The sequence below is a fragment of the Albibacterium bauzanense genome, assembly GCF_004339765.1.
GTDB lineage: Bacteria > Bacteroidota > Bacteroidia > Sphingobacteriales > Sphingobacteriaceae > Albibacterium > Albibacterium bauzanense.
Map to the genome: position 1 here is coordinate 1,153,433 of NZ_SMGO01000001.1, position 115,343 is coordinate 1,268,775.

Consider the following 115,343-nt stretch of genomic DNA (forward strand, 5'->3'; position numbering starts at 1 on the left):
CCGTTCCACCAGTAGAAGATCTACGATTTATTGATATACTCATCAAGGGTGGTTGGGTAATGATACCCTTAGCATTTTTACTTTTAGCGGGTTTGGTAATCTTCATTGAGCGCTATTTAACTATTCGCAAAGCAAACAGGCACGAAAAAAACCTAACAGCACAGGTCAAACAAAGCATTCTATCAGGTAAGCTTGAATCAGCAATTGCAGTTTGCCGCAGTAACAACAGCCCACTTAGCCGTATGTTACAAAAGGGTCTGTTAAGAATAGGAAGACCGATCAAAGACATCGAAGGTGCTATTGAAAATGTTGGTAAACTAGAAGTTGCAAAGCTTGAAAAGAACATCAATATTCTTGGTATCATTGCTGGTATTGCTCCCATGCTTGGTTTCGTAGGAACAATCATTGGTGTAATTTCTATCTTCCATGAGGTTGAGTTAGAAGGAGTTATTAATATAGGTACAGTTTCAGGAGGTCTTTATGTGAAAATGGTATCTTCAGCAACAGGTTTAATCATAGGTATTATTGCTTATATTGGTTATCATATTCTAAATGAAATGGTAGATCGCATCATTCTGCGTATGGAAACAGATGCCATTGAGTTTATTGATTTGCTGGAAGAGCCAATCTCTTAAGTTGAGAAGATTTAAACAGAAGGAATAAATTGACATATATATTAAATGAATTTTAAAAGAAGACGTGAACGCCCAAAGGCAGAAGTAAACACGACAGCACTCAATGATATCATGTTTTTCTTGATGTTGTTTTTTCTTCTGGCATCTGCGGTAGCCAATCCACAAGTTGTTAAACTGTTATTGCCCAGATCTAGTTCAGGAGAACAATCTTTAGCAAAAAAGACAATAACAGTTTCAATAACTCAAAACTTGGAGTACTTTATAGACGATGTACAGGTTCCCGTAGACAACTTATTACCTGCTTTACAAGCATATCAACAACCTGGGCAAGAAATAACAATCATGCTTTATGTTGATAGAAGTGTTGCTATTAAAGACGTTATTGAAGTAATGGATGTTGCGAATCAATTACGATTAAAACTGGTTTTAGCTACAGAGCCAAAACCATAATAAATATTGCTATGAGCCTTTATCAGGAAGAGGAAAATAATTATCCAAAAGCGGTGTTGATATCAACAGCAATCATGCTGATTTTATTTGCGTTAAGCTATTTTATTATCCTTGGAAACCCTATGCCACAGTTCGGCACAGGAGGAATTATTGTTAATTATGGTACTTCACCAGAAGGAATGGGCGACAATTATATGAGCGTTGATGAACCCTCTATGGATCCAAACGCCAATAATGCATTGCCTGATCGGGTTGTTCCAAATGAAACACCACAACCGGTTGCTTCTCAGCAAGCAAGCGATAAAGCCATTGTTACACAAGACATGGAGGATGCTCCGGCAGTTGTTACAAAAACAAATAAACCAAGCACCACACCTACCGTAACACCAGAAAAACCGGTAAGCAAACCAACCGTTAATCCGAATGCATTATACACAGGTAATAAAAATAATGCTTCAGGTACTGGTGATGGGACTGGAACAACTCCTGGCAACCAAGGTTCAGTTAATGGAGATCCATTAGCGGCAAACTATGGTGAAGGTGGATCAGGTTTTGGTGATGCCAGCTTAAGTCTTGAAAACAGACGCTTCGTTAGATCTCCTCAAATTGAAGATGATGGACAACAATCGGGAAGAGTTGCAGTAGAAGTTCGCGTAGATAGAGATGGAAATATTATTTCTGCACGTGCAGGAGTACGAGGGACAACCCTTACCAATCAAACCCTATGGGACAAATGTGAGCGGGCGGCTCTTAGTGCACAGTTAAATCGTCTAGAAAAAGCTCCTCCTTCTCAAACAGGAGTGATCGTTTTCAATTTCAAACTTCGATAGTTTTATCTCAGACAACCATGTCTTATTCTGAAACCCTTGCCTATCTTTATAGCAGACTTCCTATGTTCAGTAAAATAGGAAACTCTGCCATTAAAAAAGACCTGACAAACACCTTAAAACTCTGTGAATTTCTTGGAAATCCACAAGATCAATTCAAGTCTATTCACATTGCCGGAACCAATGGGAAAGGCTCATCATCCAACATGCTGGCTGCTATTTTGCAGACATCTGGCTATAAAACAGGACTCTACACCTCCCCTCACCTATTAGATTTTCGTGAGCGTATTCGCATAAACGGCGATATGATTCCTGAAGATAAGGTAGTCGAGTTTGTAAAGAGAAACAAGGACTTTATCGAAGATCTAAAGCCTTCCTTTTTTGAGGTAACGGTAGCGATGGCATTCTTACACTTTGCAGAAGAGAATGTAGATATTGCAATCATAGAAACTGGCTTAGGCGGTCGACTGGATTCTACAAATGTTGTTCATCCCATTCTATCTCTTATTACAAATATCAGTCTGGATCATACTTCTTTACTTGGTAATACTCTTGAAGCTATTGCCTATGAAAAAGCAGGCATCATAAAACATAATACACCAGTAGTAATCAGCGAGAAAGCAGAAGCTACCAGTTCCGTTTTCCTAGACAAAGCAGCATCTACCCAAAGCAAAATTACTTTTGCAAGCGATCAATGGAAAATTGAAACATTAAACAAGGCAGAAGAAAGCTTGCTTCTACAAGTCAGCAAACTATCAAGCGAAAACAATTCAGTAGCATTAAATACTCTTGATTCTCCATTAAAAATAGAACTTGATTTATCTGGAAACTACCAAACCAAGAATATTAAAGGGGTTCTTTCAAGCGTAGAAGAACTACGTCTGCAAGGCTTCATAATCCCTGAGCGTGATCTATTATACGCATTAAATCATGTTAAAGAATTAACCGGTTTAAGAGCCCGCTGGCAAACACTATCCCACAACCCATTAATCATCTGCGATACTGGTCACAATGAAGCTGGATGGGAAGAAGTTTTGTTAAATATCAATCAAACACCGTTTAAGAACCTTCACATGGTTGTCGGTATTATGCGCGATAAAAACAGCGATAAACTATTGAGCATTTTCCCAAGCGAAGCAACCTACTATTTCTGCAATGCTGATTTTGAAAGAGCACTTCCTGCTAAAGAGTTGCAAGAGGAGGCAAAAATTAAAAATCTTCAAGGAAAATCATATCCTGATGTTCTTTCTGCCTTGGATGCTGCAATAAAAAATGCCCAGCCAGAAGACCTGATCTTCATCGGGGGCAGTACTTTTATTGTTGCCGAAGCTCTTAAGCGCTTTGTTTAATTGAAATCCTATTCGTCGGCTGTTGTTGCCTCAAGACTTATTGCATCTCGTTCTTCCGGAGATAGCTCTTTATATTTCTTATAAGAATCCATTATATACAAACGGATCTGCTCCTCATCAGATTTTGTAATAAAAGCATAACTAGGCTTATACTTAACAATAAACTGATCCAGATCCTTACCCTGCAACGGCGTAAGCGATGTAATCAATTCCGAAGTAAACTTAGCCATAATAGCACGATTTTCACGCTCAGCAATTAACAATGGATACCTGGCACGGGCTGCGCGAGCCTTGCTGCCAAACAAACGAGAAGGTGAAATAGAAATATTATTGTTAAACTGAACTGTTTCTCCTTCCTGTTGCGCTACCTGAATCTGCTGCTCTAACTGAGCATCAGATAACTCAGTAATCTCTACATCTTCTAATATATTAAAACCAGGAATTGGGGTGAGATAGATTCGCTTATATTCATAATCAGTTACCAATAAAGTATCTACTCTAAACCCCGGATAACTAAAAGAAAGCAATTCATTTAGCTTAACCTCAATAGAAAACTCTCCCTGCAAATTAGTTTCTACGCTTTCATGCGTACTTAAATTACTTACTTCTACCTGAGCAATTGGCTTAGAACTATCCAGCTCCATTACAACGCCTTTATAGCTTTGAGCTTGCACTAAAAGCACCGAAGTAAGCAATACCGAAACTAAAAGAAAGAGTTTTTTCATACCATATCTACTACAAATATTATACCTCTAATTCCAACATCATTTTGTCCAGCGATTATTACCCGGGTTAAAATCAGGAAGTACCTTATCCGGGTCTAGCTGTACTTTTATGATCTCTTCATCCGCATCAAACTGAAAAGTCCAGCTTTTATTTCTTTCCCATATCTCAACCGGCAACGTCAGCCTGTCAGTCTTCCCGCTTCGTGTAGTCACTTCTACAATAACAGGCATAGGCAGCTGTTCTAAATTATCAATCGTAATGATAGCCCCACTCCCGTTATTAATAACCCTTGTTACAGCTTGATCCAGTCGCCAGTTATTCTGAAACCAACCTCTCCAAAACCAAGCTAAATTATCACCGGATACATTTTCAATCGTATGAAAAAAGTCATCTGGCGTTGGATGCTTATAAGCCCAATTATTAATATAAGTTTTCAGTGCCAGATCAAAACGTTCCGGACCTAATATCACTTCTCTTAATAATTTCAAACCAAAAGCAGGTTTATAATAAGCCAACACACCAATATTACGCTCATTCATACCACTGGGAGCAGTCATAACAGGTTCTAATATTGGATTAGTTAAAGACAATGCCAGGTTATTTGCATCCTGTGGTCCCTCATAATATTCTCCATTATTAAAATCCTGAGTTGATAGATCATTAAGGAACATATTAAAGCCTTCATCCATCCAGGCGTGTAAACGCTCATTGCTTCCTACAATCATCGGAAACCAAATATGCCCAAACTCATGATCGGTTACATCCCAAAGGGCTTGTCCCCTCGAACGTGCATTACAAAAAACTATTGCCGGATATTCCATTCCTCCTACATTCGAAGCCACATTAACAGCAACCGGATATGGATAATTAAACCATCTCTTTGAATAATTCTCGATAGATGCCTTTACATATTCTGTAGAACGCTCCCAAGCATTACCGCCACTGCTTTCCTGCGGATAAGCAGACATCGCTAAAGCAGTTTTGCCACCTTGTAAATTAATGCGTGCACCGTCAATAATAAAAGAAGAAGATGTAGCCCAAGCAACATCACGTGTATTCTCCAATCTATATTTCCAGGTTACATACTTTCCATCTTTGTTTGCAAAAGCCTGAGCAGCTTCCTGTGCCGTACGGATAATAACAGTTTGATCACTCGTTTTAGCTTCCTTCCAACGTTCTTGCTGAGCGGGGCTCAATACTTCTTCAGGGTTTAATAACTCACCACCAAGAACAACAAAATGATTACTTGGCACCGTAATATCTACATCAATATCTCCATACTCTAAATAAAACTCACCCGGACCGGTATAAGGAACCGTATTCCATCCCATTACATCATCATAAACAGCTACACGAGGATACCATTGTGCAATTGCAAATATTTTACCATTCCGGGCATCAAGAATACCTGTCCGATCAGAACCATATTGAGGAACGATATAGCTATACTCAATGGTCATCTGTAATCTGCCACCATTCGGATTCAATACTTCAGGCAGATAAACCTGCATACGGGCATCAGTTATCAAATATTTAACATCAACACCAGCTACTTTAACTGATTTTATCTTATATCCTCCATCAAATTCTTCACCTTTTGCACCATACCGGCTATTTGTTAAAGGGATAATAGCATTACCTATTGAATTATCCTTGAACATATTCTGCTCCAATTGCATCCAAAGAAAATCAAGTTTATTCGGACTATTATTGGTATAATCCATCTTTACAGTAGCAGTAATCTCCCTGGTATCATCATTCAATCGCGCAGAAATACGATAACTAGCCTTATTTTGCCAATACTTAGGTCCGGGTTCGCCACTTGCTGAACGATATTCTGTTCCATTCTTCTGATAAAAAGCAGGATCAAAGGCTTTCACATAATCGTAATTACTGGTATTTTGGCCAAAGGCCGTCCCAAAAAATCCTACCAATAGAAATAAAACGTTTATTGCTAATATATTCAGTCTTTTCATCTTATAAGCTTTTATCGTATTCTTCTTCATTAAAACCAAGTAAGTATATTCCATTCCCATCAATTATAGGTCGTTTTATCAAACTGGTATGTTCTTGCATCAATTTACTGGCCGATTTTTGGTCAGTAACCGCCTCCTGTTCTATACTATCTAATTTTCTCCAGGTGGTTCCTCTTTTATTGATCAATGGCTCCCAGCCAAATACTTTTTGCCATTCCTTTATTTTATCTTCTGAGATACCCAACTTCTTATAATCATGAAACGTATAATCAACTCCATGTTCAGTAAGCCAATCAAGTGCCTTTTTAACTGTACTACAGTTCTTTATTCCATATACCTGTACCATCATTAAATCTTTATTTGTTATACCTGGTCATCGTTAGTTCCAAACCAGTTGCTATAAAACTTTGTGCCATTTCTACCGATTGCTCAATAAGAGCAGGAAGCTCCATCAATTCGTCCTTATCAAAGCCACTAAGCACATAATCAACCTGCCGACCTTTTGCGAAATTATCACCTACTCCAAAACGCAGGCGCGGATAATTCTGTCCTCCGCATAAAGCCTCAATACTTTTCAATCCATTATGTCCGGCACTGCTTCCTTTTGGCCTTAAGCGAATCTTTCCAAATGGAATGGCAATATCATCTACAATAACCAATACATTCTCCAAAGGAATCTTGAGCTCATTCATCCAGTAATTTACAGCTTTTCCGCTTAAGTTCATATAGGTAGTGGGTTTAATAACATGTACCACCCTGCTTCTATGTTTAAATTCAGAATAATAGGCATAACGTAAGGTAGAGTAAGTAGCACCTGCCTTCTTTATCAACTCATCGGCCACCATAAAACCAATATTATGACGTGTATCTGCATATTCCGCTCCTATATTACCCAAACCAACAACAAGATATTTCATGAACTAAATTTTGTTTCGTTTCAAAAATAAGAAATATTAGATAAGCTTAAGGAAAAACAAAAAAAGCAGCGATATCTCGCTGCTTTTCATCTGTAAAAAGTATCTTAAATTATTTACCTGTTTTCGCAGCTTCTTGTTCTGCCTGACGAAGTGCACGAGACATACCAACTGAAACGATGGTATCATCAGCATTGTTCAAAACTCTGGCATTTTTAAGCTTAATCTCTTCAACGCGAACAGATTTACCTACCTCTAAAGCATTTAAGCTTACTTCAATTTGTTGAGGAATATCGTTAGGTAAAGCTTTAACACGTAGCTTACGAAGCTTCTGAATTAATTTACCCCCACTACGTACACCTGGAGATGTTCCTGTTAAAGCAACAGGAATATTCATAACAACCTCTTTCTTGTCATCTAATTCCAAGAAATCGATGTGACGAATAAGATCATTCAATGGGTGAAACTGCATTTCCTGAATAATAGCTTTAAATTTTTGACCATCAAGATCTAAATCTACGAAATGAACATCGGGTGTGTAAACCAACGATTTCAAATCAGCTGCGGACACTGCAAAGTGGTATTGTTTTTTTCCACCATAAAGAACTGCAGGCACTTTGCCTTCATAACGCAATTCTTTAGCGTCTCTTTTCCCTACGTTCTCTCTTAGAGAACCGCTAATAGCAATTGATTTCATTTTTATTTATTTATTTGTTTAATTATTAACTATTTATATTGAAACAGATCACTAATAGATCCGTGTTCATTTACATTTGTAATTGCATGTGCAAACAAATCTGCAGTAGATAAAACCTTAATCTTATCACTTTTATGCTTCAATTGAATGGTATCTGTTACAATTAATTCAGTCAATGCCGATTTCTCAATGGTTTCATAGGCATTGCCCGATAAAACAGGATGAGTACATACAGCACGAACACTGCTAGCTCCATTATCCATGATCAACTGAGCAGCTTTTGATAAAGTTCCGGCTGTATCGCAAATATCATCAATCAAAACAATATCTTGTCCGGTAACATCACCAATAATTGACATAGACTCAATTTCATTGGCACGTTTACGTTGCTTATCACAAATTACAACCTCAGCATTAAAGTACTTAGCAAAAGTTCTGGCCCGGTAAGAACCACCCATATCTGGCGATGCAATTGTTAAATTTGGAAGATTTAACGATTTAATATGTGGAACAAAAATTACGGAAGCATCTAAATGATCAACCGGAATATCAAAAAAGCCCTGAATCTGCGCTGCATGCAAATCCATGGTCATAATACGGTGAGCACCTGCTGCTGTAATCAAATTTGCAATCAGTTTAGCTCCAATAGCCACTCTTGGTTTATCCTTACGATCCTGACGAGCATAGCCGAAGTAAGGAACTACCGCCGTTATATAATGAGCAGAGGCACGTTTAGCAGCATCTATCATTAACAATAGCTCCAAAATGTTATCGCCCGGAGTATTAGTAGATTGAATAATAAAAACGTCACTCCCTCTTACAGATTCATTATAAAATGGTTGGATTTCACCATCACTGAAACGTGATAATGTCTTTTTTCCCAGAGCTTTGCCGTAAGATTTAGCAACCTTTTCAGCCAGGTGCAGATTACTGGTTCCTGCGAAAAGCTGTACTTTATTAAACTGTAGAGGCATGGCGTTATACTGTTGCATATAATACGAACTCGGATTGTAATAAACTAAACAATCCGAGTTCTCTTTTTTGTTGCCCGACCAGGGTTCGAACCTAGACTATCTGAACCAAAATCAGATGTACTACCATTATACTATCGGGCAATCTTTGCCGTTTTTGAGGCATCTCCGTTATCGGACTGCAAATATAGAGCGATATTCTATATGTTGCAAAAATATTTCACTTTTTTATTTCTTTAATTGTTAAAATGCCATCTGAATTGCCAAAACGTATCAGTATTTCATTTCAAATACTTAATTTCGGAGCGTAAACGAATTTGGATTATGAATTACAGCAAAATCAATAACATCTTAGGATGGTTGAGTTTCCTTATAGCAACACTCTCCTATATCTTAACACTGGAGCCAACCGCAAGCTTCTGGGACTGCGGCGAATTTATTGCTGCAGCCTACAAAATGCAGATTGTACATCAACCTGGAGCCCCTCTGTTCTTAATGTTACAAAACCTATTCTCAAACTTTGCAATGGGAAGACCAGAGCTGATAGCCTACTGGATGAACGTAGGATCAGCAGTTTCAAGCGGATCAACAATTCTGTTTTTATTCTGGACCATCACTGCACTTGCTAAAAAGGTAGTAAATCTAAAGGATGTAGAAATAACCCAGGCTCAATTAATCCAAATCATGGGCGCTGGCCTTGTCGGTGCATTGGCTTATGCTTTCTCAGATACTTTCTGGTTCTCTGCTGTAGAATCTGAAGTTTATGCCATGGCATCATTATGTACCGCAGTAGTTTTCTGGGCTATTTTAAAATGGGACTCCCATGCAGACGAGCCTTACTCAGAACGCTGGTTAATTCTAATAGCCTATGTAATGGGACTATCCATTGGTGTCCATTTACTTAACTTATTGACCATTCCGGCATTGGCCCTGGTTGTTTATTTCCGTAAAAATCAAAATCCAACAAGCAAAGGTGCATTAAAAGCCATGCTGATTGGTGTTATTATATTAGGCTTAATATTATGGGGAATCATTCAATACTCCATCAAATTCGCTGCCTATTTTGATCTTTTCTTTGTAAATACATTAGGACTAGGCTTCGGATCAGGCGTATTCGTTTTTGCAGTTTTACTGATAGGCGGATTAACCTATGGCATCATTTACTCTATTAAACATCATAAAAAAACCTTAAATATCGTTCTGCTCTGTACTTCATTTATCTTTTTTGGATACAGCTCATTTACCATGATTACGATTCGTGCTAAAGCGAATCCTACCTTAAATAACAACGATCCGGATAATACCTTTGCGTTATTAGGTTATCTGAATCGCGAACAATATGGAGATGATCCTCTATTTAATGGCCCTTATTTCGATTCAAAACCAATCGAATATGTGGAAGGTTCTGCCATGTATAGAAAAGGGGACGATAAATATGTAAAAATCGGGAACAAACCCAGCTATAAATACGATCGTGAAACATTGCTCCCACGTATCTACAGCTCAACTCCTGATCATATAAACGTATACCGCAGCTGGCTTAATTTGGGAGAAAACGAACAGCCTCAATTCAGCGATAACTTAAAATTCTTGTTCTCCTATCAAATCGGACACATGTATGCCCGTTACTTTATGTGGAACTTCGTAGGCCGTCAAAACGATCAACAAGGCCAGGGGAACTTTACCGATGGAAACTGGATCAGCGGAATTAAGTTTATCGATCAGATGCGATTGGGCGGACAAAATGCTTTACCTGATTCACAGAAAAATAACCCTTCAAGAAATACTTACTTCTTCTTACCATTAATTTTAGGACTTTTAGGTGCTTTCTGGCACTTTAAACGCAATCAAAAAGATGCAGGTATCGTAGGTTTATTATTTTTCTTCACCGGTATAGCCATCGTACTTTATTTAAATCAAAGTCCGCTACAACCTCGTGAACGAGATTATGCCTTCGCCGGTTCCTTCTACGCATTTGCAATTTGGGTGGGATTTGGGGTTCTGGCGATCAGCGACTTCATTAAGAAAAAAGCAAATCATAAAACAGCTGCCATTGCAGCCACAGTCATCGGCCTTTTAGCCGCTCCGGTATTAATGGCTTCTCAAAACTGGGACGATCATAACCGCTCTAATAAAAGCACCGCCAGAGATTTAGCTATAGACTATCTTGAAAGCTGCGCACCCAATGCCATCTTATTTACATACGGCGATAACGATACATACCCGCTTTGGTATGCACAAGAAGTTGAAAACATCCGTCCGGATGTTCGCGTAGTAAACTTAAGCTTACTGAGTGCAGATTGGTATGTAAGACAAATGAAAGAAAAAGTGAACGAAGCTGATGCCCTTCCTATTTCAATGAAAGACAGCCAGTTTGTTCAAGGTACCCGTGATTTCATCCGCTATACCGACTATAAAATACCAGGCAATGTTGAACTTGAGAACGTTATGGGTATCTTACTGTCAGATAACCCGCAAGATCAGCAGCAAATGCAAGATGGATCTTACAATAATTTCCTACCAACAAAGAACTTCAAACTAACTATAAACAAACAAGCTGTTGTAGAAAACAATGTTGTTCTTAAAGGCTGGCAAGATCAGATTGTAGACTCCATAGTATGGACTTACAACAAAGACTATGTATCGAAAGCTGAATTATCAATTCTTGATATCTTAGTTAATAATAATTGGGAAAGACCTATTTATTTTGCACGCACTGTTCCTAGCGACAATTACTTAGGACTGGATAATTACCTGGTAACAGAGGGCTTTGCTTACCGCCTGATGCCTATACTTGCTTATACTCCGGAAGACGATCCAAGCCAGCAATCGGAAAAAATCAATACAGAAGCGATGTATGATAATACCATGAATAAGTTTGTATGGGGAAATCTTAAAACTGAGAAGTACTTAGATCCTGAATCGTACGGAATGTTAAACCTGATCATGAATAACTTCAACAGCTTAAGCAATGCGCTGGTTGCTGAAGGAAAAATGGAAGAGGCAAAAGCCGTAATGAAACGCAGCCTGGAAGTTGTTCCTGATAAGATTTATGCAATGCGTGAAACCTTGCAAAAACAATCAATGGCAGAAAGCTTATACAAGGTAGGCGACATCGAAAATGCGAATCGTATTGTTACCAATACCACCGATTACCTGGAACAGAACTTGAATTACTTCTTCACTATTGCAGACACTAAACCCAACCTGGAAATGAACAACATGCAATTGGGAATGTATATCTTGCATGCAATGGATCAATTAACGGCACAGTATAAACAAACGAAAGAAAACGAACGCATCAAGAAAATATTTGCGGATTTCGAGAAGCGTTATGAAGTATCTGGTTTAAATTAAGCCATAAAAGCTCTCTTCAATAACTAGTAGGTTGTAAAACCTCTTAGAATAGAAAGTACTTTAAGAAAATAAAGCTCAATTAAAAAATGCTTGCAGAACAGGAATAAAACCCTGTTTCCTGCAAGCATTTTCTTTTATATCAAATTTGTAATTTCATTTAATTAAAGAAGGATCAACCAAGGGTTAAACAGGGGTCAAACAGGGACAATTTGCCTGTTTGGTCCTTGGTTCGTCCTTGGTTGAATCTTATTTGTCTTTTATTTATGTAACGAGAAACCAATCTTAATCACATTTAATATTCGAGCATAAAAAAGCCGGTATATTGGATATACCGGCTTCTCTATTTTAAAAAAATTATACTTTATTTATGCTTGAGTTTAAATTATTATCCTTCAACCACAACACCCATCTTACAGAATTTATCAATTCGTTCTGCAATCAAGCTTTCTGTGGTTTTCAATCGCAAGGCTGCGATATCTTCTAATAGTTGATTTTTAATTGTATTAGCAGTTTCTTCAGGATTTTGGTGAGCTCCTCCTAATGGTTCTCTAATAATTCCATCGATTAAGCCATTGGCAAACATGTTTTCTGAGGTTAACTTCAAGCATTCGGCAGCTTTCTCCTTATAATCCCAGCTCCTCCATAAAATAGAAGAACAAGATTCAGGAGAAATTACAGAGTACCAGGTATGTTCAAGCATGTAAACTTTATCGCCAATACCAATTCCCAATGCACCACCCGAAGCACCTTCACCAATAATAACACAAATGATAGGAACTTCAAGAACAGACATTTCTAACAGGTTACGAGCAATAGCCTCCCCTTGTCCGCGTTCTTCTGCTTCTATACCTGGGTAAGCACCCATGGTGTCTATAAAAGTGACAACAGGCTTGTTAAACTTCTCAGCCAATTTCATTAAGCGCAAAGCCTTCCGATAACCTTCAGGATTTGCCATTCCAAAGTTTCTAAATTGGCGTTCTTTGGTATTTTTTCCTTTTTGATGTCCTATTACCATAACAGAAACACCACCGATGGTTGCAAAGCCCCCGATTATAGCTTTATCATCTTTTACGGTTCTATCGCCATGAAGTTCTATAAAGTCTTCGCAAATAAGGGAAATATAATCCAATGTTTGCGGGCGATCTGGGTGTCGCGACATTTGTACATTCTGCCAACCCGTTAAGTTCGTATAAACCTTATTACGGGTTTTTTCAAGCTCAGCCTCAAGCTCACGAACGGTAGCTGACATATCGACCTTTGTTTTTTCAGCAACTTGTTTAACCTTTTCTAGCTGAACAAGCAGATCTTCTATTGGCTTTTCAAAATCGAATGTTGTTTCCATTTCTTATAATTTGTCGTGCTATCTTATCTAAACAATTAAAAAGATAACCGGGCGGCTAAATTAGTCATTTTGATTTCTAATATAAAATATCATTATCAAGAAATACTCAATCTTAGGTATTTCTTATCAACAAGTTTTAGGTTTAATTTGTGTGATACTAAGTTTTATTCGCACTATATGAAAACAATCAAACTATTCTTCATCGCATTTCTACTGTTACAAAGTGCTGCTATTTTTGGACAGGAACAGGAATCAATTCCTGAAGTGCATCCTGACCTGGATAACCCCAAAGTGCAGGAGGCAATCAGATTAATAGAAGCAGAGGATTACAATGGTGCACAAGCGCATTATAAAAAGGTATTCCAAAGTAATAACCGGAAGGATATAAAAGATTTATTTATATACGATTTGTCTAGGATAGGTACGGGGCGAATCATGGATCTGTTGTTTAATGCTGAATTTGAAGATGAGATTAAAATTGCAGTCGAGGATATTATGAAATCGGGGGATTCGCCTTCTGAAAAGTTTCAGAAAGCCCTTGTTTATACCTACGCTGGGTTTAACACTTATAAAGACCCGCAACAGACAAAGGAATATTTGAACAGCCCTTTTCATGTCTTTTTGCAACTTGCTACGCAGCAAGACTGGATTCGGCCGATACCTCTTCTGAGACGGACAGCAACTGAATTATATAAAATAGGCTTTGAAGATGAGCATCTGGATATGGATGTTCTCTTAGCAACATTTGACTACGAAGTTAACAACAATGGTTATACACCTTCTGTAATTGGCGAACTGGCTGATGGTTTTTATTACGAAAACAGCTTCGGATTGCCTCTGACAGCTGATGAGGAAAAAGCAAACGAAAACTATCTCGAAATAAGTCAAGCAGTTACATATTCTTTTTTAGCGAATAATCCTGAGAATACTCAGCCATTAATGATTGAACTTTGGGAAAGAAGTTTAAGCAGGTCTTCTTTTGACACTCGATTTTATAAATTCAGATCTGGGTATGCTGAAAGTCTATCTGACTTTATTTCTGAGCTTGATGGTGATGAAGATATTAAATATGATGATATCAAGATTGTAGAAATCTTATACAATTCTTTCTTTAATGAAGATTCTGAATACACGGTTGATGACCTGATAGAGTTAACCGCAGATAAGGAAACTGCTTATAATATTCTTATCGGCTTCCTAAATTATAAGAAAGATCACTTCAATATGGATTTAATGGGAGTTAGCCCGAAATGGGTGAATACCTTTAAAGATTTTATTGTTAAAAATCCTGAATATTTGTCTTTAGCTATTCGATATGGAGATGAAATAGATGTTCTATTGGCTGACAATAGAGTTAATATAGAATCGTTAGAAAAAAGTCTGGATTTTGTACCTGAAACCCTCAATGTAATGAGCGTAATAGTACAAGATGATAAAATGAATGAAAACGGCTTAGGACTGTATACACTCTATGGCCTTGCTCGTAAAATGGATAAAATCAGAGAGCATGGATCATTCAAGAAGAACAGAAACATCAAGCATCTTCAGGCAAAGGCAAGGATGACCTTTGAGTTGACATACTTAAGAGACCGAGGAATTCACTCTCCTTCTATTATAGGCCTTTCAGACATATTCGACGATTGGAATCAGGGAGATATGGACTTTTCTTCTGAAGAGGTAGAAATCTTCTTATCTGAGTATTTAGATATCTATACAGAAAGTCCATTGGCTGATGCTTCAATGGAAAAAGTAATTATTATAGATATATTGAAAGACGTTGCTACAAAATTCGAATTAATTTAATGTTAACTAGAATCTTAAAAATCTGATCTTATATGGACGATAATATAAAGATGAACGCGTATGCTTTACGTAATGAAAACTTTATTGATACAGTTGATGTTAGTTGTCCGAAATGTGGGACAAGAGCCTTGGTTATGGGCGGCCAACCCTTTGGTATAATTAAAGAATATGAAGATCAGGTTCGATTCTCCTGTATATCTTGCGGTTATGCTGTAAAATATAGCAATACACCCGAATCTACATTTTACACCAATAGTAGTGGTGTAAAAAAGAGTGGTCGTATATTGATTATGAATGCTCCTTGCGATCCCTTCTTTGGATTTGGTGTATGGTATTATATCGAAACTAGGTATGGTTCCTTGTGGGCCTATAATGAGCTCCATTTATCGGTAATAGAAAACTACATTGCCAATCCGCAACGTAGTAGAAATGGATTACCCAATCAAAATAATAGTATTGCCAGCCGGCTCCCTCAATGGGCAAAAGATGCTAAGAATAGAGAATATCTGTTAAAAATGATAAACAGATTTAAGTCAAAGTAAAACCATTTAAACACCATTTGTTATTAGTTTCTAACCTTTCGGTTGTCTAAAACCCGGCCAGCATTTGCTACTGAAAATTTATTAATCTTTTTTTTTGCTAATTAGAAACATAATACCGAATATTGCAGTCCCAAAAACAGGGAATAATAATGCGGGAAACCGCCTTACCCAAGGGATAAAACACTCCTGAATAGCTCAGTTGGTTAGAGCATCTGACTGTTAATCAGAGGGTCGCTGGTTCGAGCCCAGCTTCAGGAGCAAAAGAGTACAAAAGGGCCTAAAGAGGTTCACGTTATTATTGAAGTATTTTAACCAAGATTAAATTCCTGAATAGCTCAGTTGGTTAGAGCATCTGACTGTTAATCAGAGGGTCGCTGGTTCGAGCCCAGCTTCAGGAGCAAAGAACCGGCAGATAGCCGGTTTTTTTGTTTAAAGAGAGCTTTTTCCATGCTCCTTTTTAAGAAATTTACATTGTCATATTAATTTCGTACATTCGTATTAACAGAACCCGTCTGCATACCATTAGAACTGCATTCGGGTCATTTTTTTTAAATGGCTAACAATAAACCTGCATTTAGCATTACTGATCAGATCGATTTGCTCAAACAGCGAGGAATGCTCTTTCGAGATGAATCTACTGCTCATCATTTTTTTGCCAATATTAGTTACTATCGCCTAAAAGGATATTGGTGGGATATGCAGGATGATTTGCATACTCATATCTTTAAAACTAATACATATTTCGAAGATATATTAGACAGATATAATTTTGATAGACGCCTAAGACTTATCCTTTTCGATGCAATTGAACGCATTGAAATTGCACTTAGAACAAAGATGATTTATATCTTGTCCATGAATTTTGGTGGTTTGTGGTATTTAGATACTTCAATTTTCCAGACTACCGTTCTTGAAATTAATGGAGTTTCCAAAACTCTTCACATGCACACTGTAAATGAGTTGAAAAAAGAATTCAACCGCAGTCAGGAAATCTTTATTAAAGATCAAAAAACTAGATTTCCAGGACAGGATGCTGATGCATGGAAAATATTAGAGGTAGCCTCATTAGGTACTTTATCAAAACTTTATAAGAGTTTAAGTCATCAGCTACCCGAAAAGGCCAAAATTGCTAATGGAATGGGGCTTAACTTACATAACGAGTTATCTAGTTGGTTAGAAGGAATCACATATCTAAGAAACATAATAGCGCATCATTCCAGGCTTTGGAGTAGAAGTATGGTTAAGACTCCATTAAGGTTAAACAACCCATCTGGCATATGGTTCACCAGTAACTTAATGGCTGTTCAAATCAAAAAACCCTTCCTTTTGATTTCTTGCTTGGTTTACCTATGTAACGAAGTTACACCTGGACACCAAATCAAAAATAAAATCTTATCACTTTTTGCAGATTTTCCCAACGTTCAGATTTACAAGCTTGGTTTTATAAACAACTGGAAAAATACACCTGTTTGGAGCTAAAGCTTACTAATGAAGACAAAAGATATGAAACAGTTTTCTCTAAACTAAAAAAGATAATAGTTGCAGTGAAGCTTCCCTGGTGACTTTAATAAAAAGGCTCAATTAAGAGCGTATTTTGAAAAGAAACACTTAAAAAAACCGAACCAAATATCTCAAGGTAAATTTTCCAATTTCAAAAATAATGGTTAATATTGTACTCGTAATTAACCGGCAGATAGCCGGTTTTTTTGTTTAAAGCAATTGTTATGAGTTTAGTAATTATTGGTTCGGTTGCATTTGATGCGATAGAGACTCCTTTTGGAAAAACAGATAAAATTGTTGGTGGCGCAGCTACCTACGCTTCTATTTCTGCATCTTATTTATTTGATAACATTAAAATTGTAGGTGTTATCGGTGAAGATTTTGGGAAAGAGAATCTGAATAAAATAACCTCCAAAGGAATTGATATCGAGGGTTTGCAGATGAAGGAAGGAGAGAAATCTTTCTTCTGGTCTGGAAAATATCACAACGATATGAACAGCAGGGATACGCTTGTTACTGAGTTGAATGTATTAGCTGATTTTAATCCTCTGATTCCTGATTCGTATCAAGATTGTCAATACCTATTGCTTGGCAACCTGACCCCACAGGTTCAGTTACAAACGCTGGAACGTTTTAAAAAGAAACCCAAACTAGTTGTGCTTGACACGATGAATTTCTGGATGGATATTGCTTTGGATGATTTACTAAGTGTACTCAAAAAGGTAGATGTCTTAACCATTAATGATGAAGAGGCACGTCAGCTCTCAGGAGAATATTCTTTGGTAAAAGCTGCTAATAAGATTCTGACAATGGGCCCTAAATACCTAATTATTAAAAAGGGAGAACATGGTGCTCTTCTATTTGGCGAGGATCAAATATTTTCTGCTCCTGCCCTTCCTCTTGCCGATGTGTTTGATCCTACTGGTGCCGGTGATACTTTTGCCGGTGGCTTTATTGGCTATTTAGCAAAGGTGGGCAGTATCACCTTTAATAACATGAAGAATGCTGTTGTATTTGGTTCTGCCTTGGCATCTTTTTGTGTTGAGAAATTTGGCACAGAACGGATTGAAGATTTAAGCGAGGAAGATATCTCCAAACGCATTAATAGCTTTGTTTCTTTAAGTCAATTTAATATAAAAAGATAACGGGTAAGCTTTTATTGCCTACCCGCTACATTTTTACTTATTAATCTCACTAGTAATCCATACTGACAAACTCAGATGTTTGAATGCCATAGGCGTATGTTTTCAAAGATTTCTTAAGAGATTTACGTGCTACGTGTATTCTTGTTTTAACAGTTCCGATTGGGATAGATAGATGCTCAGCAATTTCATGGTATTTATAACCTTCGAAATACATGGTAAAAGGGACATAATATTCTTCCGATAATTTAGCCATTGCTTCACGAATATCATCCATTACGAATTGATTTTCGCCTTTATTTTTGGTTGAGCTGTATACTAAGTTTGAGGATGATATTTCTTCAGATTTGGTAACCATTCCACTGATTTTAACAAATCTTCTATAATTATTAATAAAGGTATTTTTCATGATGGTATATAACCACCCTTTAAGATTAGTACCTTCTTTGAATTTTTCATGGTAAGTAATTGCCTTCAGCACCGTATCTTGAACTAAGTCATTTGCATCTTCATCATCATGTGTAAAATGTAAGGCGTACATTTTGAGCGATTCGGCATGGCTCGAAACCATTGATTTAAATTCGATCTTAGTCATCTTTCATAGGGTTTAGGAGAGCATAGGTTACCAACTAGGTCTTCTAGCTCTGAATTTCAAAAAATCATATTTGTATAAAAGTATTTGACTAGGTATTTGCAACAACCGTGCTACAGTTGTGATCTCTTATAACTTTTGATATTCAAAAAACAATTTTGGTTTGTTTTTTTCTCCTAAATAATATTCACCTCACGTTCTATTCGTACTCCGAATTTCTTATAAACACTTTCTATAATTGCCTCTGAGAATTCGTAAACCTCTAATCCATTGGCATTTCCATAATTAACAAGTACCAAAGCCTGATTCTTCCAGGTTCCTGTATTGCCAACTTTCACACCCTTCCAACCGCATTGTTCAATGAGCCAACCTGCTGCTAATTTTACTTTATCAGATTGTATAGGGTAGTGTACGATGTCCATAAAAATAGACTGTAATTTCTGAAAATCCACACTTTCTATGATAGGATTTTTAAAGAAACTTCCTGAGTTACCAATAGTTAAAGGATCGGGAAGCTTACTGACCCGGATCTCTGAGATAACCTTTGATACATCTTTTATGCTTGGGTTGCTAATTTTTCTGCTCTGCAACTCTGCTAACACAGCACCATAGTCCAATACTAAATGAGGCACAGTAGATAGCTTTAAAGTAACCGATGTTATAATGTACCGGTCCTTTCCTTCTCTTTTAAAGATGCTATCCCGATAAGAAAATTTACAGGCTGCCTTATCAAACTCAACCCAGGTTTTAAGGATGCGATCATAAGCTCTGCAAGATTCGAATACATCCATCAATTCTACTCCGTAGGCCCCGATATTCTGCACAGGAGCTGCACCAACCGTTCCGGGAATTAAGCTTAAGTTTTCAATTCCGGCATAACCGTGGTTTACACAATACTGAACCAGGTCATTCCAAACTACCCCTCCTCCTGCTGTTATATACCTATCGGAACCCTGTTCTCTGATTTCGATCCCTCCTATTTTGATATGCAAAACAAGGCCGTTAAAGTTCTGTGTAAATAACATATTGCTACCACCTCCCAATACCAACAAAGGAAGGTCGTTTACTCGTTCATCTTCAAAAATATCAGATAGTTCCTGCTCACTATTAACCTCGATAAAATACTTTGCAACAGCTTGTACTCCAAAGGTATTCAATTCTTTTAATGATTTATTTTCTTGAAATACGACGCTCATAAGAGATATAAAATGAAAGATGTAGCATCAAAGATAATGGAAACTAATGAATTCAATAAAATTAAAGAATCAATCGAATAATGTACTTTTGAAAAGATTTATAAACATGTTTCATTTTTATGTAACATTAACGCTGGTTTAATATCTAATCATTTTGTGATTACGTTTTCTTTTTTAAATAAAAAGAGAAACATCGTGTAAAGAACTATGAATATAAAAAAGCATTTAATTTTTCTTCTTTTATCAATTTGTTTTAGCTCTCAAATCACTTTCGCACAAACAACCCTTAGCTTAGAAGATGCATTAACCTATGCATTAAGCAATGGCGAAGCTGTAAGAAAAGCTAAACTTGATATCCTGCAAGGAGCCTTTAAGGTAAAAGAAGTTAGAGCCGGTGCGCTACCACAAATTGATGGTACCGTTACGCTGAATAATAACATACTATCGCAGCAATTTTTGCTGCCAGCTGCCATTATGGGAGGAGAACCTGGTGAATTTGTAGCTGTAAAGGCTGGAACAACCTGGAGCTCTTTAGCACAGGTGCAGCTTAATCAACAGATTTTCAATCAACAGGTATTTGCCGGATTAAGAGCAGCAAGAGCTTCTGAAGAGTATTATCGTTTGGCAGCACAGTTGGCTGAAGAGAATATTATTCAACAGGTTGCTACTAATTATTATCAGGTTATAATAACTCGTCAGCAATTAGCGGTAATTGACGCTAACATTGACCGGGTTCTTAAGCTAGAAAAGATTGTTAGCAGTCAGTATGAAGTTGGTTTGGCTAAGAAGATTGACTTAGACCGCGTAAAGGTTAATAGCAGTAATCTTAAAACACAACGTCAAGAATTGTTAAACTCTGTTTCACAACAAGAGAATCTGCTTAAATATTATATGGGCATGCCGGTTACGGAGCAAATAGTGATTCCTGAGGCAAGCTTAAAAGCATTAGAAGAAACTGTTCAAGGTCGTATAAGCGATGCTAATTTCAATGTAAATAATTTAAGTTCTTATTTAGTATTGAAAAAACAAGAGGAGTTGTTGAACTTCCAAAGGAAAGCTTTTCTTGCTGAGTTCTATCCTAAACTTTCTCTGGGAGCAAATTATATGTACAATACCCAAAGTAATAAGTTTAATCTTTATACCAACAATGCACTGAATTACGACATGTCGGCCGTTACGTTAACTTTAAAGTTTCCAATCTTTGATGGCGGTGCAAAAAGGGCTAAGCTTCGACAGGCAGATATTGATATTGAGAAGACTCAAGTAGATATAGAAGATTCTTCGAATGCTTTGCAAATGGCCTATGAGAATGCTAAAATGCAAATCAAAAACAGCCTGTCTACTATTGAAACTCAAAACGACAATAAGATACTTGCCGAAGAAGTATACCATAGTACAGAGAATAATTACCATAATGGCTTAGCAAGTTTAACTGATTTGTTAGATGCTGAAACAGAATTGGTAAGTGCTCAAAATAGCTACAATCAGGCTTTACTGAATTATAAGGTCGCTGAAATTGAATTAATAAAATCACAAGGAAACATCAAATCTTTAATAAACGAGTAATGAAAAGAGGAATAATAACTGGAATTATTGTCATTATTGTTATAGCAGTAATTGCCTGGGTACTCACATCGAACAAAAAAGAAAATGAAGCTAAAACAGCCATTGTTGCTGAAGATATAGGTACTGTTATTGTAAAAACTGTTGTTGCAAAAAAAGAAAGCATTGACCTGGACTTTAGTTTGAATGGAAACTTTGCTGCTAAACAGGATTTGGATTTATTAGCTGAGACAAGCGGCAGGGTAACTCAGATTATGGTAAAAGAAGGCGCTAAGGTTTCTAAAGGTCAGGTTTTGGTAAAAATTGATCCGGAGTATGCTTCTTTAGATTTACAAAATGCGGAGGTAGCTTATCAAAAGTTAAAAACGGATATGGCCCGTTATCAAAGTTCTTTTGAAACAGGAGGAGTTACTCGTGCACAATTAGACGAAATTACTTTCAATTTGCAAAATGCTGAAAACCGGGTACAACAAGCTCGACGCAGAGTACAAGATACATACATAAATGCTCCGATAGCGGGTGTAGTAAACAAACGTGCTATTGAATTAGGGGCTTATGTTTCTCCAGGAACGCTTTTATTCAATCTTGTCGATATTTCAACATTGAAACTACAAGTTACAGCAAACGAATCGCAAGTGGTAAATATCCACATTGGTGATCCGGTTGCGATTTCAACATCGGTTTTTCCTGATAAGGAATTTGCAGGTAAGGTTACTTTTATCGCTTCTAAAGCTGATAATACATTGAACTACCCGCTAGAGATTGAAGTTTCTAATCCAGAACCTAATACAATACGTGCTGGCATGTATGCAACAGCTACCTTTAAGTTTCCAAAACAAGAAGCTCAAATAACTGTACCTCGCTCTGCTTTTGTAGGAGGTGTAAGTAGCAATCAGCTGTTTGTTTTGGAGAATGGCAATACTGCTAAACTCAAAACTGTTGTTGCAGGAAGAGTTGTAGGTGAGCACGTTGAGATAGTTAGTGGCTTAAATGAGGGGGAAGTTGTAATTACAAGTGGTCAGATTAATTTAGTGGATGGTACTCAGGTTTCTCCTCAACAATAAAACATCTGCACGTTTAAAAATTTAATTATCTACAGATGAAACCATCATGAGTTTGCTAAATTCACAAACCGAAATAAATAGGTCAATCATGATAGCTTCATCACCTCTTAAAAACAATTTATTCCGATGAAAATTTCTGATATTTCTATAAAAAGGCCTTCACTGGTTATTGTTGTATTCACTGCTCTCAGTTTACTGGGTCTGTTGAGTTACTTTTCATTGAACTATGAAATGTTACCCAAATTTACTCCGGCAGTAGTATCTGTTTCTACTATTTATCCTGGAGCATCGCCCAATGAAGTAGAAAATACAGTTACAAAGAAGCTGGAAGATGCCGTTTCCTCTCTTGAGAATGTAAAAAAGATAGATGCGGTTTCTTTTGAAAGCCTTTCCTTAATTACCATCACTTTAAATAGCGGTGCTGATGTAGATTTGGCATTAAATGAAGCTCAACGGAAGATCAATGCAATTTTAGCTGATTTACCGGATGATGTTAGAACGCCATCTCTTGCTAAGTTCTCACTGGATGATTTGCCTATTATCACACTTGCGGCTACAGCCACGATGACTGAGTCGGAGTTCTATGATCTTCTTGACAAAAGAATACAACCGCTCTTCTCACAAATTCCTGGTGTTGCGCAGGTTAACTTAGTGGGTGGACAGGAGCGTGAGATTCAGGTTAACTTAAGTGCTCCTAAATTGGAAGCTTATGGTTTATCGCCCTTAGATGTACAGCAAGTTATTTTGACTTCAAACTTAGACTTTCCTACTGGTAGTATAAAGACTCAGGAGCAAGATATATTGGTTCGTTTGTCTGGAAAATATAAATCGGTAGAAGAGCTGCGTAATTTAGTAGTTAAAACTACCGATGATGGCTCACAGATCCGGATGCAAGATATTGCAGATGTACAAGACACGCAAAAAGATGTAGAAAAACTATCACGTTTTAATAGAAAAAGCTCTGTAGCGATACAGGTTCTTAAAACATCTGATGCCAACGCAGTTACTATCAGTAAAAGTGTTGCAGAGGCTTTGCCTGAAATTGAAGCTGAATATGCGGCTAATAACCTGTCATTACAAATTGCAAATGATGGTTCGGTATATACATTAGAATCTGCAAATGCGGTTGTTTTCGACTTAATTCTTGCGATTATATTGGTTGCCTTTATTATGCTATTGTTCTTACATAGTTTTAGAAATGCGATTATCGTAATGATAGCCATTCCGGTTTCTTTGATTTCAACTTTCATAGGCATGGAATTGCTGGGCTTTACCTTAAACCTGATGTCATTATTAGGCCTGTCATTGGTGGTGGGAATTCTGGTGGATGATGCAATTGTAGTTATCGAGAATATCTACCGGCATATGGAAATGGGGAAGAATAAGGTTAGGGCATCTGTTGACGGAGCGAAAGAAATTGGTTTTACCGTTGTTTCTATCACCTTTGTTATTGTGGTGGTTTTCTTACCGATATCATTGAGTACAGGTATGGTATCAGATATTCTACGTGAGTTTTGTGTGGTAGTTATTATTGCAACACTTTTGAGTTTACTGGTATCATTTACCATTGTCCCTCTGGTTACATCCAGATTCGGGAAATTGGAGAAGATTACAAGAGATAAGCCATCTGGTCGTTTTATATTATGGTTTGAAAAACAACTTCATCGTTTTACCAGATGGATCACAGGAATTCTTGAATGGGCTTTGGATCATAAAGCGATAACTTTAGTGAGTGTAACCTTGCTATTGGTATCTTCATGCGGACTAGTTGCCGGAGGATTTATTGGAACAGAGTTCTTCGCTCAGAGTGACCGTGGAGAGTTTTTGGTACAATTAGAATTGCCAAAGGATGTTTCTATTGAACAAACAAATCAAGCTGCCTTTAAAACTGAAGAATACTTATCTTCCAAACCAGAGATAGTTTCTTTGATAACCATGGTAGGCCAATCAAGTGAAGGTTCAAGCGGAACTTTAGCAACACCTTATAAAGCAGAAATAACTGTTAAATTGATTGACAAGAGTAAGCGGGAATCTTCTGATATCTATGCTGCCAGAATAAGACAAGAGCTTTCACAATTATTAGTGGGCGTAAAGGTTAAAACTGTTCCGGTAAGTATTCTCGGAACGGCTCAGCAAGCACCGATAGAACTCGTGGTTACAGGCTCGGATCTGGATAGTATTATGTCTTATGCTGATAAAGCGTTAGATGCCCTGGCGAGTGTTCCAGGGGCTACAGGTACCAAACTATCTGTTGAAGGTGGAAATCCGGAGGTTGAAGTTGAGGTTGATCGGGATAAAATGGCATCTTTAGGACTGAGTTTACAGACAGTTGGTGCCACCATGCAAACTGCATTTAACGGAAATACAGATGGTAAATTCAGACAAGGAGAATATGAATATGATATCAATATCCGATTTGATAATTACGATAGACGAAATGTAAACGATGTTAGAAACCTGTACTTTGCTAATAAAGATGGTGATCTTATTCAACTATCACAGTTTGCAAATGTTAAAGAAGGTTCTGGCCCAAGCAGATTAGAGCGAAGGGATAAATCAACTTCTGTTAAAGTACAAGGACAACCTGTAGGGCGGACAACCGGTAGTATTGTTGATGACTTTCAGGCTAAGCTTGACAACATTCCTAAACCTTTGGGTGTAAACTATATTTGGAGTGGAGATGTGGAAAGCCAGGCTGAGGGTTTTGGTTCCCTGGCAACTGCATTAATAATTGCAATTGTAATGGTATATTTCATTATGGTTGCATTATATGATAGTTTCGTTTATCCTTTTGTTGTCATGTTTTCAATTCCATTGTCTGTGATCGGATCTTTACTGGCATTGGCATTAACCAATAATAGTTTGAATATTTTCACCATTCTGGGATTGATCATGTTGATTGGATTGGTTGCAAAGAATGCGATTCTATTAGTCGACTTTACAAATCAGATGAAAGCTCTGGGGCAATCAACCAGGCAGGCCTTAATTAATGCCAACCACGCTCGTTTAAGACCCATTTTAATGACAACCATTGCCATGGTATTTGGTATGCTTCCTATCGCTTTAGCGGCAGGTGCCGGATCAGAATGGAAGAATGGATTAGCCTGGGTAATTATTGGTGGTTTATTAAGTTCTTTGTTTCTTACCTTAATTATAGTTCCGGTTGTTTATCAAACATTCGACAGTATCTTGCATAGATTAGGTATGGATAAACCAGGATTACCTATTGAGGAAATGTTGGAAGAGGAATATGAACACAAAGAGATAAAGCCTGAATACGAATAAATTACTATGTTTGCCTAAATGAAAAATCTTACATTAATTCGCTTTACGCAAATCGCATTTATAGAAGGAGTATCCACTGTGATACTCTTCTTTATTGCTATGCCTTTAAAATACTTAGCAGACTGGCCACTAGGTGTGAAATATGTTGGCTGGGCACACGGCTTATTATTTATTACCTACCTGATTTTACTGATTAGCTGTTGGTTTATCTATAAATGGAGCTTTAAAAGATTGGCTTTGTTCTTTGGTGCTTCCTTGATTCCTTTCGCTCCGTTTTTTGTTGAGAGAGAATTAAAAAAGGAAATGAAGGATAATTCATTTACAAATCGATAATAGCTTATTTAACCGTTAATTCGTTATTTATCATGCGGTTATTATACTGCTGGATAAATGCTTTTAAATGGTTTTCCATTCCCTCTTGAATGTCTGGTAAGGTATTTACTATGTTATTCTTCAATAAGACATCGGTCTTTACATTAAATAAAGCACTGCTTTTATTTCCATCGCTTAATAATAAGTAATTACCTTGATGCAAACTAAAAGAGGTTCCATTATTATTGACTACGAAATTCGTTGAATCGGTAGCAAAAGCATCAAATCCAAAAGCGACATAAGGCTTATCGTAATTTAAGAAGTTAAGAACGGTTGGTGCAATATCAATCTGCTGAACCAGATGATCAGACATGCCCTTTAGATTTCCTCCCGGGTAATAAAACACAATTGGAATGGCATAAGAGCCCAATAATGTTTGATAATCGGGATAGTAGGAAACTGTTGCATGATCTGCACAAAGCACAAATAACGTATTATTAAACCAAGGCATTTTAGATGCTGTTTCAAAGAACTCACGGATTGCCATATCCGTATATCCCATCGGCTCTTGAACTGGTAGTGGCCCTTTTGGAAACTTTCCTATATACTTTTCGGGTACCTTATAAGGGTGATGCGATGATATAGAGAAGAAGGTTGTAAAAAATGGCTGCTTAAATGTATTGATCTTTTGAGCCATGAACTGCATAAAAGGCTCATCCCATATACCCCAGATACCATCAAAGTCGGCATCATTATTATACTCTGTTTTACCATAATAGTGCTGGAATCCGGCTAATTTGGTATAAGAAGAAAAGCCCATCGACCCATTTGGCGCACCGTGGAAGAAAGCTGTTTCATAGCCTTTCTGATCAAGTAGTTTAGCTACGCTGTTCGTTTCATTACCCGAATAGATAGAAAGGACAAAAGGCTCTTCAATACTCGGAATTCCGGATATTATTGAGGGAAGTGCATCAATGGATTTACGGCCATTTGCGAATGTTTGTGTAAAGGTATAACTCTGTGAAATCAAAGAGTCGAGGAATGGTGTATACCCCTTGTAATTTCCATTATCCAGATTTTTATTCAGTATTCCTACATGTTCTTTTCCTAAACTTTCAATGATTAAAAACACAACGTTTAAAGGCTTAAAGGTACTATCTGGATTTGGGGTATGAACGGGATTGTAAATTGACTTAAGTTCTTCCTCATCAAAATAGTGAACCGGTTTAAGCTTAACAGATCCTAAGGTTCTGAAAATAGAAAATGGTGTATTTAATACGATATACATCTCCTCTGGTCGTTCTACATATTCACCAGCATTACTTAAAGTTATAGGACGCGTACTATGTCTCCAACCGCCGCGCATACCTACAATGGTTAAGCCAATAATCAATAAGAAAATAAGACTATGAGTAGTATAATTAAGGATATTAAATGGACGTGCTGATCTAATTTGCATACGATCATACAACCACCAAAGAAGATAGAGGATCAGAATAAACAGTATAAGCAAATACCAGTAATCTATAAAGAAATCAAAGGTCAACTTCAATTTATTCTCTTCATTCGAGAACTGTTCAAAGACGGTTCCTGTTGTTCTTTTTAAGGTAAACTTATAATAGCCAAAATCAACAATATTTAATGCGATCCCTATTCCATTGGTAATTATAAATATCCATTTACATATTCTCTGATAAAGAGAATGATAACGAAAGGGAAAAGGAATACTTTGAAGCAGAATAAACAGGGAATTGATATAGAGCAAAGCTGCAATATCAAATTTAACTCCGCCCAACATAATTACCCACAAGTTTTTAGCTGTAACAGCAGGGAATAAACTGATGTTGACAAAGTAGAAGCCTAAACGGAGCAGTGCATAAATGCCTAATAAAACTGCTATCTGATAAATTAAGGCGAGGTATATATCTGGTTTTAAAATACTACGTGCATTCATTCTTTTGAAAAGGAATCACAAAAGTATTCATTTTCATCTAAAAATAGCACAAATATAACACAGGGTTTACAGTTTCTTAATAAAGCTAAGGTTTAGCGGTAAGCATAGGTAATTTCAGTTTTACCATGCTCTGTGGGAACTCCATTTTTGTTAACATTTACAAAGACCAATCTATCAATTGTTAGTATACTCTTCTTTGTGATTTTATTTCTTACTTCACAGCAAAGAGTGATCGATGTTTTTCCAAAACTAATGGCTTGTATCCCTAATTCAATAATATCACCTTGTTTTGCCGAACTAACAAAGTTAATTTCAGAAATAAACTTAGTAACTACGTGTGGGTTGCCTAGCTGCACAATTGCATAGATTACAGCTTCCTCATCTATCCATCTTAATAAGGTACCTCCGAATAAAGTACCATTCGGATTGAGATCTTCAGGTTTAACCCATTTTCGTGTGTAAAAGTTCATGTAATAGCCTTTAAATATTTAGAGCGGATAATATCCGCTCTAAATATGTTATATATGAATTGCTCTATTGTCTGTGGCTGCAAGGGCAGCTTCTTTTAATGCTTCTGTGTATGTTGGATGTGCATGGCAAATACGAGCTATGTCTTCTGCCGAAGCTCTATACTCCATCGCTACAACAGCTTCTGCAATTATATCAGCTACCCGGGGACCAATCATATGAACACCAAGTACTTCGTCGGTATCAGCATCTGCCAATACTTTAACAAAGCCATCTGTATCCATACTTGCTCTTGCTCTTCCACTTGCTTTAAAAGGAAAAGATCCTGATTTGTATTTTTTACCAGCTGCTTTTAATTCTTCTTCTGTTTTACCTACACTGGCAACTTCCGGCCATGTATAAACAACTCCAGGAATTAAGTTATAGTCGATATGAGGTTTTTGTCCGGCTATTAGCTCTGCTACAAAAGTTCCTTCATCCTCAGCTTTATGAGCTAACATAGCTCCTTTAATTACATCGCCAATGGCGTAAACTCCTTTAACTGAAGTTTCCAGATTTTCATTAACAGGAACTTTCTTACCACGCTCTTCAAGTGTTATTCCTATATTTTCTAAGCCCAGGTTTTCAGTATAAGCAATCCGGCCAATAGCCACCAGGCAATAATCTCCTTCAATTTTAACAGCTTCACCTTGTTTATTCTCCGCTGTAATGGTTACTTTTTTGCCTCTGGTGGTTGCTCCTGTTACTTTATGATTCAATAGGAATTCAAAACCTAAACGCTTAAGTACCTTTTGCAATTCCTTTCCTAAGCCTTTATCCATGGTTGGGATAATAGAATCAGCATATTCTAATACGGTTACTTTGGATCCTAAACGAGCATATACAGAACCTAATTCCAATCCGATTACTCCTCCTCCAATCAAAACCAGATGCTTAGGAACTTCTTGCAGATTTAAGGCTTCGGTTGAAGTAATAATACGCTTTTTATCTATTTTGATAGATGGTAAAGAGAAAGGCTTAGATCCGGTAGCAATTACCACATTGGTAGCTGTAATGGTTTCAGTCTCTCCACCTGCCTTTGTAATTTTTATTGTGTTCTTATCAACGAATGAACCCATTCCTTGATAAGAAGTAATTTTATTCTTCTTAAATAGAAAATCGATACCACCAGTTGTTTGCTCTACAACTTCATTTTTCCGCTTAATCATTTGAGCAATATCAACAGAAAGGTTATCCAGTTTAATACCATGAGCTGCAAAATGCTTGTCAGCATTGTAAAAATGCTCGCTGGAATCAAGCAAAGCTTTTGATGGGATACATCCCACATTTAGGCAAGTGCCGCCAAAGCTATTATACTTCTCAATAACTGCTGTTTTTAAACCTAATTGTGCGCAACGAATTGCGCTAACATATCCACCCGGGCCACTTCCTATAATTACTACGTCGTATTGCATATTTTATGATATTGGTTCTCAAAGTTAAGGAATAAAAAAATCTATGCAAGAAAGAAGGCAGCCAAAATTGACTGCCTTCTTTCTTATTGAATTTGTATAATAAATATTACTCAACAATAATTTTACCATTCATTGTACCCCAGTGTCCAGGGAAGCTACAAACGAATTCGTATTCACCTGCTTCAGGAATTGTAAAAGTAATAGTATCACTTTCACCTGGTCCTAATAACTTAGTATGAGCAATGATTGATGATGAATATGTTGCAGGAATATAGTCGTTATCTTTTGCTTTAAAAGCTTCGCCACCAAAAGCTGCTAAATCTGTTCCAGGAGCTAATACTACGAAATTATGTCCCATTGCTTCTTTAGGCAATGTTCCAACATTGTGTAATGTAATTTGAACCTCTTGTCCAGCTTTAACTGTGAAAGATGATTGGTTAAATTTCATTTGATCACTCGACTCAATTTCAAATACAGCAGGTGCTAAATTAGAATTGTCAGTCGTCACCTCCGTTGTTGCCGCTGCAGTAGTATCGGTACTTTCAGTTGCATTTTCAGTACTACCTCCGCATGATGCCAAAAATAAAACAGCTGCTGCCGCAGGTGCTAAGAATAACTTTTTCATGTTTTTTTAATTTTTTTAGATTATTAAGTTTTGTAGTACAAACATACGTAAATACTAAATGTTTGAATATTATTTTACAATGTTTTATACTTTTTTTTACACTATTTTGAATTATAAAATCGGGTAACGTTCAAATTCTTTGTTACGATCAAATAAATAACGGTAAGTATGGTGAGTTTTATAGATCCTTGCTCCTATTTGCTCTGCAACTCGCATCATCTTCGGATTAAAGTCTCCAATCCAATTCATTTGTAGCTCTTCATAGGGCATATTTTTATCTTGAACCAATTTAGCTGACTCTACAATAAGAGCAATCTCTAATCCTCTTTTTTGGTGCTCAGGAATTACTCCAAATATTACGCCGAACATGGTCTTATTTTGCTTGGTAAATTTCCTCCACATAAAAAGCAACTTCCCCCACCAGGTGAGTTTACCGGGTAGATATTTCACAATTAGCTGATTTAAATCTGGTATAGAAATCCAAAATCCTACAGGTTCATTATTATAAAATGCGAACCAAATAAGCTTAGGATCTATAATTGGACGCATATTACGCAAAAGCTCCTGAGCTTGTACTTCAGACATCTCACCTATTCCTGCATGCTTCGCCCATGCCTTATTATATACGGATCTAAAATTACGAGCAGCTTCATCCAGATTAGATTTATTTACATGCGCAAATGTATATCCACGATTGGCCAGAATATTCTTTGCCCGATCAGCATAACGAGTGTCTAATGTCATTCTAACATCGCGCCAATAGGTATATTGTTTATAATAAAGCTGAAAACCATATGCCTCAAATAACGCCTGATAATAAGTAGGATTATAGTTACAAGTGTAGCAAGGTTCATAAAAGCCCTCAGCTAACAAGCCCCACCACTTATGGCGCTCACCAAAATTAATAGGCCCATCCATCGCTTCTAATCCCTTTGAACTTAACCAAGCTTTTGCTGTATCAAATAAAACAAATGCAGCTTCCTGGCTATTGATGCATTCAAAAAAACCACAGCCTCCTGCAGGAAGCTCATAATTATCAACTGTTTCCTTGGTATAAAATGCTGCAATCCGGCCAATATATTTACCAGACTCATCTTGTAAAAGCCACCGAATACATTCACCTTGTTTAAAGGAAATGTTCTTTTCGGGATCAAAAACTTCATCAATATCTGCATTTAACGGACGAATGTAGTTTGCGTCATCCTCATAGAACTGCAAAGCAACACGTATAAAGCTTTCTGCAAGATCTTGATTGTTTACTTCAATAACTTTCATATTAACTAATCAGAATAATATAAACATTAATACCAATTATCTTTTAGTTTGTGCTTTGCTCCAATGTTATAACGCAGATTGAGCGCTTGTTGGTTGTCAATTGCACCCGGAGTAAAATGGAAGCTTAAAACCAATTTTGCCGACAGTCGATTCTTACGAAAGGGTTCCCACCCTAAATCCAGGCGGTTATACTTACTCTCTGAGTAAAAACTATCACCTAAAGCAATTGCTTGTGACTCTCCTATATACAATACATCATGAATGTAGAATGCTTTATAAGCTATATGTCCCTCTACTATCAGCCCTTTTGGGGTTGTCCAATAACCTAGGCTTCTATCCCTGCTAAACGAAAATAAACCTCCCACACTTAATGCAAGTGAATCCAGTTTAACATGAGGTGATAAATTCATTCCAAACCAGCCTATTAAGGCTGCATTATCCTGAAGGTGAATAGTGGCATCATGATTCTTTGGAAGCGCATTATGCCATAAAACGGCTTCATGGCCAAAAGAAAAATCCCCTACTTTAACATTGCCGGATAAGCCTACAAGAAATTGCTCACGTTGCGTTTCCGTTTGCTTACTATTCCAGTCTATCCAAACTTGTTGAAATATATGTTTTTTCTCGTAACGAAAAAGCATTCCGCTAAGATTTGGCCTATAATACTGAAGTGTATCACTTAACAAGGCTCTTGAGAAGCCATCAACCAATCCGACTCTGGGAAAAACTCCCATGTAGAAATTAATACTCTTTTTTGTGTAATTATAATAAATGGTGGGATTGATTTTACTACTAATTTTACTTGAACCAAATTCATGCAGTATATTAACTCCAAACCTAACCCGATGTGTACTATCCACTAACAACCCTACTTCGGGGGAGAACTGTAGACCAATAAGTGTTGGTGAATCCCTATCTGATGCTGAGTATTCATGATTATCGGCAAAGCCGAAAAAACCAAAGTCCCACTCCAGCATTTGTGCTTTCGAATCCAAGAAACAAAAAAACAGACTGATAACAAGGATTAATTTATTCAAGTAAGTTTTAAGAGTCAAGGTTAAAAAAAATGGGATTGCCTTCAGGACAATCCCATAAACTAAATATTCTTATACATCAAGTAGTAAACGGGTTGGATCTTCTAAAAGCTCCTTCACGCGTACTAAGAAACTAACTGATTCTCTTCCATCAATGATTCTATGATCATAAGATAATGCAAGATACATCATCGGACGAATAACCACCTCGCCATTAATTGCAACCGGACGCTGAATAATGTTATGCATTCCTAGTATTGCAGATTGAGGAGCATTGATTATTGGAGTCGACATCATTGAGCCAAATACTCCACCATTTGTGATTGTAAAGGTTCCTCCAGTCATCTCCTGAATGGTCAATTTATTACCTCTGGCTTTAGTTGCCAAATCAACAACTGCTTTTTCAATATCTTGTAAAGATAATGACTCTGCATTTCTAATAATTGGAACTACCAAACCTTTCGGGCCTGATACAGCAATTGAGACATCAACAAAGTTACTATATACAATTTCTTCTTCTTCAATTCTTGCATTAACTGATGGCCATTCATTTAAAGCCATGCATACTGCTTTGGTAAAGAAAGACATAAAACCTAAACCAACACCGTGTTTCTCTTTAAACTTGTCTTTATATTTACTACGTAAATCCATTATTGGCTTCATATCTACTTCGTTAAAAGTAGTAAGCATAGCCGTTTCATTTTTTACAACTACTAAACGTTTCGCAATAGTCTTTCTAAGAGAAGACATTTTCTCATGTCTTTCATCTCTACTTCCAGCTATGGAAGGAGAAGTACTGGCAACCGCTGATGCAGGAGATTTCTCTGCTGGTGCTGTAGATTCATCTTTAGAAGGTGCAGAAGCTTTTACAGCATCATCCTTTGTTATACGGCCATCTTTTCCTGTACCGTTTATAGACTTAGTATCTATGCCTTTTTCTTTAAGTATCTTAGCTGCTGCAGGAGATGCTGTACCTGAAGCATAACTTTCTTGAGATTCTACCGGTTCTGCCTTAGCTGCCGGTGCTGCTTCTGCAGACTCTGCTTGCTTTGATGGGGCAGGGCTTCCTTCAGCTTTATTTCCGTCTTCAATTTTACAAAGAACTGCTCCAATCTCTAAGGTATCACCTTCTGCTGCAATATGTCTTAATATTCCTGCTTTTTCAGCCGGAAGCTCAAATGTAGCCTTATCAGATTCCAGTTCAGCAACGATTTCATCCATTTCTACATAATCGCCGTCATTTTTTAACCATTGCGCTAAAGTAACTTCTGTAATAGATTCGCCTACGGTAGGCACTTTCATTTCTAAACTCATAAATGCTAATTATTAATCGACTTTCACAGCCTCATTGGTTGTTTTCTGTATGTTCTTTTTTACTTCTTTTCCAGCTTGTGTTTCAAAAGCCCGTTCAACAATAATTAACTGTTGAGCGATGTGTTGTTTTTGATAACCTGTAGCCGGACTACTGCTTTCTTTACGGCAAACTACTTCTAATTCAATTCTGGAATGACGAAGTTTACGGCAGATATAAGGCCACGCTCCCATATTTTCAGGCTCTTCCTGAACCCATAAGAAATCATCTGCATTCTTATATTTAGCTTTTATTGCACGAAGTCTATCCATTGGTGTAGGATACATTTGTTCAACACGAACAATAGCTACATCTTTTCTTTTATCGGTTTGCTGTTTATCTAATAAATCATAATAAACTTTACCAGTACAGAACAGAACGCGTTTAACATCTGCAGCCTTAACATAGCTATCATCAATAACTTCCTGAAACTGACCCTTCGTAAACTCTTCCAGATTAGAAACAACTAAAGGATGGCGAAGCAAGCTCTTAGGTGTAAAAACAATCAGTGGTTTACGGAATTCGCGGTGTAACTGACGGCGTAATATATGGAAGAAGTTAGCCGGAGTAGTACAATTTGCAACTTGCATGTTATTCTCAGCACATAGTTCTAAAACGCGCTCAACTCTCGCTGAAGAATGTTCTGGTCCTTGTCCTTCATAACCATGCGGAAGCAACATTACCAAAGCATTAGAACGCTTCCATTTGGCTTCTGAACTTGAAAGATATTGATCGGTTATAGTTTGAGCACCGTTTACAAAATCTCCAAATTGAGCTTCCCATATAGTAAGTGAATGCGGATTTGCTAACGAATAGCCATACTCAAATCCCAATACTCCGTATTCTGAAAGTAGAGAATTATAGATATCAAACTTTACATCACCATTATTCAATTGAGCTAATGGAACATATTCTTCTTCTGAATCTTCTAAAGTTAAAACCGCATGTCTGTGTGAGAAAGTACCACGCTCTACGTCCTGTCCTGAAACACGAACACGTTTACCTTCGTCTAATAAAGTACCATAAGCCATTAATTCAGCCATTGCCCAATCAAAAACCTTATTCTCTACCATTTTCCGACGGTCATCAAACAAGCGCTCAATCTTGCGGAAAAATTTCCTGTCTTTAGGAAGTTCCGTAATTGCGTTAGCTATCCGAATAAAATCTTTTTCAGATACCGCTGTATTTGCAGGTACAAAAATATCCTCATATTTAGCTTTTCTAAGACCCTGCCATGCACCAGAATACATAGGATTCACATCAGGAATTACCTCATCATCTTTCGATTCATCCAAACGTTTCTGTAAAAGCGCACGGAAATCCTTTTCCATTTCTTTGGCCAGGCTAGCATCTACACTACCTTGCTCCAGAAGCTTCTTATTGTAAACCTCTCTTGGGTTTAAATGCTTCTCAATAGCTTTATATAATACTGGCTGTGTAAATTTAGGTTCGTCAGCCTCATTATGACCATAACGACGGTAACATAACATATCGATGAATACGTCAGTACGATATTTTTGACGATATTCAACTGCCATATTAATGGCGTATACTAAAGCTTCCACATCATCTCCATTTACATGAAATACGGGAGATAAAGTAACTTTAGCTATATCCGTACAATAAGTAGAAGATCTGGCATCTTTATAATTGGTTGTAAAACCTACCTGATTATTAATAACAATATGAATGGTACCACCTGTCTTATAACCATCAAGCTTAGACATTTGGATAACTTCATAAACAATACCTTGTCCGGCAATAGCTGCATCACCATGAATCAAAATAGGTGCAATTTTAGAGGAATTGCCCTCGTATTTCATATCAATCTTAGAACGGACAATCCCTTCCACTACCGGGCTCACAGTTTCTAAGTGTGAAGGATTTGGACAAAGGCTTAAATGAACCCTTTTATTATTTGCGGTTGTAACATCGGATGAAAATCCTAAATGGTATTTAACATCCCCTCCAAATTCAACATCATCTGTTGTTTTACCTTCAAATTCATTAAAGACAGTCTCGTAAGTCTTACCTAATACGTTAACTAAAACGTTTAGACGACCACGATGCGCCATGCCTATTACAAACTCTTCAATACCTAAATCTGCACCCTTCTGAATAACAGAATCCAACCCAGGTATCAAGCTTTCAGCTCCTTCAAGAGAAAAACGTTTCTGTCCTAAAAACTTAGTTCCTAAGAAATTCTCAAAAACTACTGCCTCATTCAATTTTAGAAGCATTCTCTTTTTAGCCTCAATATCAAAATTAGGCTCGTTTCTTTCACTCTCCATCCGGTTTTGCAACCAGGATATCTTTTCAGGATTACGGATATACTTAAATTCAGCACCAATTGTATCACAATAGGTGTCTTCTATCAACTGACGAATATCCCTCAACTTAGCAGGGCCTAAGCCAACCTCGATACCTGCATTGTATACAGTATCCATATCAGCCTCACTTAAACCAAAGGTTGCCAGCTCCTTACCCGGGAAATATCGTCTGCGTTCGCGAACAGGATTCGTTTTCGTAAATAAATGACCTCTCTCACGATAGCCATTTATCATGTTCAATACATTAATTTCTTTTAATATATGTTCAGGAGTCTCTGTTGCAGGGCCTCCTCCTTGAGAGCCGAAATCAAATCCTTCAAAAAACTTTTGCCACCCAAAATCAACTGATTCAGGATCACTTTTGTATGACTCATACATCGAATCAATGTAACGAGAGTCTGCGTTGCTCAAGAAAGTAAGCTTATCCATGTCTAATTATACGTATAAAGCAAAGTTATAAATAATATGATTGTAGTGATAAGGAATCGCGATCTTTTTTAGCACTCACAATCAAAAGCGAATATCCATCTTTGTTTTTTAGAAAGCAATTGGAAAATAAATCGATATATGCAATTCTACATATTACGAAATATTCTTAAGATTATGCTTAAAACTACTACCTACACCAGCAATATGTGCCCAACTTCCATAATTGGTTGCCGGATTATAGTCAACTAATTTCTCTTCAAAATAAGCTGCACCTTTTAACCAATTTACACGAAGGTCGTTAACCAAATAAGCTGCTGCTTCAGTTCGCTCAGCTTGATTGATATAGCCGGTACTATTCAAAGTTTCCATAATATGATTAACCTCAGCATTATCCGTTTTCCCTGATTTCCAATTTTCAAATTGCTCATCTCCTCCAATACAGGAAAATTCAATTTTAGATAATCCCTGCAACTTGAAGAACTTATTGCCATGCTTCTTAAACATAAAGCGGTAATAATCATGCCACCACAACTCATCCATCAATTTATTAGAAATACTTTTTGGATAGTTAGAACAGCTTATTAAGGAATGATAATACGTATGTACTGAAAGGCAACCTAAAGAAATCCATGGCGAGAGCCTGGATTCCGTCATTCCTCCACACATCAATAAAGTGAGTTGTTTTTTTGCTTCAGTCTCTCCACCTAATATTGAAGAGCCTTCTGCCAGTTTAATTTCCTCTTCATTAAAACCAAGATCTTCCAATGTAGGCACACTCCATTCAGGAGCGATTTCTAAAAAGCTCAAATTCTCAGGAAATCTTATACTTGGTCGAATAGAACTTTCCCTGCTAGCTTTTTTCTTAAAGGTATTGAAATCATCAGGTATATCCTTAATTGGGAAAGGCAGGTCTTCCTTATGATATAAGGTATGTCCAATAAAATGTCTTAAATTCAATTGCAACTTCCAAAGCGCTTCTTCAACCAGAGCAGACACCTTGGTTTCTTCATAAGCAACTTCACGATGATGATAAACCTCATCAATTTGGTACTGTTTCGCTAATTCCGGCAAAATCTCTTCTGGTAAGCCAGATTCAATTATTAACTCACCATTAAAGGAACGAATCGATCTTTGAAGATCCTCAACGCTCTCATTAATGAACTTGGCTCTTAATACACCTGTTTTTTTGGTGCCGTATTTTGTTTCAACATATATACGCGGATCATAAATAAAAACTGGTAAAATAGCATTATCCTTGTCGCTTGCTAAGCTCAGCATTTCATTGTCACAGATCCGTAAATCGTTTCTAAACCAAACTAAGATGGTCTTTTTATTCATTCCAAATAAAAATTATGCGTCACAAATATACTCATTTAAAGCTTATAATAGTGATATTCGTACCATGATGCAGATATTGACATTCCATTTACAATGATTAATTTCACAAAAATAGAATAAAAAGAAACATTAGCTTTTTAGATTTGTAATATTAACAGCATAATTATCTTTACCAGATGAATGTACTCTTAACCGGCATCAATACTTACTTAGGAAAAAAATTATCTCTTTTCTTTTTAGAAAAGGATTACCAACTAACATGCCTGGTGAGGAATGAGACATTTCTAAAAGAAAAGGGAAATACCAATCTATCTGTAATCCGTGGAGATTTAATTCGGGAGAAGTACTCAAAAGACTTTCCTAAAGATCTGGATGCTGCCTTCTATTTCAGCTATTATATAGCAGAACAGGGAGATATCTATCAAGATCTGGAACTACTATCAATTCAAAATTATATAAAGAAAGCGCGCAAAGTTAATTGTGCTCATCTAATCTATGTAATGCCCTTACGATCACCGGTAAATAAGGATATTAAACAGTTATTTGAAAAAAGCTATATCCCTTATACAGTTATTCGAACAAGCAATATTGTAGGAAAGGACTCTCTCCTGATACAGATATTCAAAAGAATGGCAAGCAATTTTGCAATAATCTCAAACAGCAAATTAGCAAGCAGTAAATGCCAACCTATCGCTCTAAGCGATGCTATCACCTATTTAGACTTTATTGCTTCTAATCCGGTAACATTTAACCAAACTTTTGACATTGGCGGCCCTGAAATTTTAAGCTATCGCGAAATGTTATCACAATTTTTACAGATCTGTAAAATCAAAAAGACCATCATTACCTTACCTTTTGTTCATTCATTTTTCTCAACCTTTTGGTTAAGCAAAAGCAGCGGATTACCAAAAATGATCGCACATGCGTTTAGCGAAAATATCCAAGGTGATTTACTTTGCGAAAACAATCGGATTCACGACCTTTTTCCACATACAAGTTTAAAATTCAAAGAAGCAGTACTAGAGTCTATCAAATAAAAAAAAGCCATAAGATAAAACCTTATGACCTTTTTTATTTTGTGAACTCTTAAAAGCTTTTACATTTAAGAGCTAAGCATTTATATTTACTTCACGACTTTCTTTACACTTACTTCAAAATCTATTGAAGAAAAAGGAGGAACACCACTTCCTGTAGTCGAAGAACTTGCTGTTCCCGGAAGACCATAAGCTTGAGATGAAGGTAATACCATACGCACCTTGCCACCCTCTTTCACCTTAGGAAGCACTTCTCTCCATCCGGCAATTGTTGAAGCTAAAGAAATATTAAGTGAGTCTGTTGCAGATTGCTCAACAATAGTTCCATTTAACGTTTTCAAAACATATCCAATCTCAAGTGTTGATTCAGCTGAAACCTGATCACCTGTTCCCTCTTGAGAAATATGATAATAGATGCCACTGGGTGTTTCTATAAAATCATTGCTATTTGAAAGCGTCGAGAGATAGTTCTTAATAGAATAATCTTCATATGTCGGCAAATCTGCAGGATCTATTGCATGAATAACATAATCGATAGATTGATTACTGCCTATTTTGCCAGAACCATTCCGTCCATATGCATATCTAGAAGGAACCAATACTCTTACTTTACCATTAGCATGCTTCAAAACCTGATTCAGAATTAGCTTCAATCCTTCTTCTTTATCTAATGGTGAACCAGACTGACTACCCGCTACTGCAGAGCCGTAAGGAAAATATCCTAAGTAATCTGCATAGCGATTTACAACATTAAAAGTATCCAGTGAACTGAAGGTCCCATCATGAGTTTTCAAAGTAAATACCAATGGAACAATCTCTGTATAATCAAGTTCCTTTCCATTTCCTTCTTCTAATACCTGGTAATACATCCCTGTATTCCCAAAAGGAAGCATGGTTAAATTGTTCTGACGAATGTAATTCTGGATATTCTCTTCATCCAATTCGACAATGGTTTGATAATCCTTCTTCTCACAAGATGCAAACGCTAATACGGCAAACAAGCCCAATACTAAGAACCGACTAGAAAATATATTCATTCAACAGTGTATAATTTTTTATTTTAATTACCAGATGGAGCAGCCGGAGGTAAGACCTCTAGCACTTCAATATAAAAATCCAATGGAGAGTTTGCAGGAATACCTGATCTGGTTTGATTTTGATATCCATAAGGTGATGGCATAACAATTCTGATCTTCGAACCTTTTTGTAAACCAAGTTCTGTCAAACCAGTTTTAATAATCTTATCATTCTTGTCCTTCAATTCTTTTGGAAGGAATGCAACTTGCCATCCTCCAATTACTCCTCCTAATGACATATATTTACCAGCAGCCATCTCAGCCTTTTCGAAAGTTTTTCCTGTTTCTACTAATTTACCTTCATAATTCACACGAATACGAGGAGCTTCAATGTCATTATTATTGTTAAAATTGTAGGTATAAAAAGCAGGATCTTCTTCATCTTGTAATCCTTCTTCTACAATCTTATACCAAATGCCTGTTTCTGCATCCTTTACAGCACCCTCTAATTCAGGGGTTTCTTCCACATATGCTTTCAATACAGGAGCTTCTAAATCCAAATATTTTTGAGCATCATAAGGTTCAAAATCCTTATCTTTCAAACAGCCGGTAAAAGCAACACCAGCGATTAAGGCGATAATTAAAAAGTTAATTTTTTTCATGGTCGTTTTCATACTCATAAGTGCAAAGTTATTTATTTAATTGATTTTATTAAGGAATTAACATTTTTTAACAGCATCGTGCTATTACGGCTAATTCTTTTAAAATACGGAAACCGCTATAGATGTGCTACAGCGGTTTCTAAATAAATAATAATTAATTAATAACAGTACTTATTAGCTTCAATCAACTGTTTTGCAATCCTTTGTCGTGCCTCTTTACTATTAAAAGGCTCTGTTTTTGTAAAACGACGAAGTCCCATCAGCATCATTTTCAACTCATCTCCTTCAGCAAAAGCATTTAAAGCCTGCTTTCCTGCGATAGAAATATAGTCTACTGTTGAATCCAAATAAACTCTGGCAATGTCTATTTGTCCTTTTACAGCATCTTCACCTCTCATCGCTACCAGTTTCTCTACCCTCAAAATTGTAGATTCCGCTACATACACATATCCAATTATATCAGCAATATTCATCAAAATCTCCTGCTCTTTAGATAGGGTCATCATCAACTTCTGAACCGCCGCACCTGCTATCATCAATCCAGTTTTCTTCAAATTCTTAAGAACTTTCTTCTCATAAGCAAAAAGCACATCCTCTGTTTCCTCAAAATCCGGAATAGACATCAATTCATTCGCTACTTGCTGAGCTGGTCCCATTAAATCTAACTCGCCTTTCATTGCGCGCTTCAACAACATATCAACAATCAATAAGCGATTAACTTCATTGGTACCTTCAAATATTCGATTAATTCTAGAGTCCCGATAAGCTCTCTCCATAGGCGCTTCAGCAGAAAAACCCATTCCTCCATACACCTGAACTCCCTCATCAACAATATAATCCAGCATCTCAGAAGCCCAGACTTTCAAAATAGCACATTCAATCGCAAACTGCTCTGTAGATTTCAGTCTTGCTTTTCCACTATCCATCCCTCCGGCAACCAATTGCTCATAAGCATCGTCAATATTCTGACCGGCCCGGTAAGCGGCACTTTCGACAGCAAAATTTCGAATTGCCATCTCAGCCAATTTATAACGGATAGCTCCAAATTTTGAAATCTGCAACCCAAATTGTACGCGCTCATTCGAATAATTAATAGCATGATCCAACGCCTTTTTAGAAGAACCAATGGCCGCCGCACCCAACTTTATCCGGCCAATGTTTAAAATGTTTACCGCAATCTTAAATCCATTTTCTCTTTCTGAAAGCAGGTTCTCAGCAGGGACCGGACAATCGTTAAAAAAGACCTGACGTGTAGATGAACCTTTAATTCCCATCTTATGTTCTTCCGGATTCATCGTTATCCCACCAAAATCCCTTTCTACAATAAAGGCAGACAGGCTCTTGTCATCATCTATTTTAGCAAATACGATGAAAAGATCTGCAAAACCACCATTCGTAATCCACATCTTTTGGCCATTAAGCATATAATGTGTTCCTTCCGAATTCAATTTAGCCGACGTCTTTCCTGAATTTGCATCAGACCCAGCATTCGGTTCCGTTAAACAGTAAGCCGCTTTAAGCTCTCCTGTCGCCAATCTTGGAATATATTTCTTCTTTTGCTCTTCATTACCATAGTACAAAATGGGTAGCGTTCCAATACCTGTATGAGCAGAAAGTGCTACTGCAAAAGAATGGCCTGCTCCTACCGCATCAGTAACAAGCATCGATGTATTGAAATTCTTTCCAAAGCCACCATATTCCTCAGGAATAGAAACACTCAATATACCAAGCTCTCCGGCCTTATCCAATAAACTTTGCATCAAGCCTTCTTCCTGTGCATCAATTTCATCAAGTTTTGGCAATACCTCAGCTTCTATAAAATCAACACAGGTTTGTTTGATCATTAACTGCTCTTCATCAAATTCTTCCGGAATGAAAATATCTTTATAAGAGGTTTCACGAATTACAAATTCGCCACCTTTAATTACATTTTTAGATTCTTCTAACATCTTCTCAATATTTTATAAAATCAATCTTTCTCCTGCCACAAATCATAACATCTCAAAAATACCCGCCGCACCTTGTCCAGTTCCCACACACATAGTTACTAAACCATATTTTTTATCTCTCCGCTTTAATTCATTAAAAATCTGTACAGAAAGCTTTGCACCAGTACAGCCCAATGGGTGTCCCATTGCAATTGCACCACCGTTTACATTTACTATTTCCGGATTCAGACCTGCATCCCTGATAACCGTTAATGATTGAGAAGCAAAAGCTTCATTCAATTCTATTAAATCTATCTCTTCTAATTTCATACCTGCCTTTTTCAAAGCAATCGGAATAGCTTTAACCGGCCCTATTCCCATAATACGAGGAGGAACACCTGCCACGCCATAACTAACCAAACGCGCAATAGGTTCTAAATTCAACTCCTTCAGTTTGGCTTCTGATACAACCAGAACAAAGGCAGCACCATCTGAAGTTTGTGATGAATTACCAGCTGTAACAGAGCCTCCTGCAGCAAATACAGGTTTTAGTGCTGCTAGCTTTTCTAAGCTTGTATCGGCACGAGGACCTTCATCTGTATCGACAATATATTCCCGACTTTTGATTTTCTTACCACCTTCTAAATAGTTCTCATGAACTGTGATCGGAACAATATCCTCTTTGAATCGACCGTTCTTAATGGCATCCAATGCTTTTTGATGTGAATTAAAAGCAAACAGATCCTGATCCTCACGACTCACCTGAAATTCTTTAGCAACAGCTTCTGCAGTTAAACCCATACCCCAATACCAGTCGGGATGTTTTTTCGCAACCGCTTCATTAGGCACTAATTTCCATCCGCCAAAAGGCATACCCGACATTACTTCCACTCCACCGGCAATAATCATATCAGCCATACCCGATTTGATCTTGGCAACAGCAATGGCAATTGTTTCTAAACCGGATGAGCAGTATCTATTAACTGTCATACCCGGCACCTTCTCAATATCCAAACCCATCAAGGAAATCATTCTGCCAATATTTAAACCTTGCTCAGCCTCAGGAGTTGCATTACCAACAATCACATCATCAATTTCTTCTTTGTCTAAATTCGGAACCGAAGCAACCAAATGCTTAATTACATCTGCCGCTAAATCATCTGCTCTCGTAAAGCGAAATACTCCACGCGGAGCCTTACCCACAGCTGTTCTATATCCTGCTACTATATATGCTTCCATAATCTTAGTTTCTTAAAGGTTTACCCTTGGTTAACATAAACTGAATCCTTTCCAATGATTTCTTAGTACCCACCAGCGATAAGAATTCCTTTCGTTCCAAATCCAATAAATATTGTTCTGAAACTTCGGTGGGTTCAGATAAATCCCCACCACACATTACCCATCCAAGTCGCTCAGAAATTAATTTATCATGTTCAGAAATATAATTTCCCGTCATCATAGAGTTCGCACCCACATATACAATACCCAAACCTTGTTTACCCAATACTCTAATATCATTTCGTTGCACCGGTTGCGTATATCCTGCATCAGCCAACTCCAGGGCCTTTGCTTTTGCATCAGCTAATAACCTGCTTCTATTCATCGTAATAGCAAACTTTCCTGCCTGTAAATATCCCAATTCAAAAGCCTCCAGGCCTGATGTAGAAACCTTAGCTTGTCCGATCGTTAAAAATTTATCCCTTAAAACAGCTTGCTCTATAGCGCCTTCTTTAAAATCATCCGATGCCCGTATTGCCATTTCTTTAGAGCCACCGCCTCCAGGTATAACGCCTACACCAAACTCAACCAATCCCATATAAGTTTCTGCGTGGAGCTGTACAAAATCAGCATGCATTGAAAACTCACAACCTCCTCCTAATGTCATATTAAAAGGTGCTAGCACAACAGGTATAGATGAGTAGCGCAAACGCATGGAAGTATCCTGAAACATCTTCACGGCCATATTGAGTTCATCAAAATCCTGCTCTACAGCAAGCATGAAGATCATTCCAATATTTGCACCTGCAGAGAAAAGAGCTCCATCATTCCCAATCACCAAACCACGGTATTCCTTTTCAGCCAGATCAATTGCTTTATTAATCCCCTGAAGAACATCTCCGCCAATGGTATTCATTTTCGAGTGGATCTCTACATTCAAAATACCATCTCCCAAATCAATAATGCTGATGCTGCTATTCTTCCATATCGTATGCTTTTCTCTTAAATTATCTAAGACAATAAAATCTTCAGATCCTGGGATAATCTGGTAACTTTTACTCTTAATATCGTAGAATTTCTTAATCCCATCTTCTACCCTATAGAAGCTTTCATTTCCACCCTCCAGCATCTCGTATACCCAAGAGGCCACTTTCCCTTGTTGACCGGGCAACAGCACTTCCGCTTTCTCTATTTTTTCAACCGTATCTTTTACTCCCAATGCATCCCATATTTCAAAAGGCCCTAATTCCCATCCAAAACCAGCTCGCATAGCATCATCAATTCGATACAGCTCATCCGATATTTCAGGAACCCGATTAGATACGTATTCAAATAAAGGATAATTAGCTGCTCTAAACAGCTCAGCAGCCTTATCATTTCCTTTATCAAAAACTTTCATTCGCTGACGCAGATCCTCTACAGCTTTAGCTTCCTCCAAAGTAGCAGACTTTACCTTATCCTGCTTGCTGTATTCTAATGTTTTAAGATTAAGAGCTAATATTTCCGTTTTTCCAGCCTCATCTTTAATCTTTTTATAAAAGCCCTGCTCAGACTTTTCTCCCAACCACTTATTATCAACCATTTTTTGAATATAGCCCGGCAGCTTAAATACTTCCTTAGCTTCATCCGAGGGAGCATTCTCATACAAACCATTCGCAACATTCACCAAAGTATCCAATCCAACTACATCGGCAGTTCTAAAGGTTGCTGATTTTGGTCTTCCTAAAATAGGTCCGGTAAACTTATCCACTTCTTCAACAGATAGATCAAATTTCTCAACTAAATGAGTCAGGGCCAGCATTGCATATACGCCAATCCTATTGCCAATAAATGCAGGTGTATCTTTACATAAAACTGTAGTTTTTCCTAAAAATTTATCTCCATAATGCATCAAAAAAGAAACCACTTCAGAATCAGTTTCTGATGTAGGAATAATTTCAAGCAAGCGCAAATAACGAGGGGGATTAAAAAAGTGTGTACCACAAAAATGTTTTCTAAAATCATCTGAACGGCCTTCTGCCATCAAATGAATAGGAATCCCGGATGTATTAGAAGTAATAAGCGTTCCTGCTTTACGATATTTTTCAACTTGCTCAAAAACCTGTTTCTTAATATCTAATCGCTCCACCACAACTTCAATAATCCAGTCGGCCGAAGCAATATCTTTCATATTATCCTCAAAGTTCCCAGTCTTAATTCTCTTTAAAACAGATTTACTGAATATAGGCGAAGGATTTGATTGGACGACACTTTTTAAATGACCATCTACAATCCTATTACGCACCAAAGGGTTTTCAATAGTCAACCCCTTCTTCTCTTCTGCAGGCAATAGCTCTTTGGGAACAATATCAAGCAGCAACACTTCCACCCCAATATTAGCAAAATGGCAAGCAATTCTAGAACCCATAACACCTGATCCCAAAACCGCTACTCTCTTAATCCTTCTTTCCATAATTTATGACTCTTTAATATGATCCTGAAAAAACTTTTGCGATAATTGATTGATTTTAATAAGCGAGCTCTCTAGCTTTAATCGTTCACTTTCTGACATATGAGCTACTAAGTAATCATTAAAATCACGTACAATGCCCTTTGCCATTTCCCTTTTTTCAACACCCAATGTTGTTAAAAATACCTTTACAGACCGCTTATCCAGTTCACTTACCTCCCGATAAATTAAACCTTGCTTTTCCATAGCGCTTAACATCCTGGAAAGACTCGTAGATCGAACCCCTAGTAAACTGGCTATCTGCGAAACCGCAGTTCCTTCTTTATGAATATTGATTAAAACATAGCCAGAGGCCTGCGTTAACCCCACTTTGGAAGCAGCCTGATTGTACGAATTAGCTACCGACTGCCAGGCCGTTTTTAAATAATAATCAATCGTATTGTCCTTTGCCATTCAAATAGATTTATTATGCTTGCATAACAAATCTATGCTTTATAGCTATAACATGCAAAGAAATCTTTTGTTTATTTTCTAACAAAAAGTTCAATAGCTTTTTTATTAAATTAGATTAGCTATTTTTGTTTTAATAGTATTTTAAACTGAGATACATTGTGCAATTAAAAAAAGTTGAAAGGGTATCGGGAATTAGTAGTGAGGAATTCATTGCTAACTATTTAAATCCAGGAAAACCTGTTATTCTTACTGACTTTATTCATAAAGACAGTCCAGCATTACATAAATGGAATTATAGCTATTTTAAAGAAATAGCCGGCGATCAGATCATATCGCTCTTTGGTAAAGAAGAAACCTCACGCGATCGGGTCGCAAGTGCACCCGTAACGAAAATGAAGTTTTCTGAATATCTTGATTTAATCGAAAGAGAGCCTACAGATCTTCGTATCTTCCTTTTTAATTTACTTAAGCTCAAACCTGAGCTCAACCATGACATCATTTATAACGATGTAACAAATGGGAAGGTCCTGAAATGGCTTCCTTATCTTTTCTTTGGGGGAGAAGGATCAAGCACGCGCAACCATTATGATATTGACATGTCTCATGTCTTTATTTCACAATATAAAGGAATAAAAAGGATCTGGCTATTTCCTCTTGATCAATCTACCAATCTCTATAGAATTCCTTTTAGCTTCCATAGTCTTGCTAATTTAAAAGAGCCCGATTACGAACAATTCCCGGCGTTAAAGAACATTCAAGGTTTTGAAGCAGAAATAAAACCGGGAGAAACTTTACTTATGCCTTCCGGCTATTGGCATTTCATTCAATATGTAACCGAAGGTTTTTCTATCAGCGTCAGAGCACTCCCAACCAAACCCATCGACCGCTGGCGCGGCTTCAAGAACCTTGTTTTTGTTCGGTATTTTGACAATGCTATGCGTAGAATTTTTAAGCAACGTTGGTTTAATTATAAAATAAAGATTGCTCAAAAAAGAGCGAATAAGGCTTTAAAAAGAAAATCTGCCAACTAGCCTTTCCATATTATTACCTACATTTAGGCAACAATTAAGCTGACACTTTCAGAAAAAAGCTAAAATAGTATGGTTAAAAGCATAAATAACAATCTAACACAGATCCTCAAAATTACAGATCAGTGTTTATTGTATTTAAGTTTAGGCTGTTCAGTCGCCATTCTATTTAACTTAGGCTATAATACCAATTTAGAGGCCATTCTATTAGTTGATCATTTCCTTCGCTATACCTTTTTCCTTATCGGAATTTTACATATAGCGAGGCTGGTTCTTATCCTTTTCTTTGTCAAAAAACGTAAGTTAATCCAATATGGAGAGATCTTTCTTTCTCTTTATTTCTTGTTCATCATGCTTTCCAATGTATTCGGATTATCAGCTGGCCACTTACATTTCTTACAAGCAGAATGGATCTATTTTGGTGTCTTTGCTACTTTATTGATCGCGGTATCCAAAGTCAGCCTTTTCTTCGATGACTTTTATTTCAATCCAACCATACTCTTTGTCATAAGCTTTCTTATGCTTATTCTCATTGGCACATTACTACTGGTCTTACCTAATTCAACAACAGACGGAAACCTTAGCTTTGTAAATGCGCTCTTCACTGCTACCAGTGCAGTATGTGTTACCGGACTAACTGTTTTTGATGTCTCGGTCAAATTCACACAATTCGGACAAACGGTTATACTGGTTTTAATTCAACTAGGAGGATTGGGTATCATGACCTTTACAGGATTCTTTGGCTATTTCTTTACGGGTGGTTTTTCATATAAAAACCAATTGATGTATACAGAATTATTAAGCGAAGATAAGATCGGGTCCGTTATGAAAACCTTATCGAAGATTGTATTTATTACTTTGTTATTTGAAGCAATCGGTGCCCTATTTATATTCTTTAATCTTCCTTCCAATGTATTCAGCTCATATGGAGAAAGAGTTTATTTTTCAGTCTTTCATGCCATTTCCGCTTTCTGTAATGCTGGCTTCTCAACCATACAAGACGGACTTTATAATCCTCTTCTTCGTTTCAATTATAACATCCACTTAATCATAGCTGTATTAATCATATTTGGCGGATTAGGTTTTAATATAATGGCAAATACCTACGCCTATTTTAAAAGGCGAATAACAGGGCTTTATCGAAAAATCAGATACAATGAACCTGTTAAGTTCTTAGCACAGGAGCTCACATTTACATCAAGAATAATCCTTTATACAACCGCTTTTTTACTAACCGGGGCCACCATTCTATTCTTCATCCTTGAATATAATAACATCCTTCAGGAACATAAAACATTATGGGGGAAAATTGTAACCTCCTTTTTTCTAAGTGCAACACCGCGTTCAGCAGGTTTTTCAACAGTTAATATACAAGGGCTTGCTTCACCATCTATCCTGCTTCTCTTTTTCCTTATGTGGGTGGGTGCTTCTCCAGGATCAAACGGAGGAGGAATAAAAACTACGACCTTCGCCATTTCATTTTTAAATATATTTAGCATTGCCAGAGGTAAAGAAAACCTGGAACTTTTTAAACGCCGAATAACAAAAGATACCAGCATACGAGCACTGGCAGTTATTATTCTATCTTTTATCATTATCGGAACTGTTCTATTTTTACTATCCATTACCGATAGTGAAAAAGGTTTCAGAGCCTTAGCTTTTGAAAGTCTTTCTGCTTTTGCAATTAGTGGTTTAAGTCTGGGTATAACTCCTGAGCTCTCTGAAAGTGGCAAGATCATTCTGGTATTTGCTATGTTTATCGGGCGAATAGGAGCATTAACATTATTAATTGCATTTGTTAAAAACACCAAAATAAAAGCTTATCGTTATCCTTCTGATACGGTACAGCTATAATTTATAATTAAATCTATTTTAGATATGAAATTCATCGTTTTTGGACTAGGACATTTTGGAAAAGCCCTCGCAATCCGTTTAACCGAATTAGGTCATGAGGTTATTGGCATAGATAACGATATGAAGAAAGTAGAGAAATTTAAAGATAAGATCACTCATACAGTCTGTTTAAATGCTACCGACCGGGATGCTGTAGGTTCTCTTCCTTTAAAAGATGCCAATGCGGTAATAGTAGCTATCGGTGAAGATGAAGCTGCCTCCTTAATGACCACAGCCGTTCTCAAACAATTCGATATCAAACGAATCCTTACACGGGCAGTTTCTGACCTGCAAAAAACTGTTTTAGAGGCAATGAAAATCGACGAATTTATTATGCCCGAAGAAGAATCTGCGGAGCGTTTAGCCGTCCGATTAGTCAATCTGAATGTAGTAGACTCCTTTAAAATATCGGATAATTACAGCATTATTGAAGCCAAAGTGCCAGAAAAATATGTGGGAAAAACATTGGCTGAGGCCAACTTCACCAATGAATATAAGGTAATCGTTCTCACCACCATTAAAACAAATGAAGTAGAATCTAAAGGGATTAAAAAGACTATAAAGGAAGCTTCCGGCATTGCTACATCAGGGACCAGGATGGAAGCAGACGACTTACTGGTTATATTTGGAGAAATGGAAAACATCAATAAATTAATAGATTAAGAAAAAAACACCCTGTTTTATTGCTAATAAAGCAATAAACATTGCTTTATATTTATATTTTTGCGACATGACGAATCCTATTAACCTGAATAGCTTTAGAAATTTCCTGAAATCTGAAACTTCTGGCGGAATAATTTTAATCTTTTGTGTAATAGTTTCCTTAATCATTGCCAACTCTCCTTTAGCTACCGGATTTAATGGACTGCTGGATAAAATTATTGGATTTAAAACAGATAACGTCGATTTAGAATACAGTGTTGCATCCTGGATCAATGATGGATTAATGGCCATCTTCTTCCTTTTGGTAGGCCTGGAAATCAAGCGTGAATTAGTTGAAGGTGAATTATCTTCTATTAAACAAGCTTCCCTTCCGATACTGGCAGCATTGGGTGGAGTTATCATTCCTGCTTTAATCTATCACTCATTTAATATTGGCTTAGAAACCGATGCTGGCTGGGCAATTCCGATGGCTACAGATATAGCCTTTGCTGTAGCAATCATCACCATGTTGGGGAAAAACGTGCCCGTATCCCTGAAAATATTTTTAGCGGCTCTGGCCATTGTTGATGATCTGATAGCAATTTTAGTAATCGCTACTTTCTATTCATCATCCTTAGAATACACCTACTTATTATATGCCGGAGGATTTGTTTTACTACTTATTATCTTCAATCGTCTCGGAGTAAAAAACCTTGCTTTCTACCTTATTCCGGGTGCTTTTATCTGGTACTTTATCCATCATTCAGGAATTCACGCTACCATTGCCGGAGTTATTACAGCTTTTACTTTACCAACCACTCCGGATGCTAAAGAGTCTCCCTTAGAAAAACTAGAGCACCTTTTAATTAACCCGGTAAACTTTATCATCATTCCTATCTTTGCTTTAGCCAACACCAACATCACCTTTGAAAGCGGAATGGTTGAAGGACTGTTCACTCCGCTTGGATACGGTATAATTTTAGGCCTATTAATTGGTAAGCCTGTCGGTATATTTATAGCATCCTGGATAGCAGTCAAACTGGGTATTAGTAAAATGCCCGATCAGGCACGATGGGTCCATGTATTGGGTGTTGGAATGATAGCTGGTATCGGTTTTACCATGTCTATTTTCATTTCCCTTCTTTCTTTTTCAAACTCAACTCACTTAATGTCTGAAGCAAAGTTCTCCATCCTAATAGGGTCACTCCTATCTGCTATATTGGGCTCTTTACTGTTAATTATAGTAGCTAAAAAAGGAAAAAAGATAGAGGAAACTACTAATTAGAATCTCCTTCTGCATAAAGTGCTTCTATATCCTGCGCATTATTGCTCAAAATAACCTTTCGCTTTAAACTAAGCTTGGGTGTTAGCTCACTGGCCTCTATGGTCCATTCTTTTGGTAAAAGAATAAATTTCTTGATCTGTTCCCAATGACCAAAATCAGTATTTAACCGATCAATCTCTCGCTGATATTTATCAATAACTGTCGGCAATTTAATAATTTCCTCCTTGTTGGTCCATTCAATCCCCTTCACCTTACACCAGGATTTCAATTGATCAAATGCGGGTACAATCAATGCGGATGGAAATCGCCTGCCTTCTCCTATTACCATCACCTGGGCAATAAGAACAGATTCCATAAACTTATTCTCCAAGGCCTGCGGAGCAATGAACTTTCCGCCGGAGGTTTTGAACATCTCTTTTTTACGATCTGTTATTTTCAAAAAGCCATCTTTACTAAGCTCACCGATATCTCCCGTATGCATAAAGCCATCCTTATCCAAAACGTCTGCCGTAGCCTGTTCATTTTTATAATAGTTCTTAAAAACGCTGGGCCCTTTACACAATACCTCTCCGTCTTCAGCAATCTTCACCTCCAAATTAGAAAGCACCTTACCTACCGTACCAAATCTAATCTCATCATCCCTGGTTCCGTTAACTGCAATTACAGGCGAAGTTTCAGTAAGTCCATAACCCTCTAAAACCGGAATATCTGCTGCCCAGAAAACACGGGCCAAACGTTCTTGTAAAGCAGCTCCCCCAGATATCAATGCAACAACATTTCCTCCTAAGGCTTCCTGCCATTTAACAAACACCAGTTTCCGGGCTATCTTCAATTGCAAATTATAAAAAGCACTATTATTAAGAGGTTCCTTGTATTTTAATCCTAAATCTAATGCCCAAAAGAAAATCCCTTTCTTAATACCGGTAAGAGCTTTTCCCTTAGCAACAATCGCCTCATACACTTTCTCCAATACCCTCGGAACCGTTGTAAAACCATTCGGTTTAACATCATTAATATCCTTAATAATCGTGTCCATACTCTCTGCATAATAAACCGATATTCCCAAAGAAAAGTATATATAAACCACCATCCGCTCAAAAACATGAGAAAGCGGAAGGAAACTTACGGCCACTTTATATTCCGCAGGAAATAAGGATTGACAAGCCATTACATTGCTCATCAAATTTAGATGGCTTAAACAAACTCCCTTAGGCTTACCGGTAGTACCCGAAGTATATATTAACGTTAACAGATCGTCTTCCGAAACAGCATCCCGATACTCATTCAAATCTATTCCTTTTGATTTTCCCTCTTCTAACAAATCAAGCCAGCATGTAACGCCTTCAATCCTATCAAAAGAATATACCGGGATATCCGATGATGCAGCATCCAATGCTACTCTAAGCTTTGCATACAGTTCAGCATTTGATACAAAGATCATTTTCACTTCTGCATCCTTCAGGATATGTTGCAAATCCTGTTCAGCTAAAGTTGGGTATAATGGAACTACTGCTGCTCCCAATTGCATAACACCAAAATCGCAAAAGTTCCACTCGGGCCTATTAGCCGACATCAAAGCAACCTTATCATTCTTTGCAATTCCTTTAAAAGCCAGTGCCCTGCTTAAATCATTAACCAGGTGTATAAAGTCTTCAGTACTATATATTTTCCACTTCCCATCAAACTTTCCGGCAACCATAACCTCTTTTGAAAAATGCTTTTCATAGTTTTTCAATAAATCAAATACTCTTTTAATCTCAGCCATTTCTTAAAGAATTTAAAGTTATCCTACCTTTCCCAATTTAATAATTTATTTAATCAAAAAGATGCTCTAAAATAAAATATCCACAAAACTATTAGCAATTCCATCATTTATGGATGCTTGGCACTAAATTTGGAGGTAAAAAAGCATCATCAAATAAAAAATGAACATGAAAAAATTATTTTTACTTTTTTTAACGATCGGAGTATTCGGTCTATCTCAACAACAAGCTCAGGCTCAGGAACTAGGAACCGACTATCGGAATGCAATTGGAGGAAGATTCGGAATTGCGAATGGTATAACCTTCAAACATTTTATAGACAATGATCGTGCACTAGACTTTATTGTCAATTTTAGAAGCAAAAAAGATTCTTATTCTACGTTTCGTGTTATCGGTTTATATGAATTCCATAATCCTATAAACAATGCGCCCGGACTTAAATGGTATTACGGTGCCGGTGGTGGTGTTGGTGTTTATACTAATAAGCATACAGACAACTCTGAAGTTGCTTTAAGCTTTGATGGTGTTTTAGGTCTTGATTACAAGTTTACCGGAGCGCCTATCAATGTTTCTTTAGACTGGAAACCAGCACTTGAAATTACCCCGGATACAGGTTTTGATGCAGAAGGATTTGGATTATCCATCCGCTTCGCATTTTAATACAGGAAATTAATACGGTCAAAAAGCAGGCTGCCTCAATGAGGCAGCCTGCTTTTTTTATAGACAATTTTGTTACACACCTATTTAGAAGAATGATTTGGAATACCTCTGCAATTACCTATTTTTAGCAAATTAATTATAACCGAGATGAAATATTTTCTACTTATACTGTCACTATTTTATTCATTTGGTGCGTTCTCTCAACAGATCCGCCCTTCAAATTCAGACGATATTTATAAGGAGATTAATATGCTGAAAAAGCTGCCCAGAGTACTTTATTTAGCAGCACATCCAGACGATGAGAATACAGGACTACTGGCTTGGCTGGTAAATCAACAACATATCAATACTGCTTATTTATCTCTTACAAGAGGAGATGGCGGACAAAATTTAATCGGTAGCGAGCAAGGCCCTGCATTAGGCCTAATCAGAACTTATGAGTTGCTGGAAGCACGGAAAGTTGACGGTGCTAAACAATTCTTTTCAACAGCTATCGACTTTGGCTTTTCCAAAAACCCAGACGATACCTTCAAACAATGGGATGCTGATAAAATTACGGCAAACGTAGTATGGGTAATCCGAAACTTCCGCCCCGATATCATTATTACCCGGTTTCCACCAAGCGCGGCAGCTGGTCATGGCCAGCACTGGTCTTCAGCAATCATTGCTGAAGAAGCCTTTAAAGCTGCAGCCGATAAAAACCGATATCCTGAACAGCTTACAAAGGTTGATGTTTGGCAAGCAAAAAGATTAGTAGGAAACACGTTCCGCTTCGGAAGTGAAAACACCACAAGCGAAGATCAGTTTAAAGTTACCATCGGACAATACGATCCGGGCTTAGGAATGGGCTATGGCGAACTTGCCGGATTAAGCAGAAGTATGCACCAAAGCCAGGGAGCAGGAACAGCATCGGTTGCTGGTATTCGTACTGAATACTTCACACCTGTACTGGGAGACCCAATCAAAACATCACTATTCGATGGTATTAAATCGAGCTGGACAGACATACAAAAACCAGCGATCGATAATGCGCTTGATCAACTGATTGCTCAATATGATTTCAGAAGGCCTGATCGAAGCGTTCCGCAACTTCTGGCACTCAGAAAACTAATCCGATCAATCGATGATAAAAAGCTAAAAGAAGAAAAGCTACTCGCGCTTGATCAAATTATACTCAGTGCTTCTGGATTCATGGCAGAAATGGTAACCAAAGTACCTGAGGCTGTAGCCGGTGATAAACTAGCTTTCCAACTGAACGTAATAAGCAGATCAGAAAGCCCGGTATCCATCCAAAAAATACAGTATCCTCTTCATGCAGAACAGCTAAATAAAAAACTATTTCCTGACTCCTTAACTAATTTCAGCTACGAAGTACAGATTCCGGAAAACAGCGAAATCTCTGAACCCTACTGGTTAAAACACCCTTTTAAGAGCGCAGCACAATACGATGTTCAGATCGATTCGCTTGTCGGCTTACCACTGGCTCCATCAGCTCTAAACGCAAAATTATCACTGCTGATTGGTGATGAAGCATTCGAAGTGAACGTACCTTTCTCTTACAAAAAATTAGATCCTATTAAAGGTGACCTGGTAGAACCCCTGCGAATTATACCAGCCGTAAACATTAAATTCTCACAACCATTATTCTTCCAAAGTGCAAACCCTAATGTAGAAGTTATCCTTCATTCTGAGAAAGACATTCCAAATGCAAGTCTGACTATCAAAAGCGGCAATCAGCTTCTATCTACTGTAAACAACATTAATTTAAGAGCTAATTCTGATACAACCATTCATATCCGAATCAATCCAACTGAAATAAACAACAGATCGGCTACAACTAATCCTTCCCTGGAAGCTGCGCTGCAGGTTGGAAATAAATCTTATACAAAAGACAAACACATTATACGCTATAACCACATACCAACTCTACAATACTTTACCTCGGCAAGTACACTGCTTGTTAATGGCGATTTACAGGTAAAGGCTCATAAGGTAGGTTATATTCTAGGAGCAGGAGACATCATTCCTGATTTCTTACGCATGGCAGGAATCGAAGTTACTATCCTACAAGAAAGCGACTTCGCGAATGTCAGCAAACTAATAGGCTTCGATGCAATTATAGCAGGTATCCGGGCTATAAACGTAGAAAAAAGAATGCCGCAATGGATGCCTGTCCTGAATCAATACATTCAGAACGGCGGAACGGTAATTATGCAGTTCAATACCCTGCAAGACATGTCTACCACCAACATCGGCCCCTATCCTTTCACTATAGGAAGAAACCGGGTAACCGAAGAGAATTCGCCGGTTGAGTTTCTAGCTCCGGCAAGTCCGCTTTTAAATACCCCAAACAAGATCACTCAAACAGATTTTCAGGGATGGATTCAAGAAAGAGGCCTCTATTTCTTAAACACCTGGGATGAACATTATACTCCTCTATTCAAAATGAACGATACAGGCGAAGAGCCTCTTGAAGGAGGAACCATTTATACACAATACGGAAAAGGATACTTTATATATACTCCTTTGGCTTTTTTCAGACAACTAACCATTGGTAACAAGGGTGCAACCAAATTATTCTTTAACATGCTTTCAATCGGAAAATGATGAAAAAGAAAGATTTTGAGAGCTGGAATTTATGGTACCTTCTATTATTTATAGCATTGGTTGCACAAATTATATTGTATTATCTTTTTACTAAATATTGGGAATGAGCAAGTTCGACTGGGCGGTTCTGTGTATAACATTACTTGCGACCATTGTATACGGAATATTCAAAGGACGCGGACAAAAGAATGCACACTCCTATCTTTTAGCAAATCAACAAATGCCCTGGTATGTTGTCATGCTCGGCATTATGGCAACTCAGGCAAGTGCTATTACCTTTCTTTCGGCACCCGGACAAGCCTATACCGATGGGATGCGCTTCGTACAATATTATTTTGGCGTACCCCTGGCCATGATCGTCATTTCCATCACTTTTATACCCATATTTCAACGGTTAAAAGTTTATACAGCTTATGAATTCCTTGAACAGCGATTCGATCAAAAAACACGTGTTCTTACTTCTTTCTTTTTCCTTCTTTCCAGAGGGCTTTCAACCGGAATAAGTATCTACGCACCTAGTATTATTCTATCAACCATTCTTGACTGGAATATTTATTTAACCAATATCCTTACAGGCGGACTGTTGCTTATTTATACTTATACAGGAGGTGCTAAAGCAGTTGCACATACCCAGAAGCTACAGTTTCTGATCATATTAGGAACCATGGCTTTCGCCGGATACCTGTTGATTCAAAACCTCCCGGGAGGAGTATCCTTTAGTGATGCCTTGTTTATCGCCGGAAAATCAGGAAAGCTCAATGTTATTACAACAGAATTCGATTTAAACGATCGATACAACATTTGGAGTGGAGTCATTGGAGGTTTCTTCCTTGCTCTTTCCTACTTCGGTACCGATCAAAGTCAGGTAGGACGTTATATATCGGCAAAAAATACCAGGACAGGAAGAATCGGATTACTCTTAAACGGCTTGGTTAAAATCCCTTTACAGTTTAGCATTCTATTGATAGGAGCACTCTTATTCGCATTCTTTGCTTTAAAACCAGCACCTGTTTATTTCAATGAGCGCTCATTCAATCTATTAGAAAACAACTATCCTCAAATTGCTTCCGACTTTACCGCTGAGCATAATATATTGCAGGATAAACAAATAGCACTTTCCAATCAGCTATTAGAACAGCGCGATAATGGCTCAAATGCTATTGACAATACCGTTCAAGAATACAAATTGAACCAGCAAAAGATCAAAGAGTTACACGGTCAGGTTGAGACTACCATCAATGAAAAGAATATCAGTATTGAGAAAACGGATACTAACTATATTTTCCTCTATTTTGTTCAGAACATCCTGCCAACAGGCATGATCGGGCTACTCTTTGCAGTTATTTTTATGGCATCCTGGGGCTCTATTGCAGCAGCTTTAAGCTCTTTGGCAACCTCTTCCTACAAAGACATTCAACAAAGCTTTTACAAAGGAGAACATGACGATAAAAGGCAATTAATTTGCAGCCGCCTGCATACCTTGGGCTGGACAATTTTCTCTATTGGAGTAGCCATGTTTGCCACCCAGATGGGATCATTGATTGAGGCTGTTAACATTCTCGGCTCCCTCTTTTACGGACCTATATTAGGGATATTTTTAGTGGCCTTCTACTTTAAGAAGGTCGAAGGCCCTAATGTATTTGTTGCAGCTATTTTAGCCGAAATAACAGTAATCCTTGTTTACAGCTTAGATATTATTTCTTTCTTGTGGCTCAACGTAATTGGTGCTGCAGCCGTATATTTCTTCTGTATTATAGGGTTAATCATCAAAAGGATTTACTCAACCCGGCCCCATACCTCGTAAATACTAGCGCCTGCAGAGCTTAATCCGCTATGATGCCAATCGCCGTTTTCCAGCTTTCCATCAAAGCTAAGGCTTGCTCCTACACGATTATTATCTCTAGAAAAGAGCTCAATATTTTCTGTGTATTTACCGTTAACAAAGCTGTACGTGCCTCCACCGGTTCCTGAAAACATCTTAGTAGCCGGATCGATCGCAAACCACTGAAAACGGCCACCTGTTAGCATCTTCAATGTTTTACGCGTACCTGTATGATTAATCGGCTCTACCTTTCCCTCTTGCATTCTGCCGGTTATTTGCCATACACCATCCAAAGGAGCACTTCCATCGCCTGTGCGTTGCAAGCTTGCTGCCTTATTATTTAAAGCAAGCTGAAGGTTATTTCCATTGATAGAAAAGTTCGATGTTAGTTGCTTTCCAACCTCTTCCCCATTGGCTGAATTGAACTCAACATTGATTTTAATTGCATTATTCTCTACCGTATAAGGGCCGCCAAAAGTCATTACAAACTCCTTAGCTTTAAATACGCTTTGCGTAAAATAGTTATCCTGAAACAGAAGAACTGTTTTTGTATCACCCTCTTGTGATTGCCAGGATCCGGTAAGCGCTGCTGCCGATTGTGCCTTTACTGCTGCTGAAATAAGCAACAAAAATACCATCATTATTACAGGGCTTCCTCTTAAGTTTAATTTCATAATGTACAGATTTATAGGATTTAACAATTAATTTTTAGCTCCTAACTAAGATAGTAAATTTTCTTAAAAAAGCTCATCTAACCTCATACTATATAAACAGTGTTTTAACAGAAGATAAACAGTGATTGAACAGTGGTAATAGGACTGTCTGACCACTGCTTGACCACTGTTTAACCACTGTTCAACCACTGTTTGGTCCCTGTTTGATAAAACTCAAGCCTATTCATTATATTAACAATAAAAAAAGGCCTCATCTGTTTCAGATAAAGCCTTGAATTAAAATATGATGAATAGACTAGCTATAAATTAGTTTTTACTTATAGATTCCACCAGTAAGTCCATTTTACGACCAGTTGTCGGTTTTTAACATTGAAGGAGGATGTAGGGTCGTAGTTATCGCCATACACAATAAAGAAATCAGAGGCTGGTTTATAACGCCATTGCAAGCGGGTATTCAGATTCATATTATCGCGTTGCTGATTATACTGCGCAAATGCTGTTAAGTAAAGTGTATTGGTAAAAGACACATCAAGTCGTGGACCAACCAGCCAGAAGGATGTATGTCCGAACGGATCGGGTAAGCGCAGATCATTAAACGAGGTTTTTAATCCGATTACAACATGGGGCTGGAAACGGTATCCTAATTCTGAAGAGATACCGATACGTCTTCCATCATCGTAATAACCTCCATAAGATGCTTCAACTGCATAGGTAAACACCTTCTGCGGACTAGATTCATACTCTACTTCTATAGCACTCCACCGATGCTTGCTGCCTTCTGCAAGGAAGCCTTTTCCACTGTTAGTGGGATCGAAAGGATGCATGAGCTTAACATAGTTATGTTCAACGTCCATTTCAAGAACACTTTGATTACGGAAATTAAACTCATAAGCTAAACGAGATTGATTATCTGTAGAATTCATTTTTGTATCAAAGAATTGTTCAGATGAAAAACGAACACCGTGGCTCAATACCTTACCTTCTGTCGGGAACATATTATAACCAGCTCTTGGACTAATCTTAATATAGCCATTCCGAGGAATAAAGCCTACTTCAGATATATAATTCTGACCTACGTATTGTTCTTCCAGAAAGAAGTTCCATACTTTGCTTTCATATTCAAGATGCGCAGCCTGCACAAATCCGTTATTATCATCGGGCGAAAAAGATTTCATTACAAGGGCCTTACCATTCCAGAGGTTATTAGAGCTGGCAAGGTTATATTCCAGTCCTACGTTTCGATTATAACGATCTGAAAGATCAGTTGGGAGCGCATTGGTAGCCTGCTTATTGATAACCATCAATGAGATGCTTGACCGTGAGAACACTCTTCTTTGAAGGGTAAGCACTCCATAGTTTTGAGCAGAAACATCATCTTCCTTTACATCGCCCGTTTGAATATTCATTAAGCCTATTCGCCAATTTTTATCCAACTTGCCGGATAGTCTTGCTCCATAGCGGATGGGTGCATTTAAGCCGATACGTCTGGAGAAAAATGGACGAAGATCCTGATATCCGAAATTGGAAAACAGATCGCCGTTTTCTAAAAAGAACTGTCGCTTTTCAGGAAGAAACAATTCAAAGCGATCTAAATTAACTACTTGCTCATCTACATCAACCTGAGAAAAGTCTGGATTTACAGTAAGATCCAGGTTAAGCGAAGAGGTAATGGCAATTTTTGCATCGCCACCAATATCTTTACGATAGCTCGTAGAGGTATTGTTTTCATAGTCTTTTGAAACCCCGCCTAATACATAGGGAATTATGGAAATATTAGTACCAGCAGAAGGAGGTGCCTGATCCCATACAAGCACACCTGTATAAGCTAATGAATGAGCAGGAAATTGACGAGGAATAGGTCCCCAGCTTGATTTCTCATTCGTTTTAAGATCATTACGGGCAAAGTTAATACCCCATTCTTTGCTATCTTTTGCATAGCGAATACTTGTGAACGGAATTGCCGCTTCGAAAACCCAGCGGCCCGGAGCCTGCGTTACAGCTGATGTCCACTTATTATCCCAGCTCATATCTTCTTTACCACCGTCGGATTGTGATGCGTCCATTTGTGCTCCGGCAGCATTTACCCCAAAAGAAAAACCATCTGTCCGGCTATCAAAAGGATCAAGAAATACTTGAAACAAGTCATTCTTCATAAATGCGAAATCGCGCTTAAGCGATTCTATAACGTTAGGGCCTGGTGCATTATCGTGATTTATTGCAATTATATAGATGTTACGATCATCATAGGTCATGCGAACCTCTGTTTGCTGTTTAGCGAAACTTGTATCCATGGGCAGGATCATGAAAAAATCTTTGGCTACTTCTGCTTGCGCCCAGGCTTCATCATCCATCAAACCATCTACAACGATTGGTGAGGTGGTTTTCTTTATATGATAACGATAGTTCGCATTTTGCTTCTGTGCGACCGCATACAGAGTCAAAAGACAACAAACAAATAGAAGTACTCCTTTTTTCATAAATAATTTAGATCTAGTTTTAGGTTAAGTAAGTGATAATGTGATAGATATATTGCACTAAAGATAACAAATATAGGTGTTATATAGGACAATTATTTTAATGCAGAAAAGGATGTTAGATATTCTGCGCACATTTTCTGCCAGCTAAAATGATCGCGTGTGAATGAAATGATTTCATTCGGGTTAAGATCGATGGTTTGAGGTTCATCAATTAAATTATTCAATGCTTTAATCCAGGCAACAGCACTTGCAGGAGGTAATAATATTCCATTTTTATTATGAATTACAGCATCGGTAATACCTCCACTTGCAGAAGCAAACACATTAGTTCCACACATGCTTGCCTCTATGCAAACCAATCCGAAACCTTCCATATCTCCTTTTACCTCTATATTAGGCATAATAAAGGCATCTGCTACTCCTAAGATAATCTTAATATCGGCCGATGGCAACCTCCCTAATCGTATTACTCTATTCCCAATTTGACTTTTAATCTGCTTCTCAATTGAATATTCATCGCTTGGCAGTCCAAAAAGGAGCTCCGTTTTTCTTCTCATAAAAGAAGGTAAAGCATTAAAAAATCGATGACTATTAACTGGTTTTGAGATTGGACCTATAAGCAATAAAGTAAAGTCATTGTGCAGATGGGGCATCACATTTTCTATAAACCAGGAAAAGCCCTTTCTCTTTACAGGGCGCCCAATTGCAACTAACAATCTTTTATCTTTACTTGCTACCTGATATTTTTTACGCAATAATCGATCAACTTCATTTCTAGTCATTTTAATCATAGGGCTGATATCTACCCCATTATTAATAGTGACAATTTTCTCCCTTGATATTCCTCGTAATTCACAGGCATTTGCTGTTGCGGTGCTGACTGCAATAATTAAATCGAATTTATTAAACAGTGGAAAAATGAGTTTCTGATAAATGAATGAAGGAAAAACAACATCCAAGCCATGAAGAGTTACCGTTCGTTTTACATGATTTAAGCTTGTGAAAAATAGACAGAATGCAGCAATGAGTCCGTCATTAAAATGAATGACCTTAATATCAGGATGATCTTTGAGTACTTTATTTATTCGTTTGTTAAGTGATTTAAAGAATTTGAACTTGCTTTCTTTTTCTTCGTAGACAATAGCATGAACCTTAGTAAGCCTTCTCATTCCATCGATTAGTTGAAAGCTTTGCTTTTCCATGCCGCCTGTTGCAGGAGGATACTTATGGCTTACAAACAAAATTTCCATACTATTCTTTCTGAAAATTACTGTGTCTATTAAAAAACAAGAAATAAGCACTAATTCCAAAAGCTGCCCATACCAATTGCCTTGCTCTTCTTAAAACAGATGCAGATATCCATATTTCATGATCAGGAATACCAACAAGCATCAACATGATCTTATTGCCGTACTCTTCAACACCAATTTGCCCCGGAATAAATGCACCTGCTGCTTTAAAAAACACGACACCCAAATCTATTATTAAAGCATGTAGGATACTTACATCTACACCTAAAAACTTTAAAATAAAATAGAACTCTAAAGAACCAAAGAGCCAATGCAAGAGAGCGAATAATATAGACATGAACAACATTCTTCTGTTATTCTTAAACATGGGTAATATTTCGCTAAATAGATTTACTATCTTAACTCTTAAGGCTTTATACTTAACGAGAATAAAAGGGTATAAACCTGCTGTTCTTTCTTGCGAATCGATCTTTGAAAAGGCTATTGCTTTTAAGAAAATAATAATTACCGCGATTAAAAATAAGCCTAACTGACTTATTATCAATATTATTCTGCTTAACAATACAGAGGTTATTACTTTCCTCTTTTCTATACCATGGGCACCTAAAAGCATGGCCTTTACAGTATCTCCGGCAACAATACTAGTGGGGTTAAAAAGGCTTACTGTTTCTCCTATATGGCGAATTAAGAACAGGCGAAGTATGGATATGGATCTGAATTTCTTTTCAAGGCAATATCGCCAACTAATGGTGCCAAAAATATAGGCAGTGCCTGTAATTATTAATAACCATATAAATTTATAACCTACGGTGTGAAGAGAGTTAATTACTTCTTCAAGATTTGTTTTCTGTATAAAAACAATCAGAGAAGCTGCAATACAGATGGTAATAAGGATGACGATCCATCTCTTCATGGTGTATTACCTATTTATTATTAAAGGATGAGCCAGCTGGTCCAAATCATCAAAATATTCATAAGCAAGCTGCTCCCAACTTAGCTGTTTAGTATAATTCAATCCTTCTTGAATAAACTGCTGCTTAAGATCGTTCTTTTGCAAGACCAATAATAATTTCTCCAGATAATCATATTCATTATAGGGCTCACATTTAAATCCGTTGACTCCTTGGTCAATAAAGTCTTTTGAACCACCACCGTCTGCAATAACACAAGGCAGACCGGAAGCCATCGCCTCCAGCACCACGTTTCCGTAGGTTTCTGATATAGATGTAAATAAAAACACATCGGCACTTGCATATAAAATAGCTAATTCCTGATGGCTTACTTTACCAGTAAAGATAGCATTCTCCATTTTAGAGACACAGGCTTTTTTTGCGCCTCCATCTCCAACAACCAGGAGATTGATCTCTCTGCCTTGCAATAATTCATAGATATGAAACAGGATTTCTAAATTCTTTTCCCATACCAAACGGCTGGCGAATATGATGGTTGGATTGTTATTTCCTACTAATTGTTGTATTAAGTTTAGATCTTTATGTTTCGGCGAGAATAATTCAGTATCGATGCCTCGTTTCCATATTTTCATTCTAAATGGCTTGATGCCTATTTCCTTTAGCTCGCTCTTTATACTTTCTGCAGGAACATACACTTTATCGCATTTATTATAGAAGTCTTTTTGACTTTTTGCGATAGCATGTTTTACCCTATTAATTAAAAAAGGAGCATGCTTTAAATAATAATCTATATAAGATATAAAATGTGTATGATAGATTGTAATAATAGGAAGGTTGTTTTTGCGAGCATATTTTAAAGCAAAGCCCCCTAACAAGGAGGGGGTTGCTATGTGAATTACTTCCGGTTTAAACTCTTTTAGCTTCTTCTTTATTTCTTTCTTCATTAAAGTGGGCAACGCCATTGTATAGCCGGCATTAATTGGAAGATTAATAACAGGGATCTTCACACATTCATAACCATTTAACTGGTCTGGCCCTACCCCACATATGAACAAGAATTCAAACCTCTCCTTATCAATTCTATTAATTAATTGAAACATTGTTCTAGAAGCTCCATCAAAGTCTTCTATTAGTATTTCTGCAAAAAATGCAACTCTTGTCCTTTCCATCAAGTTTTAATGATAATAAAGAGAATCTATGCTAGGGTATAACAACCCATCTGTTTATCATGTTTTCCTTTCCTTCAATTACTACTTTATAAATTTTAGATTTACCTGGTTTGAAAGGAACAATAAGTTTTCTACTGATGGCTGGAACTTCATTTAACAGCTTATATTGATCAGGAGTTCCATCAATGTTAAAGTTGTTGGTTTCTGCTAACCAAACTTTAACATTTCCTTCCCGTACATGAGGAGTCCACTCAATTTGCAGGCTATCACCTTTTACTTTAACAATTGGATGAGAAACAGATACTTCACCAATAAAAGGCACACCATCTAATTCTTTTTCCTGATTAGCAGGAATTTCAATATTCATGAAGTTAGCTATACTCGGCAAAATATCTACCACAGCCGGAGTATTCGCATAAAAATGAGAGTTTAGGTGTTTCGAGTTCGTGCTTATCCAGGTAGTTTTTTCACGATCTGATTGGCCTCCATGACCTTTTCCTGTTATGATATCCCGACCATGATCTGTTGTAATGATCAATAGCCATTCTTCATTCATTACCAACTCTCTGTATCTAATAGCATTATAGATTTCACCAACTTGTCTGTCGACCAATTGTATTCCCCTATCCATTTCAGGGCTATCTCCATGGATATGGCCCATATCATCTGTATATTGAAGATAAACCCAGCTAAGGTCAGGTGCATTTTCTTTAACATAATCTGCTGCCTTGTTTACTACTTCTTCATCTATTTTAAGGATATAATCACTCTTATTATCATGCGGGAACCGGACAGTATCCAACTCAAATCCATCATACGTAAAATCGATTTTCAAAGAGCCTGTTTCTTTCAAATCAGCACCTACTAATTTGGTTCTGTTGTCGAGCCAGGTTGAAAATATTGCTGTTTTCTTTTCAGGATATTGTTCTTCTAAAAAGCGAAAAATGGTCCAATAGTTATAATTAGGAGCCGTGATATCATTTCCCCAAACATTGTGTTTATTAGCCCATGTACCTGTTAAAAGCGAGTTGTAACCTACTGCCGAAATTGTAGGAGTTTCAGAATATCCTCCTCTTTCACCTCCAAGATACGCTCTTGTATATCCCCCATCTTTTGAAACCTGATCAATGTTTGGTGTATATACACGTTCTAAGTCATCTGCAGGAATACCATCTACGATCATAAACAGTACCTTTTTCTCTTTAGAGGCATTTGCATTTGCTTGTGCAAAACTAGCTTGGTTATTCAATAGACCCAGAGCAAACGCAATCATTACTATCTTTTTCATTCTATCTATTATAATTTACATTTAAAAGAAACAATATTTAATTCAGTTAATTCCAGTCGAAAATTTGATTTAAGTTAGGATTTAAAAATGTTTCAGACTGAGGAATAGGTCGGTAATAGTATTTTGGTTCTATAAATGACCCTGTATCTTCAATTACCTGAACAGTTCCTTGATTTCCATTTTTCAGGAATACGGAAACGTCCTGGCCAAAAGTACCCACTCTGTAATAACGCAATGCTACACCTAATTCATTCGTTTCTTTTGCTTCCGGAATTGTTTCTGAAGCAGGCAATAAAATAATATCTGCAATGCCATCACCTGTCAGATCATGCTTACCTAGTCCACTAAAATAAATTCCTTCTGGATTCTTTTCCAATAATTTTCCAGCTTTCCATCGCATTAAATCGTTAAACCTAAAGCCTTCAAATGCCAATTCAACACGTCTTTCTCTTCTTATTTCTAAGATTAAATTCTTTTGTGCACCGTTTACATTTGGATATTTCGCAGCTTGAATTGGATCAGTAGCCTGGTTCAAGCTCATATGAGGCATTCCGGCTCTGTCTCTAAGGATATTGATTGTTTTATCTAAATCATCTTGAGTCAATGTTCCAAGTTCGGCTTTAGCCTCTGCCAATATTAATAATACTTCAGCATATCGATAAAGAGGAACATCGGTGCCATATTGAGCGGCTATGTCTAAAGTATTTAAAAAACCTTTGATTTGATGATAACCTGAAAAGTTCTTTGCCAGTTGTTGTACGTAAATCCCTCCACCTTGCGTGTAGGTGCTTGTGTAGATCAGGTTCCAACCCGGATAAGCATAACTTTGATATATCCGAGGATCGCGGTTTTTAAACTCATCAACAAAACTCTTGGTTTGATAGTTAGCCTGGGCAGTATAGAAAGTTCCATCGTTCATTAAATAAGCCTGTACTAAATCTTTTAATGGATAGTATTCATAGTTACCAAACATACCTGGCCAGTTGGATCCATTAAGCACCTCATTTTCATAATTTCTGGCCATGATCACTTCTTTATTATTATCAAGGTTTTGACTAAAGAAAAGTGTTCCATAGTCTTCCAATGGCTTTCCGGTTGAATAGATTGAAAAATTCTTGCTATCTATTATTCCTTGCGATAACTGCGCGGCCTTTTCTAAGAAAGTAGTTGCGGTTGATTGCAGCCCTAACTCTTCATGATATCTTCTAAAGGTTCCTTCATGTAAAGCGAATCTGGCAAATTCTGTTTTTACAACCCATTGATTAAGTGAGCCAGACGAACTTGTTTCTCTAACATTTTGTGAAGCGAATTCAAAATCTTCCAATATCTTCTCAACCACTAATTCCCTTTTATCTCGAGGAGCCATCAATAATTCTTCATTATCAGTTGTAATAACCACATCAATCCAGGGCACATCTGAGTATCGATTTACTTTCGCAACATAAAATCTAGCTCTGAAATAACGGGCTAATCCTTCATAATGATTTAAAGTTGCTTCTGGCAAATCCGCATTTTTGAAGTTTTCTAAAAAGAAATTAACTTTTCTTAACTGCTCCCAATCCCATCCACCCGTTATTGTAGTGGATGATGGTGTAGAGTTCATCATATTCTTGATCTCATTATTACCTGTTGTTGATGCATTATCGGTAGTAGCATCGGCCTCGTAAATTCCGGATGAAGAATAGTTGTATAGGTTTAGGATATATAAATTTAAATCTTCTTCAGTTCTAAAGAAATTCTCTTTGGAGATCTGTGTTTCCGGAAGGGCATCTAAATAACTATCGTTACAAGAAAAAGCGAGTAAGGATGCAAATAGTGTGAATATGATATAGTGCTTATTGAATTTCATCGTTGTATTTTTTTAAAATGTTACCTGTAGGCCAACTGAATAACTTCTTTGGAAAGGATAATTCATACCGTTTCCTGATCTTTCCGGACTCTTCGTTGGATCGGTATATATATTCTGATTGACTCCTTCAGGATCGTAATATTTCTTAATGCTGGAGAATTCAAATAAATTCTCTCCGCTGAAGTATATTCTTACCTTATCTAAACCTGCCTTTTGGCTTAATACACCTGGAATGGTATATCCAAACGTTAGGTTCTTCATTCTTAAGTAGGCAGCACTTTGCATATAGGCTGTTTGAGGAATAGCCAATCCTTGTGATTCATCTATCCTGGTTCCCAGATTCACATCTGCTAACCATGACTGTAAGATTGGATAGGTAGAATTTAAATTCTGATTAGCTAAACCTGCATTTAAATAGGCCTGTGAATGCTTGGCACGTTGTGCATCGCTATCATCACCCGGACGATAGAAATCCATTAAATGCCCGTAAGTACTTCCATAAGGTTGTTGGTAGTGACCCCAGTAAAGATAATCTAGTGGATAGTAATCTCTTTTTCCTGTTCCTTGTAAGAACATTCTCAAATCAAAACCTTTCCAGTCCATTCCCAGATCTAATCCAAATTGGAACCGTGGCATTGAGTTACCAATAATTTTCAGATCCTTGGTTTCACCTAAAATATACCCTTTCTCAATTATACCATTGTCATCTTGATCTTTGTATTTAGGCCATCCGGGTACAATTGAAAGCGCACCCCATGGAATGATTGAAGTTTGATCAAGCGCTTCTATCTCTGCTGCGTTTTGGAATAGCCCATCACTTTCCAGTCCCCAGATTTCTCCAAGTTCCATTCCTTCATAATATTGTAATATGCTTTTGTTGGGATTGTCAAAACGGGTGATTTTTGAACGCGAATCTGAAAGTACGAATTTAGCATCAAATCCGAATTGGCTTCCTCTGACATCGAAACGATTGTTATATCCAACACTCAACTCCCATCCTTGTGTTCTTAAATCAGCTGCATTTTCATTGGGTTCATCAGCTCCTAGTACATTTGGAAGATCTCTGCCAAGTGTAAGCATGCCCAAAGTATTTCTGGTATACTTATCAAACGAAACGTTTATCTTATTCTCTAAAAAGGCCAGATCAACACCAAAGTTTAAGGTATTTACCTTTTCCCAGGTATAGTTGGGAGAAACCAGACCTGGTGTGCTAATTGCATAGGGCACTTCACCATTTATCAAATAAGAGGATTGATCGATTCCCATTGAAGGCAGATATCCATAATTTGACACATTCTGATTACCCAATTCTCCATAAGACGCTCTTAATTTAAATGCACTTATGTAATCGCTTGTTGACTCCATAAACGATTCTCGGTCTAATCTCCATGCTACAGATCCGGAAGGGAAGAAACCAAACCGTTTATCTTTAGGGAAGCGAGAAGATCCATCATAGCGGCCATTGAATTCAACAATGTATTTATCATCATATATATAGTTTAACCGATAGAATGCGCCTCTTAATGCATAGGTGTCAATCTTTTCATTTCCTAAGGTAGTACCTGTGGCTAAACCAATGGTAGGAAAGGAAGCAGAGATTAAACCTTGTTTCTCCACATGAAACTCTTCATATCGGTAATCTTCCTGATTAAAACCTAAGATCGCAGTCAACGCATGTTGATTCAACGTTTTACTCAGTGTTCCGTAAATATTATAAAGATTAGAATAGGTAAATCCTGCCCTACGGTAAGCTGAATTCTCTCCTTGTTCGCGAATATCATCTGGTCCGTAACCTATCAAATATTTTGTTTGATACCAGTTATAATTTCCTGAATTACGTTGAAAAGTATAATCTCCATTTATCTTGAAAGCATTATCCCAGAAACTTACCTCTGCATTAAATGTAGACTGAAAATCAAATTGCTTATCAGTAGTTTTTCCACCATCAACCATTGCCGCAGCACTTCTTCCTACTTCTGAGTTTGCCCAGCTTCCATCTGGATTCTTATCAAACGAGGTAGGGAAAGCATTGAATATATTAAACATGCTCAAATTTGTAGGCTGATTTCTAAGTGTATTACTAATCACTGTATTATTCCCTACTTTAAGCCAGTCTTTAACCTTATAGTTTACTTTAGAACGGATTGAATAACGATCAAAATAATCATCTGCAAGTCTCACAGGTGAGTTTTGTCTATTGTATCCGGTACTTAAATAATAATTGATCTTTTGGTTATCACTAACTCCAGAAATAGAGAGGTCGTGGTTTTGCGTAAAGCTCAAATCAGACAGAAAATATTTTGTCCAATCTCTACCGCCCATATATTCCCATGATTCCGGATTGGTAGGATTAATTCTCACACCGGGAATGGAAGGATCATCAGAGCGTTCTTTTGCATATTTATAGAACTGATCATCATAGTTCACATTATCCCAAGGTGTATTATCAGTAGACAGCTCCAATAAACGAGAGAAAATATAAGGATCTGTTATTTTATTTGGAATAACTGTAGGCTTATTCCATGTGAAGTTATTACTATAATTAACATTTATCCCACCTTTAGTTCCTACTTTGGTGGTAATCAAAATAACACCAAAAGAAGCTCTTGCACCATAGATTGCTGCTGCAGAAGCATCTTTAATTACGGAAATAGAAGCAATATCTTGCGGTGAGATCCGGTTCAATTCTGCTGAACTAACAGGAACTCCATCGACCATAATTAATGGTCCGCCGCCATTTATAGATGTTATTCCTCGAATATTAATGTCTGCAGCTTCTCCAGGTGCTCCTGAATTAAACCGGACATTTAAATTTGGAACCAAACCTTGTAAACCTTGAGATACGTTAGCTATAGGGCGGTTTTCAAGAACAGCACCGCTAACCTGATCAACAGCTCCGGATAAATTTACTTTCTTTTGTGTTCCATACCCAATCACAACTACATCTTCGAGCGCATTTGTTGATTCCTTCATTTCAACGTTCAACGGAGCATTTCCTGTTACAGGAACTTCCATTGTTTCCATACCAATGAATGAAAAGAGTAAAACGGCGTTCTCTTTAACAGTAATAGAAAAGTTTCCATTAGCGTCTGTCACAGTTGAATTGGAGACTCCTTTCTCCACAACAGAAACTCCTGGCAAGGTTTCGCCATTTGATGTTACTAAACCAGACACTCTGTTCTGAGCAGAAACTGTAGTGCTAACAAATAATAACAGGAGGATTAATTTGATAATGTAATTTTTGTTCATGTATTCCTAATTTTCGAGTGCAAAGATGGCATTCGAGTATTAAGTGAACTTCAACAGAGTATTAACATTAGATTTTAAAATTTGACACAAAAAATAAGCCCTGTAAATTATTTACAGGGCTTTTATAGCGTTATTAATTAATTAATATTTGATGATCAATCTTTTATAATTTCCCGACAGATCTCCACATGGCAAGTTCTTCGCTGTACCTGTTATTAATTACTTCACATTTGGTGTCTATCCTCATCATTGGTCGGGTTTGAAGATTATAGGCAGACCATTCCGGAGCATTTTTGGCAGCGGGCTTACCTGTTCGAGCGAAGGTAGTCCACAGTTCTGCAAAATTATGAGAAGCAGCAAATCTTTCCGGCCTACCACCTCCAAAGAAACTTGCAACAGGTTGCGAACCGTCTCGTGGTGGAACTTCATTATTAAATTTAAAGGAAATATCCATTGCATGAGGGGTGCCCATTTGATAATCAGTGCCGGGAACCTTCATCTCTGATTTATAGCCGAAATTATATAAATAAACAGGAGCGCCGTTCTGCTCACTTTTCTTTTCAGCAATCTCAATTGAGCCTAAGCCCATCATCGTGATGGATGAAATTGCTACAAAAATATCGGGTGCGGATGCGTTTGGCCGGGATTTACGGTATGTATCAATGATTTTTTTAGTATCCGCTCCAAACCGTGGTTCAAGTTTCTTTTGTATGCCATCGAAATCAAGCTTAAATGTTTCAGTGTCTTTTTGCTGCCAGGCGAAGAAAGTATATTCATCCTCATTCCATCCAACCAATAAAGGTTTATTTTTTGATATTGCTGATGCTGTTGGATCGAATGGATGGTATGGAAGCGCTTCTCCATCGACCACCGGGCCAAAGCCTATTCTACGGTTATTATTATTTTTTTCAATGAAAGGCGGTACTGTAGGAAACTTAGCCTGAATGCTCAATAAATCAAGTGCAGGCACTGCGAGTAGTTTTCTCCAGTCTTTAGCTGAAATGTTTAACTCTTTCAAAAGCATAGCTGTAGTTTCAGCTGCATTTTCTTTTGATGTCATGCGAACGCCAGGTCCGCTTTCAATAGATGCCTTATTAAAGTAAGGAGCAGCATCGGGCATTGCATATAAACAGGATGTTTTACCTCCTCCCCCAGATTCACCAAAAATCATAACGTTATCAGGATCTCCACCAAACTGCGAAATGTTCGCATTTACCCACTTTAACCCCTCCACAATATCTAACATGCCCCTGTTACCAGATCCTTGATATTCAGATCCTGCAATTTCATCCAGGTATAGAAAACCCAGCAAACCTAAACGATGGTTTGTTTCTACTACAACGACATCAAAATTACGAGCCAGATTAGATCCATCCTGACTTCTCGAATATCCGGAACCACCAACATAACCTCCTCCATGGCTGTAGAACATTACCGGACGCTTCTTATTATCATTGGCCGGAGTCCAAACATTTAAAAAAAGACAGTCTTCGGAAGGGTCAGGTTCATTCTGCCGGGGCGGCTGAATGGCTGGTGCTCCCAACTGCAATGTTTCACGAATACCTGTCCAATGCTCTAAGGGTGCCGGGCTACGAAAACGTCTGTCGCCAGAAGTTCGTCCTGCATAAGGAATTCCTTTAAACACATTAACTCCTTCATTTCTGGCACCTCTAATCCTGCCATGGGTAATCTCTACATCAATAAATCCTTCCTGCTTTACTAAGGATGAGAATCCATAATTTGGAAGATAGAGTGCAGCAGTAGTAAGTGAGAGTCTGGTTAGAAAATCTCTCCTATCTAAAATATTCATATAATTAGGTTAATTGGAGCAATCAATATACAAATATAATTTAATAGCTTTAAATAATTAGAGATTCAAAGTTTAACTAATATTACCTTATGTCTGTTCAAATCGAAGAAAGCTGGAAGGAAGTTTTGAAGGATGAATTCGAGAAGGATTATATGAAAAACCTGCGTGCCTTTCTTCAAAATGAGAAGTTGCAGGGGAAAACAATATATCCTCATGGAAAACTGATATTCAATGCCTTTGAACATACACCATTCCATCAGGTAAAAGTTGTTATTATTGGACAAGACCCCTATCATGGCTATAAACAGGCACATGGTCTCTCCTTTTCAGTACAAAAAGGAGTGGCATTGCCTCCTTCCCTGCAGAATATCTTCAAAGAACTTCAGCATGAATTTAAGGACTTTAAGTACCCTTCTAATGGAGATCTAAGTCCATGGGCTGATCAGGGTGTTTTGTTGCTTAATGCAACATTAACCGTGGAAGCAGGCAAAGCGGGTTCGCATCAGAACAAGGGGTGGGAACAATTTACCGATCAAGTAATCCAAGTTTTATCAGAAAAAAGAACAGGAATTATATTCCTGCTATGGGGAAGATACGCTCAGGCAAAAGCCAGCCTGATAGATCAGTCAAAACATCATGTTTTAGTATCTGCACATCCTTCTCCATTCTCAGCAAATAGCGGTTTCTTTGGTAATGATCATTTCCGGAAAGTAAATGAAATTTTAGAGAAGGAAGGCAAAGCGGGTATTGATTGGCAGATACAGGATTCGAACCAGTGAGTCTCCTGACGCAAAACTTGTTAGCGATTCGTTATTCTTTTTCCTCATTTACATACTCCAAAATGTCACCTGGTTGGCAGTCTAACGCTTTACAAATTGCCTCTAAGGTGCTAAAACGAATTGCTTTTGCCTTCCCTGTCTTTAAGATAGAAAGATTAGATAACGTCAAATTAACTCTTTCAGAAAGTTCATTCAGTGAAATTTTTCGCTTTGCCATCATCACGTCTAAGTTTACAATAATTGGCATAGTTTAAATTGTTAAGTCATTTTCAGATTTCATATCTATAGCATTTTGTAAGAGTTTTTCAAATATTGCTGCGGCAGTTGCAACTACAATAGAAACAAAAGTAGTTACGATACAAATAGCAAGAAAACCTGCAGGGTCGTCTTCTTTACTGTGAAATAATCTTATGTATAGTCCTGCTAACACAATTAAAATGCTTAGTATGAATGCACAATACTTTATACTTTTTAAAGTCTTAACAGAGTTTGATGAGAATACTTTATTTTGTCCTATGTACCTAAGTAATTTGAACGCGTTGTATAATGCGACAAAAAAAGCGATTGATGCTGCGTATCCATACAAGATGAACGGGTCAAAGTAAATGCTGAACAAGTCTAAGTTCGCAGCTCTTCCCTCGGTTAAGGGAAACCGAATCAAAATGGCAAGTGCCACAATGTCGATAAGCACGACGACTGCCTGAAGAAATATTATTGAAATCCTTTTCATAATGATTTAAATTATGATGCGAATATAATATATAATTATTGATAAGCAATAAATTTTTAGTGTTTTTAGAAAATATTGCAAATAAATATACTTTGTCTTATCTCGAGAGTTATCAGACAATTAGATTTAGAGTAAATTAATTTATTATCTCTTTTGTAGGTTGAATACCGTTCCTGCCGGATCTTGAATCCAATGCATATTTTCTGGAAGTTCTTCAATTTCGTCACAAGTTTCCACACCGTTTGATTGTAAATAATTTGTCGCTTCTTCTACGTCAGGAACTGTAAGCTGTAACCAGGTTTCTGAATGCGTATAGTTGTCTACACAATCCAGCCAGATAATATTGTTGCCAAATTTGACTTCATGTGTTCTGGAAACGGTTGGGTTGTCAATAGGTTTTTCTTCAACTTTCAACTTCAAAATATCCTTGTAAAAAGCAACTGTCTTTTCGTATTTACTTTTGGGTATTTTTATTGCTATATTAATTCCTGCTTCAAATTTTGTTTCCATAACTTTTGTTTCTTTTGTTATGGCAAGTTATGGTTTTCCCAGATAATTTTGTTTCTGACGTTGACTTTAATGTGGGGTTAACTTTCTATACTATAATGAAAGCTTATGATTTTAGAAAATCTGTATAAAAAACAAAGCCCTGTAAATAAATTATTTACAGGGCTTCATTGGGTTTACATACCACTTGGTGGGAGATACTGGATTCGAACCAGTGACCCTCTGCTTGTAAGGCAGATGCTCTGAACCAACTGAGCTAATCTCCCCGTTTGGGATTGCAAATATAGAGTAGAATTCTATATTTCAAAAATATTAAGAAAGATTTTTTTATTAAATAGCTTAATCGGCTATTGTTCAATAAATTATTTTGCAATAAAAAGAAAAGCCTTCGTATAATCGAAGGCTTTTCTGCATTTTATGTTGCGATTATTTATACAGAATATCAACTATTACTGGTTTTTACTTAAATGAAAAACCAAGTAACTGGTAGTTCCGTTAACGTTTAATGGCATACTAAGCACTAAACCGTTGTTATTTGCGCTCACTAAATCTAAACTATATCCTGCGGTGACATCTTTTGCTCGATCGCCCGGCATAATTTTCTTAAATTGGAATTGAAAACTGGTAGTTCCAGGATCCTGGTTAATAGACCAGAATATATCACGAACTGCACCAGGAGAGCATGAGCTACCTGATTGACTGAATGTGATGGATCCCTTTCCACTTCCGGTTAAATTCCATGTGCTTCCAATAAAACAATCAATGGGAGCTTCATCAAAAATGGTCTTTACAGATGCTCCAGCTGGGAAGTTTTCTTTTTCAACAGAGTTTAATGTCCATTGTCCCTTAACGCCATTGCGCCAAGAAGAAGCAGTAGGAGTACTATTGACCTGGCGAGCAGTACAAGCTCCTAATAATGCAATCATGCTTATCAAGCAGAAAAATTGAAGGGTTCGTTTCATATCAAGGATGTTAATATTACAAGTTTACAAATTAAATTACCAAAAACCATACCACGAAGCAGTACCAATTCTATTTATAATATCAAACCCTTTCAAATTATTTAGCTTTGTTTACCTTTGGCACAATTATCTATTCAGCCATTATTAAATGACGAAACAGAAATTATGGGGGCTAACCAAGCTCTTTCTTAAAATTAGCTTTACACTTGTTTCACTTTATCTGGTGTTTAGTAAAGTTTCTATTAAGGATTTGAAAGAAGCATTGACCGAATCTGATCCTATCTTTTTTATTCTGGCTTTTCTTGTTTTCTTTATTTCTCAGATCATTACTTCAACGCGTTTAAATGGCATCTTTAGAGGGATTGGCTTACATATTTCTGAGAAATATAATTTTAAGCTCTACCTGCTGGGTATGTTCTATAATTTATTCTTACCAGGAGGAATAGGTGGTGATGGCTACAAAATATTTTTTTTACGCCGCAAATTCCATATAAAGGGCAGACGTTTATTAATGGCCATTTTCTTCGATCGTTTAAGTGGTTTATGGGCACTTTGCTTGATAACAGCTGCTCTGATTATTTTTATACCGCAACTCGAGATTCCGACATGGATGCCTATAACGGCTGTTCTTGGAGGTACGATTATCTATTTTATTGTTTTAAAGAAGTTTTTCGCTGACTACAGCGAATCATTATACCTTACTCATTTTAAAGCTTTATGTGTGCAATCATTACAGCTGATAAGTGCTATCTGCTTGCTTTATGCACTTCATTTTGACGGTAAGTTCTCTCCCTATCTTTTTATGTTCTTAGTTTCATCGTTGGTAGCAATTTTCCCCTTTACTGTTGGAGGGCTTGGAGCAAGGGAGGTTGTATTTTTATATGGAGCTGAAATCTTTAATCTGGATCCTCATTTAGCTGTACTAATAAGCTTACTTTACTATTTTATAGCAGCATTGATGTCTTCCCTTGGCACTTATTATATTTTCAGACCTGAAGCCCTGGGGGAGAAAGAGTTACCAAAAGAAAACGATATAGAAGAAAAAGAAGAGGATTAGTTATAGTTTTCAAATTCGTAACTTTATTTAATTAAGACCAAATATTATGAATATTGTAATTACCGGAGCGAGTAGCGGCGTTGGTTTTGAAGCTGTTTTAGAATTGATATTAAATCCTAATAATAAAGTCATTGCCTTAGCAAGAACAGCGAAGAAATTAAAAACACTTTTTGATATTGCCAAAGGCCTAAATCCTGACTGTACTCTTTATTCTGCTCAATTTGATATTGTACATGATGATTATGAAAGTGGCTTGGTGCCCTTCGTTAAAGAAAGACTAGGAACGGTTGATATATTGATTAACAATGCAGGAGCGTTAATTAATAAGCCTTTTATGGAGTTGAATCAGATTGATTTTGCCGAAATGCTGCAAAGTAATTTACTTGGACATGTAAAAATGATTCAACATCTTGTGCCTTTAATGAATGAAAACTCGCATATTGTAAACATCGGAAGTATGGGAGGCTACCAGGGAAGTGCAAAATTCCACGGATTAAGCGCTTATTCTGCAAGCAAAGGAGCTTTACATGTTTTAACAGAGTGTCTGGCAGCAGAATTCACAGAACAAAAGATCAGCGTTAATTGTTTAGCTTTAGGTTCAGCACAGACAGAGATGCTTGAAAAGGCTTTTCCTGATTTTCAATCTCCTGTAGCTGCCTTTGAAATGGGTAAGTACATTGCGCACTTTGCATTAACAGGACATAAGTTCTTTAATGGTAAGATAATTCCTGTTGCACATAGTACGCCATAAAAATATGATTGTATGAATAGATTAAGAATCAAATTTTTTCTGCTAGTACTGAGTACATTAATTTTACTGAATGGATGTATGACAGATAGTAGTGAAAATAATGAGGTTGCAGACACGCTAAGCACACAAAGCAACGAAGAGGTGGAAAATGTAAGCGCACAGTTACCTTACGAAGTCAATTATAATGAAGAAACCGGCCGGTTTTCAATAGTTGAAAACCCTGAAACTGAAACGACGTCTCTCAATGGGGAGACGCTTGCAAATGCGCTTAAAAATAAATATCCTGAAATAGACCTTCGTTTAGGAGATAGAAGAAATGATACATTGGATGTCTATATTGAAGATGCTTCTTATCTAACACAAAACATTGGAACAGCCGGTGCAAATGCATATATGGCTGAAGCCACCTTTGCATTTACATCTCTCGATTCCATTAAAGCTGTTAATTTTATATTTGAAGCCGGCGATCATGCTTCACCGGGTGCTTATAAGCGAAGTGACTTTGATGACTTCCACTAAAGCCCTTATTTTAATATTCTAAGCTTTTAAATAGTGCTGAATTAACTTAGCAGTTCGTTCTGACGCACCTATTTCACCCATCTTATGATCTAAAGCCTTATAGTTTTGCAACATATTGCTCCGATAAGCATCGTCATATAAAATTCGATTAAGCTCTTCTTTTACCATATCTTCATTATAGTCGGCTTGTATTAATTCTCGTACTACCGGAACGTGCATGATAAGGTTTACCAAAGAAATGTATTTAACCTTGATTACCAATTTGGCAATCCATATTGAAAGGATATTTGCTTTATACACCACTATTTGTGGTACATGAAAAAGTGCTGTTTCTAAGGTAGCAGTTCCACTGGCAACAATAGCTGCTTTAGCATTATTCAACAGGTCGTATGTTTGATTAAAAACAACGGGGATCTGTTGCTGATGAAAGAAGCTTTGATAAAAAGAATCAGAGAAACCAGGAGCACCAGCAACCACAAATTGATAGGCTGGAAAGGATTTAGGAAGGTTTGCCATTAAAGGCAGTAATTTAGTAATTTCCATTTTCCTGCTTCCTGGCAATAATGCAATGATAGGCTTTTCATTTAATTGGGCCTGATTACGGAAATCGGGATTAAGTGAATAGCGGCCAATTGCATCAAGCAGTGGATTACCGACATAATCGACTTCCATTCCCCATTCTTTATAGAAATCTACTTCAAAAGGAAGTATACAGAATAAATGATCAACAATATGTTTGATCTTTAAAACCCGTTTCTGATTCCATGCCCACACTTTGGGTGATATGTAGTAAAAGGTTTTAATATTATTCTTTTTGGCAAAGTCGGCTATCTTAAGATTGAAGCCGGGGAAGTCGATTAATATTATTGCATCGGGACGATTAGCAAGCAGATCTTTCTTAACCTTTTTTAAGTTACCTAAAATTGTAAAAAGATTAGCAAGTACTTCTATGAAGCCCATAAAAGACATAGCAGAACTATGGATAACGGCCTTTTCTCCACTTTCTCTCTCCATCGCATCTCCACCTATAAAGCGGAAATGAGCTTGGGGATCTACACTTTTCAGTGCTCTTATTAAGTTAGCACCGTGTAAATCGCCTGAGGTTTCGCCGGCAATTAGATAGTATTTCATATCATTACATATCTATTTTAAAACTCCCTGAAAATAAAAGAGCCATGGTTATAACAAAGGTTATAAAGATAACGCCTTGTGCGCTACGTGTTAATTCAAAATGAAAAAAGTAGCGCATAATCAATAAGTTTAATAACACCGCAAGGCCATATAATGCAAATGGCTTATTGTTAATGAAATTTCCGCTGTTGAATTGAATCAACAAATAGACTATCATAGGAACAACTGCACCTATAACCGACCCTATAATGAAATTATTTATTTTCAAAATATATTATCCTAATCCGGGGTTTGACTCAAAAGTTTGATCATCGTGTTCTAAGTGTTTTTCATGGTCAGATTTGGCTTTACCTACTTCAAAAGCCCATGAATTCAACTCGGGGATAGCATGATGTGCTGTCATATCAAACTGAACAGGAACAATGGAAGCAAAACCATTTTTAAGTGCCCAAACATCGGTATCTTCACCTTGGTCGTCTGATTTAAATACTCCTGTTAACCAATAATAATGTCTGTTATATGGGTCTGTTCTTTGTTCAAACTCTTCTGCCCATTTTGCATTAGCCTGCCGACATATCTTTACACCTTTTATCTGATCTACATTTGGAAAATTAACATTTAGCAAGGTGCCTTTTTGTAATCCATTCTTTAATACCTCACGAGTTATAGCACCAACAAAAGGACGACACTGCCCAAAATCAGCATCGTGAGCAAAATCATCGTAAGAGAAACCAATTGAAGGTATTCCCTCAATTGCACCTTCTACAGCTGCAGACATGGTTCCTGAATAAAGTATATTAATGGAATTGTTTAGGCCGTGGTTAATTCCTGACACGCAAATATCGGGTAGCTTGCCTTTAAATATTCTATTAACAGCAAGTTTAACACAGTCTACTGGAGTGCCGGAACACTTATACATTTTAACGTTTGGATAAAGATGGACTTCATCGATTCTTAATGGCTTGCCAATTGTTATCGCATGACCCATACCTGACTGTGGACTATCGGGAGCGACCACTGTAACATCTCCTATTTTCTGCATTTCCTCGATTAAAACTTTGATACCCGGAGCAGTAATTCCATCGTCATTAACGATCAATATGGTTGGTTTTTTTAAAGTCATACGCGAAAATAACAAAAGAAAAGCGTCATGACTAATAAGTCACGACGCTTTTCTCAAAATCAGGGATATTAACTATAAATCATTCAACCACTTTACAACTTCATCCCGGCTTTTTCCGATCTTATTTTGTAAGCGACCTATTAATTCATCTTCTTTCCCTTCTTCATATAACAAATCATCCTCTGTTAAATCAGCGTATGATTGCTTTACTTTTCCTTTAATTTGATTCCAAGCTCCTTTTAATTTTAAATCTGCCATCTTTTCTCTTTTACAATAAATTAATATTCTACTTTATAAAGACAACATGAGCTTTTTAAAATTGTTTCAGAAAATATAATTTAGGCTTTCATTTTATCGGCTCCTTCTTTGATTTCTTCCACAACGCTTGGATCCAATAAGGTAGTGGTGTCACCTACGTTTGCAAAATCTCCTTCAACGATTTTCCGTAAAATTCTACGCATGATTTTCCCAGAACGTGTTTTAGGTAAATCTCTTACAAACTGTATTTTATCTGGTCTTGCTATGGCTCCAATAAGACGAACAACTGTTGCATTAATATCTTTACGAGTTAATTCTAAATCTTTCTGGTGATCTTCCACAATCACAAAGGCATATATCCCTTGTCCTTTAACAGGATGCGGATAGCCTACAATTGCTGACTCAACAACATCACTGTGCATATTGATGGCATTTTCTAACTCGGCAGTGCCAATTCTATGTCCGGAAACATTTAATACATCATCTACCCTACCTGTAATCCGGTAATATCCTTCCTCATCCCTCAAACAACCGTCGCCTGTAAAATACATATCTTCATAAGTAGAAAAATAAGTTAAACGACAGCGTTCATGATCGCCCCAGGTAGTGCGAAGCATACCCGGCCACGGGAATTTTATACATAAGTTACCACTAACACCATTTCCTTCTAAAATCTTTCCATTCTCATCCATCAATACAGGCTGTACTCCGGGTAAAGGCAACATTGCATAACCAGGTTTAGTTGGAGTAATACCCGCGATAGCAGATATCAATATGCCTCCATTTTCGGTTTGCCACCAGGTATCTACAATCGGTGCTTTTCCTTTTCCTACCTTCTCATTATACCAATGCCAGGCTTCTTCATTAATGGGTTCACCAACGGAACCTAATTTAGTAATGGTACTCAAATCTTTATCATCAATATATTGATCTCCGGCAGCCATTAAAGAACGAATAGCAGTTGGTGCAGTATATAGGATATTTACTTTATGTTTTGCTACAACATCCCATAATCTGCCAGCATCAGGCCATGTAGGTATGCCCTCAAACATCAAGGAAGTAGCTCCTTGAGATAATGGGCCATAAACGATGTATGAGTGTCCGGTTATCCAACCGATATCTGCTGTACAGAAAAACACCTCATCTGATTTATATTGAAACACATTACTGAAAGTGTAACCTGTATACACCATGTATCCTGCTGTAGTGTGAACTACTCCTTTTGGTTTGCCTGTAGAGCCGGATGTATATAGTACAAATAATGGGTCTTCTGCATCCATCTCTTCAGCCGGATAAGCCGGATTACCCTGGCTCTCTACTTTATGGATTTCATCTTCCCACCAAACATCCCGACCTTTAATCATAGAAACTCCTATTCTTGCGCGGGTCAAAACGATAACTTTATTAATGGTTTTGCATTGAACCAAGGCATCATCTACAATGCTCTTCAATTCAACAACTTTTGTTCCTCTATAGTTACCATCGGCAGTAATTACCAATGAACATTCAGCATCGTTAATCCTGTCTGCAATGGACTGTGCAGAGAAGCCTCCAAAAACTACTGAATGAATAGCGCCTACACGCGCACATGACAAAACAGCGATGGCTAGTTCAGGAACCATTGGCAAATAAATACACACACGGTCGCCTTTACGAACTCCATTGTTTTTTAAGACGTTCGCAAACTGTTCAACTTTTTCTAACAGCTGCTTATAGCTTAACACACGTGCACTTTCAGTTGGATCATTTGGCTCCCAGATGATTGCTGGCTTATCTCCATTTGTGTAGATATGGCGATCGAGACAATTTTCTGTTATATTTAACTTGCCGTTTTCAAACCATTTTATATTAGGCTCTTTAAAATTCCAATTTAAAACATTGGTCCATTTCTTTCTCCAGAAGAAGGTATCAGCAATTCCTGCCCAGAATTCTTCCGGGTGTTCTACACTATAACGATAAGTCTTCTCATAATCCTCAAAATCTTTGATCTGCAGTTCCATATGTAAAATAATTTCTTAGAATATTTATAATTTTAGGTATTTTTGAATTTCTGGAATTCAGCATAAAGATACTGAAAAGCAGAGAAGCATCAATTCTTTTGAGGTTTAATTAGCATTATTTACTCTCTTCTCTATTGAAATAGGAGATATCCTTAAAAATAGAAAGAAAATATAATTGCATAATCAAAATAAATTTCGATATTTGCACACTCTTAAATAATTGAGAATTAATAGAACGAAATAGCATTAGTCATGTCAAGAGTTTGTGATTTAACAGGTAAAACAGCATTAAAGGGGAACAGGGTTTCTAACTCAAACGTTAAAACCATTCGTAGATTTTACCCGAACCTTCAAACAAAAAGGTTCTTTATTCCGGAAGAAAACCGTTGGATTACCTTAAAGGTATCTACTTCGGCAATCAAAACCATCAATAAACTGGGTATTTCAGCAGTTATTGATAAATTCGTAAAAAAAGGCTTTATTTAGTATTCACTAAATCAAATGCTCTTTCAGAATATCTATATAATAAAATATATCGTTCAATTATAATAGAGAACGAATCTAAGAAATACAATAATGGCTAAAAAAGGTAACAGAGTTCAAGTAATATTAGAATGTACTGAACACAAAGAGAGTGGTCAACCGGGAATGTCTCGTTATATCACTACTAAGAACAAGAAGAACACTACAGAGCGTTTAGAATTGAAGAAATTTAATCCGGTGCTTCGTAAAGTTACTCTTCATAAAGAAATTAAATAATATCTTTTTACGCGCTTGGCGCATAAAGGCTTAAAGAAATGGCAAAGAAATCAATCGCATCCCTGAAATCAGGAAAAGGTAAAGATTACACAAAGGTTATTACAGCTGCTCGGTCACCAAAGACAGGTGCTTACTCTTTCAAAGAGCTTATAGCACACAATGATCAAATTAAAGCAGCAGTAGAGGTTGCAAAAGACCTAGTGGCTTCAACTCCTTCTGAATAATAATATTATTAAAATTTTTATAAAAGCCGTTCCGATAAATTTGGAAGGGCTTTTCTATTTTATACCTGCGTAAAATCCTTATCTTTATTAATTCTATATAATTATGGCATTATTTGATTTTTTTAAAAAGAAGGAAAAACCTACCATACAAATGCAAGAAGCCCTTGATAAGGGGTTAGAAAAAACCAAAGAAGGTTTTTTTGCAAAAATATCAAAGGCAGTAGTTGGAAAGTCAACGGTTGACGATGCTGTTCTCGATGAGTTAGAAGAGATATTAGTCACCTCTGATGTCGGTGTTACTACAACACTTAAAATTATCGAAAGAATAGAGGCTCGGGTAGAACGTGATAAATATGTCAATACTTCTGAGTTAAATCAAATACTTCGGGATGAGATCCAAGCTTTATTAGCAGAAAACAACAGTGATGACTTTGCTAATTTTGAATATGGTAAACACAAACCCTATGTAATTATGGTGGTTGGTGTTAATGGAGTAGGGAAAACAACTACTATTGGAAAGCTTGCCCATAAGTTAAAGGAAAGTGGCAACAAAGTTGTTCTAGGTGCTGCCGATACTTTTAGAGCTGCAGCGGTTGATCAAATAAAAGTATGGGGAGAGCGCGTAGGAGTTCGTGTAGTAGCTCAGCCTATGGGTTCCGACCCTGCTTCTGTAGCTTATGACACTTTACAATCTGCGGTTTCTAACGGCGAAGATGTTGTAATTATTGATACAGCCGGGCGATTACATAATAAGATTGCGTTAATGAATGAGTTAACGAAGATCAAAAATGTAATGAAAAAGGTCATACCGGACGCTCCACATGAAATACTTTTGGTTCTGGATGCATCTACCGGACAAAATGCTATTGAACAATGCAAACAGTTTACAGAAGCTACAGACGTAAATGCTTTAGCACTTACTAAATTAGATGGTACTGCAAAAGGAGGAGTAGTGATTGGCATTTCTGATCAATTTAAAATACCAGTAAAATATATTGGTGTTGGAGAAAAAATAAATGACTTACAGTTATTTAATAAAAATGAGTTTGTAAACTCTCTATTCAAATAGAATGAAAACGAAGATAGCGGAAACCCACATCCAAAGAAAACCAAGAATAAATGTGGTTACCTTAGGTTGCTCTAAAAACATTCACGATAGTGAAGTATTAATGGGACAACTAAAAGGCAATAAGATGGAGGTTGTGCATGAGTCAGAGAATGTGCAGGAGGATGATATTGTAATAATTAATACCTGTGGATTTATTGATAATGCAAAGCAAGAGTCTATTGATACGATCTTAGAATATAGTGCATTAAAAGATGAAGGAAAGTTAAAGAAGGTAATTGTTACCGGATGTCTTTCTGAACGATATAAGCCTGAATTAGAAAAAGAGATTCCAAATGTTGACAATTATTTTGGAACCAATGACTTAGAGAATCTATTAAAATCGGTAGGGGCTGACTATAAATATGAGTTAATTGGAGAACGTTTATTAACTACTCCATCTCACTTTTCATACTTTAAAATTGCGGAAGGCTGCAATAGGCCTTGCTCCTTTTGTGCAATTCCACTGATGCGTGGTAAACATGTATCAAAACCAATAGACGCCTTAGTAAAGGAAGCGAAGTTTCTGGCAAAGAATGGCACCAAAGAGCTTATTTTAATTGCCCAAGATTTAACTTACTATGGATTAGATATCTATGGTAAAAGGAATTTGGCAGATCTATTGCGTAATCTATCTGATGTAGAAGGAATTGAATGGATACGTTTGCAATATGCTTATCCTTCAGGTTTTCCAATGGACATTTTAGATGCCATGAATGAAAGAAGCAATATTTGTAATTATTTGGATATGCCATTACAGCATATTTCTGATAATATGCTCAAATCAATGCGAAGAGGTATTACCAAACAGAAAACACTTGATCTGGTAAGTGAGATTCGAGATAGAGTTCCAAATATAGCTTTAAGAACTACCCTTATTTGTGGATATCCGGGAGAAACTCAACAAGATTTTGAGGAAATGAAAGAATGGGTTGCTGAAAGTAAATTCGATCGATTAGGTTGTTTTACTTACTCACACGAGGAAAATACGCATGCTCATAGCTTAATTGATGATGTGCCAGCTGATATTAAAGAGAGTAGAATAGAAGAAATAATGGAAATTCAACAGGGGATTTCTTATGATATCAATCAACAAAAAATAGGCAAAACTTATAAGGTTTTGATTGATAGAGTTGAGGGTGATTATTTTGTAGGCAGAACAGAATTTGATTCACCAGAAGTTGATAATGAGGTATTAATTGAGAAGGCAGATAGCTATGTCACGGTAGGCAGATACGCTAACGTTCTAATTAATCGAGCGGATGATTTTGATTTACATGGTTCAATTGTAAAATAATCATTATAAACTTTTTACTCACCCCCAGAATACTACTTTTGCAATATGAAGGCAACTTATATTGATTATAGCGATACTCTCAGCTTTTCGTCCTTACTAATCAACTATTTCGAGAATAATGAACAACTAGGAGATTTTTATGGTAACAGACCAGATGAAGCAGGTTTCTCTAGGCAAATCAATAGCAGGAGCTTTTCACATAGAAAAGTATTAGTTAATACCCTTCTGGCACAACAAAAAAACAGTGAAACATCAGAAAAGTCTTTAGCGAATATTAATTTACTAAACGATCCCAATTCTTTTACGATTACAACCGGTCATCAATTAAATATCTTTACAGGTCCTTTATATTTTATTTTCAAAATAGCTACTGCTATCAAATTGTCAATGGATTTAAAGGAAAAATTTCCATCTAGCAATTTCATCCCTGTTTATTGGATGGCGTCTGAGGATCATGATTTTGAGGAGATTAATCATACCCATATTTCCAAACATACTATAAAGTGGAATAAAAGCGCTACTGGAGCCACTGGACGTTTGTCTACTGCTGATATTAAGGAAGCAGTACAAACCTATCAGAAAATATTAGGGCTATCAGACAATTCTAATAAATTATCTAAGATAATAGAAAAGGCTTATCTGGGACAATCGAACCTCGCTGATGCCACTCGCAGTCTGGCTAATCAACTATTTGGCGATTATGGACTAGTAGTAATAGATGCAGATCAGATTGAATTAAAGAAGCTTTTTATCCCTGTAATTAAACAGGATATCCTTGAACAAAACAGTTCTCGTGAGGTTGAGAAAACCTCGAAAGAACTTTCAGACGCTGGGTTCAAAACACAGGTTCATGGAAGAGATATCAACTTTTTTTATTTAAAAGATAATTATAGAGAACGGCTTATTCTAAATAAAGAAGGGAAGTATGAGGTGCTTAATCAACAACGATATTTTTCAGAAGATGAACTTCTTAAAGAAATAGATAAACATCCTGAGCGCTTCAGCCCAAATGTTATTATGCGCCCTGTCTATCAAGAAATTATCCTTCCTAATTTAGCTTATATTGGCGGTGGTGCAGAAATAAACTATTGGATGCAATTAAAGGGTGTATTTGATTATTACCAACTAAATTTTCCTATATTAATACCTCGCAACTCTGCAATGATAGCAGATGGCAAATTAGGTGAAAAGATATATCGGCTTAATTTTACTTATAAAAGCATTTTTAAAAACACCGAAGTTCTTAAGAAAGAATATGTACGGGTGCATAGTAAGCATCGTTTAAACTTAAATGATGAGTGGTTGGAGTTTACCTCCTTATTTGAAAAAATCAAACTTAGAGCTTATAAAATAGACCCTACTTTAGGTCCAAGTACAGATGCAATTGAAGCTCGTTTAAAGAAAGCCCTCGACCGTCTGGAAAAGAAACTTTTAAAGGCAGATCAGAGTAATTACAAAGAAGCTCTAAATCAAATTGAACGAATAAAAGAAAAGCTTTTTCCTGGTGGAGTTCTACAAGAACGTATAGAGAATTTCGGTCCTTATTATGTAAAATATGGTGATAGCTTTATTGAGGAATTGGTTCATAAATTTAAACCTCTAGAGTTTAAATTCACGGTGTTATATTAGGAAGTTTTATTACGATACCGTTTATAGATCTTTACGGCTATCATTAACAGAACGGATAAAGCAATCAAACCCATCAGCCCGTAAATCCAGTTAACAGCACTCTTTAATACTACAATAAACACAATTGCAAACAGTATAATCGTGGCAACCTCATTCCATAATCGGAGCTGCGTTGAAGTCCATTTGCTTGCCTCTTCTTTTAAAGACCTCATAACACGCTGACAAATGAAATGATAGACAAGCAAGGCTAATACAAAAGCAAGTTTTATATGCATCCATGGTGTCTGTAAGAGCGCAGGATTAATGTAAAACATTACCAGCCCAGCCGCTACTGTTAAATACATTGCAGGTGTTGTTATTATCCACCACAGCTTACTCTCCATAATTATGAATTGTTTATGAAGAATTGTGTACTCGTCTCTAGATTTCAGTTTTGCTTCGGTATGATAAACGAATAGCCGGACTATATAGAAAAGCCCGGCCATCCAACAAATGACAAAAATGATATGAATAGATTTAGCGTATAGGTAAATCACGATAATAATTAATATCTAAATTCTTTAATCAAATCTACAGCGTATTTTACTTTATCGAATGAAAAATCGGGCATAATACCATGACCAAGGTTAAAAATATACCCGTCTACACCACGCATGCTTTCAAATAGCTGTTCAATACGTTTCTTTATCACCGACTTATCTGCATAAAAGATATACGGATCCAAGTTTCCTTGAACGGCAATGCCGGCTGGTAAGGAATCTTTTAAACTTCTCAAGTTTGCATTCCAATCAACAGAGATCACATCTGGATTTGACTCAACCATCAAAGGATAAAAAACAGAGCTTCCCTTTGCAAAAGAAATGATTGGAACACCTTTACGGTTCAATTTAGAAATTATTTCTTTATTATACTGATGGGAAAACTCATTATAATCATCCCATGAAAGTGCTTGGGCCCAGCTATCAAATAATTGCAAAGCATTTACTCCGGCATCTATCTGCATATTTAGATAATCGACCGTTACCTTGGTTATCTTTGAAAGAATAAAATGGGCCAATTCAGGGTCATTATGTAAAAGATATTTCGTCTTCTTAAAATCTTTGGAAGATCCTCCTTCAATTAAATAACTCAACACAGTAAACGGAGCACCGGCAAAACCTATTAACGGAATTGAGCCATTTAATCTGCTTTGAATTTCTTTAATTGCTTCTGCAACATATTGGAGCTTATCAACAACATCGGTTCCTAAAGCTTCAGCATCTGCTCTGTTACGCACAGGATTCGAGAATCTTGGACCTACTCCTTCCTTGAAACTTAAATCACCGCCCATTGCTTCTGGAGTAACCAATATATCTGAAAACAGTATTGCAGCATCAATTCCTAACAAATTAACCGGTAACATGGTTACATCGGCAGCAATTTCAGGAGTTTTGCACATTTCAAGAAAAGAGTATTTATTTTTGATTTCCCAATACTCGGGCATAAACCTCCCTGCTTGACGCATCATCCACACTGGAGGACGCTCAGTTTGCTGCGAAAGCGCAGCACGAATAAACAGACTGTTTTCTACGTTTTGATTCACTTCTTTGGTATTTCGTTTTCTATTCTATTAATAATCTGTGCAATTCTTGAACTGACTTCTAATTCAGAAGCTCTGGCTAAATAAGCTCTTACGCGTTCATAATCTTTTTTTCTCAGGTTTATATTTGCCAAATGCACAAATACAATAGCCTTATCGTTTGGTCTTCGGAACGGCAAACGAGATGCTATCTGAAAATGTCGTTCAGCCGAATTATCATCTAGAAGCTGCAGGTATAAATTACCGTTTATAAACTCGTAATAGCTTCTTCTTTTCTTCCTAAGATATTCAGGATTTTTAATATCAGCCAGAAGTCTTCTAGCTTTATCATATTCTTTTTTTTGGAAGGCTTCTGAAGCTAATACAACGGTTCCTTCTTTAAAATGAGACCAAACCATGTATGCCACAATAGCTATCAATAAAGAACTTACTTGATATGACCTATGATATATCGACCATGCTAATAGCATCATTGCGATAACAATAATTACCCATCGCCATCTAGATGTAATCATTTAATATGGGTTACGTGTGATCCGTAAATTTATATCCTACACCGCGAATCGAATGAAAATAAATAGGATTCTTCTGATCAGGTTCAAAATATTTACGGAATGTTAGAATAAAGTTATCAATAGTACGGGTAGATGGATATACATCATAATTCCACACCGTTTCTAATATCTGCTCTCTTGACACAGCTTCATTTTTTCGCTCTACGAGTAACTTTAACAACATCGTTTCCTTTTTTGTCAGAGCTGTAATACTACCATCAGCATGGTGCAATTCAAATGAATTAAAATGAATGGTTTTATCACCTATTTTAAAAGAATTTACCTCTTTTAAATCATTTCCTGTCAAGCCTCTACGAACAAGGATTCCAACACGAAGGATTAACTCCTCTAAATTAAATGGTTTAACCAGATAATCGTCGGCACCCTTTTTCAGGCCCATTACCCGATCTTCACTCGTGTTTTTTGCTGTCAGGAACATAATTGGAACCTCACTATTTTCAAGGCGGATTGTTTCAGCAACCTGGAAACCATCAATCTCAGGGATCATTACATCCAGAATAATTAGGTTAAACCGTTCTTCTTTAAATATCTTCAACGCCTTTTTACCATCTGTTGCAGTACTAACTTTGTAGCCCTCCATTTCCAGGTTTAACTTAATTGCTTCGAGTAAATGTTCTTCGTCTTCTACGAGAAGAATACGTTGTTTAGCTTGCTGCATAATGATTAAATGTTATTTCAAAAATAGTTCCGGTAGGTTTATTATCCTTTACCTTAATCTGTGCCTGGTGTTTATCAAGCACACTTTTAACTATATATAATCCCAAACCGGTGCCTTTTGTTTTACGAGTATTTTCACTTCCAACACGGTAGAATTTATTAAATACGTTCCTTTTCTCTTCATCTGGAATACCAATACCGAAATCAGCTATCGACAAGATAACCTCATCCTTTTCCCGGTATAATTTAACAGATACCTGCTCACAAGGAGGTGAATATTTAATAGCGTTTTCCAAAAGATTAGTCACGACCGAAGATAGTGCAAAACTATCACCCTTCAAATAGATATCGTTTTCAACATTTAACTTTATACTTTGTGTTGTACAAGAGTAAACCTGTAAGCGATCTGCTATTTTAGTTATTGCTTCAGAAAAATCAAATGATTCCTTTTGCATCTGAACCTGTACGCTATCCAGTTTAGTAGCAATTAAAACATTTTCTACCAAATCATCTAAGCGCTCAATATCTTTTAACGAATTTTTCAAAAACTGTTGCTGTTGTTCTTTATCCAATTCCCTTTTTAAAATTGTTTGGATATAAAGCTTTATAGATGCAAGTGGTGACTTTAGTTCATGTGTTACAGAAAGCATAAAATTATGTTGCTGCTGATGAAGCTTTTTTTCACGTTCAAAGGCTTGCTTCAGTTTAATAGCACCAAAAATGAAGATGATAAAAAAGAAAATTGCTTCTCCAATAAACATACCTTTTCTTTGCGGTGCAATCTGAATAAGAAGTACACCCCACCAAATAAGCTGCGTTACAGCATAAAAGAAGAGGAAATAAAAAAGAAAAAGCGGTTTACGCAACATAGAATTTAACAAATTGAACTCTACAAAAATATCAATACTATTCGATAGTAAGTAAAAGGAAGCGAATTATGACACTAATGCGAAGAATTTTAAACACAAATCACTCTTTAATTCAAAATGAGCTCCCTAACTTTGGTAACGGAGAGAACATATGACATCATTCAATTATCGCGAAACAATTAATAACATTCCGCATAAACCTGGAGTTTATCAATATTGGGATGCAAAGAATAATTTGATCTATATTGGGAAAGCCAAAGATCTTAAGAATCGCATCAATTCTTATTTTGTAAATGACCTGAACCTTAATACTAAAACCCGGGTTTTAGTTAAAAAGATCCATAAAATTACCTTTACGATTGTAGATACTGAAATTGATGCCTGGTTACTTGAGAATAGTCTTATCAAGAAACATCAGCCTCGGTATAATGTAATGTTGAAAGATGACAAAACATATCCATGGATTGTCATCAAAAATGAACCCTTTCCAAGAATTTTCTGGACGAGAAAAATCATTAAAGACGGGTCAAAATATTATGGCCCCTACGCTTCTGTAAGTATGATGCATGCCATACTGGGAGTTATAAAAGAGCTTTTCCCATTACGAACATGCAACTTAAGACTATCAGAAGAAAATATATTAAAAGGTAAATTCAAAGTTTGCTTAGAATATCAGATTGGAAACTGCATGGGACCTTGCGAGAATCTTCAATCAGAGGAAGATTATATGGCAAATATTGAACAGATCCATAATATCCTGGAAGGAAAGATAGCAGTAGTTCTTAATCGTCTAAAACAAGACCTTGAGGTGTCAGTTGAGAATCTGCGTTTTGAAGATGCTCAAAGGATCAAACAGAAACTTGAATTACTGTCAAATTATCAAAGTAAATCGACCGTCGTAAATACTTCTCTAAGCAATCTTGATGTTTTTAGTATTGCATCTGAACAAGAACTAGCATTTGTTAATTTCCTTAAAGTAATGAACGGAACTATTATTCAGACCCAAACCATGGAGATCAAGAAGCGCTTAGATGAAAGTGATGAAGAGCTTCTTGCACTTGCAATTCCTGAATTAAGAAACCGCTTTGAGAGTGACTCTAGAGAAATAATTGTACCCTTTAAACTGGAGATAGAAAATACTGAGGACTTAAAGTTTACCATACCAAAGCAGGGTGATAAAAAGAAACTTTTAGAACTTTCTCAAAAGAATGTGATGTATTTCAAAAAGGAGAAGCTGGAACAATATGAAAAACTAAATCCTGAAAGCCGCACTAACCGTATTTTGGAAAAGATGCAAAAGGATTTACGCATGAATCAACTTCCTCAATATATTGAATGTTTTGACAACTCAAATTTCCAAGGTAAATACCCTGTATCAGCCATTGTTGTATTTAAAGATGCTCGTCCATCAAAAAAAGATTACCGGCATTTCAATGTAAAAACCGTGGAGGGGCCTGATGATTTTAAAACCATGGAAGAAGCTGTTTACAGGCGGTACAAACGACTATTAGCAGAAGAACAACCATTGCCACAGCTTGTTGTAATAGACGGTGGCAAAGGCCAACTGTCTTCAGCTATGAAAAGCTTAAAGAAATTAGGAATAGAAAAGGAAGTTACAATCATAGGAATTGCAAAAAGGCTGGAAGAAATTTATTATCCAGGCGATCAATTCCCACTATACCTGGACAAAAAATCGGAAACCTTACGGATTATTCAACAACTGAGAGATGAAGCACATCGTTTCGGCATTACCTTTCATAGAAATCAACGAAGCAGGAAAACTTTTCAGACTGAACTTACATTAATACCTGGAATAGGTAAAATGAGTGCAGAAAAGCTTTTGCAAACTTTTAAGTCAGTTAAAAGGATTCGTGAATCTTCTGAAGATGATTTACTTAAAGTATTGAACCGAGGTCAAGTAGAGAAACTTCTTCATTTCTTCAATGAACAAAAGTCCCAACAACAATAAATATTTATTTAACGGCCTGCGTTACATATTGCTCAACTGCCATGGTCATGCTTGGTGCTTCCGAGGTTGGTGCTGCAATATCTAAGATCAGTCCTCTATCTAAAATTGCCTGGTGGGTACTTGCTCCAAAAGCTGCCAAACGTGTGTCTTTTTGTTCAAAATCAGGGAAGTTCTCAAAAAGAGATTGAACACTTGATGGGCTAAAGAAAACAATAATATCGTAAAAAACATCCTTCAAATCAGATAAATCGCTCACTACTGTTTTAAACAAAACAGCTGGAGTGAAATTATACCCATTCTCTGTAAGCCAATTTTGGGTTTCTTCACCGGCAACATTTGAACATGGGAAAAGGAACTTTTCTTTAGCGTGTTTCTTAAGAATATCTTCTAAATCTTGTGCAGTTTGCTTACCAAAAAATATTTTACGCTTACGATATTGAATATACTTTTGAAGATAGAGAGCTATTGTTTCAGAAAGACAGAAATATTTTAAATCAGCAGGAACATCATAACGCATTTCTTCACATATTCTGAAAAAATGGTCTACGGCCGTTTTACTGGTAAAGATGATACTTGTAAAACTAGCAAGATCTATTTTTTCTTTCCTAAAGTCTCTTGCAGGAACGCCTTCTACATGAATAAAGGCTCTAAAATCTAGTTTTAAATTATATTTCTTAGCAAGTATAAAATATGGAGATTTTTCATTTTCAGGTTTTGGTAAAGTTACCAAAATGCTTTTTACTTTCTTTGCTCTATCTACTGGTTCTTGCATTTTTATAATTTTTATTAAAAACCTAATACTTTCACTAAAATTAGAATAGGACCTATTTCAAGGGTGCAAAGATACAGAAATAAATAAAACTTTGAAAGAGAATACGTTTTAAATATTGAGGTCCCTGCTCGTAAAAACTGCGCAAAGAAAATAATAGCAAGGATAAGAACCCCAAATATTATAAAAGAGCCTACCGAATTTTTAGGTGAAAAAGCCATAATAATTACGACTGGTAAAAACATCAGAGCCGTATTAAAATAACTTAAATAAAGAATGGAAACATACTCTCTTACCAATCTTGGAACATCAAATAAAAACCCTATAAATCTTAAGGTAACAATCTTCAAAGTAAATAAAACAAGAATACTCAAAGAGAATATAAGATACAGGTTAAACCCCTCTGCTATACCCCCTAATTGAGTGAATGTGCTCACTAGATAAAGAAAAAGTCCTATTGTAAATCCAAACAACAAGTATAAAAAAATAAATGGCCAAGAGTTAAACAGATTCTCTTCCTTACTGATTTGAGTCAATACCCTGTTATTAAAAAAACCTTGAATCATTACCATTATTTCATTAGGATAGCTGACCCTAATGACCGCAAAAAACAAGAGCAATGCAATTATAACTCCCATGATCCAATTGTCGCGATCGTGTTTTGGAGCTCCAGCCTTAAAATGTTCTATTGTATCTTTAAACTGGTTATGCCAAGTGAAAAAATCACCATTTTTAACCGTATAGAGATCTTTTAAACTATCCAAAAAGAGATTAGGGCGATTTGCATCAGGCATTTTAACCCACTGCATCTGGAGAGAATCCTGAACATGCTTCACCGAATCGTCAATTCGTTTTTTTTCTAAAGCATTTGCAACACGAATAGAATCTAGACGTTCACGATAGGTTAGCGGTTTTACTGGTTCTATTTCATTCTGAGTACCATCGTTTTGGGCATATATGCCGAGCGACAGGAAACAAAAAACGAATAAAAACAAATACTTAATCATGAATGTTTGAAATGAAAACGCTGTAAAGTTATTGGTTTAAATTAGTAAATTTAACCTTTCTCAAAAAATTAGAAGAATCCCTCTTCTTCAATAGAAATAAAAAGCAGAATGAAAGCAATAAATAATCTTCTCATTACCGAGTCATTAGTAGATGGAAAATGGATAAGCGGCAAGAATACATTTGATGTGGTTAATCCAGCTAATGGTAAAACTATTGCCAAAGTAGCTGACTTAACTGTAAGTGAAACAAAGCAAGCAATAAAAGCTGCTGATAAAGCATGGAGAGTCTGGAAAAATACTACTGCTGAAGAAAGAGGGAATTTGCTATATTCTTGGTATAAGCTTATTATCCAAAACAAAGACCAGCTTGCTGAAATTATGACTTTAGAGTGTGGGAAACCAATAACCGAAAGCTATAGTGAGATCAATTATGGAGCTTCTTTTATATCTTGGTTTTCAGAAGAAGGAAAACGTGCTTATGGAGAAACAACACCATCTTCTAATCCCGCAAGTCGCATTGTAACTATTAAACAAAGTATAGGCGTTGTTGCTGCTATTACTCCATGGAACTTTCCGCTGGCTATGATTACAAGAAAAGTGGCACCTGCACTTGCCGCAGGATGCACAGTAGTACTTCGACCTGCTTCAGAGACTCCACTTACAGCTTTAGCTTTGGGCAGACTTGCTCAAGAAGCGGGTTTTCCTAAAGGAGTTTTCAATGTAATCACTGGGAAAGACAGTTCAGGCATGGGGAAAGAATTAAGTACCAATGCATTGGTGCGAAAAATCTCTTTTACCGGCTCAACACAGGTTGGACGAATTTTAATGTCGCAAGCTGCTGAAACCATCAAAAAGGTATCTCTTGAGTTAGGAGGTAATGCCCCATTCATAGTTTTTGAAGATGCCAATATTGATGAAGCAGTAAAAGGGGCTATCGTCGCAAAATTTAGAAATTCAGGTCAGACCTGTGTTGCCGCAAATCGATTTCTAATTCAGGATTCCATATTCGAAGAATTTACAAAAAAGCTTACAATAGCAGTAGGCAAATTAAAAACGGGGAATGGTTTAAAGAAAGATGTAACAGTTGGTCCACTAATCAATAAGGCAGGACTAGAAAAGGTTCAGCAACATCTAAAAGATGCAACTGCAGGTGGAGCAAAAATACGCATAGGGGGCCATGTCATTAAAGATCTATTCTTCGAACCAACGGTTCTTTCTGATGTTTCTATTCAATCACTTATTGCTCACGAGGAAACGTTTGGTCCAGTGGTGTCCTTATTTCGATTTAAAGATGAAAAAGACGCTATAAATCTAGCTAATGATACAGAGTTTGGTTTAGCAGCCTATTTTTATAGTCAGGATGTTCATCGTTGCTGGCGAGTTGCAGAACAAATAGAATCAGGGATGGTTGGGATAAATACAGGAATGGTATCAACTGCATCAGCTCCATTTGGAGGGATAAAACAATCTGGAATTGGTCGCGAAGGCTCTAAACATGGTTTAGAAGAATTCATGGAAATAAAATACCTTAGCTTTGGTGGAAACTAAATTTCTCCTTAGCCAAATCATTCGTAAACACGAAGTTTTTCTTTAAGATGCAAAACTTCAGATTGTAATTGCTCAAGGTTAGCAAGCATGTTTCGTAAGGCATCAATTCCCTCAATGTTAATATCCATATCATAATGCCAGATAACATATCGTTCTAAATCTTTTAGCTGCTCTTCATGAATAAAGCGTTCCCCTTCAATTATTAACGTTTCAATAAGCCCTACTCCTTCCAAAGAAATTACAAAATCAGGCTCTATTTCATAATAACTACAATATTCTGTGATTTTAATTACTGAGCTATCCATATTATGTCTCATTAGCTAATTTCCTAAATATTTCTTTTTGCTTTTCGTTTAAACCAGTCGGAATCTTTACCTGATAGGTAATAATCAGATCTCCAAACTCTCCTTCTTTTTTATAAATAGGAAAACCTTTACCTTTTAATTTCACTTTAGTACCATTCTGAGTCTCTGGTTTTACTTTAAGCTTTACCTTTCCGGAGAGCGTATTAACATATAATTCACCACCAAGAACGGCTGTGTATAAATCAATTTCTTCTGTAGCATATAAATCATTACCTATACGCTTAAAATCAGGATCATCGGCAATAACGAAAGTTATATACAAGTCTCCATTAGGTCCATTATTTATACCTGCACCTCCATAACCTTTTAACTTAATTTCTTGCCCATTTGATACTCCCGCAGGAACAGTGATACGAATTGTTTTTCCGTTAACTGTTAAACTCTGTTTATGTGTTTCTGCTGCTTTCCGAAAGTTGAGATGCAGTTCTGCTTTAAGATCATTACCGCGAAATTGTGTTTGTCTTGCCCGAGAACCTCCCCCTCCACCAAACATCGAAGAAAAGAATTCAGAGAAGTCTTGTCCGCCGCCCCCCCCAGCACCAGAATAGCTTTCAAATGGGTTTCTTGATCCTCCTTGATAGCCTTGTCCCTGATAAGCTCCTTGCGACTGTTTAGCTTGTTCGTAAGCATCAGCATGTTGCCAATCTTTGCCATACTCATCGTACTTTTTCCGCTTCTTAGGATCACTTAGAACTTCATTGGCTTCATTAATTTGCTGGAACTTCTTTTCAGCTTCTTTATTATTTGGATTTAAATCTGGGTGATGTTTTCGAGCCGCCTTACGATAAGCTTTCTTAATATCTGCAGTGGTAGCAGATTTGTCAAGGCCTAAAATTTTGTAATAATCTATAAATTCCATGTATCAAAATGCTTATACCAATTTAAGGATAATCTACCTAAATTGTTTTCATAATCTCAGATAAACCATTCGTACATATCTGCATAACTCAATGATTCTTTCTTATCCTTTTCAATATCTCTTACAATTTCACCGTTATGTAATTGTATAATTCGAGAGCCATATTGATGAGCATCTTTAAGATTATGAGTAATCATGATGGCTGTTATTGAATAATCCTTAATAAGTTTATTGGCAGTCTTGAGAACAATTTCTGCTGAACGAGGATCTAATGCTGCTGTAGGTTCATCTAGCAATAAAATCTTAATATCAGCCATCACAGCCATCAATAAACTAAGAGCCTGCCGTTGTCCTCCTGAAAGACTACCCATAGCTTGTTGCAATTTATTCTCTAAACCAAGACCCAACATTGCAACACGGTCACTTATTTCTTTTTTAAAATCAGCAGTCAAACCAATCTTTAATGTCTTAGGTGATGTTCGCAGAGAAGCTAAACGGAAATTCTCTACAATGCTCAGTTCAGGGGCTGTACCTTGAAGTGGATTTTGAAAAACTCTTGCAAGCCACTGGCTGCGCTTATATTCTGGCAGTTTATTCACATTCTGACCTGCAATCTTAATTTCACCACTTGTAGGAAAAACATTCCCTGCAATGAGGTTCAATAAAGTGGATTTACCTGAACCATTTGAACCCACCAATATCAAGAACTCTGAGGCTGCAATATGTAAATTAACATCTTGCAAAGCAGTGACCTCATTAGGTCTGCCAACATGAAAGCTTTTATAAATATGATTAAATTCAATCATCTAATTCCTCGTTAAATTAAGCCTTGGCAAACTAACAATTGATAGAACAAACAAGGCAGTAATTAATTTTAGTAAGGTCGGATCAATCCCTATACTCAATGTAAATGCAAGAACCAATTGAAAAAGAATAGCACCCAAGCAAACCAATATTAAACTTATCCAAATTGAGCTTATATTCATCCAATTAATAAAAGTATCGGCGATTATTACAGACCCTAGTCCGACGATTACAATACCTATACCCATATTAATATCTGTAAAACCCTGAAATTGTGTCATTAAGAAACCACTAACTGCAGTAAGCGCATTTGCAAAACCAAGTCCAACTATTTTTATTCTATCAATATTAACTCCCAATGCACTTACCATTTTTTCACTGTTTCCAGTCGCTCGCATTGTTATACCATAGTCTGATTTCAAAATATAACCAATCAAAAGGATTAACAATGTTCCTATGAATAAAAGAACGATCAGGCTATTCCAATTCAGATCTGCAATAAAATGAAAGCTATCAAAAAGGGTTGTATAATTAAGTAAAGGTATATTAGAACGTCCCATTATGCTGAGATTGATTGAATACAAACCTGTCATTACCAATATACCTGAAAGTAGGGGGTTGATCTTTAGCTTTGTATGAATCAGACCGGTAAATACTCCTGCCAGTCCGCCAGCTATGATCACAACAGGAAGAACAATTCCTATTGGCAGATGATTAGACAATAACATACCTGTAACAGCACCACCAAGTGTATAACTTCCATCTGTTGTAATATCCGGGATATTAAATATCTTCATGGAAATGTAAATACCAAGGGCAATTCCTGATAAGCATAATCCTTGAAGAAGTGCTGTAAGATAAAAATCCATTATTCAATCATCTCAAAATTCTCAGGAAAGGTTAGATTATAATGTTTTGCAACTTCAGGGTTGTAAACTCTTTTACGCAATTTAACCGATTCTATGTGCAGTCCTGTTGTATCTCCCTTTTTTAAGAACTCAGCAGCCTGTTCACCAGCCTGGTATCCCCACTTATAGATATCAGCTCCGAAAGCAGCAACAGCTCCTCTTTTAACTAAACCGGCTTCACTGGTGAAAATGGGAACGCCCTTTTGATTACAGTTCTTCAGAATAGTCTCAAAAGATGCAAAAACTGTATTATCAGGATTAGCAAAGAAAACATCTATTCCTTTATTCAATAAGGATTGGGTAACCAATTGTGCATCTGCCGAGCTATTAATAGGCATAGCTTCAACCAGTATATTTAATTTGTCTGCTATTGCCTTTACTCTTTGAAGAGCATCTTGAGATTGGGGTTCTGATTGATTATAGACCATTCCGACTACAATTCTATCTCCTTTTGGCTTAACAAACTTAGGTATCAATGCAAAAGAGGTATCAATATAGGCAAGCGATTCAGACACCCCAAACAAATTATCAGGAGCCTCACCTTTATCATTAAGTACGCCCATTCGTTCTGGCTCAGATGAAACCATCATAAAAACAGGGGTAGTCTTTGCACGTTGAATTGATGTAATGGTAGCTAATGTAGTATTAGCTCCAATCAAAACAACATTTTCAGAAACGAAATAATTGACAATCTGTGTTAAAGTAGGAATATCACCTTGTGCATTCCTATAGAGTACTTTTAAGGTATTATCGTCTTCACTAAACCCTTGTTTTTTTAATGCATCGACAAAACCGTCGTGAGCCTGAGATATAGTAGCATCTTCAAAAGCATCTACAAAACCTATGGTAGGAATAGAATTATCAGGGGATTTACATCCTACTAAAAACAAGAATATTATTATACAGCTAGGATAGATATATTTAGCAATCATATTGCTAAGTTATTATATATTTATCATAGGAAAAATAGGGACTAGAATTTAAACTTTAATCTCAGCTCTATCCCATTCTGAATTCTCATGAAATTGCATTTTAGGATATTGTCCTAAAGCATAATCAATATCCCATTGCGAACCTGCTAAAAACACCGGACGATCCTCTTTATCATATGCAATTTTTGATGCATTACTATAAAGGAATTTCTTTAAAACCTCAGGGTCTTCAGAAGATACCCAATTTGCTTTGCGCGTATTCATTGGCCTAAAACGACAAGAAGCGCCATATTCTTGCAATAATCTAAATTGAATAACCTCAAACTGAAGCTCTCCAACCGTACCAATGATCTTTCGATTGCCTGGATTCTGAACAAATAACTGTGCGACACCTTCATCACTCAATTGAGCGATTCCTTTTTCAAGCTGTTTAGTTTTAAAAGGGTCTGCATTTTCTAACTCCTTAAATATCTCTGGAGAGAAGCTAGGAATCCCCACAAAATTCATTACTTCACCTTCTGTTAAGGTATCTCCTATTTTAAAGTTTCCAGAATCATATAAACCTATTACATCTCCTGGCCATGCTTCATCAACCAAGCTCTTATTATCTGCCATAAAACTAGTTGGCGATGCAAATTTTAAGTTTTTATTTGATCGAACGTGATGATAAAAAGTGTTACGTTCAAATTTACCCGAACAAATTCTACAAAAAGCAATACGGTCGCGATGCTTTGGATCCAGATTGGCATGAATTTTAAAAACAAAGCCTGTAAACTTCTTTTCGTTCGGCTCAACGAATCTGGTATCTGTTGCTCGTCCTTGAGGTTCAGGCGCTATTTCAATAAATGTTTCAAGCAATTCTTGAACACCAAAATTATTAATTGCACTACCAAAAAACACAGGGGCTAAATAACCGGAACGATATAAAGGTATGTCAAAAGGTTCGTAAACTGAATCTACTAACTCCACCTCATCACGTAGTGTATTAGCTGCTTTCTCTCCTAATATAGTATCTAACTGTGTATCCGCTAAATCATCTATAGGTATATAATCACCTGAAATACTTTTCTTATTTGCACTATAAAGATTTAGCTTATGTTTATGAAGATGATATACTCCCTTAAAGCTACTGCCTATACCTATTGGCCAACTTAGCGGACGTACGGAGATATTTAACTCTTTCTCTATTTCCTCAAGAAGTTCAAAATGCTCCCTTCCCTCACGGTCCATTTTATTGATAAAAACAATCACGGGTGTATGACGCATTCTACAAACCTGCATCAATTTTCGAGTTTGTTCTTCTACCCCTTTAACAGAATCTATCACCAAGATTACGGAATCGACGGCTGTTAAAGTTCTATATGTATCTTCAGCGAAATCTTTGTGTCCGGGTGTATCAAGAATATTGATTTTATGATTCAAATACTCAAAGCCCATAACAGAAGTGGCAACTGATATACCACGCTGTTTCTCAATTTCCATAAAATCGGAAGTCGCCGTTTTCTCTGCTTTATTACGCTTTACTGTACCTGCCTTTTGGATAGCACCTCCAAAAAGCAAAAGCTTCTCTGTTAATGTTGTCTTTCCAGCATCGGGGTGACTAATAATTCCAAAAGTTCTTCTTTTCTTTATTTCGCGGTTCAGCATCGTTCGTCTTTATTTTTTTCAGAACTGCAAAAGTACGGAAAATAAATTCTTAGATATACTCCTTGCTATAAGTGAAAAATATGATTAACACAGGGTCATTTCTGACTGTTTCAATAAGATCTCAAAGCGGTCGTATAATGTGGCATCAAAATCAGTATCATACTTTGCATTCAGTGGAATGGTATAGTATTCTCCGATCAAACTCAACTTCGTTTCAGTCCTAACAATTCTTATCTTAAGGAAGCCGTATTGTTCAAAACAATACTTTTCTAGCTTAACGTCCTTAAAAAGATCAGAATCAGTACTAATCATTTGATCTCCCTCTTTTGCCAAAGGGTGCAAAAGAGCATACCCACCAGCACCAGCAACAATGTAAGGAGTTCTTGTGCCATCCGGATAGCTGCGTATAAAACGTTGATAATTATGAACATGTCCACTGAAAACAATATCAGGTTTAACTCCAGCTGCTTTGTAAGCACTATCAAGAAATTCAATCATTGCTAAACTCGAACCATGATTAAGGTCGGCAGAGAAAGGAGATTGATGCAAACAAACGATCAATACTTTCCCATCCATATCCAAAGCATGCCTTTTCAATTCCTCAATAAACCACTGTTTCTGTTCATCGGTAATAACACCAAACTTGGCGACATTCCCATATAAACCGATTATAGTTGCGACCGATGTATTCAATGTCCAATATACATTGGGTTGAATCATACTTTTACGCTCACTTCCCTCAGAAAACTTAACATAACGCTGTCTCGAATCACAAAAAACATCCATATAGCCGTCTAAACTCTGATAAGGCGACTCATTTAAAAGATTAATTTCTGCATCGTGATTACCCGGAATGGAAAATATTGGTCCAGGATAATCCTCAAAAGGTTTGAAAAATTGAGCAGGGTACTCATCCTTCTCTCCATGATCATAAACAATATCACCTAAATGATATAGAAACTGCGGTCTATTTTCACCCACTTTTGCTTGCTTTATTAATTGCTGCGCTAATAATCGTTGAAAACTTAAGTCTTTTGCACTCCCTGTATCTCCCACCATATGGAAAACTAACTCATTTTCTTTTCCTGCAATAGCAGGCTCTACTTCTCCTATATCTAAATTATAGGGCCACTTGCCTACCGGGGGAGGTAAAGGTCTAAATTTATTTGCATCAGCAAATTTTCCTTTCAGCAATAATGGCTTGTCAACTATTTTATTCATTATTAAAAATTATTCTTAAATATGTTCAAAAAGGATACCAATTAAATCAATAAATGTCATATAATTATTAAGAATAAGTTAAGAGTCAGAACTATTACAAAAAATACCGCAAAAAAAATATTTAAAATCTTGTGTTTAAAAAAACAAAAACGTATTATTGTCGACTGATTTAATAGACAATAATATCTAGCAGATGCCTGAAAAGACTCAGCCCATAATAAGGGAAACAAATCTAAATGACAATCCACCCCCTCTTGAGGTAAAAACTCAAGAAAATGGTATAATTAATAAAACACATACTAAAGTAAACACGCAAGAAAAGAAATGGAAACGTATTGCTAATTGGAGTTTAATTATTCTGGCTTTATTATTCATTATTTTTGCAGTGCTTGCATACATTCCAGGCGATAGAGTTATTACCTACCTTCAGGCTTTACCTGGTAAAATCGATGAACAATTCTTTTGGATGTTGGCAATAGGTTTTGCTGCACAAATGGTTGACGGGGCCTTAGGAATGGGCTATGGAGTGATTTCAACAACCCTTCTTCTATCAGGAGGAGTAAATCCAGTTGTTGTAAGTGGAAGCATTCATACTGCAGAAATGTTTTCTAGCGGCGCTTCCGGATATAGTCACTATAAATTCGGGAATGTAAATAAAAAACTCTTTAAAACCCTATTAATTCCAGGGGTAATAGGAGCTATTTGCGGTGCTCTACTTCTAGGCTTTTTTGGAGAAAAGTATGCTGGGTGGCTTAGACCTATATTGTCTATTTATACGCTTATTCTAGGGATTCGGATTCTTATAAATGCTTTTAAGAAACAAATTAAGTCTCAAAAAGTAAAGCATGCCGGCTGGCTGGCTGGAGCCGGAGGGTTTTTAGATTCTTTTGGAGGCGGAGGCTGGGGACCGCTTGTTACTAGTACTTTAATATCAAAAGGTAGAAGTCCGAAATATGTTATAGGCTCTGTCAGCTTAACCGAGTTTTTCGTAACCTTCTCAAGTGCCATTACATTCTTTCTAATTCTTGGGGTAAGCCATATAGATACAGTTTTAGGATTAATTCTTGGAGGATTAATTGCAGCTCCTTTAGCTGCCAAACTAGTAGGAAAGCTTCCTATCAAAAAGATGTTTCTGGGAGTAGGAATTATTGTTATTATTTCTAGTATTCGGATTATTTGGAATTCAATATTTTAAAATATTGAATTCCAAATAACATTATATACTTATAGTTACTCCCACATTGAAATTACGTAATGCTGCAGCATTATAAAATCTATTGCCAAAAGCATTAATATCATTTCCTAAACTATAAGTCTCATTTAACAAATTATCTCCACCTAAAAATACTCTCATACCAGTCTTCTTACCAACAATTCCCTGCCAACTTATACTAGCTTCTAACAAATTGTAGTCAGCCGCAAACACACTATTTGCATCATTTAAAGGAATTCTGCTTGTATAATTATATTGTGAGAAAAATGAAAAGCCTTTAGGGAAACGAATAGTAAAATTAGAAACTAATGAATTTCTTGGGACACCTGTAAGTCTATTACCTGAATAATCCTGATCTGCATTACTATAATCTCTAAACTCAAAAAGACTATACGTATAGCTTGATCTAACAACCAGCCCGCGAACAAACTTTGAGTTATTGGCTGGAAGAAGCCAAGCCGATACTAAGGCCTCTACGCCTGTTTGCTGTGTACCACCGGCATTGGTAAAAAACTCATTTCCACCATCATCTAACCGCCTGACAATCGCACTCTTCATCCGATAATTAAATACAGATGCATCTACCTGAACACGGTTATTACGCGTCTCTAAACGAAATCCGGTCTCATAATTCCAACCCGTTTCAGCATTTAAATCTGTATTGATAATGGTATTTGATGGTCTGATTTCTGCCGTAGTAGGCGTTGAATAACCACGACTAACAGAAGCTCGCCATGCAAATTGAGGAGTCACTAAATAAGATAATGCAAATCTGGGCATCCATTGTGAAGGAAAATCTCTTTTACCTTTTTTAGTATCATCAGAAGGGATACTTTCAAATATATATTTATAATAATTAAGACTTACAGCACCCTCAACCATAAGTCTATCGGCTACATTTAAATTTACCCGTGTAAAATAAAAATGTTGATCAGAATTAATTCCATCGGCGGTTTGCAATGATCCGCGGTCGCCGCCATTATTATCATAATTATAGATATCCTGATACGATTTCTGCCATTCTAAACCAAGATTCCACTTCCATGAGACAGCATCAGAAAGTGCCTTCCCTGAATAATCAATATAACTGCGCAATCCAATATTATTTTCATCTCTCATTTCATAATTTGTAATAAAAGGATTTGTAAAATCAGTATGCGTACCAAATATTGAAATTATATATTTTAAGTTGCTCTTAATCTGAGTTTCATTCGAAATCCCCCCAAAAAAGGTTTTATTATCAATCTGAGCATGTTGAGACACCGCTCCCGGATTTGGACCAGCAGCTGGTCGAGCCTGTCTTGGATCTGCTAAAAACTGAGCCTCATTCAATCCACCCGGCGTCTGATAATTCATATCTGAATATAAAGCTAATATCTTTAACCGGCTGCTTGGAGCATATTGCCACTGTTGAGCAGCCTGTAAATAATAACGTCTCATCGCCGAATTCTCCCGATAACCGTCAGACCGCTGTATCCCTTGATTAATATTTAATTGCGAACCATTCCACTTCTTTTGAAAGAATGCACTTTCATGAAAAAGTCCATATGAACCTCCGTTAACATCCACAGATAAAATCCTATCTTCTGACTGTCTTCCAGTAACATCTACTACAAGCACTCCTCCTGAATTTGCTCCAAATAAACTACCATCAGGTCCCTTCAATACCTCCAGACCTTGCATTGATTTACTATCTATTAAGTTCAAATAGGTATTCCCCCCTGCATCCGTCAAAGGAAACTCATCTAAATAAACCTTTACATTTCTTACTCCAAAAGGAGAACGCAATAAACTTCCTCTCAAAGATAGCCGATAACTTCCTGGAGATCTTTCTTCCATACGAACACCAGGAATTGTATTTATAGCCGGCAAGGCTGATTCGCCAGAATGATTAATAAGCTGATTTTTACTTACTAATCCAACCGATGCGGGAGCTTGTAACAGAGGTTGCTGCGACATATATCCTCTTACAATAGTCTCATCCAATCGGATAGCCGAATCTACTGGTGTTGAAACTGTTTGCCCTTGAGCAATAGAGAATAGCAAACAAATACTTCCTGTTACGGTAGCACAATGCAAAAATATTTTTTTCTTGAACATAGTTTATTACTAATAATAGCTCCCGATAGAATAAAATATTTTATTCTATCGGGAGCTGCGCCTAATATACTAAATCTGATTTACTTCAATTGTCAGGTAAAGCAAATGCAATATACTGAGTTCCTGATTTAGCACCAAGTTTTCCACCACCTGCGGCAATTACAACATATTGTTTTTTATTAATTGTGTAAACTGCCGGTGTAGCAAAGCCAGCTGCAGGTAACTTAGCCTCCCATAATACCTTACCGTTATCTTTGTCAAAGGCACGTATTTTTTCATCTTCTGTAGAAGCAACGAACACTATGCCTCCTTTTGTAACTACTGGGCCTCCATATACTTGTGTTCCTGTATTAGGCATACCTTGCGCTTTCAATTCTTCAAATTCTCCTAATGGAACTTTCCAAAGCAATTTCCCAGTGCTCAAATTCACCGCATTTAATGTTCCCCATGGTGGTTTTATTCCTGGATATCCATCAGCATCCATAAAACGGTGATAACCCGTCATAGAAAATGCAGGAACAATGTCTCTCGGCGGGCTTTGCGAAACACCTGCTCTGCCAGGATTAGCTGGCATGGCTTCTTTATCTTCCAAATCAAGTAAGAATGTTATCAACGGAGCTTTTTCCGATTCTGGCATTTGCTTAAATGCAGGCATCATATTTCTGCCATTATCAAGTATCAATCGCACTTCCTGCTCATTATATTTTTTATTGAGATTAACTAATGAAGGGAAGGCTGTCCCAATGCCTTCTAGTTCAGCTCCATGACAACTAGCACATGATTTGGCATAAACACTTTTTCCTATTTCTTTAAATGTAGTACCAACAACACGATTTAATGCAGGATTAGGAATCATCTGGGTCCACCACGGCAATTCAGTTGTATTAATATACATAATCTCCGTTTCAGGATCAACCGCAGAGCCACCCCATTCTCCTCCTCCATCAAAACCAGGAAAAGTAAAATGACCTTGCAAACTAGGTGGAATAAATAAATTATTATTCCTGTATTTGTAATACTGATTTAACAAGTCTCTCTGAATTTCAGGGGTACGATCACTAACATCTTCAGGACCAAATTTCTGACGGGCAAAAGGTTCTGGAAGAACGGGAATTGGTTGTGTAGGCCATGCTACTTCACCCGGTAAATCAGATGGAGGAACAGGAACCTCGTTAATCGGAAATATGGATTCTCCTGTAACCCGATCAAACATAAATATATAGCCATGTTTGGTAATTTGAGCAACTACATCTATCGATTTCCCATCTTTCTTTATAGTAAGTAAATTCGGATTTGCAGGCAAGTCTCTATCCCATATATCATGATGAACAACTTGATAATGCCAAATATATTTACCTGTTGCAGCATCCAAAGCAATCAAGCTATTAGCAAATAAATTAGATCCTAATCGATTACCGCCATAAAAATCCGGCGTTGCCGAACCTGTTGGAACATAGACTATACCTCTTTTTTCGTCCAAGGCCATTCCTCCCCAATTGTTAGCTCCACCTACTCGTTTCCATGCATCTTTATCTTCCCATGTTTCATATCCCAATTCTCCGGGATGAGGAATAGTATGGAATATCCATTTTCTTTCTCCCGTTAATATATCAAATCCACGTATATGTCCAGGTGCGGCATCGTTCCCTTCTCCAACACGCATGGATGTAATCAATAAGTTCTTATAAATAATTGGGGCTGCATTGCCTGCGGCAGAAGCATTTGCGAAATCTCCATCTAGATTTTCACGTAAATCAATAAACCCACCTTTACCAAAACTCTTTATAACTGTACCATCATTAGCGTTTACTGCATATAAATAAGGTCCAGTTGAATAAACAATACGTTTATCTTTACCATCTTCACTTTGCCAATAAGATATCCCACGAATAGAACCTCTGGCATTTGGGTCTAATGGCTTAAAAACCCACTTTTCAACTCCTGTTGCTGCATCAAGGGCAAAAAGATTTAATTGAGGAGACACACCGTATAATACTCCATCCAGCATTAATGGTGTCGTGGGAATCGTAGTACGCTGTGCTTCATCATGTGTATCATATACCCATGCTACTTCTAATTGTGCAACATTTTTTTTCGTAATATTATCACCTGATGAATACCTTATTCCATCATTAGATCCAGTCATGGTTGTCCAGCTACTATAATCTATTTTTGTAGGGGGGGCTATGATCATGCTGATCGAAAGCACCGCAACAAGAATACCACTAAGCCAAGTAATTTTTTTCATACTTTTGAATTTACAATTTAAATATAATCAGGCGAATCGTGACCTCTATGAAAATCACGATTGCCCGATTAAGGTAATTAACCACTAGATCAATAACCAGGGTTTGGTTCTAATGTATTCTTTGAGTCTTTGAGACTATTATCAATTGCAACTTGTGGAATTGGCAAGAGCATATCTGGAATCCTAGTGTAAACTGCTCCCTTAAGGAAAGTTCTTGCATTAGATTCAAACTTCAAGTAAGCATTGAACTCTTCAACATCTTTACCGAAACGAATTACATCATAGAAACGATGTCCTTCCATTCCAAGTTCTAACGAACGTTCATAAAGAATAGCATCCAATGCATTTTCCCGACTTGCAAAGGCAGGAGACCCTGCCGGATACAAACTAATTTTATAATTAGCAGCATCTGTACCATCATCTTTCTTAACCCAATTGGTTGGACTTGTAGAATTAGAAGCCATTCTGTCTCGAATTTGATTTACATAACCTCTAGCCTTATTTAAATCGCCAATACGAGCCTCCAATTCAGCAGCCCATAAAAGCACATCTGCATAGCGAATAATATAAGCGTTCAAAGCATTCTGTGGACGACCTGGATAAGCGTATGCTGCATCTTCAGATTTTTTTATCCATATTTTCTTCATTACATACGGTCCTGATTCGACAGGTGTATAAACCCAGTCTGCGCCAGGATTTACACCATAATCCAAAAATGGGATACCTCTACGACCCACACTCCAATCTAATCTTGGATCAACTGGAGCAGTATCAATTGTAAAAGGATCGGATGATTTTAATAAGTCATCATTTTTCACACTATTGGGGTTGGTTGCATACATATCCAAATAAGGTAATCCATCTGCATTTACTCTAAAATGATCAACAAACCACTGAGTAGGCGAATAAAAACCAGAACCTCTTCCCATACCCGGAGATGCAGAGTTTTTACCAGCAGCTGCTTGCAATTCTACATTTCCGTTTGAATTATTATTAGTTCCATCGTTAACAGAATGTTGTACAGCAAATACAGTCTCTGAATTATTCTCTTTCGTTACATCAAAGTTGTCATAATAGTTTTTTGACAAAGCGTATTTTTCTCCTTTATTATTAACTCCATCTGCTATAATATCATTTATCACACTAAGCGCCTCGGTATAAGCATCTGATTTTTCTCCTTCATTTCCTCTATAAATAAGCACCTTTGCATAATAAGCAGAAGCAGCCCAACTATTAGGTCTCCCTAAATCCTTTTGTGTAGGAGGTAAATTTTTTCTGGCAAAATCAAAATCTGCTTGTATCTGAGGCCAGATATTAACATAATTACCAGACTCATCTACATTGGGAACACGTACATCTGTTGCTGTTTCATCAATCCAGGGAATATTCTTAAACCATCTCTTTAACCAAAAGTAATAGTGTGCGCGAAGAAAACGTGCCTCAGCTTCCACTTGCGTCTTTTGAGCATCTGTCATGTCAGTTACATTTGGCAGAATCTTTAAAACACTATTTGTACGATCTACCGCATCATAAAGAAATCTCCAAGCCCGTAAAGCTCCATCACTTGCCGTAGGAATTTCATAACGCTCAAAATAATTCATCCAAGGTTGGTCAGTTAGCGTTGAACCCTTATGAGCTTCACCACCCATAATATTTGCCATCCCCCCACCAGGCGTTGTGGTGCCAAAACTACTCCATTGACCTTGAAGATCTCCATTCAATTGAGCATACGCACCTATTAATAATTGTTGTACACCAGATGCATTTGAAAGTGCGGACTCCCCATACGAACCTACAGGTTTCTGCTTTAAAAAATCGTCTTTACAGGATGCGAAAACACCACACATTATAAAAACTGTTGCTATTATTTTAATATTTTTCATCTCTATATTTTTGAGTTCTTTTGAACAATGTTAAAAACCAAAATTAATTCCAAATAAGATCTGCCTAGGAGTAGGCACTGAATTATTTACTACACCCATTGAAGTATCTCCTCCAGACGATAAACTATTATCAGGATCCAATAAGGTCGATTTTGAAATTGTTAACAGGTTCTGCCCTTGAACATAAATTCTTAAATTATCCAATTTAATTTTACTTATTATAGACTTAGGAAAAGTATATCCCAGTTGAAGTGTTTTCAACCGAAGGAAAGAAGCATCTTCTAAGAAATAGTCAGTAACATTTGAAGAAGAATATGTATCGTTCAAATCTAATTTTGGAAGTTTGGCATTATCTCCTAATTCAGGTGTCCAAGATTCATAAAGCATGCGTTTACTGCGACCATAAGTAAACGTATTAAAATCAACATTATAACGCGCTCCATTAAATACCTTACCACCCTGGCTCCAAAAAACAAAGCCAGTAAAATCAAAATTCTTATAATTTAATGATAAATTTAAACCTGTTTGAAAATCAGGATGTGGTGATCCTAAATAAGTTCTATCATCAGCATCTACCTTACTATCTCCATTAATATCTTTTATCTTCCATCTACCAACTGCAGGAGTTAACCAAGTACTATTATCTTCATTATAAGAATCAACCTCAGCTTGGGTATTAAAGAACCCATCAAGTTGATAACCATAAAAGAAGGATATTGGATAACCACTTTTTGTAAGCGTAGCATTACCTGCCCTGGTATTACCACCAGTTAAAGACGCTGCAGGGTTATTCAAAATATTATCAACCATGTTTTTATATTTGGTAAACGTTAGTCCTACCTCATATCTAAAATCATCAACAATCATCCCTCGTTTAGTGATGCCAAGATCAATTCCTTTATTAGTCATATCACCAATATTAACACTTGGTTGAGAAGCACTTGTACCAGTTAAAGGAGCCTGATTTTGTACTAACAAATCACTCGTTTTTCTATTAAACAGGTCGACTGCAATAGTTAAACTATTAGAAAATAAAGTAGCGTCAAATCCAATATTTGTAGTAGTCGATTTTTCCCATCTAGCATCCATATTACCTACGCTTGACAGTATAAAACTTGTAGCTCTCGAATTATTAGCTCCACTAATACTATACGTATTGGTTTCATTCTGAGAATAAACATTATATTGATTATCATAAGCTAATCCGGTTTGGTTACCAATGATACCCCAGCTACCCCGCAATTTTAAATCATTCAGCCAACTAATATCTTTCATAAAATTCTCTGAAGAAATACGCCATCCTAATGCTGCAGAAGGAAAATATCCTACCCGACTATTCGTACCAAACTTTGATGATTCATCACGACGTACCGTTGCATTAAACAGATAACGATCATTATAGGTATAATCTACTCTTGAGAATAAAGAGAACAAAGAATTTCGGACAAAGGAACCTGAATTTGTTTGCGCTCCAATACCAGCACTCAGTACCAAAAAGTCAGGATCATCATCAATTACAAAATTCTGTCTTGAAGCTTGACTATTTTCAAAATATGACTTAATAGCTTCAGAACCCAATAATACCTTAAATGTATGTTTATCTATTGTTTTATTATAGGCTAAGGTATTAGTCCAAGTCCATGTATTGTTATTATTATAATTAAATGATAAAGAATTAGGAGGGTTTCTATTTTCAGCATGTTCATAAGTTGATTGTGTCAAATTACGATTTGTGCTATTCATATAATCAATACCAAAAGAAGTACGCGCTGTAAGTCCCTCTATAAGATCCGCTTCTAGATAAGCATTTCCCATAATAGCATAGGCAGTCTGTAAATCAAACCGATCACGCCAGGCTTCTGTTACAGGATTTTGACCAGTAGATGCAACGCCTACTAAACCAGGAGCAGCAGCACCTGCTGGGTTTCCATACTCATCCCAAACAGGAATTAAAGGATGCATTGTCCAAGCAGTGGCAACATAGTTATTGTTATCTTTATTTTTACGATAAGCTACTTGTATGTTTTCTCCTATACGTACATTTTCTGCAACATTATAACTTGTATTAGCTCTTAAAGTATAGCGATCAAACTTACTATAAGCATTTGCTGTATTGCCTTGTGAAAAGACATTCAATCCCAAAGAATAAACTCCCTGGTCAGATCCACCGGATGCACCGATATTATAGCTTTGCATTGGAGCTGGATTAAACACTTCATCAAACCAATTTGTATTTGACGATCTAACGATCTGATGTGTTTTAAAATCATAGTTATTAGGGTCTGTCAATTGAGAAAAAAGAGCAGGGTTGGTCGTTTTATACTGTTCTAATACAGTACCTCCTATTTTTGGTCCATTATTATTTACCAAAATATATTCAGGAATAACCGGGGTAGCACCTGTACCATACTGAGGATGTGTCCAATTAGCATCCCCTACTTTCCATCCTGCACCAGTCATCGACTTCCAATACAAGTCACCATTTTCTTGCGCACTCAATAGTTCTGGAAAATCATTTGAACTCACATAGTTAGTAGCATAGTACGAATTAACAGTAATTTTAGATTTACCCTCTTTTCCTTTTTTAGTAGTAATGATTATTACACCATTAGCTGCACGTGCTCCATAAACAGAAGCAGAAGCAGCATCCTTTAATACTTGAACAGACTCAATATCATTTGGATTCAAATCATCTACGCTTGACGGAACACCATCTACAATATATAATGGGTCAGAACTTCCAAAAGAGCCAAAACCTCTAATTCTTACCTTTCCACTGTTACCTGGCTCACCACTAGAACTAACTGTTACGCCAGAAGCACGACCTTGCAATTGATTAGTAACATTTCCAGATGGAGTCGACAACATGTCTTCTGTATTAACAACAGCAACGGAACCAATAATATCTTTCTTTTGTTCCGTTGTATAACCTGTTACTACAACTTCACTTAGTGTCTGTGTATCTTCTTCAAGCTGGACCTGCAAAGTAGTTTGGCTCGAAACGGAAACTTCTTTGGTAATAAATCCAATATAAGAAAAGACTAGCGTACCGTTCTCAGGTGTTTCAATTGAAAAATTGCCATCAATATCCGTCGTGACACCTGTACTAGTTCCTTGCAGTCTGATGCTTACTCCTATTAAAGGTTCTCCTTGCACATCGCTTACCTTTCCTCGTACAATAATATCTTGCACTACAACACCTTGTGGAGAAATGATAACTACCAACCCATCACCAAATACACGATAATTAAGATCTGTTTCTTTCAATATTTCAGAAAGGGCATCCAATACAGGCATATCTTTACTTACTAAAGATACATCCTTCTTAGGCAGGAATTCTTCACTATATAATAATCTGATATCACCTCTCTGTTCAAGCACAGATAAGGCTTTCTTTAAACTAGTTGACTTTAAATTTAAGTCTACACGAGCGGTTTGAGGATAACTAACCGCATAAACCTGCGTACAGAGCAGAAAGGTTAGAATCAAACTCCAATTAAACATTATTAAGGCACGTTTTAAAAATGGATGAAATAATGGGTCCTTGGGAAGAACTTTTTTGTAGAGTTCTTTCTTTTTCATAATTTTAGGGTTCAAAGTTTAAAAATCTGTTATGGGCTTTCAATAGCCCTAATGGTCTTGGTGAGAAGTGTTGGCGCACTTCTCATTTTTTTTAGTAAAGAGTTACGTCATCGTTTTGAATTTTAAAGTGAAAAGGTTT

The 115,343-nt window shown here is 36.9% G+C and carries 95 protein-coding genes and 4 tRNA genes (2 of these 99 running past the window's edge); 36 read left to right on the plus strand and 63 right to left on the minus strand.

From position 1 onward, the window contains the following. The 4 genes in view from C8N28_RS05255 to C8N28_RS05270 are tightly spaced (at most 45 nt apart) and all read left to right on the plus strand, a layout consistent with a single transcriptional unit that may run on beyond the window. Nucleotides 1–635, plus strand: the 3' portion of a protein-coding gene (locus tag C8N28_RS05255; RefSeq protein ID WP_132222201.1) for a MotA/TolQ/ExbB proton channel family protein. Its footprint begins 61 nt before the window's first position; only the last 635 of its 696 coding nucleotides appear in the window; its start codon lies beyond the left edge, outside the window; it ends in the stop codon at nt 633–635. 45 nt (nt 636–680) lie between these two features. Then, the gene (locus C8N28_RS05260; RefSeq protein WP_132222203.1) at nt 681–1,085 is read left to right on the plus strand and encodes an ExbD/TolR family protein; all 405 of its coding nucleotides are present in this window, start codon (nt 681–683) and stop codon (nt 1,083–1,085) included. Between the two features lie 11 nt (nt 1,086–1,096). Then, nucleotides 1,097–1,915, plus strand: a complete 819-nt coding sequence (locus C8N28_RS05265) for an energy transducer TonB (RefSeq protein ID WP_132222205.1) — start codon at nt 1,097–1,099, stop codon at nt 1,913–1,915. A gap of 17 nt (nt 1,916–1,932) precedes the next feature. Further along, complete coding sequence (locus C8N28_RS05270; protein WP_132222207.1) at nt 1,933–3,261, plus strand: bifunctional folylpolyglutamate synthase/dihydrofolate synthase; 1,329 nt, start codon at nt 1,933–1,935, stop codon at nt 3,259–3,261. 8 nt (nt 3,262–3,269) lie between these two features. On the opposite strand, the gene C8N28_RS05275 is transcribed toward C8N28_RS05270, so the two are convergent. The 7 genes from C8N28_RS05275 to C8N28_RS05305 form a co-directional block, all read right to left on the minus strand. Continuing rightward, nucleotides 3,270–3,986: a hypothetical protein gene (locus tag C8N28_RS05275; protein WP_132222209.1), complete on the minus strand. Its 717-nt coding sequence runs from the start codon at nt 3,984–3,986 to the stop codon at nt 3,270–3,272. Nucleotides 3,987–4,025: 39 nt separating this feature from the next. Then, nucleotides 4,026–5,963 (minus strand): M1 family metallopeptidase, encoded by a 1,938-nt coding sequence (locus tag C8N28_RS05280; protein WP_132222212.1) that lies wholly within the window; start codon nt 5,961–5,963, stop codon nt 4,026–4,028. Between the two features lies 1 nt (nt 5,964). Further along, nucleotides 5,965–6,312: an ArsC family reductase gene (locus tag C8N28_RS05285; protein WP_317127315.1), complete on the minus strand. Its 348-nt coding sequence runs from the start codon at nt 6,310–6,312 to the stop codon at nt 5,965–5,967. Between the two features lie 7 nt (nt 6,313–6,319). Continuing rightward, entirely contained in the window at nt 6,320–6,880 is a 561-nt protein-coding gene (pth, locus tag C8N28_RS05290) for an aminoacyl-tRNA hydrolase (protein ID WP_132222214.1), read from the minus strand. A 109-nt stretch (nt 6,881–6,989) separates the two neighbouring features. Beyond that, nucleotides 6,990–7,574 carry a 50S ribosomal protein L25/general stress protein Ctc gene (locus C8N28_RS05295; RefSeq protein WP_132222218.1) on the minus strand — a complete coding sequence of 195 codons (585 nt, stop codon included), beginning with the start codon at nt 7,572–7,574 and terminating at the stop codon, nt 6,990–6,992. Between the two features lie 29 nt (nt 7,575–7,603). Continuing rightward, complete coding sequence (locus C8N28_RS05300; protein ID WP_132222586.1) at nt 7,604–8,548, minus strand: ribose-phosphate pyrophosphokinase; 945 nt, start codon at nt 8,546–8,548, stop codon at nt 7,604–7,606. Nucleotides 8,549–8,618: 70 nt separating this feature from the next. After that, a tRNA-Gln gene (locus tag C8N28_RS05305) sits at nt 8,619–8,689 on the minus strand. A gap of 180 nt (nt 8,690–8,869) precedes the next feature. Between C8N28_RS05305 and C8N28_RS05310 the strand changes: the two genes are divergently transcribed. Beyond that, entirely contained in the window at nt 8,870–11,902 is a 3,033-nt protein-coding gene (locus C8N28_RS05310) for a glycosyltransferase family 117 protein (protein ID WP_132222220.1), read from the plus strand. 385 nt (nt 11,903–12,287) lie between these two features. On the opposite strand, the gene C8N28_RS05315 is transcribed toward C8N28_RS05310, so the two are convergent. Next, complete coding sequence (locus C8N28_RS05315; RefSeq protein ID WP_132222222.1) at nt 12,288–13,244, minus strand: acetyl-CoA carboxylase carboxyltransferase subunit alpha; 957 nt, start codon at nt 13,242–13,244, stop codon at nt 12,288–12,290. A 177-nt stretch (nt 13,245–13,421) separates the two neighbouring features. Between C8N28_RS05315 and C8N28_RS05320 the strand changes: the two genes are divergently transcribed. The 6 genes from C8N28_RS05320 to C8N28_RS05345 all read left to right on the plus strand — a co-directional run bounded on the left by C8N28_RS05320 (nt 13,422) and on the right by C8N28_RS05345 (nt 18,234). Further along, nucleotides 13,422–15,047, plus strand: coding sequence for a hypothetical protein (locus C8N28_RS05320; protein ID WP_132222224.1), 1,626 nt, complete (start codon nt 13,422–13,424; stop codon nt 15,045–15,047). Nucleotides 15,048–15,079: 32 nt separating this feature from the next. Beyond that, nucleotides 15,080–15,589: a hypothetical protein gene (locus C8N28_RS05325; RefSeq protein WP_132222226.1), complete on the plus strand. Its 510-nt coding sequence runs from the start codon at nt 15,080–15,082 to the stop codon at nt 15,587–15,589. A gap of 184 nt (nt 15,590–15,773) precedes the next feature. Continuing rightward, a tRNA-Asn gene (locus C8N28_RS05330) sits at nt 15,774–15,847 on the plus strand. Nucleotides 15,848–15,913: 66 nt separating this feature from the next. After that, nucleotides 15,914–15,987, plus strand: a tRNA-Asn gene (locus tag C8N28_RS05335). 154 nt (nt 15,988–16,141) lie between these two features. Next, nucleotides 16,142–17,068 carry an Abi family protein gene (locus C8N28_RS05340; protein ID WP_132222228.1) on the plus strand — a complete coding sequence of 309 codons (927 nt, stop codon included), beginning with the start codon at nt 16,142–16,144 and terminating at the stop codon, nt 17,066–17,068. 245 nt (nt 17,069–17,313) lie between these two features. Continuing rightward, the gene (locus C8N28_RS05345) at nt 17,314–18,234 is read left to right on the plus strand and encodes a PfkB family carbohydrate kinase (RefSeq protein ID WP_132222230.1); all 921 of its coding nucleotides are present in this window, start codon (nt 17,314–17,316) and stop codon (nt 18,232–18,234) included. A 49-nt stretch (nt 18,235–18,283) separates the two neighbouring features. Here C8N28_RS05345 and C8N28_RS05350 read toward each other — a convergent pair whose 3' ends face one another. After that, on the minus strand, nt 18,284–18,826 hold the full coding sequence (locus C8N28_RS05350) for an RNA polymerase sigma factor (RefSeq protein ID WP_132222232.1): 543 nt from the start codon (nt 18,824–18,826) through the stop codon (nt 18,284–18,286). 173 nt (nt 18,827–18,999) lie between these two features. Next, entirely contained in the window at nt 19,000–20,019 is a 1,020-nt protein-coding gene (murB, locus tag C8N28_RS05355) for a UDP-N-acetylmuramate dehydrogenase (protein ID WP_132222234.1), read from the minus strand. 207 nt (nt 20,020–20,226) lie between these two features. Between murB and C8N28_RS05360 the strand changes: the two genes are divergently transcribed. From C8N28_RS05360 to C8N28_RS05375, 4 genes are all read left to right on the plus strand, one after another. Next, on the plus strand, nt 20,227–21,585 hold the full coding sequence (locus C8N28_RS05360) for a TolC family protein (protein ID WP_132222236.1): 1,359 nt from the start codon (nt 20,227–20,229) through the stop codon (nt 21,583–21,585). Beyond that, on the plus strand, nt 21,585–22,646 hold the full coding sequence (locus C8N28_RS05365; protein WP_132222238.1) for an efflux RND transporter periplasmic adaptor subunit: 1,062 nt from the start codon (nt 21,585–21,587) through the stop codon (nt 22,644–22,646). Before C8N28_RS05360 ends, C8N28_RS05365 begins: the two co-directional genes overlap by 1 nt. A 126-nt stretch (nt 22,647–22,772) precedes the next feature. Then, entirely contained in the window at nt 22,773–25,931 is a 3,159-nt protein-coding gene (locus C8N28_RS05370) for an efflux RND transporter permease subunit (RefSeq protein ID WP_132222240.1), read from the plus strand. An 18-nt stretch (nt 25,932–25,949) separates the two neighbouring features. Next, the gene (locus C8N28_RS05375; RefSeq protein ID WP_132222242.1) at nt 25,950–26,264 is read left to right on the plus strand and encodes a DUF3817 domain-containing protein; all 315 of its coding nucleotides are present in this window, start codon (nt 25,950–25,952) and stop codon (nt 26,262–26,264) included. A gap of 4 nt (nt 26,265–26,268) precedes the next feature. On the opposite strand, the gene C8N28_RS05380 is transcribed toward C8N28_RS05375, so the two are convergent. From C8N28_RS05380 to C8N28_RS05420, 9 genes are all read right to left on the minus strand, one after another. Next, entirely contained in the window at nt 26,269–28,197 is a 1,929-nt protein-coding gene (locus tag C8N28_RS05380) for an LTA synthase family protein (RefSeq protein ID WP_132222244.1), read from the minus strand. A gap of 92 nt (nt 28,198–28,289) precedes the next feature. Beyond that, on the minus strand, nt 28,290–28,667 hold the full coding sequence (locus C8N28_RS05385) for an acyl-CoA thioesterase (protein ID WP_132222246.1): 378 nt from the start codon (nt 28,665–28,667) through the stop codon (nt 28,290–28,292). Nucleotides 28,668–28,715: 48 nt separating this feature from the next. Beyond that, entirely contained in the window at nt 28,716–30,119 is a 1,404-nt protein-coding gene (lpdA, locus tag C8N28_RS05390) for a dihydrolipoyl dehydrogenase (RefSeq protein ID WP_132222248.1), read from the minus strand. A 106-nt stretch (nt 30,120–30,225) separates the two neighbouring features. Further along, entirely contained in the window at nt 30,226–30,744 is a 519-nt protein-coding gene (locus C8N28_RS05395) for a plastocyanin/azurin family copper-binding protein (RefSeq protein ID WP_132222250.1), read from the minus strand. A gap of 111 nt (nt 30,745–30,855) precedes the next feature. Further along, complete coding sequence (locus tag C8N28_RS05400) at nt 30,856–32,019, minus strand: hypothetical protein (RefSeq protein WP_132222252.1); 1,164 nt, start codon at nt 32,017–32,019, stop codon at nt 30,856–30,858. 26 nt (nt 32,020–32,045) lie between these two features. Continuing rightward, on the minus strand, nt 32,046–33,056 hold the full coding sequence (locus tag C8N28_RS05405; protein WP_132222254.1) for a hypothetical protein: 1,011 nt from the start codon (nt 33,054–33,056) through the stop codon (nt 32,046–32,048). A 69-nt stretch (nt 33,057–33,125) separates the two neighbouring features. After that, nucleotides 33,126–34,367: a 2-oxoglutarate dehydrogenase complex dihydrolipoyllysine-residue succinyltransferase gene (odhB, locus tag C8N28_RS05410; RefSeq protein ID WP_132222256.1), complete on the minus strand. Its 1,242-nt coding sequence runs from the start codon at nt 34,365–34,367 to the stop codon at nt 33,126–33,128. 12 nt (nt 34,368–34,379) lie between these two features. Next, nucleotides 34,380–37,163 carry a 2-oxoglutarate dehydrogenase E1 component gene (locus C8N28_RS05415; RefSeq protein ID WP_132222258.1) on the minus strand — a complete coding sequence of 928 codons (2,784 nt, stop codon included), beginning with the start codon at nt 37,161–37,163 and terminating at the stop codon, nt 34,380–34,382. Nucleotides 37,164–37,316: 153 nt separating this feature from the next. Then, nucleotides 37,317–38,501 carry a deoxyribodipyrimidine photo-lyase gene (locus C8N28_RS05420; RefSeq protein WP_132222260.1) on the minus strand — a complete coding sequence of 395 codons (1,185 nt, stop codon included), beginning with the start codon at nt 38,499–38,501 and terminating at the stop codon, nt 37,317–37,319. A gap of 176 nt (nt 38,502–38,677) precedes the next feature. On the opposite strand from C8N28_RS05420, the gene C8N28_RS05425 reads away from it, so the two are divergent. Next, nucleotides 38,678–39,538: a Rossmann-fold NAD(P)-binding domain-containing protein gene (locus C8N28_RS05425; protein ID WP_132222262.1), complete on the plus strand. Its 861-nt coding sequence runs from the start codon at nt 38,678–38,680 to the stop codon at nt 39,536–39,538. 86 nt (nt 39,539–39,624) lie between these two features. Here the strand turns inward: C8N28_RS05425 and C8N28_RS05430 are convergent, their stop codons facing one another. The 6 genes from C8N28_RS05430 to C8N28_RS05455 form a co-directional block, all read right to left on the minus strand. After that, nucleotides 39,625–40,572, minus strand: a complete 948-nt coding sequence (locus C8N28_RS05430) for an FKBP-type peptidyl-prolyl cis-trans isomerase (protein ID WP_132222264.1) — start codon at nt 40,570–40,572, stop codon at nt 39,625–39,627. 23 nt (nt 40,573–40,595) lie between these two features. Then, nucleotides 40,596–41,231 (minus strand): FKBP-type peptidyl-prolyl cis-trans isomerase, encoded by a 636-nt coding sequence (locus C8N28_RS05435; protein WP_132222266.1) that lies wholly within the window; start codon nt 41,229–41,231, stop codon nt 40,596–40,598. A gap of 140 nt (nt 41,232–41,371) precedes the next feature. Beyond that, on the minus strand, nt 41,372–43,162 hold the full coding sequence (locus C8N28_RS05440; RefSeq protein ID WP_132222268.1) for an acyl-CoA dehydrogenase family protein: 1,791 nt from the start codon (nt 43,160–43,162) through the stop codon (nt 41,372–41,374). 42 nt (nt 43,163–43,204) lie between these two features. Continuing rightward, complete coding sequence (locus tag C8N28_RS05445; RefSeq protein WP_132222270.1) at nt 43,205–44,380, minus strand: acetyl-CoA C-acyltransferase; 1,176 nt, start codon at nt 44,378–44,380, stop codon at nt 43,205–43,207. A gap of 4 nt (nt 44,381–44,384) precedes the next feature. Next, the gene (locus C8N28_RS05450) at nt 44,385–46,811 is read right to left on the minus strand and encodes a 3-hydroxyacyl-CoA dehydrogenase/enoyl-CoA hydratase family protein (protein ID WP_185140123.1); all 2,427 of its coding nucleotides are present in this window, start codon (nt 46,809–46,811) and stop codon (nt 44,385–44,387) included. A 3-nt stretch (nt 46,812–46,814) separates the two neighbouring features. Then, the gene (locus C8N28_RS05455; RefSeq protein WP_132222274.1) at nt 46,815–47,261 is read right to left on the minus strand and encodes a MarR family winged helix-turn-helix transcriptional regulator; all 447 of its coding nucleotides are present in this window, start codon (nt 47,259–47,261) and stop codon (nt 46,815–46,817) included. A gap of 158 nt (nt 47,262–47,419) precedes the next feature. On the opposite strand from C8N28_RS05455, the gene C8N28_RS05460 reads away from it, so the two are divergent. The 4 genes from C8N28_RS05460 (at nt 47,420) to nhaA (ending at nt 52,109) form a co-directional block, all read left to right on the plus strand. Continuing rightward, the gene (locus tag C8N28_RS05460) at nt 47,420–48,292 is read left to right on the plus strand and encodes a cupin-like domain-containing protein (protein ID WP_132222276.1); all 873 of its coding nucleotides are present in this window, start codon (nt 47,420–47,422) and stop codon (nt 48,290–48,292) included. A 69-nt stretch (nt 48,293–48,361) separates the two neighbouring features. Beyond that, nucleotides 48,362–50,143: a TrkH family potassium uptake protein gene (locus tag C8N28_RS05465; protein ID WP_132222278.1), complete on the plus strand. Its 1,782-nt coding sequence runs from the start codon at nt 48,362–48,364 to the stop codon at nt 50,141–50,143. Nucleotides 50,144–50,167: 24 nt separating this feature from the next. Next, nucleotides 50,168–50,845 (plus strand): potassium channel family protein, encoded by a 678-nt coding sequence (locus C8N28_RS05470; protein WP_132222280.1) that lies wholly within the window; start codon nt 50,168–50,170, stop codon nt 50,843–50,845. A gap of 67 nt (nt 50,846–50,912) precedes the next feature. Continuing rightward, on the plus strand, nt 50,913–52,109 hold the full coding sequence (gene nhaA / locus C8N28_RS05475) for a Na+/H+ antiporter NhaA (RefSeq protein ID WP_132222282.1): 1,197 nt from the start codon (nt 50,913–50,915) through the stop codon (nt 52,107–52,109). On the opposite strand, the gene C8N28_RS05480 is transcribed toward nhaA, so the two are convergent. Continuing rightward, nucleotides 52,102–53,874, minus strand: a complete 1,773-nt coding sequence (locus C8N28_RS05480; protein ID WP_132222284.1) for an AMP-dependent synthetase/ligase — start codon at nt 53,872–53,874, stop codon at nt 52,102–52,104. The genes nhaA and C8N28_RS05480 overlap by 8 nt on opposite strands. A 166-nt stretch (nt 53,875–54,040) precedes the next feature. Here C8N28_RS05480 and C8N28_RS05485 point away from each other — a divergent pair, with 166 nt between their 5' ends. The 3 genes from C8N28_RS05485 to C8N28_RS05495 all read left to right on the plus strand — a co-directional run bounded on the left by C8N28_RS05485 (nt 54,041) and on the right by C8N28_RS05495 (nt 58,943). Continuing rightward, a complete protein-coding gene (locus tag C8N28_RS05485) occupies nt 54,041–54,532 on the plus strand; it encodes a hypothetical protein (RefSeq protein WP_132222286.1) in 492 nt (163 codons plus the stop codon). Nucleotides 54,533–54,679: 147 nt separating this feature from the next. Further along, nucleotides 54,680–57,139, plus strand: coding sequence for a PIG-L family deacetylase (locus C8N28_RS05490; RefSeq protein ID WP_132222288.1), 2,460 nt, complete (start codon nt 54,680–54,682; stop codon nt 57,137–57,139). 103 nt (nt 57,140–57,242) lie between these two features. Next, nucleotides 57,243–58,943 (plus strand): sodium:solute symporter, encoded by a 1,701-nt coding sequence (locus tag C8N28_RS05495; RefSeq protein WP_132222290.1) that lies wholly within the window; start codon nt 57,243–57,245, stop codon nt 58,941–58,943. Here the strand turns inward: C8N28_RS05495 and C8N28_RS05500 are convergent. The 9 genes from C8N28_RS05500 to C8N28_RS05540 all read right to left on the minus strand — a co-directional run bounded on the left by C8N28_RS05500 (nt 58,916) and on the right by C8N28_RS05540 (nt 73,638). Then, complete coding sequence (locus C8N28_RS05500; RefSeq protein ID WP_132222292.1) at nt 58,916–59,635, minus strand: membrane or secreted protein; 720 nt, start codon at nt 59,633–59,635, stop codon at nt 58,916–58,918. The genes C8N28_RS05495 and C8N28_RS05500 overlap by 28 nt on opposite strands. A gap of 317 nt (nt 59,636–59,952) precedes the next feature. After that, the gene (locus C8N28_RS05505; protein WP_132222294.1) at nt 59,953–62,112 is read right to left on the minus strand and encodes a DUF5916 domain-containing protein; all 2,160 of its coding nucleotides are present in this window, start codon (nt 62,110–62,112) and stop codon (nt 59,953–59,955) included. Nucleotides 62,113–62,204: 92 nt separating this feature from the next. After that, nucleotides 62,205–63,362: a glycosyltransferase family 4 protein gene (locus C8N28_RS05510; protein WP_132222296.1), complete on the minus strand. Its 1,158-nt coding sequence runs from the start codon at nt 63,360–63,362 to the stop codon at nt 62,205–62,207. Between the two features lies 1 nt (nt 63,363). Beyond that, the gene (locus C8N28_RS05515; RefSeq protein WP_132222298.1) at nt 63,364–64,275 is read right to left on the minus strand and encodes a lysylphosphatidylglycerol synthase transmembrane domain-containing protein; all 912 of its coding nucleotides are present in this window, start codon (nt 64,273–64,275) and stop codon (nt 63,364–63,366) included. A gap of 6 nt (nt 64,276–64,281) precedes the next feature. Further along, nucleotides 64,282–65,442, minus strand: coding sequence for a glycosyltransferase (locus C8N28_RS05520; RefSeq protein WP_132222300.1), 1,161 nt, complete (start codon nt 65,440–65,442; stop codon nt 64,282–64,284). 31 nt (nt 65,443–65,473) lie between these two features. Next, nucleotides 65,474–66,730, minus strand: a complete 1,257-nt coding sequence (locus C8N28_RS05525; RefSeq protein ID WP_132222302.1) for an alkaline phosphatase family protein — start codon at nt 66,728–66,730, stop codon at nt 65,474–65,476. Between the two features lie 46 nt (nt 66,731–66,776). Continuing rightward, nucleotides 66,777–68,579, minus strand: a complete 1,803-nt coding sequence (locus C8N28_RS05530; RefSeq protein WP_132222304.1) for a RagB/SusD family nutrient uptake outer membrane protein — start codon at nt 68,577–68,579, stop codon at nt 66,777–66,779. A 12-nt stretch (nt 68,580–68,591) separates the two neighbouring features. Beyond that, nucleotides 68,592–71,828, minus strand: coding sequence for a SusC/RagA family TonB-linked outer membrane protein (locus C8N28_RS05535; RefSeq protein WP_132222306.1), 3,237 nt, complete (start codon nt 71,826–71,828; stop codon nt 68,592–68,594). Between the two features lie 163 nt (nt 71,829–71,991). Next, nucleotides 71,992–73,638 (minus strand): carboxylesterase/lipase family protein, encoded by a 1,647-nt coding sequence (locus C8N28_RS05540; protein WP_132222308.1) that lies wholly within the window; start codon nt 73,636–73,638, stop codon nt 71,992–71,994. An 89-nt stretch (nt 73,639–73,727) separates the two neighbouring features. Here C8N28_RS05540 and ung point away from each other — a divergent pair, with 89 nt between their 5' ends. Then, on the plus strand, nt 73,728–74,417 hold the full coding sequence (ung, locus tag C8N28_RS05545) for a uracil-DNA glycosylase (RefSeq protein WP_132222310.1): 690 nt from the start codon (nt 73,728–73,730) through the stop codon (nt 74,415–74,417). Nucleotides 74,418–74,448: 31 nt separating this feature from the next. Here the strand turns inward: ung and C8N28_RS05550 are convergent, their stop codons facing one another. The 5 genes from C8N28_RS05550 to C8N28_RS05570 form a co-directional block, all read right to left on the minus strand. After that, nucleotides 74,449–74,664, minus strand: a complete 216-nt coding sequence (locus tag C8N28_RS05550) for a helix-turn-helix domain-containing protein (RefSeq protein WP_132222312.1) — start codon at nt 74,662–74,664, stop codon at nt 74,449–74,451. Nucleotides 74,665–74,667: 3 nt separating this feature from the next. Next, complete coding sequence (locus C8N28_RS05555; RefSeq protein WP_132222314.1) at nt 74,668–75,147, minus strand: DUF2975 domain-containing protein; 480 nt, start codon at nt 75,145–75,147, stop codon at nt 74,668–74,670. Between the two features lie 144 nt (nt 75,148–75,291). Beyond that, nucleotides 75,292–75,657, minus strand: a complete 366-nt coding sequence (locus C8N28_RS05560; RefSeq protein ID WP_132222316.1) for a VOC family protein — start codon at nt 75,655–75,657, stop codon at nt 75,292–75,294. A gap of 185 nt (nt 75,658–75,842) precedes the next feature. After that, nucleotides 75,843–75,920 (minus strand) — tRNA-Val (locus tag C8N28_RS05565). A 183-nt stretch (nt 75,921–76,103) separates the two neighbouring features. Beyond that, complete coding sequence (locus tag C8N28_RS05570; RefSeq protein ID WP_132222318.1) at nt 76,104–76,616, minus strand: hypothetical protein; 513 nt, start codon at nt 76,614–76,616, stop codon at nt 76,104–76,106. Nucleotides 76,617–76,764: 148 nt separating this feature from the next. Here C8N28_RS05570 and C8N28_RS05575 point away from each other — a divergent pair, with 148 nt between their 5' ends. Genes C8N28_RS05575 through C8N28_RS05585 form a run of 3 tightly spaced genes read left to right on the plus strand, consistent with a single transcriptional unit; the run spans nt 76,765 to nt 78,943 of the window. After that, the gene (locus C8N28_RS05575; RefSeq protein WP_132222320.1) at nt 76,765–77,673 is read left to right on the plus strand and encodes a lysylphosphatidylglycerol synthase transmembrane domain-containing protein; all 909 of its coding nucleotides are present in this window, start codon (nt 76,765–76,767) and stop codon (nt 77,671–77,673) included. A 46-nt stretch (nt 77,674–77,719) separates the two neighbouring features. Then, the gene (locus C8N28_RS05580) at nt 77,720–78,424 is read left to right on the plus strand and encodes an SDR family oxidoreductase (RefSeq protein ID WP_185140124.1); all 705 of its coding nucleotides are present in this window, start codon (nt 77,720–77,722) and stop codon (nt 78,422–78,424) included. Nucleotides 78,425–78,436: 12 nt separating this feature from the next. After that, complete coding sequence (locus C8N28_RS05585) at nt 78,437–78,943, plus strand: hypothetical protein (RefSeq protein ID WP_132222324.1); 507 nt, start codon at nt 78,437–78,439, stop codon at nt 78,941–78,943. An 18-nt stretch (nt 78,944–78,961) separates the two neighbouring features. Here the strand turns inward: C8N28_RS05585 and lpxB are convergent, their stop codons facing one another. The 4 genes from lpxB to acs all read right to left on the minus strand — a co-directional run bounded on the left by lpxB (nt 78,962) and on the right by acs (nt 83,455). Further along, complete coding sequence (gene lpxB, locus C8N28_RS05590) at nt 78,962–80,074, minus strand: lipid-A-disaccharide synthase (protein WP_132222326.1); 1,113 nt, start codon at nt 80,072–80,074, stop codon at nt 78,962–78,964. A gap of 274 nt (nt 80,075–80,348) precedes the next feature. Then, nucleotides 80,349–81,197, minus strand: a complete 849-nt coding sequence (surE, locus tag C8N28_RS05595) for a 5'/3'-nucleotidase SurE (RefSeq protein WP_132222328.1) — start codon at nt 81,195–81,197, stop codon at nt 80,349–80,351. A 72-nt stretch (nt 81,198–81,269) separates the two neighbouring features. Continuing rightward, nucleotides 81,270–81,455 (minus strand): CsbD family protein, encoded by a 186-nt coding sequence (locus C8N28_RS05600; protein WP_132222330.1) that lies wholly within the window; start codon nt 81,453–81,455, stop codon nt 81,270–81,272. Nucleotides 81,456–81,535: 80 nt separating this feature from the next. Continuing rightward, nucleotides 81,536–83,455: an acetate--CoA ligase gene (acs, locus tag C8N28_RS05605; RefSeq protein ID WP_132222332.1), complete on the minus strand. Its 1,920-nt coding sequence runs from the start codon at nt 83,453–83,455 to the stop codon at nt 81,536–81,538. A gap of 252 nt (nt 83,456–83,707) precedes the next feature. On the opposite strand from acs, the gene rpmB reads away from it, so the two are divergent. From rpmB to bshC, 6 genes are all read left to right on the plus strand, one after another. After that, a complete protein-coding gene (rpmB, locus tag C8N28_RS05610; RefSeq protein ID WP_132222334.1) occupies nt 83,708–83,941 on the plus strand; it encodes a 50S ribosomal protein L28 in 234 nt (77 codons plus the stop codon). 90 nt (nt 83,942–84,031) lie between these two features. Then, a complete protein-coding gene (gene rpmG, locus C8N28_RS05615) occupies nt 84,032–84,214 on the plus strand; it encodes a 50S ribosomal protein L33 (RefSeq protein WP_132222336.1) in 183 nt (60 codons plus the stop codon). A gap of 38 nt (nt 84,215–84,252) precedes the next feature. Next, nucleotides 84,253–84,438 (plus strand): DUF4295 domain-containing protein, encoded by a 186-nt coding sequence (locus C8N28_RS05620; protein WP_132222338.1) that lies wholly within the window; start codon nt 84,253–84,255, stop codon nt 84,436–84,438. 103 nt (nt 84,439–84,541) lie between these two features. Beyond that, nucleotides 84,542–85,507, plus strand: a complete 966-nt coding sequence (ftsY, locus tag C8N28_RS05625; protein WP_132222340.1) for a signal recognition particle-docking protein FtsY — start codon at nt 84,542–84,544, stop codon at nt 85,505–85,507. A 1-nt stretch (nt 85,508) separates the two neighbouring features. Beyond that, nucleotides 85,509–86,840 carry a 30S ribosomal protein S12 methylthiotransferase RimO gene (gene rimO, locus C8N28_RS05630; RefSeq protein WP_132222342.1) on the plus strand — a complete coding sequence of 444 codons (1,332 nt, stop codon included), beginning with the start codon at nt 85,509–85,511 and terminating at the stop codon, nt 86,838–86,840. 45 nt (nt 86,841–86,885) lie between these two features. Beyond that, nucleotides 86,886–88,469 (plus strand): bacillithiol biosynthesis cysteine-adding enzyme BshC, encoded by a 1,584-nt coding sequence (bshC, locus tag C8N28_RS05635; RefSeq protein ID WP_132222344.1) that lies wholly within the window; start codon nt 86,886–86,888, stop codon nt 88,467–88,469. On the opposite strand, the gene hemJ is transcribed toward bshC, so the two are convergent. Genes hemJ through C8N28_RS05660 form a run of 5 tightly spaced genes read right to left on the minus strand, consistent with a single transcriptional unit; the run spans nt 88,466 to nt 92,146 of the window. Further along, on the minus strand, nt 88,466–89,005 hold the full coding sequence (gene hemJ, locus C8N28_RS05640) for a protoporphyrinogen oxidase HemJ (RefSeq protein WP_132222346.1): 540 nt from the start codon (nt 89,003–89,005) through the stop codon (nt 88,466–88,468). The two genes, bshC and hemJ, sit on opposite strands and share 4 nt — an antisense overlap. A gap of 8 nt (nt 89,006–89,013) precedes the next feature. Beyond that, nucleotides 89,014–90,051 (minus strand): uroporphyrinogen decarboxylase, encoded by a 1,038-nt coding sequence (hemE, locus tag C8N28_RS05645; RefSeq protein WP_132222348.1) that lies wholly within the window; start codon nt 90,049–90,051, stop codon nt 89,014–89,016. Further along, nucleotides 90,048–90,563: a hypothetical protein gene (locus tag C8N28_RS05650; protein ID WP_132222350.1), complete on the minus strand. Its 516-nt coding sequence runs from the start codon at nt 90,561–90,563 to the stop codon at nt 90,048–90,050. Before C8N28_RS05650 ends, hemE begins: the two co-directional genes overlap by 4 nt. 10 nt (nt 90,564–90,573) lie before the next feature. Beyond that, complete coding sequence (locus C8N28_RS05655) at nt 90,574–91,281, minus strand: response regulator transcription factor (RefSeq protein WP_132222352.1); 708 nt, start codon at nt 91,279–91,281, stop codon at nt 90,574–90,576. Further along, nucleotides 91,268–92,146: a sensor histidine kinase gene (locus tag C8N28_RS05660; RefSeq protein ID WP_132222588.1), complete on the minus strand. Its 879-nt coding sequence runs from the start codon at nt 92,144–92,146 to the stop codon at nt 91,268–91,270. Before C8N28_RS05660 ends, C8N28_RS05655 begins: the two co-directional genes overlap by 14 nt. A 154-nt stretch (nt 92,147–92,300) precedes the next feature. Between C8N28_RS05660 and uvrC the strand changes: the two genes are divergently transcribed. Then, nucleotides 92,301–94,118: an excinuclease ABC subunit UvrC gene (gene uvrC, locus C8N28_RS05665; RefSeq protein ID WP_132222354.1), complete on the plus strand. Its 1,818-nt coding sequence runs from the start codon at nt 92,301–92,303 to the stop codon at nt 94,116–94,118. A gap of 4 nt (nt 94,119–94,122) precedes the next feature. On the opposite strand, the gene C8N28_RS05670 is transcribed toward uvrC, so the two are convergent. Continuing rightward, nucleotides 94,123–94,890: a uroporphyrinogen-III synthase gene (locus C8N28_RS05670; RefSeq protein ID WP_132222356.1), complete on the minus strand. Its 768-nt coding sequence runs from the start codon at nt 94,888–94,890 to the stop codon at nt 94,123–94,125. A gap of 14 nt (nt 94,891–94,904) precedes the next feature. After that, nucleotides 94,905–95,894: a DUF4271 domain-containing protein gene (locus tag C8N28_RS05675; protein WP_132222358.1), complete on the minus strand. Its 990-nt coding sequence runs from the start codon at nt 95,892–95,894 to the stop codon at nt 94,905–94,907. A 108-nt stretch (nt 95,895–96,002) separates the two neighbouring features. Here C8N28_RS05675 and C8N28_RS05680 point away from each other — a divergent pair, with 108 nt between their 5' ends. Further along, a complete protein-coding gene (locus C8N28_RS05680; RefSeq protein WP_132222360.1) occupies nt 96,003–97,442 on the plus strand; it encodes an NAD-dependent succinate-semialdehyde dehydrogenase in 1,440 nt (479 codons plus the stop codon). Between the two features lie 17 nt (nt 97,443–97,459). On the opposite strand, the gene C8N28_RS05685 is transcribed toward C8N28_RS05680, so the two are convergent. The 7 genes from C8N28_RS05685 to C8N28_RS05715 all read right to left on the minus strand — a co-directional run bounded on the left by C8N28_RS05685 (nt 97,460) and on the right by C8N28_RS05715 (nt 104,178). Beyond that, entirely contained in the window at nt 97,460–97,747 is a 288-nt protein-coding gene (locus C8N28_RS05685; protein ID WP_165870302.1) for a chaperone modulator CbpM, read from the minus strand. Between the two features lies 1 nt (nt 97,748). Next, nucleotides 97,749–98,666 (minus strand): DnaJ C-terminal domain-containing protein, encoded by a 918-nt coding sequence (locus C8N28_RS05690; RefSeq protein WP_132222364.1) that lies wholly within the window; start codon nt 98,664–98,666, stop codon nt 97,749–97,751. 56 nt (nt 98,667–98,722) lie between these two features. After that, nucleotides 98,723–99,472 carry an ABC transporter ATP-binding protein gene (locus C8N28_RS05695; RefSeq protein WP_132222366.1) on the minus strand — a complete coding sequence of 250 codons (750 nt, stop codon included), beginning with the start codon at nt 99,470–99,472 and terminating at the stop codon, nt 98,723–98,725. Beyond that, the gene (locus C8N28_RS05700) at nt 99,473–100,339 is read right to left on the minus strand and encodes an ABC transporter permease (protein WP_132222368.1); all 867 of its coding nucleotides are present in this window, start codon (nt 100,337–100,339) and stop codon (nt 99,473–99,475) included. After that, entirely contained in the window at nt 100,339–101,310 is a 972-nt protein-coding gene (locus C8N28_RS05705) for an ABC transporter substrate-binding protein (RefSeq protein ID WP_132222370.1), read from the minus strand. Before C8N28_RS05705 ends, C8N28_RS05700 begins: the two co-directional genes overlap by 1 nt. 48 nt (nt 101,311–101,358) lie before the next feature. Next, complete coding sequence (locus C8N28_RS05710; RefSeq protein WP_132222372.1) at nt 101,359–102,957, minus strand: peptide chain release factor 3; 1,599 nt, start codon at nt 102,955–102,957, stop codon at nt 101,359–101,361. Between the two features lie 84 nt (nt 102,958–103,041). Continuing rightward, nucleotides 103,042–104,178 carry a metallophosphoesterase family protein gene (locus tag C8N28_RS05715; RefSeq protein WP_132222374.1) on the minus strand — a complete coding sequence of 379 codons (1,137 nt, stop codon included), beginning with the start codon at nt 104,176–104,178 and terminating at the stop codon, nt 103,042–103,044. 193 nt (nt 104,179–104,371) lie between these two features. On the opposite strand from C8N28_RS05715, the gene C8N28_RS05720 reads away from it, so the two are divergent. Beyond that, nucleotides 104,372–105,373 (plus strand): sulfite exporter TauE/SafE family protein, encoded by a 1,002-nt coding sequence (locus C8N28_RS05720; RefSeq protein WP_132222376.1) that lies wholly within the window; start codon nt 104,372–104,374, stop codon nt 105,371–105,373. 21 nt (nt 105,374–105,394) lie between these two features. On the opposite strand, the gene C8N28_RS05725 is transcribed toward C8N28_RS05720, so the two are convergent. From C8N28_RS05725 to C8N28_RS05745, 5 genes are all read right to left on the minus strand, one after another. After that, nucleotides 105,395–107,491 (minus strand): TonB-dependent receptor, encoded by a 2,097-nt coding sequence (locus C8N28_RS05725; RefSeq protein WP_132222378.1) that lies wholly within the window; start codon nt 107,489–107,491, stop codon nt 105,395–105,397. Nucleotides 107,492–107,576: 85 nt separating this feature from the next. Beyond that, a complete protein-coding gene (locus C8N28_RS05730) occupies nt 107,577–109,739 on the minus strand; it encodes an outer membrane protein assembly factor BamB family protein (protein ID WP_132222380.1) in 2,163 nt (720 codons plus the stop codon). Nucleotides 109,740–109,828: 89 nt separating this feature from the next. Then, complete coding sequence (locus C8N28_RS05735; RefSeq protein ID WP_132222382.1) at nt 109,829–111,622, minus strand: RagB/SusD family nutrient uptake outer membrane protein; 1,794 nt, start codon at nt 111,620–111,622, stop codon at nt 109,829–109,831. A 30-nt stretch (nt 111,623–111,652) separates the two neighbouring features. Further along, a complete protein-coding gene (locus C8N28_RS05740) occupies nt 111,653–115,204 on the minus strand; it encodes a SusC/RagA family TonB-linked outer membrane protein (protein WP_132222384.1) in 3,552 nt (1,183 codons plus the stop codon). 91 nt (nt 115,205–115,295) lie between these two features. Next, a protein-coding gene (locus C8N28_RS05745) for a FecR family protein (RefSeq protein WP_132222386.1) crosses the window boundary here: on the minus strand, nt 115,296–115,343 show its 3' end. It continues 1,077 nt past the right edge of the window; the window shows 48 of its 1,125 coding nt (coding positions 1,078–1,125); its start codon lies off the right edge, out of view; it ends in the stop codon at nt 115,296–115,298.

Excerpts from the sequence above, each read along its gene's own strand:
- C8N28_RS05480 (WP_132222284.1), bottom strand. The coding sequence starts at position 53,874 with ATGGCTGAGATTAAAAGAGTATTTGATTTATTGAAAAACTATGAAAAG.
- C8N28_RS05650 (WP_132222350.1), bottom strand. The coding sequence starts at position 90,563 with ATGATTACATCTAGATGGCGATGGGTAATTATTGTTATCGCAATGATG.
- C8N28_RS05720 (WP_132222376.1), top strand. The coding sequence starts at position 104,372 with ATGCCTGAAAAGACTCAGCCCATAATAAGGGAAACAAATCTAAATGAC.
- C8N28_RS05395 (WP_132222250.1), bottom strand. The coding sequence starts at position 30,744 with ATGAAAAAGTTATTCTTAGCACCTGCGGCAGCAGCTGTTTTATTTTTG.
- C8N28_RS05675 (WP_132222358.1), bottom strand. The coding sequence starts at position 95,894 with ATGATTAAGTATTTGTTTTTATTCGTTTTTTGTTTCCTGTCGCTCGGC.
- C8N28_RS05270 (WP_132222207.1), top strand. The coding sequence starts at position 1,933 with ATGTCTTATTCTGAAACCCTTGCCTATCTTTATAGCAGACTTCCTATG.
- ftsY (WP_132222340.1), top strand. The coding sequence starts at position 84,542 with ATGGCATTATTTGATTTTTTTAAAAAGAAGGAAAAACCTACCATACAA.
- rpmB (WP_132222334.1), top strand. The coding sequence starts at position 83,708 with ATGTCAAGAGTTTGTGATTTAACAGGTAAAACAGCATTAAAGGGGAAC.
- lpdA (WP_132222248.1), bottom strand. The coding sequence starts at position 30,119 with ATGCAATACGACGTAGTAATTATAGGAAGTGGCCCGGGTGGATATGTT.
- C8N28_RS05655 (WP_132222352.1), bottom strand. The coding sequence starts at position 91,281 with ATGCAGCAAGCTAAACAACGTATTCTTCTCGTAGAAGACGAAGAACAT.
- C8N28_RS05690 (WP_132222364.1), bottom strand. The coding sequence starts at position 98,666 with ATGGAATTTATAGATTATTACAAAATTTTAGGCCTTGACAAATCTGCT.
- C8N28_RS05585 (WP_132222324.1), top strand. The coding sequence starts at position 78,437 with ATGAATAGATTAAGAATCAAATTTTTTCTGCTAGTACTGAGTACATTA.
- C8N28_RS05730 (WP_132222380.1), bottom strand. The coding sequence starts at position 109,739 with ATGAAAAAAATTACTTGGCTTAGTGGTATTCTTGTTGCGGTGCTTTCG.
- C8N28_RS05495 (WP_132222290.1), top strand. The coding sequence starts at position 57,243 with ATGAGCAAGTTCGACTGGGCGGTTCTGTGTATAACATTACTTGCGACC.
- rpmG (WP_132222336.1), top strand. The coding sequence starts at position 84,032 with ATGGCTAAAAAAGGTAACAGAGTTCAAGTAATATTAGAATGTACTGAA.
- C8N28_RS05700 (WP_132222368.1), bottom strand. The coding sequence starts at position 100,339 with ATGGATTTTTATCTTACAGCACTTCTTCAAGGATTATGCTTATCAGGA.
- C8N28_RS05520 (WP_132222300.1), bottom strand. The coding sequence starts at position 65,442 with ATGGAAAGGACAAGAGTTGCATTTTTTGCAGAAATACTAATAGAAGAC.
- C8N28_RS05570 (WP_132222318.1), bottom strand. The coding sequence starts at position 76,616 with ATGAAACGAACCCTTCAATTTTTCTGCTTGATAAGCATGATTGCATTA.
- C8N28_RS05445 (WP_132222270.1), bottom strand. The coding sequence starts at position 44,380 with ATGGAAGCATATATAGTAGCAGGATATAGAACAGCTGTGGGTAAGGCT.
- C8N28_RS05600 (WP_132222330.1), bottom strand. The coding sequence starts at position 81,455 with ATGGCAGATTTAAAATTAAAAGGAGCTTGGAATCAAATTAAAGGAAAA.
- C8N28_RS05380 (WP_132222244.1), bottom strand. The coding sequence starts at position 28,197 with ATGAATGCACGTAGTATTTTAAAACCAGATATATACCTCGCCTTAATT.
- C8N28_RS05550 (WP_132222312.1), bottom strand. The coding sequence starts at position 74,664 with ATGCCAATTATTGTAAACTTAGACGTGATGATGGCAAAGCGAAAAATT.
- C8N28_RS05455 (WP_132222274.1), bottom strand. The coding sequence starts at position 47,261 with ATGGCAAAGGACAATACGATTGATTATTATTTAAAAACGGCCTGGCAG.
- bshC (WP_132222344.1), top strand. The coding sequence starts at position 86,886 with ATGAAGGCAACTTATATTGATTATAGCGATACTCTCAGCTTTTCGTCC.
- C8N28_RS05710 (WP_132222372.1), bottom strand. The coding sequence starts at position 102,957 with ATGCTGAACCGCGAAATAAAGAAAAGAAGAACTTTTGGAATTATTAGT.
- C8N28_RS05735 (WP_132222382.1), bottom strand. The coding sequence starts at position 111,622 with ATGAAAAATATTAAAATAATAGCAACAGTTTTTATAATGTGTGGTGTT.
- C8N28_RS05325 (WP_132222226.1), top strand. The coding sequence starts at position 15,080 with ATGGACGATAATATAAAGATGAACGCGTATGCTTTACGTAATGAAAAC.
- C8N28_RS05370 (WP_132222240.1), top strand. The coding sequence starts at position 22,773 with ATGAAAATTTCTGATATTTCTATAAAAAGGCCTTCACTGGTTATTGTT.
- C8N28_RS05465 (WP_132222278.1), top strand. The coding sequence starts at position 48,362 with ATGGTTAAAAGCATAAATAACAATCTAACACAGATCCTCAAAATTACA.
- C8N28_RS05265 (WP_132222205.1), top strand. The coding sequence starts at position 1,097 with ATGAGCCTTTATCAGGAAGAGGAAAATAATTATCCAAAAGCGGTGTTG.
- C8N28_RS05435 (WP_132222266.1), bottom strand. The coding sequence starts at position 41,231 with ATGAGTATGAAAACGACCATGAAAAAAATTAACTTTTTAATTATCGCC.
- C8N28_RS05705 (WP_132222370.1), bottom strand. The coding sequence starts at position 101,310 with ATGATTGCTAAATATATCTATCCTAGCTGTATAATAATATTCTTGTTT.
- C8N28_RS05440 (WP_132222268.1), bottom strand. The coding sequence starts at position 43,162 with ATGTTAGAAGAATCTAAAAATGTAATTAAAGGTGGCGAATTTGTAATT.
- C8N28_RS05400 (WP_132222252.1), bottom strand. The coding sequence starts at position 32,019 with ATGAAAGTTATTGAAGTAAACAATCAAGATCTTGCAGAAAGCTTTATA.
- odhB (WP_132222256.1), bottom strand. The coding sequence starts at position 34,367 with ATGAGTTTAGAAATGAAAGTGCCTACCGTAGGCGAATCTATTACAGAA.
- C8N28_RS05345 (WP_132222230.1), top strand. The coding sequence starts at position 17,314 with ATGAGTTTAGTAATTATTGGTTCGGTTGCATTTGATGCGATAGAGACT.
- C8N28_RS05320 (WP_132222224.1), top strand. The coding sequence starts at position 13,422 with ATGAAAACAATCAAACTATTCTTCATCGCATTTCTACTGTTACAAAGT.
- C8N28_RS05575 (WP_132222320.1), top strand. The coding sequence starts at position 76,765 with ATGACGAAACAGAAATTATGGGGGCTAACCAAGCTCTTTCTTAAAATT.
- pth (WP_132222214.1), bottom strand. The coding sequence starts at position 6,880 with ATGAAATATCTTGTTGTTGGTTTGGGTAATATAGGAGCGGAATATGCA.
- uvrC (WP_132222354.1), top strand. The coding sequence starts at position 92,301 with ATGACATCATTCAATTATCGCGAAACAATTAATAACATTCCGCATAAA.
- C8N28_RS05260 (WP_132222203.1), top strand. The coding sequence starts at position 681 with ATGAATTTTAAAAGAAGACGTGAACGCCCAAAGGCAGAAGTAAACACG.
- C8N28_RS05295 (WP_132222218.1), bottom strand. The coding sequence starts at position 7,574 with ATGAAATCAATTGCTATTAGCGGTTCTCTAAGAGAGAACGTAGGGAAA.
- C8N28_RS05515 (WP_132222298.1), bottom strand. The coding sequence starts at position 64,275 with ATGAAGAGATGGATCGTCATCCTTATTACCATCTGTATTGCAGCTTCT.
- C8N28_RS05580 (WP_185140124.1), top strand. The coding sequence starts at position 77,720 with ATGAATATTGTAATTACCGGAGCGAGTAGCGGCGTTGGTTTTGAAGCT.
- C8N28_RS05540 (WP_132222308.1), bottom strand. The coding sequence starts at position 73,638 with ATGAATATTTTAGATAGGAGAGATTTTCTAACCAGACTCTCACTTACT.
- C8N28_RS05680 (WP_132222360.1), top strand. The coding sequence starts at position 96,003 with ATGAAAGCAATAAATAATCTTCTCATTACCGAGTCATTAGTAGATGGA.
- C8N28_RS05275 (WP_132222209.1), bottom strand. The coding sequence starts at position 3,986 with ATGAAAAAACTCTTTCTTTTAGTTTCGGTATTGCTTACTTCGGTGCTT.
- C8N28_RS05360 (WP_132222236.1), top strand. The coding sequence starts at position 20,227 with ATGAATATAAAAAAGCATTTAATTTTTCTTCTTTTATCAATTTGTTTT.
- C8N28_RS05450 (WP_185140123.1), bottom strand. The coding sequence starts at position 46,811 with ATGGAAAGAAGGATTAAGAGAGTAGCGGTTTTGGGATCAGGTGTTATG.
- C8N28_RS05505 (WP_132222294.1), bottom strand. The coding sequence starts at position 62,112 with ATGAAAAAAGGAGTACTTCTATTTGTTTGTTGTCTTTTGACTCTGTAT.
- nhaA (WP_132222282.1), top strand. The coding sequence starts at position 50,913 with ATGACGAATCCTATTAACCTGAATAGCTTTAGAAATTTCCTGAAATCT.
- C8N28_RS05310 (WP_132222220.1), top strand. The coding sequence starts at position 8,870 with ATGAATTACAGCAAAATCAATAACATCTTAGGATGGTTGAGTTTCCTT.
- C8N28_RS05300 (WP_132222586.1), bottom strand. The coding sequence starts at position 8,548 with ATGCCTCTACAGTTTAATAAAGTACAGCTTTTCGCAGGAACCAGTAAT.
- C8N28_RS05685 (WP_165870302.1), bottom strand. The coding sequence starts at position 97,747 with ATGGATAGCTCAGTAATTAAAATCACAGAATATTGTAGTTATTATGAA.
- C8N28_RS05470 (WP_132222280.1), top strand. The coding sequence starts at position 50,168 with ATGAAATTCATCGTTTTTGGACTAGGACATTTTGGAAAAGCCCTCGCA.
- C8N28_RS05670 (WP_132222356.1), bottom strand. The coding sequence starts at position 94,890 with ATGCAAGAACCAGTAGATAGAGCAAAGAAAGTAAAAAGCATTTTGGTA.
- C8N28_RS05280 (WP_132222212.1), bottom strand. The coding sequence starts at position 5,963 with ATGAAAAGACTGAATATATTAGCAATAAACGTTTTATTTCTATTGGTA.
- C8N28_RS05740 (WP_132222384.1), bottom strand. The coding sequence starts at position 115,204 with ATGAAAAAGAAAGAACTCTACAAAAAAGTTCTTCCCAAGGACCCATTA.
- C8N28_RS05530 (WP_132222304.1), bottom strand. The coding sequence starts at position 68,579 with ATGAAATTCAATAAGCACTATATCATATTCACACTATTTGCATCCTTA.
- murB (WP_132222234.1), bottom strand. The coding sequence starts at position 20,019 with ATGAGCGTCGTATTTCAAGAAAATAAATCATTAAAAGAATTGAATACC.
- C8N28_RS05535 (WP_132222306.1), bottom strand. The coding sequence starts at position 71,828 with ATGAACAAAAATTACATTATCAAATTAATCCTCCTGTTATTATTTGTT.
- C8N28_RS05485 (WP_132222286.1), top strand. The coding sequence starts at position 54,041 with ATGAAAAAATTATTTTTACTTTTTTTAACGATCGGAGTATTCGGTCTA.
- C8N28_RS05525 (WP_132222302.1), bottom strand. The coding sequence starts at position 66,730 with ATGAAAAAGATAGTAATGATTGCGTTTGCTCTGGGTCTATTGAATAAC.
- C8N28_RS05620 (WP_132222338.1), top strand. The coding sequence starts at position 84,253 with ATGGCAAAGAAATCAATCGCATCCCTGAAATCAGGAAAAGGTAAAGAT.
- C8N28_RS05315 (WP_132222222.1), bottom strand. The coding sequence starts at position 13,244 with ATGGAAACAACATTCGATTTTGAAAAGCCAATAGAAGATCTGCTTGTT.
- C8N28_RS05425 (WP_132222262.1), top strand. The coding sequence starts at position 38,678 with ATGAATGTACTCTTAACCGGCATCAATACTTACTTAGGAAAAAAATTA.
- ung (WP_132222310.1), top strand. The coding sequence starts at position 73,728 with ATGTCTGTTCAAATCGAAGAAAGCTGGAAGGAAGTTTTGAAGGATGAA.
- C8N28_RS05715 (WP_132222374.1), bottom strand. The coding sequence starts at position 104,178 with ATGAATAAAATAGTTGACAAGCCATTATTGCTGAAAGGAAAATTTGCT.
- acs (WP_132222332.1), bottom strand. The coding sequence starts at position 83,455 with ATGGAACTGCAGATCAAAGATTTTGAGGATTATGAGAAGACTTATCGT.
- C8N28_RS05510 (WP_132222296.1), bottom strand. The coding sequence starts at position 63,362 with ATGGAAATTTTGTTTGTAAGCCATAAGTATCCTCCTGCAACAGGCGGC.
- C8N28_RS05555 (WP_132222314.1), bottom strand. The coding sequence starts at position 75,147 with ATGAAAAGGATTTCAATAATATTTCTTCAGGCAGTCGTCGTGCTTATC.
- C8N28_RS05350 (WP_132222232.1), bottom strand. The coding sequence starts at position 18,826 with ATGACTAAGATCGAATTTAAATCAATGGTTTCGAGCCATGCCGAATCG.
- C8N28_RS05285 (WP_317127315.1), bottom strand. The coding sequence starts at position 6,312 with ATGATGGTACAGGTATATGGAATAAAGAACTGTAGTACAGTTAAAAAG.
- C8N28_RS05725 (WP_132222378.1), bottom strand. The coding sequence starts at position 107,491 with ATGTTCAAGAAAAAAATATTTTTGCATTGTGCTACCGTAACAGGAAGT.
- C8N28_RS05695 (WP_132222366.1), bottom strand. The coding sequence starts at position 99,472 with ATGATTGAATTTAATCATATTTATAAAAGCTTTCATGTTGGCAGACCT.
- C8N28_RS05340 (WP_132222228.1), top strand. The coding sequence starts at position 16,142 with ATGGCTAACAATAAACCTGCATTTAGCATTACTGATCAGATCGATTTG.
- C8N28_RS05415 (WP_132222258.1), bottom strand. The coding sequence starts at position 37,163 with ATGGATAAGCTTACTTTCTTGAGCAACGCAGACTCTCGTTACATTGAT.
- C8N28_RS05365 (WP_132222238.1), top strand. The coding sequence starts at position 21,585 with ATGAAAAGAGGAATAATAACTGGAATTATTGTCATTATTGTTATAGCA.
- C8N28_RS05430 (WP_132222264.1), bottom strand. The coding sequence starts at position 40,572 with ATGAATATATTTTCTAGTCGGTTCTTAGTATTGGGCTTGTTTGCCGTA.
- C8N28_RS05385 (WP_132222246.1), bottom strand. The coding sequence starts at position 28,667 with ATGAACTTTTACACACGAAAATGGGTTAAACCTGAAGATCTCAATCCG.
- C8N28_RS05420 (WP_132222260.1), bottom strand. The coding sequence starts at position 38,501 with ATGAATAAAAAGACCATCTTAGTTTGGTTTAGAAACGATTTACGGATC.
- C8N28_RS05560 (WP_132222316.1), bottom strand. The coding sequence starts at position 75,657 with ATGGAAACAAAATTTGAAGCAGGAATTAATATAGCAATAAAAATACCC.
- C8N28_RS05500 (WP_132222292.1), bottom strand. The coding sequence starts at position 59,635 with ATGAAATTAAACTTAAGAGGAAGCCCTGTAATAATGATGGTATTTTTG.
- rimO (WP_132222342.1), top strand. The coding sequence starts at position 85,509 with ATGAAAACGAAGATAGCGGAAACCCACATCCAAAGAAAACCAAGAATA.
- surE (WP_132222328.1), bottom strand. The coding sequence starts at position 81,197 with ATGACTTTAAAAAAACCAACCATATTGATCGTTAATGACGATGGAATT.
- C8N28_RS05490 (WP_132222288.1), top strand. The coding sequence starts at position 54,680 with ATGAAATATTTTCTACTTATACTGTCACTATTTTATTCATTTGGTGCG.
- C8N28_RS05375 (WP_132222242.1), top strand. The coding sequence starts at position 25,950 with ATGAAAAATCTTACATTAATTCGCTTTACGCAAATCGCATTTATAGAA.
- lpxB (WP_132222326.1), bottom strand. The coding sequence starts at position 80,074 with ATGAAATACTATCTAATTGCCGGCGAAACCTCAGGCGATTTACACGGT.